General features: G+C 71.4%; 105 protein-coding genes, 2 pseudogenes and 1 riboswitch (1 of these 108 cut by a window edge). Of the genes and pseudogenes, 64 read left to right on the top strand and 43 right to left on the bottom strand.

Annotation, left to right across the window (positions count from 1 at the left end):
• The 9 genes from ACFWM2_RS11515 to ACFWM2_RS11475 form a co-directional block, all read left to right on the top strand.
• On the top strand, positions 1-2,037 hold the 3' portion of the coding sequence (locus ACFWM2_RS11515) for a sugar phosphate nucleotidyltransferase (protein WP_383276424.1). The gene continues 459 nt to the left of window position 1, outside the view; only the last 2,037 of its 2,496 coding nucleotides appear in the window; its start codon lies off the left edge, out of view; its stop codon occupies positions 2,035-2,037.
• A 99-nt stretch (positions 2,038-2,136) separates the two neighbouring features.
• Positions 2,137-3,036: a DUF881 domain-containing protein gene (locus ACFWM2_RS11510; RefSeq protein WP_383276421.1), complete on the top strand. Its 900-nt coding sequence runs from the start codon at positions 2,137-2,139 to the stop codon at positions 3,034-3,036.
• Positions 3,033-3,365 carry a small basic family protein gene (locus ACFWM2_RS11505; RefSeq protein ID WP_003988855.1) on the top strand — a complete coding sequence of 111 codons (333 nt, stop codon included), beginning with the start codon at positions 3,033-3,035 and terminating at the stop codon, positions 3,363-3,365. The genes ACFWM2_RS11510 and ACFWM2_RS11505 overlap by 4 nt, the downstream gene beginning before the upstream one ends.
• A gap of 5 nt (positions 3,366-3,370) precedes the next feature.
• On the top strand, positions 3,371-4,249 hold the full coding sequence (locus ACFWM2_RS11500; RefSeq protein WP_383276418.1) for a DUF881 domain-containing protein: 879 nt from the start codon (positions 3,371-3,373) through the stop codon (positions 4,247-4,249).
• Between the two features lie 61 nt (positions 4,250-4,310).
• Positions 4,311-5,285 (top strand): FHA domain-containing protein, encoded by a 975-nt coding sequence (locus ACFWM2_RS11495; RefSeq protein WP_383276536.1) that lies wholly within the window; start codon positions 4,311-4,313, stop codon positions 5,283-5,285.
• A gap of 42 nt (positions 5,286-5,327) precedes the next feature.
• Positions 5,328-6,083: a MerR family transcriptional regulator gene (locus ACFWM2_RS11490; protein WP_383276415.1), complete on the top strand. Its 756-nt coding sequence runs from the start codon at positions 5,328-5,330 to the stop codon at positions 6,081-6,083.
• Between the two features lie 83 nt (positions 6,084-6,166).
• The gene (locus ACFWM2_RS11485; RefSeq protein ID WP_006123076.1) at positions 6,167-6,640 is read left to right on the top strand and encodes a bifunctional nuclease family protein; all 474 of its coding nucleotides are present in this window, start codon (positions 6,167-6,169) and stop codon (positions 6,638-6,640) included.
• Between the two features lie 236 nt (positions 6,641-6,876).
• Positions 6,877-7,509 carry a MerR family transcriptional regulator gene (locus tag ACFWM2_RS11480; RefSeq protein ID WP_383276412.1) on the top strand — a complete coding sequence of 211 codons (633 nt, stop codon included), beginning with the start codon at positions 6,877-6,879 and terminating at the stop codon, positions 7,507-7,509.
• Positions 7,510-7,642: 133 nt separating this feature from the next.
• On the top strand, positions 7,643-9,154 hold the full coding sequence (locus ACFWM2_RS11475) for a DNA polymerase IV (protein WP_383276409.1): 1,512 nt from the start codon (positions 7,643-7,645) through the stop codon (positions 9,152-9,154).
• Here ACFWM2_RS11475 and ACFWM2_RS11470 read toward each other — a convergent pair.
• Positions 9,076-9,447, bottom strand: a complete 372-nt coding sequence (locus ACFWM2_RS11470) for a PRC-barrel domain-containing protein (RefSeq protein WP_383276406.1) — start codon at positions 9,445-9,447, stop codon at positions 9,076-9,078. The two genes, ACFWM2_RS11475 and ACFWM2_RS11470, sit on opposite strands and share 79 nt — an antisense overlap.
• A gap of 114 nt (positions 9,448-9,561) precedes the next feature.
• Positions 9,562-9,658: riboswitch (glycine riboswitch) on the top strand.
• A gap of 184 nt (positions 9,659-9,842) precedes the next feature.
• Here ACFWM2_RS11470 and gcvP point away from each other — a divergent pair.
• On the top strand, positions 9,843-12,728 hold the full coding sequence (gene gcvP / locus ACFWM2_RS11465; RefSeq protein ID WP_383276403.1) for an aminomethyl-transferring glycine dehydrogenase: 2,886 nt from the start codon (positions 9,843-9,845) through the stop codon (positions 12,726-12,728).
• Between the two features lie 95 nt (positions 12,729-12,823).
• On the opposite strand, the gene ACFWM2_RS11460 is transcribed toward gcvP, so the two are convergent.
• Complete coding sequence (locus ACFWM2_RS11460) at positions 12,824-13,030, bottom strand: DUF5999 family protein (RefSeq protein ID WP_383276400.1); 207 nt, start codon at positions 13,028-13,030, stop codon at positions 12,824-12,826.
• Between the two features lie 387 nt (positions 13,031-13,417).
• Entirely contained in the window at positions 13,418-14,002 is a 585-nt protein-coding gene (locus ACFWM2_RS11455; RefSeq protein ID WP_383276397.1) for a hypothetical protein, read from the bottom strand.
• Positions 14,003-14,494: 492 nt separating this feature from the next.
• On the opposite strand from ACFWM2_RS11455, the gene ACFWM2_RS11450 reads away from it, so the two are divergent.
• Positions 14,495-16,012, top strand: coding sequence for a glutamate--cysteine ligase (locus tag ACFWM2_RS11450; RefSeq protein ID WP_383276394.1), 1,518 nt, complete (start codon positions 14,495-14,497; stop codon positions 16,010-16,012).
• 41 nt (positions 16,013-16,053) lie between these two features.
• Here ACFWM2_RS11450 and ACFWM2_RS11445 read toward each other — a convergent pair whose 3' ends face one another.
• The gene (locus ACFWM2_RS11445; RefSeq protein WP_383276391.1) at positions 16,054-17,817 is read right to left on the bottom strand and encodes a substrate-binding and VWA domain-containing protein; all 1,764 of its coding nucleotides are present in this window, start codon (positions 17,815-17,817) and stop codon (positions 16,054-16,056) included.
• 186 nt (positions 17,818-18,003) lie between these two features.
• Between ACFWM2_RS11445 and ACFWM2_RS11440 the strand changes: the two genes are divergently transcribed.
• On the top strand, positions 18,004-18,804 hold the full coding sequence (locus ACFWM2_RS11440; protein ID WP_383276388.1) for a CPBP family intramembrane glutamic endopeptidase: 801 nt from the start codon (positions 18,004-18,006) through the stop codon (positions 18,802-18,804).
• Positions 18,805-19,041: 237 nt separating this feature from the next.
• Here the strand turns inward: ACFWM2_RS11440 and ACFWM2_RS11435 are convergent, their stop codons facing one another.
• From ACFWM2_RS11435 to ACFWM2_RS11420, 4 genes are all read right to left on the bottom strand, one after another.
• Positions 19,042-19,851, bottom strand: a complete 810-nt coding sequence (locus tag ACFWM2_RS11435; protein ID WP_383276385.1) for a PhzF family phenazine biosynthesis protein — start codon at positions 19,849-19,851, stop codon at positions 19,042-19,044.
• A 116-nt stretch (positions 19,852-19,967) separates the two neighbouring features.
• Positions 19,968-22,013, bottom strand: a complete 2,046-nt coding sequence (locus tag ACFWM2_RS11430) for a hypothetical protein (protein ID WP_383276382.1) — start codon at positions 22,011-22,013, stop codon at positions 19,968-19,970.
• A gap of 205 nt (positions 22,014-22,218) precedes the next feature.
• A complete protein-coding gene (locus ACFWM2_RS11425; RefSeq protein WP_383276379.1) occupies positions 22,219-22,662 on the bottom strand; it encodes a GNAT family N-acetyltransferase in 444 nt (147 codons plus the stop codon).
• Positions 22,663-22,726: 64 nt separating this feature from the next.
• Positions 22,727-23,578 carry a class I SAM-dependent methyltransferase gene (locus ACFWM2_RS11420; RefSeq protein WP_383276376.1) on the bottom strand — a complete coding sequence of 284 codons (852 nt, stop codon included), beginning with the start codon at positions 23,576-23,578 and terminating at the stop codon, positions 22,727-22,729.
• A 265-nt stretch (positions 23,579-23,843) separates the two neighbouring features.
• Here ACFWM2_RS11420 and ACFWM2_RS11415 point away from each other — a divergent pair, with 265 nt between their 5' ends.
• Entirely contained in the window at positions 23,844-24,482 is a 639-nt protein-coding gene (locus ACFWM2_RS11415) for a PadR family transcriptional regulator (protein WP_383276373.1), read from the top strand.
• An 86-nt stretch (positions 24,483-24,568) separates the two neighbouring features.
• On the opposite strand, the gene ACFWM2_RS11410 is transcribed toward ACFWM2_RS11415, so the two are convergent.
• Positions 24,569-24,997, bottom strand: a complete 429-nt coding sequence (locus ACFWM2_RS11410) for an SRPBCC family protein (RefSeq protein ID WP_383276370.1) — start codon at positions 24,995-24,997, stop codon at positions 24,569-24,571.
• A 151-nt stretch (positions 24,998-25,148) separates the two neighbouring features.
• Entirely contained in the window at positions 25,149-25,337 is a 189-nt protein-coding gene (locus ACFWM2_RS11405; RefSeq protein WP_383276367.1) for a hypothetical protein, read from the bottom strand.
• 195 nt (positions 25,338-25,532) lie between these two features.
• Between ACFWM2_RS11405 and ACFWM2_RS11400 the strand changes: the two genes are divergently transcribed.
• From ACFWM2_RS11400 to ACFWM2_RS11390, 3 genes are all read left to right on the top strand, one after another.
• Positions 25,533-26,084, top strand: a complete 552-nt coding sequence (locus ACFWM2_RS11400) for a Clp protease N-terminal domain-containing protein (RefSeq protein ID WP_383276364.1) — start codon at positions 25,533-25,535, stop codon at positions 26,082-26,084.
• Between the two features lie 336 nt (positions 26,085-26,420).
• A complete protein-coding gene (locus ACFWM2_RS11395) occupies positions 26,421-27,431 on the top strand; it encodes a DMT family transporter (RefSeq protein WP_383276361.1) in 1,011 nt (336 codons plus the stop codon).
• A gap of 308 nt (positions 27,432-27,739) precedes the next feature.
• Positions 27,740-28,708 carry a DMT family transporter gene (locus ACFWM2_RS11390; protein WP_383276358.1) on the top strand — a complete coding sequence of 323 codons (969 nt, stop codon included), beginning with the start codon at positions 27,740-27,742 and terminating at the stop codon, positions 28,706-28,708.
• Positions 28,709-28,960: 252 nt separating this feature from the next.
• Here the strand turns inward: ACFWM2_RS11390 and ACFWM2_RS11385 are convergent, their stop codons facing one another.
• Positions 28,961-29,650: a pyridoxamine 5'-phosphate oxidase family protein gene (locus ACFWM2_RS11385; RefSeq protein ID WP_383276355.1), complete on the bottom strand. Its 690-nt coding sequence runs from the start codon at positions 29,648-29,650 to the stop codon at positions 28,961-28,963.
• Between the two features lie 35 nt (positions 29,651-29,685).
• Between ACFWM2_RS11385 and ACFWM2_RS11380 the strand changes: the two genes are divergently transcribed.
• Positions 29,686-31,017, top strand: a complete 1,332-nt coding sequence (locus tag ACFWM2_RS11380) for an aminotransferase class I/II-fold pyridoxal phosphate-dependent enzyme (RefSeq protein WP_383276352.1) — start codon at positions 29,686-29,688, stop codon at positions 31,015-31,017.
• Between the two features lie 123 nt (positions 31,018-31,140).
• On the opposite strand, the gene ACFWM2_RS11375 is transcribed toward ACFWM2_RS11380, so the two are convergent.
• Complete coding sequence (locus tag ACFWM2_RS11375) at positions 31,141-32,076, bottom strand: DMT family transporter (RefSeq protein ID WP_383276349.1); 936 nt, start codon at positions 32,074-32,076, stop codon at positions 31,141-31,143.
• Positions 32,077-32,150: 74 nt separating this feature from the next.
• On the opposite strand from ACFWM2_RS11375, the gene ACFWM2_RS11370 reads away from it, so the two are divergent.
• On the top strand, positions 32,151-33,053 hold the full coding sequence (locus tag ACFWM2_RS11370) for a LysR family transcriptional regulator (protein ID WP_383276346.1): 903 nt from the start codon (positions 32,151-32,153) through the stop codon (positions 33,051-33,053).
• An 84-nt stretch (positions 33,054-33,137) separates the two neighbouring features.
• Here ACFWM2_RS11370 and ACFWM2_RS11365 read toward each other — a convergent pair whose 3' ends face one another.
• A complete protein-coding gene (locus ACFWM2_RS11365; RefSeq protein ID WP_383276343.1) occupies positions 33,138-33,611 on the bottom strand; it encodes a pyridoxamine 5'-phosphate oxidase family protein in 474 nt (157 codons plus the stop codon).
• Between the two features lie 156 nt (positions 33,612-33,767).
• On the opposite strand from ACFWM2_RS11365, the gene ACFWM2_RS11360 reads away from it, so the two are divergent.
• Positions 33,768-34,418, top strand: a complete 651-nt coding sequence (locus ACFWM2_RS11360) for a cysteine hydrolase (protein ID WP_383276340.1) — start codon at positions 33,768-33,770, stop codon at positions 34,416-34,418.
• 10 nt (positions 34,419-34,428) lie between these two features.
• On the opposite strand, the gene ACFWM2_RS11355 is transcribed toward ACFWM2_RS11360, so the two are convergent.
• Entirely contained in the window at positions 34,429-34,896 is a 468-nt protein-coding gene (locus tag ACFWM2_RS11355) for a Rieske (2Fe-2S) protein (RefSeq protein WP_383276337.1), read from the bottom strand.
• A gap of 169 nt (positions 34,897-35,065) precedes the next feature.
• Here ACFWM2_RS11355 and ACFWM2_RS11350 point away from each other — a divergent pair, with 169 nt between their 5' ends.
• The 7 genes and pseudogenes from ACFWM2_RS11350 to ACFWM2_RS11320 form a co-directional block, all read left to right on the top strand.
• Positions 35,066-35,821 carry a HipA family kinase gene (locus ACFWM2_RS11350; protein ID WP_383276334.1) on the top strand — a complete coding sequence of 252 codons (756 nt, stop codon included), beginning with the start codon at positions 35,066-35,068 and terminating at the stop codon, positions 35,819-35,821.
• Positions 35,818-36,201 (top strand): DUF3037 domain-containing protein, encoded by a 384-nt coding sequence (locus ACFWM2_RS11345; protein ID WP_383276331.1) that lies wholly within the window; start codon positions 35,818-35,820, stop codon positions 36,199-36,201. Before ACFWM2_RS11350 ends, ACFWM2_RS11345 begins: the two co-directional genes overlap by 4 nt.
• 203 nt (positions 36,202-36,404) lie before the next feature.
• The gene (gene fabG / locus ACFWM2_RS11340; RefSeq protein WP_383276328.1) at positions 36,405-37,166 is read left to right on the top strand and encodes a 3-oxoacyl-ACP reductase FabG; all 762 of its coding nucleotides are present in this window, start codon (positions 36,405-36,407) and stop codon (positions 37,164-37,166) included.
• A 17-nt stretch (positions 37,167-37,183) separates the two neighbouring features.
• Positions 37,184-37,945, top strand: a complete 762-nt coding sequence (locus ACFWM2_RS11335) for an SDR family oxidoreductase (protein WP_383276325.1) — start codon at positions 37,184-37,186, stop codon at positions 37,943-37,945.
• A 270-nt stretch (positions 37,946-38,215) separates the two neighbouring features.
• Positions 38,216-39,796, top strand: a complete 1,581-nt coding sequence (locus tag ACFWM2_RS11330; RefSeq protein WP_383276321.1) for an ABC transporter substrate-binding protein — start codon at positions 38,216-38,218, stop codon at positions 39,794-39,796.
• A gap of 154 nt (positions 39,797-39,950) precedes the next feature.
• Positions 39,951-40,634: a uracil-DNA glycosylase gene (gene ung / locus ACFWM2_RS11325; RefSeq protein ID WP_383276318.1), complete on the top strand. Its 684-nt coding sequence runs from the start codon at positions 39,951-39,953 to the stop codon at positions 40,632-40,634.
• 309 nt (positions 40,635-40,943) lie between these two features.
• Positions 40,944-41,444 (top strand): annotated as a pseudogene (locus ACFWM2_RS11320) (hypothetical protein); the annotation flags it as partial.
• Positions 41,445-41,736: 292 nt separating this feature from the next.
• On the opposite strand, the gene ACFWM2_RS11315 reads toward ACFWM2_RS11320, so the two are convergent.
• Both ACFWM2_RS11315 and ACFWM2_RS11310 read right to left on the bottom strand, forming a co-directional pair.
• Positions 41,737-42,195 (bottom strand): hypothetical protein, encoded by a 459-nt coding sequence (locus ACFWM2_RS11315; protein ID WP_383276315.1) that lies wholly within the window; start codon positions 42,193-42,195, stop codon positions 41,737-41,739.
• 104 nt (positions 42,196-42,299) lie between these two features.
• Positions 42,300-42,812 (bottom strand): DinB family protein, encoded by a 513-nt coding sequence (locus tag ACFWM2_RS11310; RefSeq protein WP_383276312.1) that lies wholly within the window; start codon positions 42,810-42,812, stop codon positions 42,300-42,302.
• Between the two features lie 263 nt (positions 42,813-43,075).
• Here ACFWM2_RS11310 and ACFWM2_RS11305 point away from each other — a divergent pair, with 263 nt between their 5' ends.
• Complete coding sequence (locus ACFWM2_RS11305; protein WP_383276309.1) at positions 43,076-43,981, top strand: Gfo/Idh/MocA family protein; 906 nt, start codon at positions 43,076-43,078, stop codon at positions 43,979-43,981.
• Here the strand turns inward: ACFWM2_RS11305 and lnt are convergent.
• Together lnt and ACFWM2_RS11295 are read right to left on the bottom strand one after the other, a co-directional pair.
• Positions 43,905-45,479, bottom strand: a complete 1,575-nt coding sequence (lnt, locus tag ACFWM2_RS11300; protein WP_383276306.1) for an apolipoprotein N-acyltransferase — start codon at positions 45,477-45,479, stop codon at positions 43,905-43,907. The two genes, ACFWM2_RS11305 and lnt, sit on opposite strands and share 77 nt — an antisense overlap.
• 77 nt (positions 45,480-45,556) lie before the next feature.
• Positions 45,557-46,033, bottom strand: a complete 477-nt coding sequence (locus ACFWM2_RS11295) for a nuclear transport factor 2 family protein (protein ID WP_383276303.1) — start codon at positions 46,031-46,033, stop codon at positions 45,557-45,559.
• 111 nt (positions 46,034-46,144) lie between these two features.
• Here ACFWM2_RS11295 and ACFWM2_RS11290 point away from each other — a divergent pair, with 111 nt between their 5' ends.
• Positions 46,145-47,260: an AI-2E family transporter gene (locus tag ACFWM2_RS11290; RefSeq protein WP_383276300.1), complete on the top strand. Its 1,116-nt coding sequence runs from the start codon at positions 46,145-46,147 to the stop codon at positions 47,258-47,260.
• A gap of 108 nt (positions 47,261-47,368) precedes the next feature.
• Here the strand turns inward: ACFWM2_RS11290 and ACFWM2_RS11285 are convergent, their stop codons facing one another.
• Positions 47,369-49,111: a restriction endonuclease gene (locus ACFWM2_RS11285; protein ID WP_383276297.1), complete on the bottom strand. Its 1,743-nt coding sequence runs from the start codon at positions 49,109-49,111 to the stop codon at positions 47,369-47,371.
• Between ACFWM2_RS11285 and ACFWM2_RS11280 the strand changes: the two genes are divergently transcribed.
• Complete coding sequence (locus ACFWM2_RS11280; protein WP_383276294.1) at positions 49,094-49,501, top strand: hypothetical protein; 408 nt, start codon at positions 49,094-49,096, stop codon at positions 49,499-49,501. The genes ACFWM2_RS11285 and ACFWM2_RS11280 overlap by 18 nt on opposite strands.
• Before the next feature lie 127 nt (positions 49,502-49,628).
• Positions 49,629-50,369, top strand: a complete 741-nt coding sequence (locus ACFWM2_RS11275) for an SDR family NAD(P)-dependent oxidoreductase (RefSeq protein ID WP_383276291.1) — start codon at positions 49,629-49,631, stop codon at positions 50,367-50,369.
• Positions 50,370-50,559: 190 nt separating this feature from the next.
• Here the strand turns inward: ACFWM2_RS11275 and ACFWM2_RS11270 are convergent, their stop codons facing one another.
• Both ACFWM2_RS11270 and ACFWM2_RS11265 read right to left on the bottom strand, forming a co-directional pair.
• Complete coding sequence (locus ACFWM2_RS11270) at positions 50,560-50,739, bottom strand: hypothetical protein (RefSeq protein ID WP_383276288.1); 180 nt, start codon at positions 50,737-50,739, stop codon at positions 50,560-50,562.
• 251 nt (positions 50,740-50,990) lie between these two features.
• The gene (locus ACFWM2_RS11265) at positions 50,991-51,866 is read right to left on the bottom strand and encodes an undecaprenyl-diphosphate phosphatase (RefSeq protein WP_383276285.1); all 876 of its coding nucleotides are present in this window, start codon (positions 51,864-51,866) and stop codon (positions 50,991-50,993) included.
• Between the two features lie 593 nt (positions 51,867-52,459).
• Between ACFWM2_RS11265 and ACFWM2_RS11260 the strand changes: the two genes are divergently transcribed.
• From ACFWM2_RS11260 to ACFWM2_RS11250, 3 genes are read left to right on the top strand one after another with little or no spacing between them, the layout of a single operon-like run.
• Positions 52,460-53,716: a Gfo/Idh/MocA family protein gene (locus ACFWM2_RS11260; RefSeq protein WP_383276282.1), complete on the top strand. Its 1,257-nt coding sequence runs from the start codon at positions 52,460-52,462 to the stop codon at positions 53,714-53,716.
• Positions 53,713-54,654, top strand: a complete 942-nt coding sequence (locus ACFWM2_RS11255) for a PmoA family protein (protein ID WP_383276279.1) — start codon at positions 53,713-53,715, stop codon at positions 54,652-54,654. Before ACFWM2_RS11260 ends, ACFWM2_RS11255 begins: the two co-directional genes overlap by 4 nt.
• The gene (locus ACFWM2_RS11250) at positions 54,648-55,394 is read left to right on the top strand and encodes a cupin domain-containing protein (protein ID WP_383276276.1); all 747 of its coding nucleotides are present in this window, start codon (positions 54,648-54,650) and stop codon (positions 55,392-55,394) included. The genes ACFWM2_RS11255 and ACFWM2_RS11250 overlap by 7 nt, the downstream gene beginning before the upstream one ends.
• Positions 55,395-55,407: 13 nt before the next feature.
• On the opposite strand, the gene ACFWM2_RS11245 is transcribed toward ACFWM2_RS11250, so the two are convergent.
• Positions 55,408-55,869 carry a winged helix-turn-helix transcriptional regulator gene (locus ACFWM2_RS11245; RefSeq protein ID WP_383276273.1) on the bottom strand — a complete coding sequence of 154 codons (462 nt, stop codon included), beginning with the start codon at positions 55,867-55,869 and terminating at the stop codon, positions 55,408-55,410.
• 179 nt (positions 55,870-56,048) lie between these two features.
• On the opposite strand from ACFWM2_RS11245, the gene ACFWM2_RS11240 reads away from it, so the two are divergent.
• Positions 56,049-57,218 carry a thiolase family protein gene (locus ACFWM2_RS11240; protein WP_383276270.1) on the top strand — a complete coding sequence of 390 codons (1,170 nt, stop codon included), beginning with the start codon at positions 56,049-56,051 and terminating at the stop codon, positions 57,216-57,218.
• A gap of 201 nt (positions 57,219-57,419) precedes the next feature.
• Here the strand turns inward: ACFWM2_RS11240 and ACFWM2_RS11235 are convergent, their stop codons facing one another.
• Positions 57,420-58,298, bottom strand: coding sequence for a TVP38/TMEM64 family protein (locus ACFWM2_RS11235; protein WP_383276267.1), 879 nt, complete (start codon positions 58,296-58,298; stop codon positions 57,420-57,422).
• Between the two features lie 49 nt (positions 58,299-58,347).
• On the opposite strand from ACFWM2_RS11235, the gene ACFWM2_RS11230 reads away from it, so the two are divergent.
• The 3 genes from ACFWM2_RS11230 (at position 58,348) to ACFWM2_RS11220 (ending at position 61,773) form a co-directional block, all read left to right on the top strand.
• Complete coding sequence (locus tag ACFWM2_RS11230) at positions 58,348-59,082, top strand: DNA alkylation repair protein (protein ID WP_383276264.1); 735 nt, start codon at positions 58,348-58,350, stop codon at positions 59,080-59,082.
• Between the two features lie 339 nt (positions 59,083-59,421).
• Positions 59,422-60,594, top strand: a complete 1,173-nt coding sequence (tuf, locus tag ACFWM2_RS11225; RefSeq protein ID WP_383276261.1) for an elongation factor Tu — start codon at positions 59,422-59,424, stop codon at positions 60,592-60,594.
• Between the two features lie 333 nt (positions 60,595-60,927).
• A complete protein-coding gene (locus ACFWM2_RS11220; protein ID WP_383276258.1) occupies positions 60,928-61,773 on the top strand; it encodes a spermidine synthase in 846 nt (281 codons plus the stop codon).
• Between the two features lie 1,020 nt (positions 61,774-62,793).
• Here the strand turns inward: ACFWM2_RS11220 and ACFWM2_RS11215 are convergent.
• Both ACFWM2_RS11215 and ACFWM2_RS11210 read right to left on the bottom strand, forming a co-directional pair.
• Positions 62,794-63,816, bottom strand: coding sequence for a hypothetical protein (locus tag ACFWM2_RS11215; RefSeq protein ID WP_383276255.1), 1,023 nt, complete (start codon positions 63,814-63,816; stop codon positions 62,794-62,796).
• Between the two features lie 66 nt (positions 63,817-63,882).
• Positions 63,883-64,854, bottom strand: a complete 972-nt coding sequence (locus tag ACFWM2_RS11210) for a hypothetical protein (RefSeq protein ID WP_383276252.1) — start codon at positions 64,852-64,854, stop codon at positions 63,883-63,885.
• Between the two features lie 70 nt (positions 64,855-64,924).
• On the opposite strand from ACFWM2_RS11210, the gene ACFWM2_RS11205 reads away from it, so the two are divergent.
• On the top strand, positions 64,925-65,377 hold the full coding sequence (locus ACFWM2_RS11205; protein ID WP_383276249.1) for a DUF4442 domain-containing protein: 453 nt from the start codon (positions 64,925-64,927) through the stop codon (positions 65,375-65,377).
• A gap of 219 nt (positions 65,378-65,596) precedes the next feature.
• Here ACFWM2_RS11205 and ACFWM2_RS11200 read toward each other — a convergent pair whose 3' ends face one another.
• Entirely contained in the window at positions 65,597-66,016 is a 420-nt protein-coding gene (locus tag ACFWM2_RS11200) for a CBS domain-containing protein (RefSeq protein WP_383276246.1), read from the bottom strand.
• A 355-nt stretch (positions 66,017-66,371) separates the two neighbouring features.
• Between ACFWM2_RS11200 and ACFWM2_RS11195 the strand changes: the two genes are divergently transcribed.
• The 3 genes from ACFWM2_RS11195 (at position 66,372) to ACFWM2_RS11185 (ending at position 71,188) form a co-directional block, all read left to right on the top strand.
• The gene (locus tag ACFWM2_RS11195; RefSeq protein ID WP_383276243.1) at positions 66,372-68,852 is read left to right on the top strand and encodes a beta-glucosidase; all 2,481 of its coding nucleotides are present in this window, start codon (positions 66,372-66,374) and stop codon (positions 68,850-68,852) included.
• Complete coding sequence (locus ACFWM2_RS11190; protein WP_383276240.1) at positions 68,849-70,423, top strand: carboxylesterase/lipase family protein; 1,575 nt, start codon at positions 68,849-68,851, stop codon at positions 70,421-70,423. The genes ACFWM2_RS11195 and ACFWM2_RS11190 overlap by 4 nt, the downstream gene beginning before the upstream one ends.
• Positions 70,424-70,525: 102 nt before the next feature.
• Positions 70,526-71,188, top strand: coding sequence for a DedA family protein (locus ACFWM2_RS11185; RefSeq protein ID WP_383276533.1), 663 nt, complete (start codon positions 70,526-70,528; stop codon positions 71,186-71,188).
• A gap of 97 nt (positions 71,189-71,285) precedes the next feature.
• Here ACFWM2_RS11185 and ACFWM2_RS11180 read toward each other — a convergent pair whose 3' ends face one another.
• Entirely contained in the window at positions 71,286-71,819 is a 534-nt protein-coding gene (locus ACFWM2_RS11180) for a gamma carbonic anhydrase family protein (RefSeq protein WP_383276237.1), read from the bottom strand.
• Between the two features lie 104 nt (positions 71,820-71,923).
• Between ACFWM2_RS11180 and ACFWM2_RS11175 the strand changes: the two genes are divergently transcribed.
• Positions 71,924-72,754, top strand: a complete 831-nt coding sequence (locus ACFWM2_RS11175; RefSeq protein WP_383276234.1) for an acyltransferase — start codon at positions 71,924-71,926, stop codon at positions 72,752-72,754.
• A 47-nt stretch (positions 72,755-72,801) separates the two neighbouring features.
• Here ACFWM2_RS11175 and ACFWM2_RS11170 read toward each other — a convergent pair whose 3' ends face one another.
• Complete coding sequence (locus ACFWM2_RS11170; protein ID WP_383276530.1) at positions 72,802-73,668, bottom strand: EamA family transporter; 867 nt, start codon at positions 73,666-73,668, stop codon at positions 72,802-72,804.
• Between the two features lie 92 nt (positions 73,669-73,760).
• Here ACFWM2_RS11170 and ACFWM2_RS11165 point away from each other — a divergent pair, with 92 nt between their 5' ends.
• Positions 73,761-74,333: a helix-turn-helix domain-containing protein gene (locus tag ACFWM2_RS11165; RefSeq protein WP_383276231.1), complete on the top strand. Its 573-nt coding sequence runs from the start codon at positions 73,761-73,763 to the stop codon at positions 74,331-74,333.
• 77 nt (positions 74,334-74,410) lie between these two features.
• Positions 74,411-74,968: a YbaK/EbsC family protein gene (locus tag ACFWM2_RS11160; RefSeq protein ID WP_383276228.1), complete on the top strand. Its 558-nt coding sequence runs from the start codon at positions 74,411-74,413 to the stop codon at positions 74,966-74,968.
• Between the two features lie 82 nt (positions 74,969-75,050).
• On the opposite strand, the gene ACFWM2_RS11155 is transcribed toward ACFWM2_RS11160, so the two are convergent.
• Positions 75,051-76,232, bottom strand: coding sequence for a cation diffusion facilitator family transporter (locus ACFWM2_RS11155; RefSeq protein WP_383276527.1), 1,182 nt, complete (start codon positions 76,230-76,232; stop codon positions 75,051-75,053).
• A gap of 223 nt (positions 76,233-76,455) precedes the next feature.
• Between ACFWM2_RS11155 and ACFWM2_RS11150 the strand changes: the two genes are divergently transcribed.
• Complete coding sequence (locus ACFWM2_RS11150; protein WP_383276524.1) at positions 76,456-76,827, top strand: ArsR/SmtB family transcription factor; 372 nt, start codon at positions 76,456-76,458, stop codon at positions 76,825-76,827.
• A 173-nt stretch (positions 76,828-77,000) separates the two neighbouring features.
• Here ACFWM2_RS11150 and ACFWM2_RS11145 read toward each other — a convergent pair whose 3' ends face one another.
• Positions 77,001-77,561, bottom strand: a complete 561-nt coding sequence (locus tag ACFWM2_RS11145; protein ID WP_383276225.1) for an NADPH-dependent FMN reductase — start codon at positions 77,559-77,561, stop codon at positions 77,001-77,003.
• Between the two features lie 154 nt (positions 77,562-77,715).
• Between ACFWM2_RS11145 and ACFWM2_RS11140 the strand changes: the two genes are divergently transcribed.
• Positions 77,716-78,363 (top strand): TetR/AcrR family transcriptional regulator, encoded by a 648-nt coding sequence (locus tag ACFWM2_RS11140; protein WP_383276222.1) that lies wholly within the window; start codon positions 77,716-77,718, stop codon positions 78,361-78,363.
• 62 nt (positions 78,364-78,425) lie between these two features.
• Here ACFWM2_RS11140 and ACFWM2_RS11135 read toward each other — a convergent pair whose 3' ends face one another.
• Positions 78,426-78,587, bottom strand: coding sequence for a hypothetical protein (locus ACFWM2_RS11135; RefSeq protein ID WP_383276219.1), 162 nt, complete (start codon positions 78,585-78,587; stop codon positions 78,426-78,428).
• Positions 78,588-78,616: 29 nt separating this feature from the next.
• On the opposite strand from ACFWM2_RS11135, the gene ACFWM2_RS11130 reads away from it, so the two are divergent.
• Genes ACFWM2_RS11130 through ACFWM2_RS11120 form a run of 3 tightly spaced genes read left to right on the top strand, consistent with a single transcriptional unit; the run spans position 78,617 to position 80,758 of the window.
• Positions 78,617-79,072, top strand: coding sequence for a MarR family winged helix-turn-helix transcriptional regulator (locus ACFWM2_RS11130; protein ID WP_383276216.1), 456 nt, complete (start codon positions 78,617-78,619; stop codon positions 79,070-79,072).
• A complete protein-coding gene (locus ACFWM2_RS11125; RefSeq protein WP_383276213.1) occupies positions 79,069-79,941 on the top strand; it encodes an ATP-binding cassette domain-containing protein in 873 nt (290 codons plus the stop codon). The genes ACFWM2_RS11130 and ACFWM2_RS11125 overlap by 4 nt, the downstream gene beginning before the upstream one ends.
• Positions 79,901-80,758, top strand: a complete 858-nt coding sequence (locus ACFWM2_RS11120; RefSeq protein ID WP_383276210.1) for an ABC transporter permease — start codon at positions 79,901-79,903, stop codon at positions 80,756-80,758. The genes ACFWM2_RS11125 and ACFWM2_RS11120 overlap by 41 nt, the downstream gene beginning before the upstream one ends.
• Before the next feature lie 30 nt (positions 80,759-80,788).
• Here the strand turns inward: ACFWM2_RS11120 and ACFWM2_RS11115 are convergent, their stop codons facing one another.
• Both ACFWM2_RS11115 and ACFWM2_RS11110 read right to left on the bottom strand, forming a co-directional pair.
• Positions 80,789-82,738 carry an amino acid transporter gene (locus ACFWM2_RS11115; RefSeq protein WP_383276207.1) on the bottom strand — a complete coding sequence of 650 codons (1,950 nt, stop codon included), beginning with the start codon at positions 82,736-82,738 and terminating at the stop codon, positions 80,789-80,791.
• A 669-nt stretch (positions 82,739-83,407) separates the two neighbouring features.
• Complete coding sequence (locus ACFWM2_RS11110) at positions 83,408-83,815, bottom strand: CoA-binding protein (RefSeq protein WP_383276205.1); 408 nt, start codon at positions 83,813-83,815, stop codon at positions 83,408-83,410.
• 206 nt (positions 83,816-84,021) lie between these two features.
• On the opposite strand from ACFWM2_RS11110, the gene ACFWM2_RS11105 reads away from it, so the two are divergent.
• From ACFWM2_RS11105 to ACFWM2_RS11085, 5 genes are all read left to right on the top strand, one after another.
• Complete coding sequence (locus ACFWM2_RS11105; protein WP_383276202.1) at positions 84,022-84,699, top strand: hypothetical protein; 678 nt, start codon at positions 84,022-84,024, stop codon at positions 84,697-84,699.
• Positions 84,699-85,244 carry a SixA phosphatase family protein gene (locus ACFWM2_RS11100; RefSeq protein WP_383276199.1) on the top strand — a complete coding sequence of 182 codons (546 nt, stop codon included), beginning with the start codon at positions 84,699-84,701 and terminating at the stop codon, positions 85,242-85,244. The genes ACFWM2_RS11105 and ACFWM2_RS11100 overlap by 1 nt, the downstream gene beginning before the upstream one ends.
• 119 nt (positions 85,245-85,363) lie before the next feature.
• The gene (locus ACFWM2_RS11095) at positions 85,364-85,990 is read left to right on the top strand and encodes a YigZ family protein (RefSeq protein WP_383276196.1); all 627 of its coding nucleotides are present in this window, start codon (positions 85,364-85,366) and stop codon (positions 85,988-85,990) included.
• Between the two features lie 59 nt (positions 85,991-86,049).
• Complete coding sequence (locus tag ACFWM2_RS11090) at positions 86,050-87,213, top strand: exonuclease SbcCD subunit D (protein WP_383276193.1); 1,164 nt, start codon at positions 86,050-86,052, stop codon at positions 87,211-87,213.
• A 58-nt stretch (positions 87,214-87,271) separates the two neighbouring features.
• A complete protein-coding gene (locus tag ACFWM2_RS11085) occupies positions 87,272-90,268 on the top strand; it encodes an AAA family ATPase (RefSeq protein ID WP_383276190.1) in 2,997 nt (998 codons plus the stop codon).
• Between the two features lie 55 nt (positions 90,269-90,323).
• Here ACFWM2_RS11085 and ACFWM2_RS11080 read toward each other — a convergent pair whose 3' ends face one another.
• Positions 90,324-90,770, bottom strand: a complete 447-nt coding sequence (locus ACFWM2_RS11080; protein WP_383276187.1) for an Lrp/AsnC family transcriptional regulator — start codon at positions 90,768-90,770, stop codon at positions 90,324-90,326.
• A 160-nt stretch (positions 90,771-90,930) separates the two neighbouring features.
• Here ACFWM2_RS11080 and ACFWM2_RS11075 point away from each other — a divergent pair, with 160 nt between their 5' ends.
• From ACFWM2_RS11075 to ACFWM2_RS11065, 3 genes are all read left to right on the top strand, one after another.
• Positions 90,931-91,428 carry a rhodanese-like domain-containing protein gene (locus tag ACFWM2_RS11075; protein ID WP_383276184.1) on the top strand — a complete coding sequence of 166 codons (498 nt, stop codon included), beginning with the start codon at positions 90,931-90,933 and terminating at the stop codon, positions 91,426-91,428.
• A 187-nt stretch (positions 91,429-91,615) separates the two neighbouring features.
• Positions 91,616-92,131 carry an immunity 21 family protein gene (locus ACFWM2_RS11070; protein ID WP_383276181.1) on the top strand — a complete coding sequence of 172 codons (516 nt, stop codon included), beginning with the start codon at positions 91,616-91,618 and terminating at the stop codon, positions 92,129-92,131.
• A 428-nt stretch (positions 92,132-92,559) separates the two neighbouring features.
• A complete protein-coding gene (locus ACFWM2_RS11065; RefSeq protein ID WP_383276178.1) occupies positions 92,560-93,405 on the top strand; it encodes an SDR family oxidoreductase in 846 nt (281 codons plus the stop codon).
• Positions 93,406-93,477: 72 nt separating this feature from the next.
• Here the strand turns inward: ACFWM2_RS11065 and ACFWM2_RS11060 are convergent, their stop codons facing one another.
• Positions 93,478-95,169, bottom strand: coding sequence for a DUF885 domain-containing protein (locus ACFWM2_RS11060; protein WP_383276175.1), 1,692 nt, complete (start codon positions 95,167-95,169; stop codon positions 93,478-93,480).
• Between the two features lie 33 nt (positions 95,170-95,202).
• Positions 95,203-95,742, bottom strand: a complete 540-nt coding sequence (locus tag ACFWM2_RS11055; protein ID WP_383276172.1) for an Lrp/AsnC family transcriptional regulator — start codon at positions 95,740-95,742, stop codon at positions 95,203-95,205.
• Positions 95,743-95,801: 59 nt separating this feature from the next.
• Between ACFWM2_RS11055 and ACFWM2_RS11050 the strand changes: the two genes are divergently transcribed.
• A complete protein-coding gene (locus ACFWM2_RS11050; RefSeq protein WP_383276169.1) occupies positions 95,802-97,016 on the top strand; it encodes a trans-sulfuration enzyme family protein in 1,215 nt (404 codons plus the stop codon).
• Positions 97,017-97,205: 189 nt separating this feature from the next.
• Here the strand turns inward: ACFWM2_RS11050 and ACFWM2_RS11045 are convergent, their stop codons facing one another.
• The 3 genes from ACFWM2_RS11045 to ACFWM2_RS11035 form a co-directional block, all read right to left on the bottom strand.
• Complete coding sequence (locus ACFWM2_RS11045) at positions 97,206-98,687, bottom strand: GNAT family N-acetyltransferase (RefSeq protein ID WP_383276166.1); 1,482 nt, start codon at positions 98,685-98,687, stop codon at positions 97,206-97,208.
• A gap of 285 nt (positions 98,688-98,972) precedes the next feature.
• Positions 98,973-100,559 carry an alkaline phosphatase D family protein gene (locus ACFWM2_RS11040; protein WP_383276163.1) on the bottom strand — a complete coding sequence of 529 codons (1,587 nt, stop codon included), beginning with the start codon at positions 100,557-100,559 and terminating at the stop codon, positions 98,973-98,975.
• Positions 100,560-100,893: 334 nt separating this feature from the next.
• Positions 100,894-102,306, bottom strand: coding sequence for a PLP-dependent aminotransferase family protein (locus ACFWM2_RS11035; protein ID WP_383276160.1), 1,413 nt, complete (start codon positions 102,304-102,306; stop codon positions 100,894-100,896).
• Positions 102,307-102,512: 206 nt separating this feature from the next.
• Between ACFWM2_RS11035 and ACFWM2_RS11030 the strand changes: the two are divergent.
• Positions 102,513-103,355, top strand: a pseudogene (locus tag ACFWM2_RS11030) (EamA family transporter); the annotation flags it as partial.
• Positions 103,356-103,448: 93 nt separating this feature from the next.
• On the opposite strand, the gene ACFWM2_RS11025 reads toward ACFWM2_RS11030, so the two are convergent.
• Positions 103,449-104,279, bottom strand: coding sequence for an alpha/beta fold hydrolase (locus tag ACFWM2_RS11025; protein WP_383276157.1), 831 nt, complete (start codon positions 104,277-104,279; stop codon positions 103,449-103,451).
• A 241-nt stretch (positions 104,280-104,520) separates the two neighbouring features.
• Between ACFWM2_RS11025 and ACFWM2_RS11020 the strand changes: the two genes are divergently transcribed.
• Both ACFWM2_RS11020 and ACFWM2_RS11015 read left to right on the top strand, forming a co-directional pair.
• Positions 104,521-105,405: an RNA polymerase sigma-70 factor gene (locus tag ACFWM2_RS11020; protein WP_383276153.1), complete on the top strand. Its 885-nt coding sequence runs from the start codon at positions 104,521-104,523 to the stop codon at positions 105,403-105,405.
• 354 nt (positions 105,406-105,759) lie between these two features.
• Positions 105,760-106,521 carry a GntR family transcriptional regulator gene (locus ACFWM2_RS11015; RefSeq protein ID WP_383276150.1) on the top strand — a complete coding sequence of 254 codons (762 nt, stop codon included), beginning with the start codon at positions 105,760-105,762 and terminating at the stop codon, positions 106,519-106,521.
• 403 nt (positions 106,522-106,924) lie between these two features.
• Here the strand turns inward: ACFWM2_RS11015 and ACFWM2_RS11010 are convergent, their stop codons facing one another.
• The 3 genes from ACFWM2_RS11010 to ACFWM2_RS11000 form a co-directional block, all read right to left on the bottom strand.
• Positions 106,925-108,082: an ROK family transcriptional regulator gene (locus ACFWM2_RS11010; protein ID WP_383276148.1), complete on the bottom strand. Its 1,158-nt coding sequence runs from the start codon at positions 108,080-108,082 to the stop codon at positions 106,925-106,927.
• 120 nt (positions 108,083-108,202) lie between these two features.
• Positions 108,203-108,865: a response regulator gene (locus tag ACFWM2_RS11005; RefSeq protein ID WP_383276145.1), complete on the bottom strand. Its 663-nt coding sequence runs from the start codon at positions 108,863-108,865 to the stop codon at positions 108,203-108,205.
• A gap of 14 nt (positions 108,866-108,879) precedes the next feature.
• On the bottom strand, positions 108,880-110,034 hold the full coding sequence (locus ACFWM2_RS11000) for a sensor histidine kinase (RefSeq protein WP_383276142.1): 1,155 nt from the start codon (positions 110,032-110,034) through the stop codon (positions 108,880-108,882).
• 108 nt (positions 110,035-110,142) lie between these two features.
• On the opposite strand from ACFWM2_RS11000, the gene ACFWM2_RS10995 reads away from it, so the two are divergent.
• Genes ACFWM2_RS10995 through ACFWM2_RS10985 form a run of 3 tightly spaced genes read left to right on the top strand, consistent with a single transcriptional unit; the run spans position 110,143 to position 112,299 of the window.
• Positions 110,143-111,084 carry an ATP-binding cassette domain-containing protein gene (locus tag ACFWM2_RS10995; protein WP_383276139.1) on the top strand — a complete coding sequence of 314 codons (942 nt, stop codon included), beginning with the start codon at positions 110,143-110,145 and terminating at the stop codon, positions 111,082-111,084.
• Positions 111,081-111,806: an ABC transporter permease gene (locus ACFWM2_RS10990; RefSeq protein ID WP_383276136.1), complete on the top strand. Its 726-nt coding sequence runs from the start codon at positions 111,081-111,083 to the stop codon at positions 111,804-111,806. Before ACFWM2_RS10995 ends, ACFWM2_RS10990 begins: the two co-directional genes overlap by 4 nt.
• Positions 111,807-111,855: 49 nt before the next feature.
• Positions 111,856-112,299, top strand: a complete 444-nt coding sequence (locus tag ACFWM2_RS10985; protein WP_383276133.1) for a hypothetical protein — start codon at positions 111,856-111,858, stop codon at positions 112,297-112,299.
• The last annotated feature ends 31 nt before the right edge of the window (positions 112,300-112,330 follow it).

The raw sequence follows: 112,330 nt of genomic DNA, 5'->3' as shown, positions 1-112,330 counted from the left end.
CGCTTCCTCGAGAAGCCGACCTGGGGCCAGGTCTTCTCGGACACGGTGAACACGGGCATCTACGTGATGGAGCCGGAGGTCTTCGACTATGTCGAGGCCGATGTCTCCGTCGACTGGTCCGGTGACGTCTTTCCTCAGTTGATGAAGGAAGGCAGGCCCATCTACGGCTATATCGCCGAGGGCTACTGGGAGGATGTCGGTACCCACGAGAGCTATGTGAAGGCGCAGGCCGACGTCCTTGAGGGCAAGGTCGACGTCGAGCTCGACGGCTTCGAGATCTCGCCGGGCGTATGGGTCGCCGAGGGTGCCGAGGTGCACCCCGACGCAGTACTCCGTGGACCGCTCTATATCGGTGACTACGCCAAGGTCGAGGCGAACGCGGAAATTCGCGAGCACACCGTCGTCGGCTCGAACGTCGTGGTCAAGAGCGGGGCTTTCCTGCACAGGGCCGTGGTGCACGACAACGTGTACATCGGGCAGCACAGCAATCTGCGCGGCTGCGTGATCGGTAAGAACACCGACATCATGCGGGCCGCGCGAATCGAGGACGGCGCCGTCATCGGTGACGAGTGCCTCGTCGGCGAAGAATCGATCATCCAGGGGAACGTCCGCGTCTACCCCTTCAAGACGATCGAGGCCGGCGCCTTCGTCAACACGTCGGTGATCTGGGAGTCGAGAGGCCAGGCGCATCTCTTCGGCGCCCGCGGAGTCTCCGGAATCCTGAACGTCGAGATCACGCCGGAGCTCGTCGTGCGTCTTGCCGGCGCATATGCGACGACCCTCAAGAAGGGCTCGACCGTCACGACGGCTCGTGACCACTCCCGAGGTGCTCGCGCGCTGAAGAGGGCGGTCATCTCGGCGCTGCAGACCAGCGCCATCGACGTACGCGACCTGGAAAACGTACCGCTGCCGGTGGCCCGGCAGCAGACCGCCCGAGGCAGTGCCGGCGGAATCATGATCCGGACGACGCCCGGTGTGCCCGACTCCGTCGACATCATGTTCTTCGACGAGCAGGGTGCCGATCTCTCGCAGGCGAGTCAGCGGAAGCTGGACCGCGTCTTCGCGCGGCAGGAGTACCGGCGCGCGTTCCCGGGTGAGATCGGGGATCTGCACTTCCCGGCGAGCGTCTTCGACTCGTACACGGGATCGCTGCTGCGGAATGTCGACACCACTGGGATCGCCGACTCCGGCCTGAAGGTGGTCGTGGACGCGTCGAACGGCAGCGCCGGTCTTGTGCTGCCCAGCCTGTTGGGCAAGTTGGGTGTCGATGCGCTGACCATCAACCCAGGGCTCGACGAGTCACGGCCGACGGAGACGGGTGACACGCGCCGGTCCGGGCTGGTGCGGCTGGGCGAGATCGTGGCGTCCGCTCGGGCTGCCTTCGGGGTGCGTTTCGACCCGGTGGGTGAGCGGCTCTCGCTCGTGGACGAGAAGGGGCGGATCGTCGAGGACGACCGGGCCCTGCTCGTGATGCTCGACCTGGTGGCCGCGGAGCGGCGCAGTGGGCGGGTGGCGCTACCCGTGACCACTACACGGATCGCGGAGCAGGTGGCGGCGTACCACGGGACGCAGGTCGAGTGGACGACGACCTCGCCCGACGACCTGACGCGGGTCGGGCGCGACGACGCGACGATCTTCGGTGGCGACGGCCGTGGTGGGTTCATCATTCCGGAGTTCAGCAGCGTCTTCGACGGTGCGGCTGCCTTCGTGCGGCTCATCGGGCTGGTGGCGCGGACGCAGCTCACCCTCAGCCAGATCGACGCGCGGATTCCGCGGGCGCACGTCCTCAAGCGTGATCTCGCTACTCCCTGGGCCGTCAAGGGACTTGTGATGCGCCGGGTCGTGGAGGCGGCCGGGGATCGCTTTGTCGACACGACCGACGGTGTGCGGGTCGTGGAGACCGACGGGCGCTGGGTCATGGTGCTCCCTGACCCGGCCGAGGCGGTCACACATCTGTGGGCCGAGGGGCCGGACGACGCGTCCGCCCAGGCTCTGCTCGACGAGTGGTCGGCGATCGTGGACAGCGCCGGGCGATAGCCACACGCGCGTGCCGGACAAGTGCCCCCAAGGGGGCCTGTCCGGCACGCCGGTGGGGCCGTTCGGAGGTAGTACCCGCGACATGCGACGATGTGCGGCATGCCGCAGCAGCCCCCCGTTCGGAGCACCCCCACGCGCCCCCCGCGCCCGGACGCCTCCATGTCGCTGCTCACCAACGTCATGGATCACAGCCTTGATGACGGATATGCCGAGGCGGCCGCCCGCAAGGAGGCGGAGGGCACCAGTGGTATGCCGAAGACGGTGCGGGCGAAGCTCGGTCTCGCGGCCGGTCTGGTGCTCGCGGCGCTGGTGGTGACCGTGGGGGCGGCGCAGGCGCGGGTCGCGGCTCCCGTTGTCGCCAAGGAGCGCCAGGAGCTGATCGACCGGATCGAGCGCCAGACGGCGTCCGCGGACAAGCTGGAAGACCGCGTCGACACCCTGCGCGACGATGTGAGCGCGCGGCAGCGTGCGGCGCTGAAGGAGGACGGCGGCAGCGACCAGGCCGACCTGGTGAGCATCCTTTCCGGTGCCACCGCGGTGCACGGCCCCGGTGTGAAGCTCGTGGTGAACGACGCCAAGGAGGCCAGCTCCGGTGGCGGCAACGGGGATCCGCGGGAGACATCAGACTTCTCGGACACGGGCCGGGTGCGCGACCGTGACATGCAGCGGGTCGTCAACGGGCTGTGGCAGTCGGGCGCCGAGGCCATCTCGATCAATGGACAGCGACTGACGGCGCTGTCGGCGATCAGGGCCGCCGGTGACGCGATACTGGTCGACAACAAACCGCTGGTGCCGCCCTACACGGTGCTCGCGGTGGGGGACGGGAAAAGGCTGAGCACCAAGTTCCAGAACAGCGCCGACGGTCAGTATCTGCACGCGCTGCACGAGAACTTCGACATCCGGACCAGCATCTCCGTGGAGGACGATGTCCGGCTGCCCGCCGCACCGAGTGTGATCGTACGTACAGCAGAGCCAAGCGCAGAGAAGGGCACATCGTGATCGCCGTACTGGGCCTCGTCGTGGGAGTCGTGGCTGGATTGTTGGTCCGGCCCGAGGTTCCGGCGGTTGTCGAGCCCTACCTTCCGATCGCCGTCGTGGCGGCGCTTGACGCCGTGTTCGGGGGGCTGCGCGCGATGCTCGACGGCATCTTCGACGACAAGGTCTTCGTGGTGTCGTTCCTGTCCAACGTCGTCGTGGCGGCGCTGATCGTCTTCCTGGGCGACAAGTTGGGCGTCGGTGCCCAGCTGTCCACGGGTGTCGTGGTCGTCCTCGGTATCCGTATCTTCTCCAATGCCGCGGCGATCCGCCGGCACGTGTTCCGGGCGTGAGGCCGATGAGCGACGACGAGACGCCGAAGGGCTCCGAGGTCCCCGGGACTCCGGAGAACCGGCTGCGCAAGGAACTTCCCGAAGAGGTCCCCGCGGGGGCTGCCGCCGCCCCGGAGCCGGAACCGGAACCGGAGAAGGAAGAAAAGGCCCCAGAGCCCTCGCTCGGCGGCCGTCAGCGGCTGGTCGAGGGGCTGTGGCCGCCGCGGGTGACGCGCGCCCAACTCATCGTCGCCGTGCTGCTGTTCGGCCTCGGCTTCGGTCTGGCCGTACAGGTGGCCTCCAACAGCGACAGCGGCAGCGCCCTGCGCGGCGCCCGCCAGGAGGATCTCGTACGCATCCTCGATGAACTCGATGACCGTACGCAGCGTCTTGAGGACGAGAAGCAGCGTCTCGAGGATCAGCGCACCGAGCTGCGGAACAGTTCGAACCAGGCCGAGGAGGCCCGCAAGCAGACGGTCGAGAAGGAGAAGCAACTCGGCATTCTGGCGGGCACGGTGGCGGCGCAGGGACCCGGCATCACGCTGACGATCGACGACGCGAAGGGGACGGTCCAGGCGGACATGCTGCTCGACGCGATCCAGGAGCTGCGCGCGGCCGGGGCCGAAGCGATCCAGGTCAACGGTGTGCGGGTGGTCGCCAGCACCTATCTGACGGATTCCGGGAGCGGAGTGAGCGTCGACGGGAACAAGATCACCCAGCCCTACGTTTTCAAGGTGATCGGCAAGCCGCAGGACCTGGAGCCCGCGCTCAACATCCCCGGAGGCGTGGTGCAGACGCTGGAGAAGGAGCAGGCCACCGTGACGGTGGATCGCTCGACGAAGATCGTCGTCGATGCCTTGCGAGCTGCGAAGCGGCCTGACTACGCTCGGTCGTCGTCCCAGTGAACGGCGGGCGCATGCGGGCTGCCGGGGGAGGGCAGGAGGTTGCGGGGGGTCGACGCACCGATTGGGTGGTGCGTGGTGGAAACTGTCAGGTGGATACGGACGTTGTGAGGATGTCCGGGTCGACCGGTGTGTTCAATCAGGGTTCGTCCTGCCCCACGGGCGGGTCTGTTTCGGTCAAGGGGAATCGCCCGTGAAGTTGTTTGCGAAGTTGTTCGGCAAGAGCGCACGAGAGGGCAATGACAACGCGACTGCCCGTCATCGTGCACCGCGCCCCGGAGACGCGGAGGGGCAGAGCGGTGACCGCCCCCTGTTCCGGGACCAGGTCGCTGGTCCGGGTGGTGACATTCCCGGTGGTCAGGGCGCGCCGTCTGTTGACCCTGCCGCATCCGGCCGCATAGGTTTCGGGGATCCGTCAACCTCAAGTACGGGTGGAGAGTTTGCCTCCGATCCGTACGCGTCCCATGCCCCTGGCGGGCAGCCGCGGCAGGAGGATCCGTCCATGTCGGCCCTGGTGTGTACGAGGTGCGGTAACCGCAACGCGGAGAACAGCCGGTTCTGCTCCAACTGCGGTGCGCCGCTGCGGGGCGCTTCGGTCCCCGAGCGTCCGTCCGAGACGACGTCCACGATCTCCATCTCCGGCCTCGAGGCCTACGACGCCGAGGTGACGGGCCAGACGGCGACGCCGGCGCTCTCCCCGGAGGCACAGGCGGCCGTCGACGCGCTGCCGCTCGGTTCGGCGCTGCTGGTGGTGCGCCGTGGGCCGAATTCGGGCAGCCGCTTCCTGCTGGACGGTGAGCTGACCACGGCCGGGCGCCATCCGCAGAGCGACATCTTCCTCGACGACGTGACGGTGTCGCGTCGCCATGTGGAGTTCCGCCGCGCCGCGGACGGCTCGTTCACGGTCGCCGACGTCGGCAGCCTGAACGGCACGTACGTCAACCGGGAGCGGATCGACCAGGTCGCTCTGTCGAACGGTGACGAGGTGCAGATCGGCAAGTACCGGCTGGTGTTCTACGCGAGCCAGCGGGGCATCTGACCCTCCCCCGGACACGGTCCGGGGGGACCCCCAGGAAGGTCCATGCTTCAAACACCGAGCGGCGGTGCCGGCAGTGGTACCGCCGCAGCGGACAGTGGGCTGATGAGCATCGGCACGGTGCTGAACGTGCTGCGCGACGAGTTCCCCGAAGTGACCATCTCCAAGATCAGGTTCCTGGAGTCGGAGGGGCTGATCGAGCCGCAGCGCACCGCGTCGGGGTATCGCAAGTTCAGCCCGGAGGACGTCGAGCGCCTCGGTCACGTACTGAGGATGCAGCGGGATCACTATCTGCCGCTGAAGGTGATCCGCGAGCACCTGGACGCCCTGGGGCGCGGGGAAGAGGTGCGGCTGCCCACCCTGGGCCGGCAGCGCGGTCCCGGGGACGACGAACGCCTGGGTGACCTCTTCGGGGAGCCCGAGGCTCCCACGGCGGCCCGTATCGGCCGTGACGAGCTGCTCGCCGCCGCCGAGATCGGCGAGCGGGAGCTCGACGAATGGGAGTCGTACGGTCTTGTCGCACCGCTGCCGGACGGCGGGTACGACGCGGAGGTGGTCGCCGTGGCCGCGCTCGTCGTCGAGCTGGGGCGGTCCGGGATCGAGCCACGGCACCTGCGGGCGATGAAGGCCGCCGCCGACCGTGAAGCAGGTCTCGTGGACCAAGTGGTCGCCCCGCTGAAGCGCCACCGCAACCCGCAGACCAGGGCTCACGCCGAAGCCCGTACGAAGGAACTGGCGGGGCTCACGATGAAGCTGCACGCCGCGCTGGTGCGGACCGCGCTCGGTGTGCGACTGCCCTGAGCCGGGTGTTCGCCGGTGGCGGATCGTCCACCCGTTCCGTGCCCGACTACCCAAACGTCCCGGGCACGGCCTAGGGTTGCTGTGTGAACGAGCTCGATGTCGTAGGTGTCCGGGTCGAAATGCCCTCCAACCAACCGATCGTGCTCCTGCGTGAAGTGGGAGGCGACCGCTACCTCCCCATCTGGATCGGGCCCGGGGAGGCGACGGCGATCGCCTTCGCCCAGCAGGGCATGGCCCCCGCGCGACCGCTGACCCACGACCTGTTCAAGGACGTGCTGGAGGCAGTCGGTCAGGAGCTCACCGAAGTACGCATCACGGACCTGCGTGAGGGCGTCTTCTACGCGGAGCTCGTGTTCGCCAGTGGTGTCGAGGTGAGCGCCCGGCCGTCCGACGCCATAGCGCTGGCCCTGCGGACCGGTACGCCGATCTACGGCAGCGACGGTGTGCTCGACGACGCCGGCATCGCGATCCCGGACGAGCAGGAGGACGAGGTGGAGAAGTTCCGCGAGTTCCTCGACCAGATCTCTCCCGAGGACTTCGGGACCAACAGCCAGTGACCCCCGGTCGGCCTATGACGTGCCGGCGTGTCGGGACGCTGCAGCCGGCAATTGCCCGGGGCCAGTGAGGCGTCTTGCGGGCCGCGCCGAGAGCATTCGGCTAGCCTTTCCCCGCGGTGGGGCACGGGAAACCACTCCTAGGGTGATTATCACTCGGCGTGCCGAGTGTGGCGATCGTTGACGCACCCCTGGTGACTGCCTACCGTCGAGAAGGCAGGTCAAGGACGGAGGTCGGCGTGAGAAGCAGCGGCGACGGTACGGTCGGGGGTGCCCCCGGACGGAGTCTGGGGGATGGCGGCCCGTACCCGCTTCACGGCAGCACGGTCGGCCAAGCCGCACAGCGGCCGGCGGCTGTACCGGACGGAGGGGCGGCTTCCGAGGAGATCGGTTACCGCGGTCCCACGGCGTGCGCGGCCGCGGGCATCACCTATCGGCAGCTGGACTACTGGGCCCGTACGGGCCTGGTCGAGCCCAGCGTGCGGCCCGCTCACGGGTCGGGGACGCAGCGCCTCTACAGCTTCCGGGACGTCGTCGTCCTGAAGATCGTCAAGCGGTTCCTCGACACCGGGGTGTCGCTGCAGAACATCCGCACCACGGTCCAGCACCTGAAAGAGCGCGGATTCCTGGACCTCGAGCGGATGACGCTGATGAGTGACGGTGCGACGGTCTACGAGTGTTCGTCACCCGACGAGGTGCACGCACTGCTCCAGGGTGGCCAGGGCATCTTCGGAATCGCCGTGGGTGTCGTCTGGCGGGACGTGGAGAGCGCGCTGTCACAGCTGCACGGAGAGCGGGTCGACACGGGCGAGACGCTCGTCGGCCACAATCCCACGGACGAACTGGCGCGGCGGCGCAACCGCGCGGTCTGACGGCGGTCACCCCTCGTCGCGGCGCCATCGCCGGTCCGGCCGCTCATGGCCGGGCCGTGAGCGCCGCACAGCGCGGTACACAATGCCCCGGCTTGCCGGGGCATTGTCAGTGGCGTAGGGCAGCATCGGACATGTGAGAACCGCGCCCACGATCCTGCATCTCGACATGGACGCCTTCTTCGCCTCGGCGGAGCAGGCATCCAAGCCGAGCCTGCGCGGGAAAGCGGTGGTCGTGGGCGGGCTCGGACCACGTGGAGTCGTCTCCACCTGCTCGTACGAGGCACGGGTCTTCGGGGTGCACTCGGCGATGCCCATGGCCCAGGCACGCCGGCTCGCGCCGAACGCCGCGTATCTCGTGCCGCGCTTCGAGATCTACCGGGAGGCCAGCGAGCAGGTGATGGGGCTGCTGCGGGAGCTGTCGCCGCTGGTGGAGCCGCTGAGCCTGGACGAGGCGTTCGTCGATCTGGAGGCCGGTGGGGTGGCCTGGGACGAGGGATCGGCGCGGCTCGTGGGCGTGCAGCTGCGCGCGGACATCCGTGCTGTGACCGGACTGACGGGCTCGGTGGGGCTGGCCGCTTCCAAGATGCTCGCCAAGATCGCCTCCGAGCAGGCCAAGCCGGACGGGCTGGTGCTGATAGAGCCCGGGACCGAGCGGGCGCTGCTGGGGCCCATGTCGGTGCGGACGCTGCCGGGCGTGGGACCCGCGACCGGGGACCACCTGCGGCGGGGCGGGATCACCACGGTGGAGGAGATCGCCGAGGCGGGCGAGGACGAACTGGTACGGCTGCTGGGGAAGGCCCACGGGCATGCGCTGTACGCCATGGCGCTGGCCCACGACGACCGGCCGGTGGTGGCCGAGCGCGAGACCAAATCGGTGTCGGTCGAGGACACGTACGACGTGGACATCCATGACCGGGTGCGGGTCGGCCTGGAGGTTCAGCGGCTCGCCGACCGGTGCGTGCAGCGGCTGCGTGGCGCCGGGCGTTCGGGGCGGACGGTGGTGCTCAAGGTCCGGCGGTACGACTTCTCCACGCTGACCAGGTCGGAGACGCTGCGAGGGCCCACGGACGATCCCGGGGTGGTGCGGGAGGCCGCCGCGCGCTTGCTGGACTCCGTGGACACGACCGGCGGGGTGCGGCTGCTCGGTGTCGGCGTCACCGGTCTCGCCGACTTCACACAGGAGGATCTCTTCGCGCAGGCGCAGGCCGCCGCGGAAGAGCTGCCGGCGTTGGAGCTGCCGGACGGGGAGGCAGCGCAGGACCCCGCGCCGGAGCCCGGGCCGGAGCCGCCCGCCGAGCGGCGGTGGCCCGCGGGGCACGACGTACGGCATGCGGAGTTCGGGCACGGATGGGTGCAGGGCAGCGGGCTGGGGAGGGTGACCGTGCGGTTCGAGACGCCGTACTCGGAGCCCGGGCGCGTACGGACGTTCCGGACCGACGATCCGCAGCTGGAGCCGGCGGATCCGCTGCCCCTGGTGGCACAGGTCCGGGCGGCGCCGGAGGGCGGCTCGGGACGGGCGGTCGGGCCGGTGACGGATGCGGCGGAGGCCGTTGAGGAGCGGTCCGGTCAGCCCTCGTCGGAGCCCGCGAGTCTTCCGAAGTCGCGGTCCGGCGGGGGAGGCGGGGACGCCACGTCGAGACCGTAGTGGTGGTAGAGCTGGATTTCCTGTTCGGGGGAGAGGTGGCGGCCGACCCCGAAGTCGGGGGCGTCCTTGATCAGGGCACGGTCGAAGGGGACCTGGAGGGAGCCCTCCACCAGCTCGCTCGGCTCCAGGGGGACAAAGGCGTCGCGGCTGAAGAGGCCGGTGCGTATGGCCGCCCACTCGGGCACTCCGGTGGCGTCGTCGAGATAGACCTCGTCGACGGTGCCGATCTTGGTCCCTTTGCGGTCGAACGCCTTGCGGCCGATCAGGTTGCGTGGATCGATGTCGGTCTGCACGGGACCTCCTCATGGTCGCAACTCATCCGTAAGCACTACAAAAGAGCACATTCAGGAAGGTGGCCACTCGAAAGCCCGTGCGTTGCCCTCGCTGGTAGGCTGGCAAGCGGCTGCTGACCCCGTGCGGGAGAGTCCTCCGGACAACACCCGGAGGCGCCGAAGGAGCAAATCCTCCCCGGAATCTCTCAGGCTCACGTACCGCACGGACGAGGTCACTCTGGAAAGCAGGGCGGGGGTTCCACAACTCCCGCTCTCACCGACGGTGAAAGCCGGGTCGTCAGCGCGTTGGGACGGGCCGGTGAAGCTCTCAGGTCGAGATGACAGAGGGGGAGGCCGTCGGGGTACCCGTGCCGGGGTGCCCCTCGAAGGTCGCGTCAGACCAGGAGGCCTCCGCAATGACCGCCCACCGCATTCCGCTCTCCGAGCTCGAACAGGGCATCCCCTTCGAGCAGCGTCACATCGGGCCCGACCACGAAGCCCAGGCGAAGATGCTCGCGCAGGTCGGATACGGCTCGCTCGACGAGCTGACGGCCGCCGCGGTCCCGGATGTCATCAAGAACGCCGACGCCCTGGAGCTGCCGGGCGCGCGCACCGAGGCCGAGGTCCTGGCCGAGCTGCGCTCCCTCGCGGACCGCAATCAGGTCCTCGACTCGATGATCGGCCTCGGTTACTACGGCACCTTCACGCCGCCGGTGATCCTGCGCAACGTCATGGAAAACCCGGCCTGGTACACCGCGTACACGCCGTACCAGCCGGAGATCTCGCAGGGCCGCCTGGAGGCGCTCCTCAACTTCCAGACCGTGGTCGCCGAGCTGACCGGTCTGCCGACCTCCGGCGCCTCGCTGCTCGACGAGGGCACCGCCGCCGCCGAGGCGATGTCGCTGTCCCGGCGCATGGGCAAGAACAAGAAGGGCCTGTTCCTGGTCGACGCGGACGCGCTGCCGCAGACCGTCGCGGTCATCCAGACCCGTGCCGAGCCGACGGGCGTCGAGGTCGTCGTCGCCGACCTGAGCGAGGGCATCCCGGCCGGGATCGCCGAGCGTGAGATCAACGGTGTGCTCATCCAGTACCCGGGTGCCTCCGGCGCCGTACGCGACATCAAGCCCGTCATCGAGCAGGCGCACGAACTCGGCGCCGTGGTCACCGTTGCCGCCGATCTGCTCGCCCTGACCCTGCTCACCGCCCCGGGTGACCTCGGTGCCGACATCGCGGTCGGTACGACCCAGCGGTTCGGTGTGCCGATGGGCTTCGGCGGTCCGCACGCCGGATACATGGCGGTGCGCGAGAAGTTCGCGCGCAGCCTGCCGGGCCGGCTCGTGGGCGTGTCCGTCGACGCGGACGGACACAAGGCGTACCGCCTCGCCCTGCAGACCCGTGAGCAGCACATCCGCCGTGAGAAGGCGACCAGCAACATCTGTACGGCGCAGGTGCTGCTCGCCGTGATGGCCGGCATGTACGCCGTCTACCACGGACCCGAGGGCCTGAAGACGATCGCCCGGCGCACGCACCGCTACGCCACGATCCTCGCCGAGGGCCTGAAGGCCGGCGGCGTCGAGGTCGTCCACGGCGCGTACTTCGACACGCTGACCGTGCGGGTCCCGGGCCGGGCCGCCACGGTCGTGGCGGACGCGCGCAACCAGGGCGTCAACTTCCATCTCGTGGACGCCGACCATGTGTCGATGGCGTGCGACGAGACCACCACGCGTGCACAACTGGGCGCCGTCTGGACCGCGTTCGGCGTCGAGGGCGACATCGCGGCGCTGGACGCGTCGGCCACCGACACGCTGCCCGAGGGGCTGCTGCGCACCGACGACTACCTCGCCCACCCGGTCTTCCACCAGTACCGCTCCGAGACCGCGATGCTGCGCTACCTGCGCAGGCTCTCTGACCGCGACTACGCGCTCGACCGCGGCATGATCCCGCTGGGCTCCTGCACGATGAAGCTGAACGCGACCACGGAGATGGAGCCGGTCACCTGGCCCGAGTTCGGCCAGCTGCACCCCTTCGCCCCTGCCGACCAGGCGCAGGGCTACCTCACGCTCATCCGTGAGCTGGAGGAGCGGCTCGCCGAGGTCACCGGGTACGACAAGGTGTCGCTGCAGCCCAACGCCGGTTCGCAGGGCGAGCTGGCGGGCCTCCTCGCGGTCCGCGGCTACCACCGCGCCAACGGCGACGAGCAGCGCACCATCTGCCTCATCCCCTCCTCCGCGCACGGCACGAACGCCGCGAGCGCGGTGATGGCCGGCATGAAGGTCGTCGTCGTGAAGACCGCAGGGGACGGCGAGATCGACGTCGAGGACCTGCGGGCCAAGATCGAGCAGTACCGTGACGAACTCGCCGTACTGATGATCACGTACCCCTCCACGCACGGCGTTTTCGAGGAGCACGTCGCCGACATCTGCGCCCAGGTGCACGAGGCGGGCGGTCAGGTGTACGTCGACGGCGCCAACCTCAACGCGCTCGTCGGGCTCGCCAAGCCGGGGCACTTCGGCGGCGACGTCTCGCACCTGAACCTGCACAAGACGTTCTGCATCCCGCACGGCGGCGGCGGTCCGGGCGTCGGCCCGGTCGGTGTGCGGGCCCACCTCGCGCCGTATCTGCCGAACCACCCGCTGCAGCCCGCGGCCGGCCCGAAGACCGGTGTCGGCCCGATCTCCGCGGCGCCCTGGGGCTCCGCGGGCATCCTGCCGATCTCGTGGGCGTACGTCCGGCTGATGGGCGGCGAGGGCCTGAAGCGTGCCACGCAGGTGGCGGTGCTCTCGGCCAACTACATCGCCAAGCGCCTGGAGCCGCACTACCCGGTGCTCTACACCGGCCCGGGCGGGCTCGTCGCGCACGAGTGCATCATCGACCTGCGCCCGCTGACCAAGGCCACCGGCGTGAGCGTCGACGACATCGCCAAGCGGCTGATCGACTACGGCTTCCACGCGCCGACGATGTCCTTCCCGGTGGCCGGCACGCTGATGATCGAGCCGACCGAGTCCGAGGACCTGGTGGAGCTCGACCGGTTCTGCGAGGCGATGATCGCCATCCGTGCGGAGGTCGAGAAGGTCGGCGCGGGCGACTGGCCCGCCGACGACAACCCGCTGCGCGGCGCTCCGCACACCGCGGCGGCCCTCGGCGGCGACTGGGAGCACGCGTACAGCCGTGAGGACGCGGTCTTCCCGGCGGGTGTCTCGGCCGCCGACAAGTACTGGCCGCCGGTGCGCCGCATCGACCAGGCGTACGGCGACCGGAACCTCGTCTGCTCCTGCCCGCCGCTGGACGCCTACGAAGAGTAGTCACCCTCGGACATACGCCGGGGCCGGTTCGGAGTGTTTCTCCGGGCCGGCCCCTCATCTGTCCGGGCGGCTGTCGGGCCACCCTGTTGTGCGGCTCAGGCGGCCGTCATCACCTGCTCCGTGCCCAGCGGGCGGTGCGGGTCGATGATCTTGCCGTCGGGCAGGAGCTCACCGGTGTCCTCGAAGAGCACAACGCCGTTGCACAGCAGGCTCCATCCCTGCTCCGGGTGGTGCGCCACGTGGAGGGCGGCTTCCCGGTCTGCTGAGTCGGCTGTCGGGCACGGTGGCTGGTGCTGGCACATGGATGGGATCTTTCGCTCTGTCGTGACGTGTGAGATGGCTGTCTTGTCTGTCCTGCGGCTCGAAACGTTGTTCATGGCCGCCCCCCGTTTGAATAAGTCGGTCCGGAACCAGTGTTGCCCTACGGGCGTCAATCCGCAGGTATTTCGCAGCAGCACTTCTCACAGGTTGATGACGCATCACCCGTGCGGACGGTTCATCCCAACTGCACTGTCAGTTCGGGTGGTTCCGGGGGGCCGAATAGGACTAGTCCACACGGTACGAAGGTGCCTTCCGCCCTCTTACGAGCGCGGGGGAGCCCGTAAGAGCGCGTGCCCCGCAGCCGTCGACCGGCTGCAGGGCACGGAGTGGTGCGCTTGAGGTGACCTTTCTGCTGTCAGCGGGCCCGATTACGCGGGCGAGCCGAGCAGCGGGGCCGGGGCGACCCGGTGGGTGAGCACGGGCAGCAGCTCCGCCACTCGGTGCGGGCGGTGGGCCGCGATACCGGGCGGCGCGGGCGCCAGCGGCACCAGCAGATCGGTGGCGGCGGGGTGGCCGGTGGCGCCGTCCGCGGTGCAGTCGCCGTGCAGCCAGAGCGTGAGCATGTACAGCTCGGGCACCGACAGGAGCCGTGCCTGATACGGCTGTTTCATGTTCTCCGCCTGGCGCAGTGCGCGCTCCGTGGAGGCGATGTACGGGCCCTCGAAGAAGTGCGAGAAGGCCCAGCCGTCGGGGGTCAGCATGGTCTCCGCCGCGGCGACCGCGCGCTCGCCACAGCGGATCAGAAAACGCCACCCGGCAAGCCGGGTGGCGGAGGCGCCCTCGGGAGTGATCCGGTCCCATACGTGTACGGGCAACGGGAATTCGGGTGTGGCTGGTCCCTGCGCGTTGCGCAAGGAGGGCGTGCGGGCCTCACGGACAGCGGTGGGAGAACCGAGTGCCGTGAGAACGGAGCGCAGGGCGGGCGCGGGAGCCGGAGGGACGTGCAGCGGCATGGTGGGTCGCCTCTCATTCGACAGGCAGGGTGGCGCGAGGGCGGGGGCGGACGGCGCTGTCAGCTCTCGGGGTCAGAGGAGGCGAATGCAGGACGGATCGCCAACTCTCTGCCCCGATTGCGGAGTTTATACGACACGTGTTCAGACGATGTTTCGTCTACCTGTTCCGCAGATGAAGAACAAGGACCTATTCGGTCGCGGATAGGTCGGGATTCATCCCCGTTTCGCGGCGGTGCCGCGGGGCTGACCTCGAAATGTCGTGCCGCAGCGGTCGGCCGATTCTCGTCGGCGTTTTTCACGAGCGCACGGCGGGCCGAAACTGCGCCCTGCCCCATGCCTGGTGAATGTGCCTGGGGGTACTCGTGTCCAGAGTAGCGGCCACGGGGTCCACCGGGGACGTTATGGATCGCGTTGCCGGGGCATCATCCCCCGTGACCGTGGACGACATCGCGGGCGGAGCGTCGGCCTGCCCATCCGAGGAGGGATACCCCGATGGGAGAGAAGGTCGCGGCGGGCTCGTTCGACCTGTCCGACCGCCAGCGCTACCGGGGCAAGCTCCGGCAGTGTCTGACGGGACTGGAGCGGCTGCTGGACGAGAAGCGGTTCGAGCGCCCGAAGAATCTGATGGGCCTGGAGATCGAGCTGAATCTCGCCGGGCCCGACGGCATGCCGAGAATGATGAATGCGCAAGTACTGGAGCGGATAGCGAGCAAAGATTTCCAAACAGAACTCGCCATGTTCAATCTGGAAGTGAACATCGCTCCACACCGTTTGGCGGGCCGGGTATTCGACCAGCTCTCCGAGGAGTTGCGCACCTCCCTCGCGTATGCCCATCGAAAAGCGAACGAAGTCGACGCCGGAATCGTGATGATCGGGATTCTGCCGACACTCGGCCGTGACGACCTGGTCTCCTCGAATCTCTCGGACGGCGATCGCTACACGTTGTTGAACGACCAGATCGTGGCAGCTCGCGGCGAGGATTTCGCGCTCGACATCGACGGTGTGGAGCGTCTGGTCTGTACGTCGAGGTCCATCGCGCCCGAAGCCGCCTGCACCTCCGTGCAGTTGCATCTCCAGGTCACGCCGGGGCGGTTCGCGGACGTGTGGAACGCCGCGCAGGCGGTCGCCGCGGCGCAGGTCGCGATCGGTGCCAACTCTCCGTTTCTGTTCGGTCACGAGCTGTGGCGGGAGTCGCGGCCCCCGCTGTTCCTCCAGTCCACCGACACCCGGCCGCCCGAGCTGCAGGCCCAGGGCGTCCGGCCGCGCACCTGGTTCGGGGAGCGGTGGATCTCGTCCGCCTACGACCTCTTCGAGGAGAACCTGCGCTACTTCCCGGCGCTCCTGCCGATCTGCGACGGCGAGAACCCGCTGGAGGTGCTCGACGCCGGCGGCATCCCGAAGCTCTCCGAACTGGTGCTGCACAACGGCACCGTCTACCGCTGGAACCGGCCGGTGTACGACATCGCAGACGGCGTCCCTCATCTGCGTGTCGAGAACCGCGTGCTGCCCGCCGGACCCACCGTCACCGACGTCATCGCCAACACCGCCTTCTACTACGGCGTCGTCCGCGCGCTCGCCGACGAGTCGCGGCCCGTGTGGACACGGCTGCCCTTCGAGGCGGCCGCGGCCAACTTCGAGGCTGCCTGCCGCGACGGCATCGACGCGCGCCTGGAGTGGCCGCGCCGGGGCCGGTACGGCGGGACCGCCCAGGTGGACGCCGTGCATCTGGTGCGCGACGAACTGCTGCCGCTGGCCGCCGCGGGGCTCGACGCATGGGGCGTGGAGCCCGTCGACCGGGACTTCTACCTGGGTGTGATCGAGGAGCGGTGCCGACGGCGGGTCAACGGCGCCAGTTGGCAGGCGGCCACCTTCCACCGCGCCCTGGAGAAGGGGCTCGGGCGCGAGGCGGCGCTGGCCGCGACGACGAAGAGGTACAGCGAGCTGATGCACGCGGGGGAGCCGGTGCACACGTGGCCCGTGGGGCTGCCGGAGCCGGTGCCGCTCGGCTGATGCCGGGGCTTCGCGGCGGCGGGTGGTTGTGCGCCGGGGGATCAGCTCCGGCTGCCCGCCTCCACGATGGCTTTCAGGATCACCGAGTGGATCCCCGAGGGCTCACTGACCTCGTGGCCCGAGCCGCCGGCCGCCTTGGCGATCTGCTCGACCTCCACCTTGTCGGCGTCCGGGCCCACGGCGATGGCGATCAGGGACACCGGACGGTTCGGATCGACCAACTGCTCCAGCTCGTCCACGAGGGTGGAGCGCGAGACGCTGCCCGGGTCCTGGTTCACCCCGTCGGTCAGGATGACGAGCGCGTTGAACTTGCCCTTCACATACGACTCGGTGGCGGCCTTGTACGCGGCCAGCGTGGTGTCGTACAGACCGGTCGCGCCGCCAGGCACCGGCTTGAGGCCGCTGAACGCGGCGGACAGCTTGTCCCGCTGGGTGCCGCTGCCCTTGCGGTCGCCGAGGCGGTCGGTCGGTACGAGCACGCGGTAGTCGCGGTTCCCGTCGAGCTTCGTGGAGAACTTCCACAGCCCGATCTCGTCCTCCGGCGTGAAGGTGGCGAGGGCCTGCAGGAGCGATGCCCTGGTGACGTCCATCCGGGACTGGCCGGTGCCCGGCACCTCTTCCGTCATGGAGGCGGAGGCGTCGACGACCGTGGTGACGCGGGCGCTCTGCACGGTGATCGTCCACATGCCGAGCGCCTCCTGGAGCGCCTTCGCCGAGGCCGGTTCGGGCGCGGACTCCGCGTACGGCTGCGGGGCGCGGCCGCCGGCCCGGGTGATCAGCGCGTCGGGGGCGGAGTCCGCCTGCGTCCGGAAGCCGTGCTTCGCCAGGATCGCGCGCCCGTCCGGCTGGTCCAGCAGGGTCATGAACCGCAGGGCGGCACGGCTCTCATCCGTGGTCAGCCGTGACTCGTCGACCAGCGTGAGCGGGTAGTCGAGGCGCGGTGAGCCGTCCTTCGGGTAGAAGAGGTCGAGCTTGTCCGCGCTGTCCGCCGCGGCGTTGTGGGCGAACGCCGCCTGTTCGGAGAGGACCAGCGCCTGGTTGCGCTTCGGGTTCCCCTGTTCGGCACCGGAGGAGTCACGCGGGAGGGTCTCCAGAACCTGGCTGTCACTGTCGGCCGTCCGCTGCGACAACGCCTTCGCCATGGCCGCCACCTGGGTGTCCTCGCCCTTGGCCGCGCCGGTGGTGGAGCTCAGCCGGGTGAGCGCGAGCAGGCCGGCCGCACTGCGCGAGGGGTCGGCCGCACCGAGCTTCAGCCGGTCGTCCTGCATGGCGGCGCCCGCCAACTCGGTCCAGGTGTACGTCTTGGCGGGCCACCCGAGCGACTTGGCGGCCGTCGGCACCACGGCCACGCCGACCGGCGAGGAGGCGACGTTGCCGGCCTCGGTGACCTGGGTCGCCTTGCTGTCACCGGTTACACGCTGCACCCACAGGTCCGAGTCCGGCACCCACACCTGGACGTCGGACCGCTTGCCCGAGCGGAGCGCGTCCGTGACCTTGTACGCCTCGCGTGCGGTCACGCTGATGTCCAGGCAGCGGCCGTCGGAGGTGATGTCGTTGTCACGGGCGTGAGCGGCCGCGGCCTTGAGGGCGGGGGCCACGTCGGGGGAAGCGGCGACTTTCAGCCGCACCGCCTGGTCCTGACAGGAGGAGCCGAAGGAGAGCAGCCCGCCCCGGACGGCGGCGGCGGTCCCCGCCGCGACGGCGAGAACGAGGGCGGTCGCGAGGGCCACGTTGCGGCGGCGGACGCGTGGCCGGGGGTCGGCGGTGCCCGCGCCGTACCCGTCGGGCAAGCTGTGTCGTCCCATGCCGATGAAGCCCCTCCCTGGTGAACGGTGAACCGTGAAGCAGCCGAATGGCAGGCACAGGGGAGATACGCCCCGTATGGTGCCCGTCCCCCCAACGGCCTGTCGCGCACGATCTTCGCAACTTCTTTCGAGACCCTAGCGGGGCAAAGATGGGCATGAGACGGGATTACTCAACTAGCGGCGGGAGTGCAGGTGGAGGCGGGGTCGGTGGCCGGATCTTTTCCTGAAGAGGGGCCCTCACGACGGATTTTCCGGGACGAGACCCTGCTCGTTCTCGGACTCTCGCTCGGTGCGAGCGGGGTCTCGGCACTGATCAGCTTTGTGGGATCGGTGACCAAACCGGGTGGTCTCAGGGACCAGGCGGCCACCCTCAACGCCTCGGCCGCGCCGGGCCGGCCCTGGCTGGATCTGGCCTGGCAGCTGTTCGGTATCGCCTCCGCGCTGGTGCCGGTCGCGCTCGTGGCGCACTTCCTGATGCGGGAAGGGACGGGGCTGCGCACGCTCGGCTTCGACCGTACGCGGCCCTGGCCCGACCTCGGCCGCGGCGCCGCCATCGCCGCGGTGATCGGCAGCACGGGCATCGCCTTCTATCTGGCCGCCCGGGGCCTCGGCTTCAACCTCACGGTGGTGCCGGAGGCGCTGCCCGGCGTCTGGTGGAAGTACCCGGTCCTGATCCTCTCGGCGATCCAGAACGCGGTCCTCGAAGAAGTGATCGTCGTCGGGTATCTGCTGCGCCGCCTGGGGCAGTTGGGGTGGACGCCGGGCACGGCGCTGGTGGCGAGTGCGGTGCTGCGCGGCTCGTACCACCTCTACCAGGGAATCGGCGGGTTCCTCGGCAACATGGCGATGGGCCTGGTCTTCGTCTACCTGTACCGGCGTTGGGGGCGGGTCGGCCCTCTCGTGGTCGCCCATTCGCTGCTCGACATCGGAGCGTTCGTGGGCTACGCGCTGCTGGCCGGAAAGGTGGGGTGGCTGCCCACGGCGTGAGCCCGCGCGGACCGGGCTCGTCCGCAGGGGCGTACGAGGTGGCGAAAGCGGCTTGTCCGCGGGGGGCGTACGAGGTGTTCGTACGCCCCCCGCGGGCGTTGTCGGGCTGTTGCGGGCGCCCGGCCGTCCCGAGCGCACCCTGGCGCCCGGCCGTCCCGAGCGCACCCTGCGGCGCGGGCCGTTCCTGGCGGTCGAACCCGGGCGGCCTCCGCAGTCGTACGCCTGTTGTCCGCGCCGTCAGGCGAGCAGGTCGCCCTCGATGACGGTGACCGCGCGGCCGGTGAGCAGGGTGCGGTCGCCGCGCAGTTCCGTGCGGACGAGGCCGGAGCGGGGGGAGGCCTGCAGGCCCGTGAGGGCCGGCCGGCCGAGGCGCTCGGACCAGAAGGGGGCGAGCGCGGTGTGGGCGCTGCCGGTGACCGGGTCCTCGTCGATGCCCACGTTCGGGAAGAAGCAGCGCGAGACGAAGTCGTATCCCCGGGTCGGGTCTTCGGCCCGGGCGGTGGCGATCACTCCGCGCTGGGAGTGCCGGGCGAGACCTTTGTGGTCCGGGGCGAGGCCGCGGACGGTCTTCTCGTCGGTGAGCTCGACGAGCAGGTCGCCCACGTTCGGGCCGGTGTCGAAAGCCGCGAGCGGCGCGGCGCCCAGGGCCTGGGCGGCGCCCTCCGGGACCTCGACGGGAGTGAGCGGCGCGGTCGGGAAGTCGAGGGTGAGGGAGCCGTCCTCGTGGGGTGTCGCGATGAGGACGCCGCTGCGGGTGGCGAACCGCACCGGCCCTTCGTGGCTGCCGGTGGTGTGCAGCACGTGCGCGGTAGCCAGCGTGGCGTGGCCGCACATCGCGACTTCGGTGGCGGGCGTGAACCAGCGCAGCGCCCAGTCGGCCGCACCGCCCTCGGGGAGGCGGTGCGCGTACGCCGTCTCGGCGTGGTTGACCTCGCGCGCCACGTTCTGGAGCCACTCGTCGTCAGGGAAGGCGTCCAGGAGCAGGACCCCGGCCGGGTTGCCGGCGAAGGGACGGTCGGTGAAGGCGTCGACGATTCGAATCCGCATGAGCCGAAGTTAGCGCCGGTGCGAAGCGGGCGGCCAAGGCCAATTCGGGGCTTCTGGACCGGATGCGGGGTCCGCGGGTCCGCGCTGTCGCCACCGCGGCGCTCCGCCGTCCGGCATCAGGGAAGGGCGAGTACGTCGTCGATCGCGGCACGAAGCAGCTCGTCGCCGAGGAAGGCCCGGTAGTCGGAGTCGGGCGACAGACGCCGGTCGAATCCCTGGACCGTGCGGAGGGCGGCACGCGTCGCCGGGCGGACCTTGCCGATCCGGACGAGGGTGTGCAGTGCCGTACCGAAGATCCCGTAGCTGTCGTCGCCGTCCGCCATCGGCGTGACGAACTCTTCCAGGACCGATGCGCTGGGCTCCGCCGCACCCGTGATCGACCACAGGGTGATCGCGGCCTGCACCCGGTGCAGGCCCTCGGTGCGGTCCAGGACGTAGCGGACCCGGTCGGCGTACGGCGCGGCCGAGGTGCCGAAGTCGGCCAGAAGGTGGAGCGGCCCGTAGTACGGGCCTTCCTCGCTGAGGACGGCGTCGCCGACCAGCCGCAGTGCCGTCTCCTCGTCGCCCCCGATCCGCCAGGCGGCCCAGGCGGCCTGCCGTCGGTGCCAGGGGCTGTCGGTCACGCAGCGGTGCAGGGCGGGTTCGGCGGCCGCCGCGCCGGGCCCCATCGCCACCAGCACGTCGGCGGCCACCAGCGACTCGTCGATCAACGCCACGACTTCGGGCAGCGCGGGCAGGGCTTCCGGGCCCCATGCCTGCAGGACGCGCAGGAAGGAGCTCGTGAGGGGGCCGCGGCCGCCGCAGCGCGTGGCGTGGTGCCGCATGACCTCCCGCAGTGCCGGCAGCAGGACGTCCGCGTGGGCCCGGAGCGGGATCAGCACGTCCTCGATCTCCGGGAGCCGCGGATCGCCGTTGCAGTAGCCGCGCGAGTAGTGCTCCCGATACGGCTCGTACAGCCGCTCCACCAGCCTCGGGAGGGCGCGGGTGTCGCCGATGCGTGCCAGTGCCCAGCGCGCGTAGTCACCGACGGTGCCCTCGACGAACGAGTGCCCGTCCTCACCCGGGTCGTCGACGAGGGTGGCGAGCCGGTCGGCGTACGCGGCCGCCCGTGGGCCGAGCATCGCCAGCAGGTTGGCCGCCTTGAGCCGGACACCGCTGTCCGGGCAGGCCAGCAGCTCGCCGGCCACCGGAAGCAGCGCGGACGCGGCGGAGGGCCGGCGCACCAGCAGCCGCCACGCTTCGTCCAGCGCGGCCCGGCTCAGCCCGGTGTCCGCCGTCCGGATTCCCGCGGCGGCCAGCCGGACCACGAACGAGGCGGCCGTCGTGGGGTCGTGGTCGAACAGACCGGCCGCCCATGACACGACGGCCTCGTGGGAGAAGGCGTCCTCGACGCCCGGCATCCACCAGACCGCCTCGATCTGCGGCCGTACGTCGGTATCGGTCAGTAGCTCCGCCAGGAGGTCGAGCTGCCGGACCGGCACATCCGCGTCGAGGTACGACCAGGCGATCACGGCGGCGACCCGCATGACGGGGTCGCCGTCGCGCAGCACGTCGGCCAGGACCGTCTGTGTCTCCTCGACCGCCCGGTCCGTCCGGGGGCCGTGTTCAACCGGTCCCGTCGCGTTCTTCTCCCGGTCGCGGTGCGCAGCCGCGACCGAGCCCAACTGGAGCAGCAGTGGCAGTCGTACGGTCGGATCCGTCTCGCTGCGCCAACGGTCCAGCAGCGGTCCGACGCCGTCCGCCGTAGGGAGGGCCGCTCGCCGCACCTCGGGGTCCGGATCCGCCAGCAGGGCCAGGAGCGCGCCCCGGTGGCGCTGCCACGCCGTCGGCCACCCCTCGTCCACCAGATGGGGCTCCGCGTTCGCCGCCGCCGCGGACAGGCTGTCCAGCAACTCGACGAGTGTGACCCGCGCCCCCATGACCGGATCGGTGGCGAGCGCGACGACGAAGGGGAGCGCGGCGGTCGCCGCGGAAGGCACCCGGCCGTTTCCCGCGGCGAGGCAGGAGAAGAGCGGGTAGCAGTCCTCCTCCGTCGCGGCCTCGGCGGCCAGCGCAAGGTGCCGCAGCGCGCGGGGCACCTCCTGGACGGGGTGTTGTGGCAACGCCGATTCGAGCCGGTCCCACGGCACCGCGTCCAGTGCCGCCGGCGATATGCCCGTCACTCCCACCCCATGGCTTCTTCGGTCCCGTCCCGCCGTGGTGCCCGTGGCCGAGCGGCGTGCCTCTGATCTCACCGGATCACCGTCTGCGACTCAACCGGGTTTGGGGTCTTGGGGCGTGGCATGGCGTACGCCGGTGACTCGGCGCAGGGACGTCCGACCGCTCGGGTGGGGCGGTGACCGAGCACGCTGGTGGGCGGTTCGGCGCTCATTGGGGCAGCGGGCGCACCATGAACACGTCTACCGGATCCTCGGTCTCGACGGTGAACCCGTGGCGCTCGTAGAGCCGTCGTGCCGGACTGCCCTGCAGCACGTTCAACCGGACGAGGGCACCGCTGCGATCGCACCGCTCCAGCAGCTCGCGCAGCACGCCCGCGCCGATACCGCTGCCCTGAAGATGCGGGGCCAGGTAGAAGTGCTCCAGCCAGTGCGAGTCCTTGGCCGGTCGCAGCGCCACGCAGCCGGCGAACGCACCGCCCACCTCGATCACCCAGGTGTGCGCCGGGTCGAATCCCTCTCGCAGCCGCTGCCGCACCCGCTGTACGTCGTACCGCCCGAGCCGGTCCAGATCCTCCCGCAGCACGATCGCACGCAACTCGGCCACTGCCTCGACGTCCGCCACCGATGCCGGCCGAATACCCCAGTCCGCCATGATCGCCACGCTATCGCGCTGCCCGGTGTCCTGTGACAGGGAATATTGACCGCCTGGAGGCGCGCTACCGGCGGACCGCCGAGATCAGTCCGCCGGGCCGCTCCTCGCGCTGCGGAGGGGTGCTGATCGGGCGGTCGTAGGCGACAGCGCGCTCGCGCAGGGTGTGGCTGTCGGCCTCCCAGCCGTGCCCGGCCAGCCAGCCCTTCGGGTCGTCGGGCATCTCCGAGACCCACATGGACGCCGCCGATCCCGGCTCGGCGTCCGCGCCGAAGCGCTCGATCACACCGCGCGAGCCCAATGTCAGCCCCATCCAACTGCCTGCCGCCGACTGCGCGCTGATCCGGGCCAGCAGTAGCTCCACCGCGTCCTCGGGCAGATAGATCAGTAGTCCTTCGGCGATCCACGCGGTGGACACCGCCGGGTCGTGCCCTGCGGCGGCCAGCGCGCCCGGCCAGTCCTCACGCAGATCCACCGCGACGGTGATCCGCTCGCAGCGTGCGACGGCCCGCTCCTGGCGCAGCACCGAAGCCTTGAAGTCCAGTGGCGCGGCGGTGTCGACCTCGAACAGCCGGGTGCCTTCGGGCCAGTCCATCCGGAAGGCCCGGCTGTCCATGCCGGCGCCGAGCAGCACGACCTGCCGGACCCCGGACGCGGAGGCCTGCTGCAACAGGTCGTCGAGGAACTTCGTCCTGATGACGATGGAGAACGACACGGCCAGCCGGCGGCGGCGCGCGGCCTCGTCGTCGGGCAGCGGCGGTGAGGAGGGCCACAGGCCGCCGGCGGTGGCGAAGGCCTGTGCCAGTGGGTCGCGGAACAGCGCGTTCTCCCGCTCGGTCTCCAGTGCCCGCACCCTGGCCACCCCCACCGCCGTGGCCCACACTCCCGACGGCTGCACCCGCTCCCGCTCATCAGTCACCGAGCGAGCCTAGATGATCGATTCCACGGGCTGATGGGTGGAGCCAGGTTCATGCGCGGCCAGCCGGTCATGCGCGCACTGACCGCCTACGACCACTGAACCCCTTGGAACCGATCACCTATGCGGAGGCCGGCTGCGCCTTCCGCTTTCGGTGTGCCTTCCGGCGGCAGCGCTGTGAGTACGTCCGGTGGAGGTTGCCAGCCGAGCTGTTCCGATATATCGTTGACGCATCGCGACTGATCAACGATGGAATGGAGTGATTGCGATGCGTTCCCATGGACAGGAATTCGGATACGAACACGGACAGGGACGTCGTGGCGGCCCCGGCCATCCGGGTCGGGGCGGCTTCGAGGGGCGGCGGGGGGCTTTCGGGCCCTTCGGGCCCGGTGGTCCCGGCTTCGGCGGACCCGGCTTCGGCCCGGGGCCCTGGGGTGGACGGGGCGGCCGGGGTGGTCCGCGGGGAAGGGCGCGACGCGGCGATGTACGCGCGTCGATCCTGGCCCTGCTCAAGGACCGGCCCATGCACGGCTACGAGATGATCCAGGAGATCGCCGAGCGCAGCGGCGGGGCGTGGAAGCCCAGTCCGGGTTCGGTCTATCCCACCCTTCAGCTGCTGGAGGACGAGGGCCTGATCGCCAGTGAGAGCGAGGGCGGCAAGAAGCTGTTCGCGCTCACCGAGGCCGGCCGTTCCGCGGCCGACGAAGGTCCCGACGCGCCCTGGGAAGAGGCCGGGCGCGGGGTCGACTGGGAGGCGCTGAGCGAGATCCGGCAGGCCGGCTTCGGTCTGATGGAGGCGTTCGGCCAGGTCTGGAAGACCGGCAGCAAGGACCAGCGCGACAAGGCGCTGACGGTCATCAACGAAGCCCGCAAGAAGCTGTATCTGATCCTCGCCGACGAGGACTGACGGCCCACCGTGGTCCATGAACGGACGGCGCCCCGTGGAATCTCTCCACGGGGCGCCTCTTTCGTACTCGGTCGGGGCTCAGCGGCTCAGGACACCAGACCGGACAGCTTGCGCAGGGACTCGTTGAGCGCGGCCGTCGCCGAATCCTTGAGCTTGCCCGCCATCAGAGAGACGGCGGCGCCCGTGAACTCGCCGTCTATGCGGAGCGTGGTTGCCTCGCCGTCCGGGATCAGTGTGTAGCGCGTGGCGACGGTCACGGACATCGGGCCCTTGCCGCGGATCGCCAGAGTGCGGGCGGGCTCCAGCTCCTCGATCGTCCAGTTGACCTCGGCCGGGAAGCCCATGAGCTTCATGTTCTCCTCGAACGTGCCGCCCGTCGCGAGGACTTCGGGGCCGCCCTTCGGGAAGTTCGTGTGCGTGGAGTTCCACTCGCCGTACGAGGAGAAGTCCGTGAGCTGCGCCCAGACCTTCTCGGCGGGCGCCTCGATCCGTGCTTCCGCGCTGACTTCGGCCATGCGACACCCCTTCTGTCGGGCGCTGCGCCGAGCGCAGCTACGGTGTCGCGGAACGTAGCCGCAGGGCCTGGAACATTCAATACTGATGAACCGTCAGGAATTGTGGAGAGAGCCCGGCGCGGCCCTCCGGCTGCGGTACGCCGAGTGGCGGTCAGCCCAGTCGCCGTATCTCCGCCGCGTCGAACAGGTCCCACGCGCGCGGGTAGGGCCCTTCGTCGTGGCAGTGCCACGCCTCCCAGAACAGGTCGGCGAGCAGCGCGTCCTCGGGGGCGTACACCCGGTACACGTACTGCCTGCCGTCGACCGCCGGCAGGGCCACCAGCCAGCCCCCGCTCTCCATGTCAGTTCCGACGTGCGCCGGAGTGGCGCGGTTGCGCACGGGGCGTGTGGCAAGGCGGCGCGCGCCCATGAGGGAAGACGGCGCGATGTCATCCGTAGGGAGGAGACCCCACCCGCGGATGCCCAACCTGTGTCGGACGGCAAGATGCTTCCCGCCGGGGATGCTCCCCTTCCGGGAGGCTGATGGGGTAGGGGTGTGCACTACGGTCTTCCCCAGCAACCGGCCGCCGAACAGGGGCCCCACCGCCCGGATGTCGACGCCAGGCTCACTGCCGAGCTGGCCTCGGTGGTGGCCGGTGCGCGCAGGCGGGCACTGCGGGACGGGGACCGGCAGGTCGACACGGCTCATCTGCTGCACTCGCTCCTGGAGTCCGATCCCGAGGTGCGCGCGGTCTTCGACAGCGGTCCGCAGGTCGCCCGGCTGCTCGGCTATCTCGTCCAGCGGAGCATCGGCTACGGGCTGCGCTGGCAGAGCACCGTCGAGGACTCGGGCGCCGTACCGGCCATGACGTCCGACACGGGCTGGTCGCCGGTGGCGGCCGGAGCCATGGACGGCGCCTGCGCCCGCGCGGAACGACGCGGCGACGCGCGGCCTCGCGGGGTCGACATGCTCGCGGCCGTCATCGCGGACCCCGACTCGCGGGCCGTCGAGGTGCTGGGGCGTGCCGGCGTGGACCCCCGTGAGCTGCTGCGGCGCATCGACGCGGGATGCGAGGAGTACGCCGGGGGCGGTGACGGGGTGCGGTGAGACCGCACGCACGGGGCCGGTGAGCGAGGCGGCGCGTGAGAGCCGGCGCTCGGGGCGGTGACGGGGTGCGGTGTGGGTGCGCGCTCGGAGATGACTCGGCGCGCTTAGTGACGCTGAGCGGTGAGAGTGTGCGCCCGTCGGTGACGCTGAGCGGTGAGAGTGTGTGCCCGTCGGTGACGCGGCGTGGTGAGGGCGTGCGCCCGGCGGCGGTGACGCGGCCGATGAAGGCGTGCGCCTGGAGGCGTGTGAGGGGCGACCGTCGGCGGCTCCGCCGCACGTCCACCGTATGAGACAGGTGTCATCCGGGGTGACGCTCATGACCGCGCCTGTCATCATGTGCCGGTGCATACGTCTCCGAGCAGTCAGGTCCACCAGGGCAAGGGCGTCGGCCTGGGCATCGCCCTCGTCTCGGCGCTCGCCTTCGGCGGATCGGGAGTCGCGGCGAAGCCGCTCATCGAGGCGGGGCTCGATCCGCTCCACGTGGTGTGGCTGCGGGTCGCCGGCGCCGCGCTGGTGATGCTGCCCCTGGCCGTCCGCCACCGCTCGCTGGTACGGCGACGTCCCGCGCTGCTCGCCGGGTACGGACTACTGGCCGTGGCCGGTGTCCAGGCCTGTTACTTCGCCTCGATCTCCCGGATCCCGGTGGGGGTGGCGCTGCTCGTCGAGTACCTCGCGCCCGCGCTGGTGCTGGGCTGGGTGCGGTTCGTGCAGCGACGGCCCGTGACGCGCGCCGCCGCGCTGGGTGTCGTCCTCGCGGTCGGCGGCCTCGCCTGTGTCGTCGAGGTGTGGTCGGGGCTGAGCTTCGACGTCCTGGGGCTGCTCCTCGCGCTGGGCGCCGCCTGTTGCCAGGTCGGTTACTTCGTCCTGTCCGACCAGGGCAGCGACGCGGGCGCCCAGGCGCCGGATCCGCTCGGCGTCATCGCGTACGGGCTGCTCGTGGGCACCCTCGTGCTGACCGTCGTCGCACGGCCCTGGACCATGGACTGGTCCGTGCTCGGGGGAAGCGCGGACATGAACGGCACCTCCGTCTCGGCCGCACTGCTGCTCGGCTGGATCGTGCTGATCGCCACCGTCGTCGCGTATGTGACCGGCGTGGTGTCGGTGCGCATGCTCTCGCCGCAGGTGGCCGGTGTCGTGGCCTGTCTGGAGGCGGTCATCGCGACGGTCCTCGCCTGGATCCTGCTGGGTGAGCACCTGTCGGCGCCGCAGATCATCGGTGGTGGCGTCGTACTCGTGGGCGCGTTCATCGCGCAGTCCGCGACGCCCGTGAAGGCCGCGGGGGAGCCGGTCGCGGCCGGTGCGGACGACGCCGAAAGGGAGTTGTCCGCGCGGGGCACCGCCGCCTAGTGTGCTGATCATGCATTCGCGCGCACTCGTTCTTCCGCCTCCGGCCGCCTGAGGCGGGCTCCCCGGATCAACACCCGGCCACTGCCGCCGGGCGGACGGTGCTGCCCGCAGAAGAAGTCCCAGGACCCTGCGTACGCCCGCGCTCCGCGCGCCGGCCGTCGTGCCCCGCGCACGCTCGGCCGTGACCCGCGCGTCGGCTCCCGTACGCCATGCACCGGCTTCCGTATGCCGTGCACCGGTGGCGCGGTCGGTGTGCCCGTGGCGACGTGGTCCTTTCCCGAGCTTCTGCGTCTTTGCGGAGAGAACACATGTCGAATGCCGTCTCCGGCCTGCCTGTCGGGCGAGGCCTCCTCTATCTGATCGTCGCCGGTGTCGCCTGGGGCACCGCGGGTGCGGCCGCGTCACTGGTCTACCGGTCCAGTGACATGGGGCCGGTCGCGCTGTCCTTCTGGCGCTGCGCGGGCGGACTCGTCCTGCTGCTCGCCGTGCGACTGCTGCGCCCGCGGGTCAGGCCCGCGGTACGTGAACCGCTCGGCCGCAAGGCGCTGCGGTTCGGTGTCACGGGCGCCGGGCTCGCCGTCTTCCAGACCGCCTACTTCGCCGCGGTCGAGGCGACGGGCCTGGCCGTGGCCACCGTCGTCACCCTCGGTGCCGGTCCCGTGCTCATCGCCCTCGGCGCCCGGCTGACCATGGGCGAGCGGCTCGGGCGGGGTGGTGTCACCGCCGTCGCGGGAGCGCTCGCCGGGCTCGCGGTGCTGGTGCTCGGCAGCGGGGGAGCGACCGTACGGCCGTGGGGTGTCGCCCTCGCCGTCGCGTCGGCCGCGGGGTACTCCCTGATGACGCTGCTCACGCGGTGGTGGGGCCGGGACGGCGGGATCGACTCCGCCGGTACGTCGGTGTGGGCGTTCGCCGTGACCACGGTGTTCCTGCTGCCGTTCGGTCTGGCCGAGGGCCTCGTCCCGCACACCGCCCAACCCGCCCACATCCTGGCCCTGTTGGCGTACATCGCCGCCGTCCCCACGGCCGTCGCCTACGCCCTGTACTTCGCGGGTGCGGCCGTGGTCCGGTCGGCCACCGTGTCGGTGATCATGCTCCTGGAGCCGGTGAGCGCCGCGGTCCTCGCGGTCGGCCTGCTGGGTGAGCGCCTGACGGCTGCGACCGTCGTCGGCACGCTGCTGATGCTGGGTTCGGTCGCGGGGCTCGCGGTGGCGGAGGCGTGCGACGCGGGCTCGGCGGCCACGCGCACGGCACCTCGGGAGGAGACGGCGCTCGTCTGACGGGGGAGCGGACTCGAGGGTCCCCCAGTCCGGGGTCCGGGTGCCGGTGCGAGTGGTGCGGGTGTCGGTCCGGGGTCCGGGCGCACGCCAGTCCGGCGGCGGATCCGGGCGCGGGTCCCATCGCGGGGCCGCGCGCCGGTGCCGGTGCGGGTGCGATTGCGGTACGGGCGTGGGCCCGAGCCGGGTCGGGTCGTGGCGGGCCCGCACCCACCCATTTCCGCCGAGGGCGGTCCCCTCAGGCCCGCCCTCGCCTCACAGAGTCGTCAGGTAGTCCGGCAGCTCGATGCCGGAAGCCAGGTCGTCGGCGGGGATCGGCGTGCCGTATCCCTTGGTCAGGGGCACGACGCCGGTCCAGTGGGGGAGCGTCAGGTCCTCGCGGTCGTCGTTCGGACCGCCGGTGCGCACCTTGGCGGAGACCTCGTTCAGGTCGAGGCTGATCACGGCGGTCGCGGCCAGCTCCTTGGCGTTGGCGGGCCGGGAGTCGTAGGAGCGGCCGGGCACGACGTGGTCGACGAGGGCGTCCAGGGCCGTGCGCCGCTCCTCCGGGTCCGTGACCTCGTGGGCGATGCCGTGCACCACCACGGAGCGGTAGTTGATCGAGTGGTGGAAGGCGGACCGGGCGAGGACCAGGCCGTCGACATGGGTGACCGTCAGGCAGACGGGCAGCCCGGGGTCGGCCTGGCCCGTCATCCGCAGCGGTCGCGAACCCGTCGAGCCGTGCACGTAGAGCCGCCGGCCGACGCGTCCGTACAGGGTGGGGAGCACGACCGGCGCGCCGTCGCGGACGAAGCCGAGATGGCAGACGTAACCCTCGTCGAGTATCGAGTGCACCAGCTCGTGGTCGTAGGCGGCGCGCTCCTTGGCACGGGTGGGGACGGTGCGGTCGGTCGGGGTGTAGGCAGCGGGCTGCGTCGTCCCTGGCTGGGTGCTCGTCTCCGGCATTGCGTTCTCCATTGTACTAGTGCATAATCCTGTTTGTGCTAGGAGAGTATCGGATCGAAGGGCGCCGCGCAGCCGAGATTGCCGCGAGCGTCGAGCGCGCGGTGGGTGCCGGAGATCTCCAGCCGGGCCATGTGCTCCCGCCGATGCGGGAGTTGGCGGCCGATCTGGGCGTGAATCCCAATACGGTCGCGGCTGCTTATCGCACGCTGCGGGAGCGCGGGGTCATCGAGACCGCCGGACGCCGGGGCAGCCGTGTCCGTCCCAAGCCCGCCACCACGGCTCGGGACCACATCCGCGTCGACGTCCCGCCGGGCGTGCGGAACGTGGCCGACGGCAACCCCGATCCCGCCCTGCTGCCAAGCCTCGCCGCGGCGTTCGCGGTGGCCGCGGGGCGGGCGGACCGGGAACCCGTGATGTACGGGGAGGCGGCCGTCGACGCCGACCTCGCGCGGCTGGCCCGCGCGGACCTGGACGCGGACGGGGTGCCGGACGGGCCGGTCGTCGTGACCTCCGGTTCGCTCGACGCCCTGGAGCGCGTACTGGCCGCCCATCTCAAGCCCGGGGACGCCGTCGCCGTGGAGGATCCCGGCTGGGGCAGCCTTCTCGACCTCGTGCCCGCGCTCGGTCTGCGCGCGGTTCCGGTCGGTGTCGACGAGGAGGGGCCCGACCCCGACGACGTGGAACGCGCCCTGACGGCGGGTGCGCGCGCTCTGATCGTCACGAGCCGGGCGCAGAACCCGACCGGCGCCGCCGTGACCGCCCGGCGCGCGCGTGCCCTGCGGTCCGTGCTCCGGACGCACCCGGAGACCCTGCTGATCGAGGACGACCACGGCCATCGGATCGTCGACCTGCCGCTGCATCCGCTCGTCGGCGTGACGCACAGCTGGGCCGTCGTCCGCTCCGCGGCCAAGGCGTACGGCCCCGACCTGCGGCTGGCCGTCCTGACCGGTGACCCCGTCACCGTGGACCGTGTGCGCGGGCGGCAGCGGCTGGGGCCCGGCTGGGTGAGTCTGCTGCTGCAGCGGGCCGTGGTGCATCTGTGGACCAGCGACGCGGTGGACCCGCGGGCCGTGGCGGCCGCGTACGGCCTGCGCCGTGAGGCGCTGATCGCCGCTCTCGCCGAGCGCGGGATCGCGGCCCACGGGCGCAGCGGGATGAACGTGTGGGTGCCCGTCCCGGACGAGACGGGCGCGGTTGCCCGGCTGTTGCACGCGGGCTGGGCCGTCGCGCCCGGGGCCCGCTTCCGGATCGGCGCGCCGCCCGGCATCAGGATCACCATCTCGACGTTCGCTCCGCACGACGTCGTGCCGATGGCGGACGCGGTCGCCTCCGCGATCGGCTCGATGCCGGAACGGCGGTACGTGTAGGGCCGGTTGGTGCCCGGGCGTCACGGGTAGGGCGGGTACGCGCGGATCCGGTGAGCGCGCCCGCACCAACGGGATCTGCGCCCGCCCGCGTCTACGGGACCTACACGCGCCCGCGCATAGCTGTCACCGACGCCCCCTGGCCTGGGTCAGTGCCGCGCCAGCGAGGACGATCACCGCGCCGACGGGCGTCGACCAGGCCAGCGGCTCGCTCAGGAGCGCGACGCCCGCCGCGGTGGCGATGACCGGGATGAAGTACGTGACCATCTGGGCCGTGGTCGGACCGACCTCGTCGACCAGGCCGTACTGGATCAGTACGGCGAGCCCCGTGCCGAGGGCACCCAGTGCCGTGACCGCGAGCAGCGGGACGAGCGGGAAGTGCGTCGGCAGGCTGGTGAACAGCGGTGTGACGACGGCGAGTTGAACCGTGGCCAGCAGCAACTGGGCGCCGGTCAGGGAGAGGTGCGAGTGGCCGGTGCCGGCCAGGGTGCGGCGGACGTAGATCCAGCCGATGGGGTAGCACAGCGAGGCCAGCAGGGCCATCGCGGTGCCCGTGGCGTCCAGGCCGTTGAAGCCCTGCCAGGCGCCGAGGACGGTCAGCACGCCGAGGAAGCCGAGGCCGAGGCCCGCGACCCTGAGCCGGGTCGGTCGGTCCTCGGACAGGGCGACCATCGACAGGGCCATGCCCCACAGAGGTGAGGTCGCGTTGCAGATGCCGGCCAGCGTGGACGGGATCGTCAGCTCGGCGTAGGCGAACAGTGAGAACGGCAGCGCGTTCAACAGGAGCGCGGCGACCGCGAGATGGCCCCATGTGCGCGCCCCGCGTGGCAGACGCTCCCGCTTGACCGTCATCGCCACCGCGAGCACTGCCGTACCGAACACCAGCCTCCCGAGGGTGACTTGGAACGGCGCGTATCCGTCCGTGCCGACCTTGATGAGGAGGAAGCTGAAACCCCAGATCAGGGAGAGGACGCCGAAGCGGATCCGCCAGTCGAGGGGGGTGCGGCGACGTCCGGGCGGGGCGGTGGAGGCAAGGCCGCTCGGGGTGGTGACGGTGCTCATGGACGTAACGATGAAGCAGTCGACCTCGTAGCACAAGCGAGATTTCTCAAGCAATATCTCGTAGCATCGCTTACATGTTGAATCTGGAGCGCCTGCGCACCCTGGACGCCCTGGCCCGCCACGGCTCGGTCAGCGGGGCCGCCGACGGGCTGCACGTCACCACCTCGGCCGTCTCCCAGCAGATGTCCAAGCTGGAGCGGGAGGTGGGGCAGCAGCTCCTCGCCAAGAACGGCCGGGGGGTCCGGCTCACCGACGCCGGGCGGCTGCTCGCGGATCACGCCGCGCGCATCCTGTCCCAGGTCGAGCTGGCCCAGTCCGATCTGGAGGCGCAGCGCGGTCAGGTGGTGGGCGAGCTGCGGCTGTCGGCGTTCCCGACCGCCGCGCGCGGACTGTTCCCGTCCGCCCTGGCCGCGCTCCGCCGCACGCATCCCGGGCTGCGGGTGCGCTCGTGCGAGCTGGAGCCGGAGGCCGGGGTGGCCGGTGTGGTGCGGGGCGACCTCGACCTCGCGGTGGTGCTCGACTGGTACAACAAGCCGATGCCCCTGCCCGACGGGCTGGTCAAGGCGGCTGTCCTGGACGACCCCGCCGATGTCGCGATGCCGGCCGGGCACCGGCTCGCGGACCGTACGGAAGTGGACCTCGACGAGTTCGCCGACGACGAGTGGATCACGTGGGCCGAGGGCGAGTTCTGCCACGAGTGGCTGATGTTCACGCTGCGCTCCAAGGGCGTCGAGCCGCACATCGGTCATCGCGCCGCGGAGACGCACACCCAGCTCGGCCTCGTCGCCGCGGGCCTCGGCGTGTGCATCGCGCCCCTGCTCGGCCGCCACCCGATGCCCCCGGGAGTCGTCACGGTCCCGGTGAAGCAGCGGGTGCGGCGGCATGTCTACGTCGTGTGGCGGGCGGACGCCGACCGCCGCCCGTCGATCCGGGCGGCGGTGGAGGCGTTGCGGGTGGCGGGACGGGCTGTCGCCTGAGCGGGGCCCTGTCGCACGTCCGCGGCCGTTCCGGAGCCCGACCACGGGCACGGGGGTCACGGCCACGGTCGGACACGGCCGAGTTCAGAGCTGCGGCGCAGCCATCTTGCGGAAGTCCCAGGACGCGACCGCGTCGGGCGTCAGCCGCATCCAGGCGTGCCGGCCGTCGTGCGGCAGGTCGTCCATGCCGAAGTTCTTGCGGGCGAACAGCCGCTCCACAGAGGTGAGTTCGGGGCAGGGCTCGCCCGTGCGAGGGGCCTCGCCGACGAACTCGACGGTGCCCGACAGCTCGGCGCCGCGCAGCTCGCCGTACTCCTCGCCGCTGTCCACGACGACCGCGACGCGCGGATCGCGGCGCAGGTCGGCCCAGCGTTTGCTGCGGGTGATGGAGTACAGCCAGAGCGAGGTGCCGTCCCAGGCGAACCAGAGGGTGCTCGCGTGCGGCGCGCCGTCGGCCGAGACCGTCGCGACGCGGCAAGTGCGCTGGCTGGTCAGGAACTCGTCCAGTTCGCCCGGGGTCATCATGATCCTGCGGCCCCGGCGCTGAGTGACGGCCATGCGGTCCCCTCTTCTCCGGCGTGCACGCCGGACTTCGGATTATGACGTGCTGTCAGAAAAGTTCTGACATGCCGTCAGAAAAGCATGGGCTGTCTTCCGTCCGTACGCAATGGTCGTTAGTCTCGCCCGCTCGACCGTCCGCGACCAGGGGGAGCCATGCCGTCGTACGAACAGCTCAGTGAACTCCTCGACCCCGCGACCACGGTGCTGCTCACCGTCGAGTGCCAGCAGGGCGTCGTGGGTCTCGACAGCGCGCTGCCCGAACTTGCCAAGGAGGCCCGCTCGTCGGGGGCGCTCGCGCAGGTGGCCCGGCTCGTCGCCGCCGCGCACGAGAGCGGGGTGCAGGTGATCCACGCGATCGCCGAGCGCCGGCCGGACGGGCGCGGCGCCAACCGCAACGCCCGGCTGTTCCGCGCGGCCGCCCGACTGCCCGTGCAACAGCTGACGGGCACCACCGCCGTGCGTGTCGTACCGCCCATCGAGGTGACCGACGAGGACTTCGTCGTACGACGGCTGCACGGGCTGTCGCCGATCTCGGGCACCGACGTCGATCCGCTGCTGCGCAATCTGGGCTGCCGCACGCTGGTGGTCAGCGGCGTCTCCGCCAACGTGGCCATTCCCAACGCCGTGTTCGACGCCGTGAACCGCGGCTACACGGTGGTCGTGCCCTCGGACGCCATCGCGGGGGTGCCCTCCGACTACACCCCCGCGATGATCCGCAACACGCTCGCCCTGGTCGCCACCGTCGCGACCACGGATGAGGTGCTGGCCTGCCTCAAGGGGCCGCGGCGCGAACCCCGAAGGTGAGCCGGGTGGTTCACAGGAGGGTGATCGAGTCTCCGTCCACGGAGATCTTGGCGGCGGGCAGCGGCTTGGTCGCCGGCCCCTTCTTCACGCTGCCGTCCGCAACGGAGAACTGGCTTCCGTGACAAGGGCAATTGATGACGCCGCCGGAGATGTCCTTCACCGCGCAGCCGAGGTGGGTGCACTTCGACGAGAACGCCTGGAACGTGCCCGCCGTCGGCTGGGTCACCACCACGCCCTGGTCGGCGAAGAGCTTTCCACCGCCCTCCGGGATGTCGACGGTCTTGGCGATGACGGTTCCCCCGCCCGCGCCCGCTCCGCCGCCCGAGGCGCCTCCGCTCACCTCGGTGGAACCGGACGACTTCTTCTCGTCCCCGCACGCGGTCAGCGCGACGGCGATCCCGGCCGCCCCGACCGCCGCCACCACGGCGCGGCGGCCCGGTCCCGATACCGGCCCGGGCTCAAACGATTCGCTGGTCATGCTGGCGTCTCCCCTTCAACGGACGTGACATCGGTCCACTCAGGTGTACGAGTCGCCCGCGCAGGCCGTTCACCCGGGGGCGGCATGTTGACCCAATCGAGATCCTGCCGCGACCGAGCCGCCCACCGGGCGCGCCCGGCGCCCCCGAACACCCCAGTAGCCTGGGGCGATGCTCAAGGAAGTCATCGCGACCCGCTACATCACGCCCCTGCGTGAGGGCGGCTCGCTGCCGGGACTCGTCGAGGCCGACGATCTCGGGACGTACGTCATGAAGTTCACCGGCGCCGGCCAGGGGCGCAAGACGCTCGTCGCGGAGGTCGTCTGCGGTGAACTCGCCCGCAGGCTCGGTCTGCGGGTGCCCGGCCTCGTGACCATCGGGCTCGACCCGGTGCTGGGGCTCGGCGAGCCGGACCAGGAGGTGCAGGAGCTCCTCAAGTCCAGCGGCGGCCCGAACCTCGGCATGGACTTCCTGTCCCGGGCCCTCGGCTTCGACTCCCTCGCCTTCGAGGTGAGCCCCGAGGAGGCCGGCCGTGTCGTGTGGTTCGACGCGCTGGTCAACAACGTCGACCGCTCCTGGCGGAACCCGAACCTGCTGATGCGGCAGGGCGAGCTCTGGCTCATCGATCACGGCGCCACCATGATCTGGCACCACAACTGGCCGGGATGGCAGACCTCCGCGGCCAAGCCGTACGACGCCTCCGACCACGCGCTCGCCCCGTTCCGGCCCGATGTGGCCTCCGCCGCCGCGGAGCTGGCCCCCCTGGTCACCGAGGAGCTGCTGGCCGAGGTGACCGCGGAGATCCCCGAGGCGTGGCTGGCCGGGGAGCCGGGCTTCGACTCGGCCGACGCGCTGCGCCGCGCCTACGCGGAGCCGCTGCTGGCCCGGGCCGCCGACATCCACGAGCGCATCAAGGGGGAGAAGTGAGCGAGCGGGACGTCTTCGAGTACGCGTTGCTGCGCGTGGTGCCACGGGTCGAACGCGGCGAGTGCTTCAACGCGGGGGTGCTGGTCTACTGCCGCGCCCGGTCGTTCGTGGCCGCCCGCACCCATCTGGACGAGGGCAAGCTGCGGGCGCTGGACCCGGACGCGGACGTGGCGGGCGTACGGGCCGCGCTGCGTGCCGTCGAGGGAGTCTGCACCGGTGGTGAAGCGGCAGGCCAGGCGGCGGGCGACGACGCCGGGCGGCGCTTTCGGTGGCTGATCGCGCCCCGCTCCACCGTCGTGCAGCCGGGACCCGTGCACACCGGGCTCACGGGGGATCCGCGGGTCGAGGCGGAGCGGTTGCTGGACCTGCTGGTGAGGTAATGGATCACAGGCACCCCGTGTGCCGTTGACACCGAGTGCCAGGGCTTCTAGCGTCACGTCTGCTGAGGGTACTAAGCGGTCGCTCACTGGACGGGCGTACCGTGTGAGCCGCAGGCTTTTCAGGATCCCGAGGCTTCCGCGAGGGGCCGAGGGCGCCGAGACAGGCTTCCGACAGGCTTTTCCAAGGGCGAGGAGAACCAGCAATGTCCACCACTGAGCAGCGCGTAGCCGTGGTCACCGGTGCCGCGCGCGGCATCGGCGCCGCGACCGCCGTACGACTGGCCGCAGAGGGCCGCGCCGTCGCCGTGATCGATCTTGACGAGGCCGCCTGCAAGGACACCGTGGAGAAGATCACCGCCGCCGGTGGCAAGGCCATCGCGGTGGGCTGCGACGTCTCCGACGAGGCCCAGGTCGAGGCCGCGATCGCGCGCATCGCCGAGGAGCTCGGTGGGCCGACGATCCTGGTGAACAACGCGGGCGTGCTCCGCGACAACCTGCTGTTCAAGATGAGCGCGACCGACTGGGACACGGTCATGAACGTACATCTGCGCGGCGCGTTCCTGATGTCCAAGGCCTGTCAGAAGCACATGGTCGACGCGAAGTTCGGCCGGATCGTCAACCTGTCCTCGTCCTCCGCCCTCGGCAACCGCGGCCAGGCCAACTACTCCGCGGCCAAGGCGGGTCTGCAGGGCTTCACCAAGACCCTCGCCATCGAGCTCGGCAAGTTCGGCGTCACCGCCAACGCCGTGGCGCCCGGCTTCATCGTCACCGACATGACCGCGGCCACCGCCGCCCGGGTCGGCATGGGCTTCGAGGAGTTCCAGGCCGCGGCCGCCACCCAGATCCCCGTGCAGCGCGTCGGAAAGCCGGACGACATCGCCAACGCGATCGCCTTCTTCACGGGCGAGGAGGCCGGATTCGTCTCCGGCCAGGTGATGTACGTCGCCGGCGGACCGCTCAACTGAACCCGGGGGACACCGACATGACCGCACTTCCCGAACTCTCCGGCAAGGTCGCCCTCATCACGGGCGGCAGCCGCGGCATCGGATACGGCGTCGCCGAGGCACTGATCGCCCGTGGTGACCGCGTGTGCATCACCGGCCGCAACGAGGACGCCCTCAAGGAGGCCGTCGAGGCGCTCGGCGCCGACCGCGCCCTCGGCGTGGCCGGCAAGGCGCACGACGAGGCGCACCAGGCCGTCGCCGTCGAGCGCACGATGGAGGCCTTCGGCCGCGTCGACTACCTGGTCAACAACGCCGGTACGAACCCGGTGTTCGGCCCGATCGCCGAGCTCGACCTCAATGTGGCCCGCAAGGTCTTCGAGACCAACGTCGTCTCGGCCCTCGGCTTCGCCCAGCAGACCTGGAAGGCCTGGCAGAGCGAGAACGGCGGTGCGATCGTCAACATCGCGTCCGTCGCGGGCCTCGCGCCCTCGCCGTTCATCGGCGCGTACGGCATCAGCAAGGCCGCGATGATCAACCTGACCGTGCAGCTGGCGCACGAGTTCGCGCCGAAGGTCCGGGTCAACGCGATCGCGCCCGCCGTCATCAAGACCAAGTTCGCGCAGGCCCTGTACGAGGGCCGGGAGGCGGAGGCGGCTGCGGCCTACCCGCTCGGCCGGCTCGGCGTGCCCTCCGACATCGGGGGTGCCGCAGCCTTCCTCACCTCCGAGCAGTCGGACTGGGTCACCGGGCAGACGCTCGTGGTGGACGGCGGCATCTTCCTGAACGCCGGAGTCAGCTGACGCAGGCGTCGGCGCGGGTGCCCGTACGGCGAAGAACGGTGCCCGCGCCGGCGTACCGCCGTGGCGTCGTGGAGGCCGACAAAATCGGCGCCCGCGTCGGCCTTCGGTGGACAGAAATGCCCCCTGTGTCCACCCGCGACGGGAGCACAGAGAAATGACAACGTAGTCACATACGCGCTGATCAAGTGCCCTGCCGGAACACCGTTCCAGCGGCGGGACACTGCGGTATCGTCTGCCGACCTTTGGTACGGCAGATCGAGGAGCGTGCGCGTGTTCAACCGGAACCGATGTCTGCGCCGGCTGGCGGCGCTCACGTCCATATCCCTGGTGGCCGGGTGCGGTGTTCTCTCCACGGGCTCGTCCGACGACAAAGGGCCGATCGTCGTGGGCACCACCAGTGCACCCAGCACGCTGGATCCTGCCGCGTCCTGGGACGGCTCCTGGGAGCTGTTCCGCAACATTTACCAGACCCTGCTGAGCTATCCCTCCGGGGCGACCGCGCCGCAGCCCGACGCCGCTGAGAACTGCCGGTTCACCGACTCCACGAACCGCACGTACCGCTGTGTGCTGCGGCCGGACATGAAGTTCTCCGACGGCGACACCCTCGACGCCCGCGCGGTCAAATACTCGATCGACCGGATCAAGCAGATCAACGTGTCCGGCGGTCCCGCGGGACTGCTGGGCAGTCTGGACCGCGTCCAGGCCTTGGGCGACCGCGAGATCGTCTTCCATCTCAACAAGCCGGACGCGACCTTCCCGTTCGTCCTGGCCACGCCCGCCATGTCGATCGTCGACCCGGACGACTACCCGGCCCGTTCGCTGCGCAAGGACGGCAAGGTCTTCGGGTCCGGGCCCTACAGCCTGCACTCCTACGAGGAAGGCAAGAAGGCCGAACTCGTCAGGAACGACCACTACGACGGCTTCGCCGAGCGCAAGAACGACGCGGTCACCATCCGCTACTTCCAGGACTCGTCCCAGATGGTCGACGCGCTCAGGGACAAGAAGATCGACGTCACGTTCCGCGGTCTCGCCTCCCCGGACATCGTCTCTCTGCAGGGGCACCAGGACGAGGAGGGCCTCCAGCTCGTCGAGGGCGCCGGCACCGAGATCAGCTACCTGGTGTTCAACCCGAAGGATCCGTGGGCCAAGAAGCCGGCGGTGCGCAAGGCGATCGCGCAGATCGTCGACCGACCGGCCATCGCGCACAAGGTCTACAAGGACACCGTCGACCCGCTGTACTCCATGGTCCCCAAGGGACTGGTCGGGCACACCACGGGCTTCTTCGACGACTACGGGGACCCCAGCGCGTCCAAGGCCCGCAAGATCCTCGAGGGCGACGGCATCACGGGGCGCGTCCCGCTCACGCTCTGGTACACGACCGACCGCTACGGCTCCGAGACCGCCCCGGAGTTCCGGGAGCTCAAGGACCAGCTCAACGCGTCCGGCCTCTTCGACGTCACCGTCAAGGGCCGCCCCTGGAAGACGTACGAGGCGGGCTACCGCAAGGGCGAGTACCCGGTGTTCGGGCGGGGCTGGTTCCCCGACTTCCCGGACGCGGAGAACTTCATCGCGCCGTTCGTGGGTGAGCAGAACGCGCTCGGTACGCCGTATCCGGCACCCGAGATCACCGGAGTGCTGCTGCCCGAGTCCCGTCGGGAGAGCGATCGCGGGGCCGTGGTCAAGGAGTTCGAGGAGGCGCAGCAGATCCTCGTGGACGACGCGCGCCTGCTGCCGCTCTGGCAGGGCAAGCAGTACGTGGCCGCGAGCGAGGAGATCGCGGGCGGCGAACTGGCGCTGGACCCCTCGACGATCATGATGATGTGGGAGCTGCACCGGAAGACGAGCTGGTAGCGCCGGGCACCTGCGGCCTGCGGCGTGAGGTGTGCTGAGCTGCGGTGAGTCCGGTGGTGGCCGCCGGGTGCCGGGTCGGCGTGCGGGTCCGGTTGTCAGTGGTCGCCTGTAGGTTCTGAGGCCTGGAAGTGACCGCACATCGGAGGAAGTTGACGTGACCGACATTGCCATGCTGCCCGAGTCCTGGCGCGACGTCCTGGGCGAGCAGCTGCAGCAGCCCTACTTCAAGGAACTCACCGAGTTCGTCGAGGAGGAGCGCGCCAAGGGTCCCGTCCACCCTCCTCGCGAGGAGGTCTTCGCCGCGCTCGCCGCGACGCCGTACGAGCGGGTGAAGGTGCTCGTCCTCGGCCAGGACCCGTATCACGGCGAGGGCCAGGGCCACGGACTGTGCTTCTCCGTCCGCCCCGGAGTGAAGATCCCGCCCTCCCTGCGCAACATCTACAAGGAGATGAAGGAGGAGCTGGGCACCCCGATCCCGGACAACGGCTTTCTGCTGCCGTGGGCCGAGCAGGGCGTGCTGCTGCTCAACGCGGTGCTGACCGTGCGCGGCGGAGAGGCCAACTCGCACAAGGGCAGGGGCTGGGAGAAGTTCACGGACGCGGTGATCCGCGCGGTGGCCGACCGGCCCGACCCGGCGGTCTTCGTGCTCTGGGGCAACTACGCGCAGAAGAAGCTCCCGCTGATCGACGAGGAGCGGCACATCGTGGTGAAGGGCGCCCACCCGTCGCCGCTGTCCGCGAAGAAGTTCTTCGGCTCGCGCCCCTTCACGCAGATCAACGAGGCGATCGCCCAGCAGGGCCACGAGCCCGTCGACTGGCGGATCCCGGACCTGGGCTGACGGGAGGGGCGGGTGCCGTCCCGCCCGGCTCTCGTCACCGGCCTGGCCCAGTGGTGCACGGAGGCGCCTGACCGCGATTGTCGGCGCCTGCGGCCAGGGCCGGTCCGGCGGATCTTGCGGTTCCGTCCCGGCGGTGGCGGGAAACGGGGCTTAGCGGGGTGCGGTGCGTGCAGCCGCCAGACGGCGGAGGGAGTCATGGCGACCGACGACAGCGCCGCAGATGGGCGTGCCACACCCCGCGGCCTACCGCACGATCCGCCGGTCAGGCCCTAGCGTCGTGGGCGACAGGCGACGAGCGTGGAGGACGCGGTGGCGGAGCAGCAGGAGCAGGCGGCGCCGGACGCCATGATGACCCGGATCGGGCAGATCGTCATGCTGCAGCACGCCGGTGACCGTGAGGAGGCCCGGGGCCGTTTCCTGGGTCTGTGGGCGGAGATCGGCGAGGACGGCGACCCGTTGCACCGCTGCACACTGGCGCACTACATGGCGGACGCGCAGGACGACCCCGCGGACGAACTGGTCTGGGATCTGCGGGCGTTGTCGGCGGCCGAGGCGCTCACGGACGGGCGCATCGCCGAGCACGACCAGTCGCTCGCGGTGCGGGCGCTCTACCCCTCGCTGCATCTGAATCTGGCCGCGGACTATGTGAAGCTCGGCCGCGCCGAGGCCGCCCGCGGCCATCTGCGCCGGGCCCGTGGCGCGGCCGGCGCCCTCGGCGACGACCGCTACGGGGACGGGGTGAGGGCGGCGATCGGCCGCCTGGAACTGCGGTTGCGGGAGGACGGGGGCCCGGGGAGCGGGCCGGGTGGCACCGGTGGGGGTGGGGCCAGTGGGGCTGGGCCCGCTCGGGGTTCCGGCTCTACCGGGGGTTCCGGCTCTACCGGGGGTTCCGGCTCCACCGGGAGTTCCGGCTTCACCGGGGGGTCTGGAGGTCCGGGTGGTTCCGCGGGGCAGAGTGGATCCGGTGCTCCCGGTGCTCCCGGCGGCCCTATTGGGCCCGGTGGTCCAGGAGGAGCCAGAGGGACCGGAGGGGAGACGCTGGGGCCGCCGCGACAGCGGCCCTAGCGGCGGAAGGGCCGAGGAAATCCCGGCGGGCCGGGCATCAACGCCCGTACGCACCCTTGCAGATGACCGCCTCCGGGCTGTCCGGTTTCCAGCCGCCGTACTTCCTGCCGAGCGCGCACACGTCCGCGTTCTTCCCGAGGTCTCGCGGCACGGACGGGACGGCGACGCGTGGCTCGGGCCGGTGCGGCTTCGGAGGCGGGTTCTCGTGGCGCGGGCGCGGACGCGCGGGCGCCGGCACGGGAGCCGCAGGGGCGGTCCGATGCGCAGTGGGCGCGCTCGGCGTCGCATGACGGGGCGGGCCGATGAGCTCCAGCGCCTCGCGCGCCGGGGCCTGTACGACGTGCGGCTCGGCCTTGCCGTCCGGGCGCGGTGCCGACGGCTGGGACGGCGTGGGCGTCGGCCCGGTGAGAGGCGGATGCTGGACGCTCACACAGCCGGACAGGGCCGAAAAGGCCACGGTGACCAGGAGCGTTGCGGTGGTCGTCGATCGATGCACCCGGGCAACTCTGCTGGTTCCGGCCCGCTTTGGGGAGCGGACAGGCGGAGGATGCCCCACATGGGTGATCCGGCTCCACCTCATGCGGGCCCTCGCTCGGCGCCCTACTCGCCGGTCGCGCCGTCGATGCGCTCGCGGAGCAGGTCGGCGTGACCGTTGTGGCGGGCGTACTCCTCGATCATGTGGAGGTAGATCCAGCGCAGGCTGATGGGGTCGTCGGTGAACCTGCTCTTGCCCAGGGAGATGTCGTCCACGGCGAACCGAGCAGCGTTGCGCCGGGCGACCTCGATCTCGGCCTGCCACACGGCGTTGGCCCCGTCCCACGTGTCCGCCTCGGTGAGGTGGAACTCGCCGTCCGGGTCCGCCTCGCTGTAGTAGATCGGCCCCGGGTCGTCGCCCGTCAGAACCTTGCCGAACCAGCTGCGCTCCACCTCTGCCATATGCCGGACGAGACCGAGCAGGGAGAGCCCGGACGGTTCGACGGACGCGGTCCTGAGCTGGGCGTCGGTCAGCCCCTCGCACTTCATCGCGAGGGTCTGCCGGTGATAGGAGAGCCAGCCCTCCAACATGGTCCGCTCGTCGGCATTGGTGGCGGGCGAGTCGCGCTTGATCGTCATGCCCTGCATCTTCGCGGGTCATGTGGCCGGAGCGCCGAATTCCCCGGCCGGGCGCGGCCGCGTCGCACTCATGAGCAGCTGACCGGCACAGCCGTGCGGAACGGCGGAACGGCCGCGCCGTCCCGGACCGCATCCGCGCTTCTCCTGGGTGGCGTCGACGGGATCGCCGGCCGGCGGCTGCCGTGGCAGTCGTATGCTGCTGACCAGGGTGGCAGCACAGAACATGCTTCCTGAACGGGCACGTACTCCCTGAGGAGATCCTTGTGAAGGTCGGCTGTATCGGACTCGGCGACATCGCGCGCAAGGCGTATCTGCCGGTGCTGTCCACCCAGCCGGACATCGAACTGCATCTGCAGACGAGGACGCCCGCGGCGCTCGCCGAGGTCGGGGACAGCCTGCATCTTCCGGCGGCACAGCGGCACACCGACCTCGCGGAGCTGCTGGCCCAGGACCTCGACGCGGCGTTCGTGCACGCGGCCACCGTCGCCCACCCCGAGATCGTGACGCGGCTGCTGGAGGCGGGCGTACCGACGTACGTCGACAAGCCGCTCGCGTACGAACTGGCCGACTCCGAACGGCTGGTGCGGCTGGCCGAGGAGCGGAACGTGAGCCTCGCGGTGGGCTTCAACCGGCGCTACGCACCCGGATACGCGCAGTGTCTCGACCACCCGCGCGAGCTGGTCCTGATGCAGAAGAACCGGGTCGGACTGCCCGAGGCGCCGCGCACCATGGTTCTCGACGACTTCATCCATGTCGTCGACACCCTGCGGTTCCTGGTGCCGGGACCGGTCGACGACGTCACCGTGCGGGCCCGCGTGGAGGACGGTCTGCTGCACCATGTCGTGCTTCAGCTCGGCGGTGACGGTTTCACGGCACTCGGTGTGATGAACCGGCTCAGCGGTTCCACGGAGGAGATCCTCGAGGTGTCCGGCCAGGACACCAAGCGGCAGGTGCTCAATCTCGCCGACGTGATCGATCACAAGGGACAGCCGACCGTGCGCCGGCGCGGGGACTGGGTGCCGGTGGCCCGGCAGCGCGGTATCGAACAGGTGGTGTTCGCCTTCCTCGACGCCGTACGCGCAGGGAAGGTGCTCAGCGCCCGGGACGCGCTGGCGACTCATGAGCTGTGCGAGCGGGTGGTACGCGCGGTGGAGGAACGGGCCGCCTGAGCCGCAGCGACCGCAGGCACTCGGTGGCGCCGAGCGCGGCAAGTACCAGCAGGGCCGCGTGCACCGGCCAGTCGCCGAGGCGGACGTACGGAGTGGTGCCGCGGGCCAGGGGCACCTCGTAGACCTGCGAACTGCTCGCGTCGGTGCCGAGCCATGAACCGATCCGTTGCCCGCTGGGACCGTAGACCGCGGAGACGCCGGTCAGAGTGGCGTGCACCATGGGGCGGCCGGTCTCGGCGGCACGCAACGCGGCCAGCGAGGCATGCTGTTCGGGTGCCCAGCTGGACTGGAACGACGATGTCGACGACTGGGCGAGGAGCACCTCGGCGCCGTCCTCGGCGAGATGGCGGCCCATGTCGGGAAACGCCGACTCGAAGCAGACCATCGGTCCGACGCGCAGCCCGTGGCCGACGTTCATCACCACCTGCTCGCTGCCGCGCCGGCGGTCCTCGCCGGCCGCCTTGCCGACGGAGGTGGCCCAGCCGAGCAGGGAACGCGCCGGTATGTACTCGCCGAACGGCACGAGGCGCATCTTGTCGTAGCGGTCACCCGTGGGGCCCTGGGGGCCGACGAGCACGGAACTCTTGTAGATGCCGGGGCGGTCGGAGCGACGGGCGTCCACGTTCACCATGATGTCGGCGTCGGTGAGACGCGACAGCGCGGCTATCCGGTCCGCCAGGTCGGGGCGGTCGGCCAGGTCGAAGCCGACACTGCTCTCGCCCCAGACGATCAAGTCCAGGTGCTGGCCGGCCAGTTGACGGGTCAGCGCCTCCTCGCGGGCGAAGCGCTTCTCGCCGCTGTCGACGCCGTCGACGACACCCGGCTGGACGATGGCGATCCGGGCCCCGCCGTCCGTGTCCGGGCGCGGCGACCACACCCAGGCCGCCGAGGTCGCGGCGGCCGTGGCGACCAGTCCGGCCACCGCCGGGACGCGCGACTCACGTACCGAGACCAGCACGGCCACCACGACGTTGACCGTCACGACCAGGAAGCTGAGCAGCCACACCCCGCCCACCGAGGCGAGCCGCAGCGCGGGCTCCACCTGCCACTGGCTCGACCCGAGCAGCCCCCAGGGACCGCCGAGCCCCTCCCAGGAGCGGACGAGTTCGACAGCCAGCCAGCCCGACGGCAGCACGACAAGCGCGGCCGCGACCCGGCCGGGCGAGGGCACACCCGACAGGAACCGGCGGACGAGCAGGCCCCAGGGAGCCCACAGGGCACCGAGCAGGGCCGCGATGACGACGGTGAACACATGCAGACTCGGCAGCAGCCAGTGGTGCACGGCCAGCATGTAGCCGAGCCCGCCCAGCCAGCCGTCGTACGCCGCTCGCCGGCCGGTCGGCGCCGAGCGGATCAGTACGATCCACGGCACCAGGGCGACGTACGCGAACCACCACAGGGACGGTGCCGGGAACGCGAACATGGGGAGCGCCCCGGCCAGGAACGCCGCGGCACCCCGCCACCAGCGCGATTCGAGCCAGTCGCCGGTCAGCCTCATACGGCGTCCCCCTCCCCTGGTGGCATGCCCTTCACCAGTGTGCCCGCCCGAATCGATCTCAGACAGAGCACCTCCGCTCAGGTGGCGACGGGCTGCTCCACGGTGTTGCGCCACTTCTCCTGGACGACCACCTCGCGCAACCGCCAGCCGTCGGCCGTACGGAACAGATCGAAGGCGTACCGGCCGCCGCACACGAAGTCCGGTGCGGTCGATTCGCCGTCCAGGCCCGCGAACCGCATCGGATTGATGTAATCCGCCCGGACCCGGGCCGTGTCGCCCGTGTCCTGCTCCAGGAGGCCGAACCGGACCTGCCGGTTGACGATCAGATGCTGGCGCATCGCGAAGAGCCGCAGGCTCTGGGTGAGCCATCCGGTGATCTCCGCCGCGTCCCCCTCGATTCCGCCGGCCGACCGGTAGTCGGCGCGCCCGTCCGGTGTGAACAGCTTTCGGTACGCCTCCCAGTCGCCGTCGTCCACCGCCACGGCGTACTCGGTGATCAGTTCGTCCACGGCAAGCCGGTCCATCACGGCCGCGAGCTCCACACGCTGCGTCATCGGCTCAGTGTTGGCCACGGGAGGTGCGCAGCCAAGGGGGCGTGCAGTGGATATTCGCCGGGCGGTGCACTGCCCGCGAAGTGTGACTTGCGTACCAATAGGGTGACCCCCATGCCTGCCACCTTGAGCTCCACGAAAACCCGCGCCGCGCTCCACAGATCGGCGCGCGTTTCCGTCGATCTGCTGCTGGTGTTCGTGCTGCTCGCGGTGGCCCTCTGGATCCTGGGCCGGATGTGGTCCGTGGTCTGGCCGCTCGTGGTCGGCCTGTTCCTGACCACGCTGACCTGGCCCCTGGCTCGCCTTCTGCGGCGGCGCGGTTGGCGGCCCGCCCTGGCCGCGTCCGTGGTGACCGTGCTGTTCCTCCTGGTCGTCATGGGCATCGTGGCGCTGATCGCGGTGCCCGTGGCCTCCCAGTCCGGCGATCTGACCGACGGTGTGGTCGACGGCATCCAGAAGGTGCGCGAGTGGGCCGCGGGGCCGCCGCTGAACATCGGCGACGACCAGATCACCAGTGCCGTCGACGCCGCGGTCGCGCGCATCCAGGACAGCGTCGGGAGCATGGTCACCGCGGTTGCCACCGGGGTGAGCACCGTGGTCAACGGTCTGGTCACCGCCATCCTCGCGGTCTTCCTGATGTTCTTCTTCCTCAAGGACGGACCGCGTTTCCTGCCGTGGCTCACCCGCCAGTTGCCCGGCCGGCTCGCCACCGACATCCCGACCGTGGCCGAGCGCGGCTGGGACACCCTGGGCTCGTTCGTACGGTCCCAAGCCCTCGTCGGCCTGCTCGACGCCGTGTTCATCGGCATCGGCCTGTGGGTCCTGGGCATCCCTCTGGTGCTGCCGCTGGCGGTGCTGACCTTCGTGTCCGCGTTCGTGCCGATCGTGGGTGCGCTGTTCGCCGGTTTCGTCGCGGTGCTCATCGCGTTGGTGTCGAACGGCCTGACCGACGCGCTGATCGTGCTGGCGATCATCGTCGTGGTGCAGCAGCTCGAGGGCAACGTGTTCCAGCCCATCATCCAGAGCCGCGGCCTCGGCCTCCACGCGGCCGTGATCCTGCTCGCGGTGACACTGGGCGGCAACCTGGCCGGCATCGTCGGCAGCCTGCTCGCCGTACCGGTCGCCGCGCTCATCGCGGTGGTCTGGAACTACGTGCGCGAGCAACTCAGCGATCCGTCGGAGGAGTCGGAGAACGAGGGGCCGAACGCGGGGGCGGCCGTTCCGTCCTAGGCGGTTCGCTCCGGCGGTCTGCGATGGGCGGATCGCCGGTTCGCCCGAACGCCGGTTCGCGGGATCGCCGGTTCGCGGAATCCGGTTCTCCGGTTCGGCACCGGCGAGCTACTCCACGTCGATGCCGTACTCCTGTACGAGTTCTTCCAGGCCACCCGGGTATCCCTTGCCGCCGAGGACGAAGTCCCAGTCCCCGTTGGGCCTTCGGCGGAAGGAACCGAGTACCAGAGCGGTCTCGCCCCGCCGGCCGTCGGACACCTCGAGCCGCCCCACCTCGGTCATCCCGGGATCCAGCAGCCGGATGCAGGCATCCGTGAAACCGGAGAGATCGGCGTCCGGGTTGACCTCCGGGTCGACGGCGGCCACGAGGACGAAGCGGTCGGCCTCCTCCGGCAGTCCGTCGAAGGAGACGCAGATCGCGGCCTTGTCGGGCGGTGATGCGGGCAGGGCACGCACGGAACCATCCGGCGTCTGCGGGTTGTTGAAGAAGACGAAGTGGTCGTCGGTGAGGACGCGGTTGCCGCGGCAGACGAGCGCGCAGACGTCCAGGGCGACGCCTCCGGTCCACGACATGCCCAGGACGTTGTAGTCGTCGGGCAGTCGGGTGGCGTCCGGGCCCGGCGGTGTCGGCCGTCCGGTGGTCCCACGGCCACCCTCGCCCAGTCGCCCGCGCAGCCCGTGACGGTGCAGCAGATCGACGAGCTCGGCGCCGGAGATGAGCTCCAGCGGCTTGCCGTTGGCGAAGGTGTGCGAGCCGGGGCCGAAGCCGGAAGTCGTCACGAGGACACCCTTGTTGGCGCCTGCGTCCTGCACCGTTCCGTACAGGTCGCGCACGGCGGTGGGGGAGACCGTGTTGCGGTAGCGCTTGACCTGTACGACGATCTTGCCGCCTCGGATCGGCGTCGGGTCGAGCGCATCGACGTCCACCCCGCCGTCGTTCGAGCGCTGGGTCGTCACCGCCTGCATTCCCATGGCCCGGAAGAGCTCCGCGACGAGGCTCTCGAAGGCGAGCGGATCCATGGTGTACAGGTCCGGTTCCTCGTCGCTGCCGTGGGCGACCACGCGGTTTCCTATGTCCTGCGGCCGCCGGCCGGGCCGTACCGGCGTGAGCTGGTCGGGCCGCGCCGAGAGCTGCCCTCGCAGTGCGTCGGCCAGGCAGCTCTCCGCGTCCACCTGGGCGAGGTGCAGCTCACGGAACGAGGAGCTCGGGGCCATCACGGTGGCGAGAAAGATCTGGCCGGGCCGACCGGTCGTGGGGTCATGTCCGTCGACGAACCCGTTCAGGGCCACGGACTCGAGCGCGCCCAACTCGTCCGCGGCGAAGAGCTCGTGCAGCACCAGCAGTACGCACTGCGCGAGAGCCTCCCGGTACAGGGCACGGCGCCGGCCCACCGGACGAGGGGTCTCCTTGTCCTGATCCACCCCGGACACGTACCGGACGGACTTGACCTCCGGAACGATGCCGTAGGCGGGCAACTCCCAGTCGAGGACCAGCTGCCGGGCCGCCGGGTCGTAGGCCGCCGCCACCTGACGCGGGAAAGCCTCGGGCCACATGGCCGAGGCGTAGAGCGCGGCGGAGAAGTACTCGACCACGGAATCGGGATCCCGGCGCCGCACGCCGTCGAGCACCGCGGAGACGCCGGCGTTGTGCGCGCGTACCTCGGCCAGCTGGGTATCGGCCCACTGCTGGTACTCCCGCTGGTACGACGCCAACTGTCGCTGTCTGTGGGCCTCGGCGGCCTGGGCAGCCTGCCAGTCCCGGTCGTAGCGTGACCGTGCCTCGGCCTGTGCCTGGGCGCGGCGACTCGCGGTCCAGCCGCTCTGCGCCTGGTAGTGCTGGAGATCCGGCATGGGCACGGGCTGCGCCAACGTCCCGGGAGCGAAGGGCTGGACCTCCTCGCGTCGCAGGAGGGAGGACGCCCTGAACCCGGGCGTTCGGCAACCCGCGGCAAGCAGGCCCTGCAACGACGCGACCTGCGCGTCCAGTTCCTCGGTACGACGCAGCGCTTCTGCCTGCCGGTACTCGCGATGACTCTGGGCAGCTCGCCGCTGGTAGGCCCGCGCCTGCTGCGCTTCCTGTCTCCGCTGTCCGGCTTCGGCTTCCCGCTGGCGCTGCTGCTGCCGTTGCACCTCGGCCCACACGCCGACGGAACCAGTAGAGCGACGACTCATGTGCTGCAAGCCCTCCCCAGGACGTTCACAGCCGAAAGGCACGTTGGTTGTCCCCACAACCAGTTGTGACCAGCTGACTCTATCCAGCAATTGGCGTCGCGCATATCCACGTGATCGACTGATCCGTCGGTACGGATCCATCGGCTTGGACCGGCTTGAGTCGGCTTCGGGTGCAGGGCATTACGGGGAGGCGCACATGGCACGTCAAGTCACGGTGGTCACGGGTGGCAGCCGAGGGATCGGGGCCGCTACCTGTGCGCGGCTCGCCGCGGACGGACACGACGTGGCCATCGGGTACGTGAGTGACGGCGCGGCCGCCGAGTGGACCGCGACCGCAGTGCGGTCGGCGGGGGCGCGCTGCGTCACCGTGCGGGTGGACACCTCCGAGGAGGCGGACGTGGACCGGCTGTTCGACGTGGCGGTGGACAGACTCGGGCCCGTGACAGGGCTCGTGAACAACGCCGGTGTGACCGGGCCGCTGGGCCGGCTCGCGGACGCGGAACCGGCCGACCTGCGGCGGGTGGTCGAGGTCAACCTCCTGGGGACCCTGCTGTGTTCGCGGCGCGCGGCCAAGGTCATGGCGGCGTGGGGGAGCGGCGTCATCGTCAACGTGTCCTCCGCGTCGGCCACGCTGGGCAGCCCCGGCGAGTTCGTCCACTACGCGGCGACGAAGGCAGCCGTCGACGCGCTGACTCTGGGGCTCGCCAAGGAACTCGGCCCGGACGGCATCCGCGTCAACGCGGTCGCCCCGGGCATGATCGACACGGACATGCATGCGGCGATGGGCGACCCGGGCCGTGCCGAGCGGGCCGCCTCCGCGATTCCGTTGCGCCGCCCCGGGCGGGCGGACGAAATCGCCGCCGCCATCGCTTGGTTGATGTCGCCGGAATCCTCGTACACGACGGGGGCCGTCCTTCGGGTGGCGGGGGGCCGCTGAGGACGGCGCGATGTCCGCGCGCTCGTCATGGGAGCCGTGTGGGGCCCGGCTTGTGCGGACGTCGGGATGTCCGCGGGCTTGTCAAAGGATCGGCGTGGGGCCCGGCTTGTGCGGACGGCCCGATGTCCGCGGGCTCGTCAAAGGAGCCGCGCGAGGTCCTGCGGGTGAGGGCAGCGTGATGGCCACGCGCTCATGCCGCCTCGATGACCTCGCATCGGATCGCCGCGGCCCACTCCACGACCAACAGCTCGTACTCGGCCCGCTCCTGGGCCGACAGGGAACCGCCGGCACGTATCCACAGAGCGCGAATCTGCTCGTTCAGCGCAGCCGCAGATCGCACGGAACCAGGGAACATGGAATCGGGGGCCATGCGCACAAGCCTAGGGGCAAGGACTGACACTGCGCTACCGGACGGCTACGCACGTCGTATGTGGTTGGTCACGGTGACTCTTGGGGGAACGTGTCGATTGTTCAACAGGCGCCCGGACCAAGGGCGTTCGGCCGAGGGGTGGGATCAGGCCGACGGTGACTTCAACCGCGGACCAGGTCGCCGTCGAGCGGCTGAGACGCCACGACGTTCCCGTGGTGGCGAATGCGCTGGGTACTAGTGCTGATGGGCCGTCAGCCCGAGGACTCCGCCGCGTGCGGGCTCAGCCCGCCTGTCGCCACCAGCGCGAGGATGACGATGCCCAACGCGATCCGGTACCAGACGAAGGGCATGAACGACTTCGAGCTGATGAACTTCATGAACCAGGCGATCACGACATAGCCCACCAGAAAAGCGATGACCGTCGCGAAGATCGTCGGGCCCCAGGAGACATGACCCCCCTCGCTCGCGTCCTTGAGCTCGAACGCGCCGGAGGCGAGCACGGCGGGTACCGCGAGGAGGAACGAGTAACGGGCCGCGGCCTCACGGGTGTACCCCATGATCAGGCCGCCGCTGATGGTGGCGCCGGACCGGGAGACGCCGGGGACGAGTGCCATCGCCTGGCAGACGCCGTAGATCAGCCCGTCCTTGATGCTCAGTTCCTGGAGGGTCTTGCGCTGCTTGGTCGCCCGGTGCCGGCCGCCCGTCTCGTCGCGCGCCGCCAGCCGGTCGGCGATGCCGAGCACGACACCCATCACGATCAGCATCGTCGCGGTCAGCCGCAGATCACGGAACGGCCCTTCGATCTGGTCCTTGAGCGTCACCCCGAGCACACCGATCGGGATCGAGCCGACGATCACCAGCCAGCCCATCTGCGCGTCGTGGTCGCGTCGCATCGCCTTGTTCGTGAGCGAGCGGAACCACGCCGCGATGATCCGCGCGATGTCCTTGCGGAAGTAGATCAGCACCGCCGCCTCGGTGCCGATCTGGGTGATCGCCGTGAAGGCCGCTCCCGGGTCGTGCCAGCCCGCGAACGCGGCCGTGAGCCGCAGGTGCGCGCTGGACGAGACGGGGAGGAACTCGGTCAGCCCCTGGACGAGTCCGAGGATGAGGGATTCAAACCAAGACATGGCTTTACGTGGTCCAAGTGCTGATGGCGGAAGGGGTGATGGGGGCGCCGGGCCGTCCCGGCGCGGTGATCACGGGCGTTGAGGGGCAGCGTAGCGTCCCGCGCGGGAGCGCCGATCACAGGGGTTTCGCAGCGTAAACGGGGCGTGGGCGTCCGCTTCGGGAACGATTCCCGCGAACGTCCGCGTCGTGTCGGGTCGTGTCGTGTGGGTCGGGAACGATTCCCGCGCGCGTCCGCGTCGTATCGGGTAGGGAGCGATTCCCGCGAGCGTCCGTGGTGGACGCGGTTCCGAGGCCGTGAAGACGGGCGGCGCGTCGGAGGGCGTCCGTGGCAGTCCATTCGTTCCGCGCGGCCGCCCATCGGTGTCGGCGGTGTTGACCCGCCGCCGGACCGCGGCCTACGTTTTCGCGCAGGGAAAGCGCTTGCTCCACCTCTCGCCCCGCCGCCCGCGTCTCGCCCCGCCGCCCGCGTCCCGCCCCTCCGTCGCGTCCCGCCTCGGTGTATCGCCCGGACACCTGGGCGTTCCGCGGCCCGCGACCTCACAGCACCGTGCCCGCGTACGACATCACGTCCGATGGAGCGCTGATCACGCACATGTCCACGCCCCGCAACGCCCCGACCTGCGAGACCTCTTCGACTGCCGGCGCGGCCGCGTTCCGGGGCCGCCGCATCAAGGCGGCCGTCATCGGTACCGGTGCCATCGCCCGGGGCAGCCATCTGCCCGCCCTCGCCGAACTCGCCGAGGAGGGCGAGACCGAGATCGTCGCCGCGGTCGATGTCGATGCCGCCGCGGTGCGGGCGTTCTGTGCGGACGGTGGTGTCCCGTACGCGTACACCGACTTGGACCGGATGCTCCGGGAACAGCGTCCGGATCTGGTCGCCATCTGCACGCCGCCGGCCCTCCACCGCGAGCAGTCGGTCACGGCGCTGCGGGCCGGCGCCTGGGTCTGGTGCGAGAAGCCGCCGGTCCCGACGCTCGCCGACTACGACGCTGTGCGGGCGGCGGAGGGCGCGGACGCGGGGCCGTACGCGTCCATCGTCTTCCAGCATCGCTTCGGCTCGGGCGCACGGCACGTCCGCGGGCTCATCGCACAGGGGGCGTTGGGCCGTCCGCTCGTGGCGCACTGCCAGACGACCTGGTACCGCGATGCCGCCTACTACGCCGTGCCCTGGCGGGGACGTTGGGGGACCGAGGGCGGTGGGCCCGCCATGGGGCACGGCATTCACCAGACGGACCTGCTGCTCGATCTGCTGGGCCCCTGGAGCGAGGTGCGTGCCATGGCCGGGCGGCTGGTCCACGACGTGGAGACCGAGGACGTCTCGACGGCTCTCGTCCGCTTCGGGAACGGCGCGCTCGCGACCGTCGTGAACAGCGTCCTGAGTCCCGACGAGGTGAGCCGCATCCGCATCGACTGCGAGCGGGCCACCGTCGAACTCACCCATCTCTACGGGCACGGCAACGGAGACTGGCACATCACCCCCGCGCCCGGAGTGCCCGCCGCCGAGCTGACCGCCTGGCGGAACTTCGGTCCCGACGTGCCGAGTTCGCACCTGGCGCAGTTGCGGGAGCTGGTCGCGAGCATGCGTGCGGGCGAACGGCCGCGCAGCAGCGGCGCCGACGGGCGCACCAGCCTGGAGCTGGTCACCGCCCTGTACAAGTCGGCGTTCACGGACACGACCGTGCGGTCCGGGGAGATCGGTCCGGGGGACCCGTACTACACGGCTCTGCACGGAGGCGCGCCCGGCTGGGCACCTCCCGACGACTCCCGGGCGCCCGCCGCGGGTGGCGCGCCAGTGGCCGACGCGCGCGAGGCCGGGGTGTCCGAGCGAAGCGGGCAGGTCCCGGCGTGACCGCGTCCGCCGGGGACGGTCTGCGGATCGCCCACACACCCGGCGAGCGCATCACCGTCACCGAATCCCGCACGGGCGTCGAGCTGTTGAGCTACGTCTACCGGCCGGAGTCGGCCTGGGAGGCGCCGAAGCCGTATCTGCATCCCCTCAGGACCTTGGCGGGCGACGACGTCACCGGCTACCGGCCCCACGACCACCGCTGGCACAAGGGCCTTCAGATGACGGCCTCGCATCTGTCGGGCCAGAACCTGTGGGGCGGCAACACATACGTTCACGGAAAGGGGTATCTCGAACTCCCTGAGCGGGTCGGGAAGATGGCGCACCTGGCGTTCGACGAGGTGGACTCGGACGGCGTGCGCGCCGTGATCGGGGAGCGGCTCACCTGGCATCCGCACACGGGCGAGACATGGGCCGAGGAGGAGCGCCGCATCGAGGTGCACGATGTGGACCCCGAGTGGGGTTCGTGGGCGCTGACCTGGACCACCTCCGTCACCAACCGGCGTGACGCGCCCCTGCGTTTCGGCAGTCCGACGACCGCCGGGCGGGACCTGGCCGGCTACACGGGCCTGTTCTGGCGCGGCCCGCGTGCCTTCCGGGACGGCCGGATCATCGGGCCCGACGCCGAAGGTCCCGCACTGATGGGGCGGCAGGCGCCCTGGCTCGCCTACACCGGGGAGCACGACGGCACCGACGGACACGCGACGCTGGTCTTCGCGCACGCGCCCGAGAACGACCACGCCGGACGGGCGGGCGCCCACCCGGCTCACTGGTTCGTGCGCAACGAGCCGTTCGCCGCGGTCGCCCCCTCCTGGGCCTTCTTCGACGAGCTGGAGCTGGCGCCGGGCGACGCGCTGACCCGCCGCTACCGGATCGTCGTCGTCGACGGCGCCTGGGAGCGCGCGGAGATCGCCAAGTACCTGGAGGAGCACCCGTGGTGATCTCGGCGGACTTCACCGGCCTGCCGGGCGCGGTCGCCGTCTCGCACCTCTCCGTCTACGACTGGCCCGCCGCGGACGGGGTGTGCGGCGGAACTCCCCATATGCACCTGACCTGTTCGGAGGCGTACGTGGTGACCGGCGGGTGTGGCGCGGTGCAGACGCTGACGACGTCCGGGTACGAGGTCACGCCGCTGGCACTCGGCACCGTCGCCTGGTTCACGCCGGGGACGATCCACCGGCTCGTCAACGAGGGCGGTCTGCGCATCACCGTCCTCATGCAGAACAACGGGCTCCCGGAGGCCGGCGACGCGGTCCTCACGCTGCCTCCGCGGTACCTCACGGACCCGGAGACCTATGCCGCCGCGACCGCCGTCCCGGCCCACGCGTCCGAGGCGGAGCAGGAGCGGGCGGCCCGGGCCCGGCGCGACCTGGCGGTCACCGGCTACCGGGCGCTGCGGGACGCGGACGGGCCCGAGCCGCTCGCCGCGTTCCACCGGGCCGCCGCCGCGCTGGTACGACCCCGGCTCGCCGAGTGGCGTGAACGCTGGCGGCGCGGTGCCGAGGCCGCCGCCGCGGACACCGGAAGACGGCTCGGCCTCTTGGACGGCGGCGACACGGCCCACCTCGCGGACGCCGTCGTACGGGCCGAACAGCCTTCCGCGCACGGCCGGTTCGGGATGTGCGGGCGGCTGGACGTCTATCAGGGGACGCTTGGGCACGCCACGGGGGCTCGCCTCTGACCGAGCGCCGGTCCTACGCGGCCGCGGGTCCCGTCACCGTCCAGCCGGGCGCCTGCGGGTGCGACGTCAGATCGTCGTGCCGGACCTCTTCACCGCACTCCCGGCACACGACCTGGGGAACGAGTTCGTTGCCGCAGGTGTGCTCCAGCACCATGGGGCGGAAGCCGCCCTCCTGGAGATGACGGTCGCCCCACGCCATGAGCGTGAGCAGCACCGACTCCAGTTCCAGACCGGCCGGGGTGGGCCGGTACTCGTAGCGCTTGGGGCGCTCGCTGTACTCGACCTTCTCCAGTACGCCGACGTCGACCAGCCGCTTCAGGCGAGCGGTCAGTACGTCACGCGGGGCGCCGATGTTCCGGGCCAGCTGGTCGAAGCGTGTGGCGCCCAGGGACACCTCACGCAGCACGAGCAGTGAGTACTTCTCGCCGACGAGAGCGAGCGTGTCGGCGATCGAGCAGGGGCGTGCGTCCTTCATGGAACCAGTCTAGGGGGTGGGTTGGTTGTTCCAACCCACTGAGCTACTGTTGAGTCACTTAGCGAGTTGGGAATCCAAACCCACTCATCCATCGGCGTGGACTCCCGGAATTCCGGCGCTGCACCGAGTTTGAAGATCCAACCCGCTGGTTCGCCGGTTCCTGACCCGAGAGGCACACCATGCGTGACGCCGTGATCGTCGAAGCCGTACGCACCCCCGTCGGCAAGGGCAAGCCGAACGGCTCCCTCGCCCATGTCCATCCCGTGGAGCTCCTCGCGCACACCCTGCGCACCCTCGTCGAGCGCTCGGGTGTCGACCCGGCGCTGATCGACGACGTCATCGGCGGCACCGTCGACCAGGTCGGCGAGCAGGCCATGAACACCACCCGGTACGCCGTCCTGTCGGCCGGCTTTCCCGAGACGGTGCCCGCGACCACCGTGGACCGCCAGTGCGGCTCCTCCCAGCAGGCCGTGCACTTCGCGGCGCAGGGCGTGATGTCCGGCGCCTACGACATCGTCGTCGCCTGTGGGGTGGAGTCGATGAGCCGCGTACCGATGTGGTCGAACGTGCCGGCGGGCAAGGACCCCTTCGGACCTGGGGTCGCCGAGCGCTATCGGGAGGGCCTGGTGCCGCAGGGCATCAGCGCGGAGCTCATCGCCGCGAAGTGGTCGGTCTCGCGCGAGCAGATGGACGCCTTCGCGGTCACCTCCCACCAGAAGGCGGCTGCGGCCTGGGACGGCGGCCTGTTCGACGCCGAAGTGGCTCCCCTGGAGGGCGTGACACGGGACGAGTGCGTGCGGCCGTCCAGCACCATCGAGATACTCGGCGGCCTCAAGCCCGCCTACTACGATCCGGCGTTCGCCGAGCGCTTCCCGGGGATCGAGTGGAACGTCACCGCAGGCAACGCGAGTCCGATCAACGACGGCGCTTCGGCCGTGCTGATCACGTCCAGTGAGACCGCGGCCCGCCTGGGCCTGCGTCCGATCGCCCGGCTGCACAGCTTCGCCGTCACCGGATCCGACCCGCTGCTGATGCTGACGGGCGTCATCCCTGCCACGGAGAAGGTGCTGCGCAAAGCGGGGCTGAGCCTTGCCGACATCGACCTCTTCGAGGTCAACGAGGCCTTCGCGGCGGTCGTCCTCGCCTGGCAGCAGGAGACGGGCGCCGACCTCGACCGGGTGAACGTGCACGGTGGCGCCATCGCCGTCGGCCACCCGCTGGGCGCGAGCGGCACCCGGCTGACCACCACCCTCGTCCACGCGATGCGGGCCCGTGGGTCCCGCTACGCGCTGCAGACGATGTGCGAGGCGGGCGGACTCGCCAACGCGATGGTGCTGGAGGCTGTGTAACTCGTCAGGTCCCGAGGGCTGTTCGCAGCAGGAAGCGGCGCCGGGCAGTCCGCGTCCGGCGGGGCCTCGGATGGGCGCCGCCGGACGAGGGGTCCCGATGGCCGGCCGGGTCGAGAAACGGTGCCGGCCGTTCCGCGTCCAGCGGGCCTCGAAGGGGCCGAAGCAGCTGCACGGCTCCCTGAGCGGCGTACGGCCCGTCGCTCAGTGACCGCGCAGATGATGGCGCTTGCGCCAGGCCACGACGGTCCCGACCAGCGCCGGCACCGCGATGAAACCCATCGCGATCAGGAACGCGGGCGAGGTCGGGGACGAGGCACGGGCGCCGGCGACGACGTACGCGGCGGTGTTCGGGATCGAGCCGAGGGCCGTCGCGAGGAGGAACGGCAGCCAGCCCATACGGGAGACCGCGGCACAGTAGTTCGCGGCCCAGAACGGCACTCCCGGGAACAACCGGGCCACCATCATCGAGCGGAAGCCGTGCCGGCTGAGCTGTCCGTCCGCCGCCCTGAGCCAGCGGGCGCGCAGCAGCGGACGCAAGGCGTCCTGCCCGAGGATCCGGCCGAGACCGAAGGCCACACCCGCACCGAGCACCGTGCCCGCGAGCGCCGCACCCACGCCCAGCTGCGAGCCGAACAGGGCTCCCGCGGCGAGATTGAGCAGCGGACGCGGCACGAACGCGACCGTGCAGAGCCCGTAGGCCACCGCGAACAGCCCGGCCGCCGCGGCACCCCCGAGCTGTGGCGGCCAGCCGTCGGCCAGCAGCCGCTGCGGCTCGAACAGCAGCACGGTGGCCGCTCCGGCCGCGAGCAGCGCCACCAGCAGGGACAGCCGCGACCACGGGGAGAGCAGCACTCTGGTGCAGTGACCGGCGAAACCTCTGGGCGAGGCGGAGCGGGCGAGGACGAGAGCCGGTGCGCCGACACGTGATGTCGCACCGACAGGTGCCGTCATACGCACGAGTTCTCTCGCATCCACGAGATTCGTCGTGCCGACGAGATCCGCGGTGGAGGCGAGCTCCATGGCGGTGGCCGGGGGAGTGGCCGTGGCGGTGCCCCCAGAGCGGGTGGTGGCATCGAGCATCCGGTGACACTAACCGACCGACGTGTGTGATCGCCGTATGGTTCGTCTCATGGGCGTCACAGCTTCCGGAACGGCGGGTGCTCCGGTCGACCTGCCGGACAGCGCGCTTGCGGACACGTTGCTGGAACGGCTCACCGCCACGTACGCCGCGGCGGCCGACCCGGGAAGGGCCGCGTCGATGCGCGCGTACATGAAGGACATCGCGCCCTTTCTCGGTCTGACCACTCCCGACCGCCGCACCCTGTCGCGGACCGTCCTGCTCGGTACCGGCCGCCCCGACGAGGCCGACTGCACCGCAGTCGCACTGCGCTGCTGGCGGCTGCCGGAACGCGAGTACCACTACTTCGCCGTCGACTACCTGCGCCGGCACGTAGGGCGGCTGTCGTCCGGCTTCCTGCCGGTCGCCCGCCACCTCGTCACCACGATCCCCTGGTGGGACACCGTGGACGTGTTCGCCGCCCACGTGGTGGGCGGCCTGGTCGCCGCCGATCCGGAGCTGAAGGCCGCCATGGACACATGGATCGGGGACGACGACCTGTGGGTGGCCCGTACGGCCCTGCTCCACCAGCTCCGGTACAAGGACGCCACCGACGCGGAACGGCTCTTCGCCTACTGCGTGCGCCAGTCCGGCCACGGCGACTTCTTCGTCCGCAAAGCCATCGGCTGGTGTCTGCGCGAGTACGCCAAGACGGATCCGGACGCCGTACGGGACTTCGTCACCCGGGAGCGGGACCGCCTCGCGCCGCTGTCGGTGCGCGAGGCGCTCAAGAACATCGGCCCCTGAGGCACCCTCAGGCGCCGTCGGCAACACCCGGAACAGCGGTCCTGACGGCCGGCCGTCGGACGCGGAAAACCATTCGACGTGGGCATACCCGTGGGCGATGATCGCCTCATGTTCCGGTACGCCTTCCTCCTCGCAGCATCCGCAGTCGCGGATGCGCCGAAGGCTGCCGTCCAGATCATCGTGGCAGCCGTCGACGGCGCCCGAAGCTGACCCTTCCCGGATCGTCCGGCGGACCCCGCAGGGGGAGGGTCGGAAAGTCCTCGGGGTCCCCGTCCCGGCCGGTACGCGCCGGGACCTTCACTCAGTTCATCCGATCTGAAGACGCTTCGAGGTACAGCCATGCCCAAGACGGCTTACGTGCGGACCAAGCCGCACCTGAACATCGGCACGATGGGTCACGTCGACCACGGCAAGACCACCCTGACCGCCGCCATCACCAAGGTCCTCGCCGAGCGCGGCTCCGGCACGTTCGTTCCGTTCGACCGGATCGACCGGGCCCCGGAGGAGGCCGCGCGCGGTATCACCATCAACATCGCGCACGTCGAGTACGAGACCGACACCCGGCACTACGCGCACGTGGACATGCCGGGCCACGCCGACTACGTCAAGAACATGGTCACCGGCGCGGCCCAGCTCGACGGGGCGATCCTCGTCGTGTCCGCGCTCGACGGGATCATGCCGCAGACCGCCGAGCACGTGCTGCTCGCCCGGCAGGTGGGCGTCGACCACATCGTCGTCGCGCTGAACAAGGCCGACGCCGTCGACGACGGCGAGCTCACCGACCTCGTCGAGCTGGAGGTCCGCGAGCTGCTCTCCGCGCACGGCTACGGCGGCGACGCCGTACCGGTCGTCAGGGTGTCGGGTCTCAAAGCCCTTGAGGGGGACCCGCGTTGGACGGCGGCGATCGACGCGCTGCTCGACGCGGTGGACACGTATGTGCCGATGCCCGAGCGCTATCTCGACGCGCCGTTCCTGCTGCCCGTCGAGAACGTGCTCACCATCACCGGCCGCGGCACGGTCGTGACCGGTGCCGTGGAGCGCGGCACGATCCGGGTCGGCGACCGCGTCGAGGTGCTCGGCGCCGCCGTGGAGTCGGTCGTCACCGGTCTGGAGACCTTCGGCAAGCCGATGGCGGAGGCGCAGGCCGGGGACAGCGTCGCGCTGCTGTTGCGCGGGGTGCCGCGCGACGCCGTACGGCGCGGGCACATCGTCGCCGCGCCCGGCAGCGTCGTACCCGCTCGCCGGTTCTCGGCGCAGGTGTACGTCCTGTCGACGCGCGAGGGCGGCCGTACGACGCCCGTCTCCACCGGCTACCGGCCGCAGTTCTACATCCGCACCGCGGACGTGGTCGGTGACGTCGACCTCGGGGAGACGGCGGTGGCGCGGCCGGGAGACACCGTCACGATGGCGGTGGAGCTCGGCCGCGAGGTCCCGCTCGAGCCCGGTCTCGGCTTCGCGATCCGCGAGGGCGGCCGGACAGTCGGCGCGGGGACGGTGACCTCGGTCGGCTGACCGCGGTCTGTGCGGGTGCCCGTACCGGAGACGGACGGGCACCCGCACGTACGCATGCCGGCGTACGCGAGAACCAACACGCACGCCGGCATGCGGGGACGGGACGACCGTGGCAGGCACGGCACGGCACGGCACGGTAGGGTCTTTCGGCCTTCGGCCCGGCGCGCCGGTTCGAGGCCGGTACGTGGCCTGACCCGGGCCTGCCGGGGGCCGCCGAGTCCTGTACGTGGCCCGACCTGGGCCGACCTGGCCCGACCTGGGCCGACCTGGGCCGATCGGGGCCGAGCCCCGTGCGTGACCCGACCCGGCGTCCTCGGGCGGCACAATGGAGCCGTGGACGAGTCGATACCCGTGACGCGGGACGTGGATCACGGGACCGCCAAGCTGATGCCGGACGTCGACCGGCGCCGGGCCTGGCTGCTGACCGTCGACGGAGCGCCGCAGTCGTACGTCGATCTGGACGCGCCGACGCACCTGGAGTTCGAGTACGCCCAGCGGCTCGGCCACGTGCTGGACACGGTCGCGGAACCGGGGCGGGCGCTGGACGTACTGCATCTCGGTGGGGGCGCGCTCACCCTGCCCCGCTATGTCGCCGCGACCCGGCCCGGCTCACGGCAGGACGTGGTGGAGGCGGACCGCGGCCTGCTGTCCCTCGTCGTCGAGCACCTGCCGCTGCCCGACGACGCCGGCATCACACTGCACGGCGCGGACGCCCGCGGCTGGCTCGAGGCCGCCGCACCCGACTCCGCCGACATCGTCATCGCGGATGTCTTCGGCGGCTCACGCGTCCCGGCGCACCTGACCTCCACGGCGTACGCGCGTGCCGCTGAGCGGGTGCTCCGCTCCGACGGCGTCTACCTGGCCAACCTCGCCGACGCGGCGCCGTTCGCCTTCCTCCGCTCCCAACTGGCCACCTTCGCCACGGAGTTCGAGGAGTTGGCGCTCATCGCAGAGCCCGGCGTCCTGCGCGGCCGCCGCTTCGGCAACGCGGTGCTCGTCGCCTCCCACCGCCCCCTCGACACCGCGGCCCTCGCCCGCCGCACCGCCTCCGACGCCTTCCCCGCCCGCGTGGAACACGGCCCCGCACTCCAGCGGTTCATCGGCACCGCCGCCACCGTCCACGACGAGAACGCGGTCCCTTCCCCGGAGCCACCGGCGGGGGCTTTCGGGATCGGCTGATCCACTCTTGATTGTGCGCGCTGTTGTGCGACGTCGCCCTGATGGGCTGACAGCTGCTCGGCCTGACGCAGTGACTTCCCGCGGTTGGATTTGACTGGGTAACACCGTCGCAAGTTTCCGCCTGCGCTGAGACAGTCTTCGTTGTTCCTAAATCCTCACGTTAATCACTTTTCGGCGCGGCGGATATCGGTTTGACGAGTCAGGCGGAATTTAGATAGGTTGAGTGTGTCATTGTCGTGACACATCATCTATTCCCCGGGATCAAGTGGATCCCAAGGAGGGGCTGTAATGCGGAAACACCACCTTGCGTCATTGCTGGCTACCGCTGCACTCGTTGGCGCCGCGCTTCCGATCGCAACTGCGGGGACTGCTTCGGCGGGAACAATCAAGTGTTCCGCGACTTCCAAGAATTACACAGTCGCAGAGGAGAAGGTCGCGGTTCATTCCGGAATTACGGCGAGCACGCGAGTAATCGACTACATTTACAAGAATAACCAGGTGCACGCTTACTGGGACTGCACCAATTCTTCGGGTAGCCCCTGGGTGTGCATTGCGGACTGTCACGTCGACGAAGATGCCATCACGGGGCACTGGGTCTACCGCGGATACCTGCGGGGCTAGCGGAAGCCTCCGGGCTCGACGAAGTGCGCGTTCCTTGTGCAGAAAACAGGTCTGCTGAACGCGCGAAGAGTCGCTCCAGCGGTGATGTTCCGCTTCGCTCGGTCTGACGGTCTGCCCCGGTAAACCGGTGTCATTGCTTGGCGGTGTCCGGCCCGCTCTCTACAGACGGGCCGGACACCGCACGCGAGAATTACGTTCTCCCGGGAGCGCCGTATTGTCGCGCCGAAGTCCACTCACTGTGGCGAAACTGATTCCGCTGTTGGAATTGCGAGCGGCACCGCGGGCGATGGATAGCAACCCTCGCAACGAAGTGAGCCTCGGCGCTCAACCGTCCGTTGCTCTCGGTTCCTCCGAGCTGACAGCCTTACGTCGCATTTGGCCCTGACACGCGAAGTGGCCTCAGCTTTCCGTCGGGTCCCCGTGGACGCGCACGGTACTGAGGATCTGCAGGATGGTGGATTTGGGGACTTCGTCCTTCACGCCCTTGGCGCCGAAGAAGCTCCATGATACGAAATCCCCGGCTGAATTCTTGAAGCCGAAGGTGATCGCCTTGCCGTCGCTCGCGCACTTCCCCTTCTGCGGGGAATTGTTCGACTCGGCCCATGCGATGCTGCCCTCAACGCCCGACTTGGTCGTATACGGTTGAGCCTTCTTGTCGAAGGTGATGCTCTTCTTGTCCGGCTGCGTGTAGCCGCCGAAGATCCACCAGGGCACCGTGTTGACAGCGATCTCGTCGGTATTCTTGGCGCCGCTCGCGCCCTTGGTTCCCACGCCGGCCAGCGACGTGTCATCCTTCCTGCCGTCTTTGTCGTCGTCGGACGTGCACCATTTCGAACGGTAGAGAGCCGGTGCCGACACACTGATGAGCGGCTTGAGGTCCGACTTGCTCTCGTCCTCGAAGACGACACCCGAGTCGGGGGACTGGACTTCCCAGTCCGCCGGAACGTCGAACGCCGTACCCCACTTGGGGTTGATGACGACCTTCCAGCCGGCGATCGTCGGCTTCTCGTCGTCCGAGCCCCGCGGATTGCCGGTGGAGGCCGACGCACTCGGGTCCTTCGACGCACTGGCGGACGCCTTCGCGTCCTTGCCGTTGTCCGCCTTGTCGTCCTTGTTGCCGCCCAGGACCAGGAATCCGGTGACACCAGCGGCGACGACCACGGCAGTTGCCGCCACGATCGCGACGACCTTCGTGGTCTTGCCGTCACCGCGCGGCGGTTCGGGCGCGCCGGCGGGGCCGGGAACACCCCACTGCCCCGATCCCGGCTGCGGCGGGTACGGAGTGGGTTGCTGGTGTCCCGACTGCTGAAATCCGGGCTGCTGATACGGATTCGGCTGCTGGTACCCCGACTGCTGGTACGGGTTCGGGTTCTGGTCCTGCGGGTTCTGCTCGCCCCCGGGCGGCTGCTGTCCTGGCCACATGGGCAGTAACCCTAGTGCCGCCTGTGACACGTTTGGGTCACTGCCCCTCGTCAGACCTGTACCGGATCAGGAGTCGGACGGCTCCTCGCGGACGCGTACGGTGCTGAGGATCTTCCGCACGGTCGCGTCCGGTACCTCGTCGGACACGCCTTTGGGGCCGTAGAACGACCAGGAGACCAGGTCCCCCTCCGAGTCCTTGAAGGCGAACGTCGTCGCCTTCCCGTCCGTGGTGCACTTTTTCGTTTTCTCCACACCCGTGGACCAGGCGGTGCCCAGGCTGCCCTTGATGCCCGACTTCGTGGTGTACGGCGTCACCTGGCCCGACTTGACCTTCGACTCCTCGGGCTGGGTGTACATCCCGTAGACCCACGTCCGCGGGTTCGACCGGGCGATCTCCGCTGGGTTCTTCGCGCCGTTGTTGCCCTTGCTGCCCGCGGCGCCGAGGGGCGAGTAATCTTTCGTGCCGTCCAGGTCGTCATCGAATCCGCACCACTTCTCCTGGAGAAACGCAGGCGCCTTCATGGCGATGAGCGGCTCGCCGTCGGGGTCGTCGTGCGCGACGACATACGAGACCCAGTCCTTGGAAGAAGGCGCCCACTCCGCGGGTACGTCGAACGCGATGCGGGTGTCGGGATTGACCACGACCTTCCAGCCCGCGATGGTCGGCTTGTCGGCGTCGGTGCCGCGCGGGTCACTCGAACTCGGTTGCTGCGAGGCGGACTTGGTGGGATCCGGCCCCGCCTTGTCGTCCTCACCGCCACCGAGCAGTACGAAGCCCGCCGTGACTCCGGCGGCCACCACCACGGCCGCCGCCGCGACGATCGCCACGAGCCGCGTCCTGCGGTCGGTCCGGTTGCCGCCGCCCGTCGGTGGCGGCGCCGCAGCGCCGGCCGGGACCGTCGGGACGTTCCACGGCGCCTGTTGCCCGTAGGGATTCGGCTGTTGATAGCCGGGCTGCTGATACGGGTTCGACTGCCCGCCCCCGGCGTCCTGCTGCGAGTTTTGCGCGCCCCCTGGCGGCTGCTCTCCTGGCCACATGGGGCGCAACGATACGGGTGGCTCACGCGGGCCCTGGTCAAAGGTAGCTACCCGTGGGTAACATTCCGGCATGAGCGCAGACCAGATGTCGATCGGCGAGATGCTCGCCGCCACGGTTCCGATGGCCAGGACCCTGAAGCTGGAGTTCCTGGAGACCGGTCCGGAGAAGGCCGTGGTCTCCCTGCCGGACCAGGGCGAGTACCACAACCACGTCGGTGGACCGCACGCCGGCGCGATGTTCACGCTGGGCGAGTCGGCGAGCGGGGCGATCGTGCTGGCCGCGTTCGGGGACCAGCTCTCGCGTGCCGTACCGCTCGCCGTCCGCGCCGATATCGCGTACAAGAAGCTCGCGATGGGGCCGGTGACCGCCACCGCGACCCTCGGCCGCCCCGCTGCCGACGTCGTGGCCGAGCTCGACGCGGGTCAGCGCCCGGAGTTCCCCGTCGCGGTCGCCATTCAGCGGGCGGACGGGGCCGTCACCGGCGAGATGACGGTCGTCTGGACGCTCCGCCCGAACAGCTGAGCAACCTCCGCCGGGCGGCACGGCGCCTTTGCCTCCGGGTGATGGCGCATTCGCCCAGGTGACAGTGCTTTCGCCCAGGTGACAGTGCTTTCGCCCAGGTGACGGCGCCTCCGCCCCCGGTGAAAGCACAGGGTCGCGGCCCTGCGCCCCAGGTGAAAGCCCCCGCGGCACGGCTCCCGTGCCCCGGATGAAGGCCCCGCGGCGCGACTCCCGCTGCGGTCACGTATTGGGCGCCGCGGCGCTGATGTCCCCCAGTGCCGATGACGGATCGCGCTCCATTGCCAGGTCGGCGAGAGCGACGATGCCGACGGCCTTGCCGTCCTCGACGACGGGCAGCCGGCGCAGCGAGTGCTCGCGCATCAGCTCGATGGCCCGGTCGACCTCGTCCTCGGGTGTGACGGTGACGAGGCCCGGGCTGCACGCCTCCTGGACGGTCGTGTCGCCGGGAGCCCTGCCCTCGGCGAGCACACGCACGACCAGATCACGGTCCGTCACCAGCCCGCGCGGCTCGTCACCCTCCGTGATGAGTACGGCGCCGATGTTCTCGTCACGCATGCGCCGCGCCACCTCGGTGACCGCGGTGAGCGGTCCCACCGAGACGGGTGCGCTGGTCATGATCTCGTGGACTTTCTGGGTCATCGCGGCTCTCCGTCGGTCGCACGTCCGGCGGCCGCGGCGGCCGCCGCTGGACCCTTCCAGTACCCCTGAGGGCAGGGGGCACGCGTCGTGCGAGCGGTATCCCCGCATGCCCCCGGCGAGGCGTGCTCTTCAGAGCCGAGTCCCCTTCGGTTCTTGTCGGCCGGCCCGCCGTTTCTGTTCACTTCATTGACACGAGTCACCACCGGTCATAGTTTTCGCGCCGTACCCGTGGTGCCTGACGGCGTGTCAAGTCGGCCCTGACGCATAGTGCGTTCAAGGGCCGAACACGGCTGCCGTTGGCACGTGTACACGCGGTCCACAACGACGTGTCCGCGCACAGAAGGAGTGACGGCCCATGTCCCACACCTTTTCCCGCCGATCGGCCATGCGGCTGCTGGGCGGTGCCGTCGCCGTGGCCGCGGCGGCCACCGGTACCGGCGCCGTGGCCCCCGCACACGCGGCCGGCGAGGGCAGACCGGAAGCCGGAGCCGGCCGCCGCGTGGAGAGCCTGATCGCCGAGCTCACGCTCGACGAGAAGATCTCCCTGCTTCACGGCGCCACCGACCCGGACTCGCTCGGCCAGGCCGGATACGTGCCCGGAGTCCCCCGCCTGTCCATCCCCCCGCTGCGCCTCGCCGACGGCCCCGCCGGCGTCCGCGTCACCGAGCACGCCACCGCTCTTCCCGCGCCCGTGCTGCTCGCCTCCGCCTTCGACCCGGACCTCGCCCGCCGCTTCGGCCAGGTCATCGGCCGCGAGGGCCGCGCCCTCGGCCAGGACGTCCTGCTCTCCCCGATGGTCAACCTCATCCGCACTCCTTACGGCGGCCGCAACTTCGAGACGTTCGGCGAGGACCCGCTGCTCGCGGGCGATCTGGTCGCGGCGGAGATCCGCGGGATCCAGGGCGAGGGCCTGATCGCCACGGTCAAGCACTTCGCGATGAACAACCAGGAGAAGGACCGGATGTCCGTCGACGTGCGGGTCGACGAGCAGACCATGCACGAGGTCGAACTGCGTGGCTTCGAGGCGGCCGTCGACGCCGGCACCGGCGCGGTCATGGGCGCGTACAACAAGGTCAACGGCACCTTCGCCTGCGAGAACAGGGACCTGCTCACCGACATCCTGCGCACCCGATGGGGCTTCGGGGGCTGGGTGATGACCGACTGGTTCGCCGCGCACAGCACCGCCGCCGCGCTCGCCGCGGGGCTCGACATGGAGATGCCGGACGGCACCTGGTTCGGTACGGCGCTGAAGAACGCGGTGCGCGACGGCAGCGTGCCCGAGAGACACGTCGACCGCGCCGTACGCCGCGTCCTCGCGATGATGGACCGCTTCGGCCTGCTCGACGGGACCGCACCGCCCCGCCCGGCCCGCGATGCCGGCGCGGGGGCCGCCGTCGCCCTGGAGGTGGCCAAGGCCGGCGCCACACTCCTGCGCAACGAACACGACGCCCTGCCCCTCACCGGGGCCGCCGCCCGCAGCATCGCCGTCGTCGGGCCCACCGGCACCCTCCCGTTCGTCAGCGGCGGCGGCAGCGCGCACGTCGTCCCCGACCGCGTCGAGAGCCCCCTCGACGCCATCAGGTCCCGCGCGGGACGCGGCGCCCGGGTGACGTACGCGCTGGGTGAGGACCTCTACGGCAAGCCGATCCCCCAGGGCGCGCTCGGCCGGGGCATCAACACCGAGGCCCAGGGCGTCGCCGCCGGGAAGACATGGACGTACGAGGGTTCGCTCACCGTCGCGGACGCCGACGAGTGGACCTTCGTCATCCACTACTCCGGCGAGCGCCCCCGGGTGCTCCTCGACGGTCAGGACCTCTTCCCGGTGCTGCCCGGAGTCGGGGAGTACTTCCAGGGCGGGCTGATCTCGGCCGCTCCGGACGGCCTGTCGGTGCGCCGCAAGGCACTGACCCTCGCGAAGGGCGCCCATCGGGTCGAGATCACCGCGAAGGGCGGGGACCACGGCCAGTTGTTCCGGCTGCGGCGCAGCACCGGCGTGACCCGCGCACAGGACGTCGCCGAGGCCGTCCGGGCCGCGCGCGCCGCCCACAGCGTCGTCCTCTTCGCCTACGAGGACGCCACCGAGGGCCAGGACCGGACCACGATCGCTCTGCCGGGTCACCAGGTGCGGCTGATCGAGGCGGTGGCCGCGGCGAACCCCCGTACGACCGTCGTCCTCAACACCTCGTCGTCGACCTCGATGCCCTGGCTGGCGCGGACCGCGGCCGTGCTCCAGATGTACTACCCCGGCCAGGAGGGCGCGGCCGCCACCGCCGCCGTCCTGTTCGGCGACTGCGATCCGGGCGGCCGGCTCACCCAGTCCTTCCCGGTCGACGACGCCCATCACCCGGTCGCGGGAGATCCGCTCCGCTACCCGGGCGGCGATGGCGTCGAGGAGTACTCGGAGCGCATCCAAGTCGGCCATCGCTGGTACGACGCCGAGGACGTGCGGCCGCTGTTCCCCTTCGGGCACGGGCTCTCGTACACCTCGTTCGCCTATGAAGGCCTGCGCGTACGGGAGGACCGGCGCGGTCTCGCCGTGAGCTTCACCGTCCACAACTCCGGGCGGCGGGACGGCATCGAGGTGGCCCAGGTGTACGTGGGCCGTTCGCCCGACCTCCGGCTCGACCAGGCCGTCCGGGTGCTCGGCGGGTACCGGCGCCTCGCACTGCGGGCGGGGGAGCGGCGCCGGGTCACCGTGACCGTCACCGGCCGCACGCTGTCCTCGTGGGACGCGGAACGGCACGCGTGGGTGCTCGGCACGGGGCGCCGTACCGTCTGGGTGGGTTCGTCCTCCCGCGACCTGCGGCTGCGTACGACCGCGGAGGTGACCTCGTGATACGTCGCCTCGCGGGCGTGCTCGTCGCTCTCGCCGCCGTCCTCGTCGCGCCCCTGCCGACGCCCGCGCAGGCGGCGGCGGACCCCGCACTGGTGCGCACCCGGGCGGGCTGGGTGCGCGGCGAGACCACCGCCGAGGGACGGCAGTTCCTCGGCATCCCCTACGCCGAGTCCCCGGTCGGCGCCCTGCGCTGGAGGGAGCCGCGGCCCGTCGAACCGTGGCACGGGGTGCGCACCGCACGGGGCTTCGGCAACCGCTGTGTGCAGACGGCGAGTTGGGATCCGGGATACGAGCGGCCCAGCCACACGGAGGACTGCCTCGATCTCAATGTGTACGTCCCCCAGGGTGCCGTGCGGCGGCCGGTGATGGTCTGGCTGCACGGCGGGGGCCTCACCGCGGGAGCCGGCGAGGACGTCGTGCCCGACACCTTCGCACGGCGGACCGGCGCGGTCGTGGTCACCGTCAACTACCGCCTCGGGGCGATGGGTTTCCTCGCCACGGCCGCGCTCGACCGGGAGACGCGCGACGGTGTCTCGGGCAACTTCGGGATGCTCGATCAGCAGACCGCGCTGCGCTGGGTGGCCGCCAACATCGGACGCTTCGGGGGAGATCCGGGACGCGTCACCATCGCGGGCGAGTCGGCGGGCGGACGCTCGGTCTGCACCCAGCTGGCCTCGCCGACCTCAACAGGGCTGTACCGTGCGGGGATTGTCGAGAGCGGCGCATACGGCGACTGCGCGGGCCGGATGCACCGGGGGGCCGTCGCGGACGGCGCGGCCTTCGCGGAGAAGGCCGGCTGCCCCGGCCTCTCCCTGGCCTGTCTGCGGGGCAGGCCGGCCGCGCAGATCCTCGCCGCGCAGGCCGCTTTCGACTGGGGGCCCGTGGTGGGCGGTGACTTCCTGCCCGTCCAGCCCTTCGAGGCGTATGCGCGGGGCGCGGCGGCCCGGGTGCCGATCCTGAACGGCGCGAACCAGGACGAGGGCCGGCTCTTCGCCTTCGGCCGGTTCGACGCGAACGGCACCCCGCTCACGGCCGAGCGGTACCCCGCGGCCGTCAGGGCCGTCTTCGGAGCGGACCTCGGCGAGCGGGTCCTGCGGCGCTACCCCCTCTCCGCGTACCCCTCGCCGTCCCTCGCCTACGGCACGGCCTTCGGCGACTACCTGATGGCCTGCCCGGCGTTGCGACTGGACGGCGTGCTGGCGGCGCGCGGCCCGGTCTACTCCTACGAGTTCGCCGACCGCTCCGCACCGCCCTTCGCCTCGCTGCGCAACCTGCACACGGACTTCGACTTCGGCGCGACCCATGTGAACGAGGTGCAGTACCTCTTCAAGCACTTCGGTCTCGATTCGCCGCTGAACACGGAGCAGCGCGGGCTGTCGCGCGAGATGGTGCAGTACTGGGGAAGCTTCGTCCGGGACGGGGTCCCGCGGGCCGCGGGGCAGCCCGCTATGCCCGCCGGACCCAGGCGTGTCCTGTCGCTGAAGACGGCCGCCGCGGGCGGGAACACCGTGAGCATCGGCGTCCACGGAGCCCATCGCTGCGACCTCTGGGACTCCGTTCCCGCGGTGTGAACGGGTAGGCTGCCCGGCGTGTGCCCAGGGGGAGCGCACGCCGGGCGATCACGCGGTGCGCGTCACGCCCGCCTCATGCACAGCGATACGGAGGAACCGGCGTTGCACGTCCAGGAGTGGCTCGAGACGGTGCCCGCGGTCAGCATCTACGCGCTGGTGGCGCTGGTCATCGGCCTGGAGAGCCTGGGCATTCCGCTGCCCGGCGAGATCGTCCTGGTCTCGGCCGCGCTGCTCTCCTCGCAGCACGCCGGCATCAACCCGGTCATCCTGGGAGCGTGTGCGAGCCTGGGCGCGATCGTCGGCGACTCGATCGGATACGCCATCGGCCGCAAGGGCGGACGCCCGCTGCTCGCCTGGCTCGGCGGCAAGTTCCCCAAGCACTTCAGCGAAGGGCACATCGCCACCGCCGAGCGGTCCTTCGAGAAATGGGGCATGTGGGCGGTCTTCTTCGGCCGCTTCGTCGCCCTGCTGCGCATCTTCGCCGGCCCGCTCGCGGGTGTGCTGCGGATGCCGTACTGGAAGTTCCTGATCGCCAACGTCCTGGGCGGGATCATCTGGGCCGGCGGCACCACGGCGGTCATCTACTACGTCGGTGTGGTCGCGGAGTCCTGGCTCAAGCGCTTCTCCTGGCTCGGCCTGGTGGCGGCACTGCTCATCGGGGCCACCTCGCTGCTGATCGTCCGGCGCAAGACGAAGCAGGCGACGGCCCACGCCGCGGCGGCCGAGCCGGAGTCCGTACCGGCCCCGGCCCCCGCCGCCGACTGAGTCCCCCCGGCAGCGTGCGACCCGTCCCCCGGCGGGGTCAGGTCCCGGCACGCCGCGCCTGCGGGTGCAGCCCTCCGACGGCGCCTCCCCGAAGCGCTCAGCTCTCCTCGTGCGCCGCGCGGTGTGCCTTCGCCAGCTCCACGTACAGGGTGCCGTTCAGCGAGATGCCCTCGCGCTCCTCGTCGGTCAGCTCCCGCCTGATCTTCGCGGGTACGCCCGCGACGAGCGAGCCCGGCGGTACCCGCATGCCCTGCGGCACCAGCGCCTGCGCCGCCACCAGCGAACCCGCGCCGATCACCGCCCCGTTGAGCACGGTCGCGCCCATCCCGATCAGACAGTCGTCCTCGACGGTGGCACCGTGCACCACGGCGTTGTGCCCGATCGAGACCCGCTCGCCGACCGTGATGGGGAAGCCGGGGTCGACATGGAGCGTGCAGTTGTCCTGGATGTTGCTGTCGGCACCGATGACGATCGGACCGCAGTCGGCGCGCAGCACGGCGCCGTACCAGACACTCGCGCCCGGGTGCAGCGTCACCTCGCCGAGCACGACGGAGGTCGGCGCCGCGAACGCCTCCGGATCCACCTTCGGATCCTTGCCGCCCACCCCTGCGATCAGCGCCTGGTGCGTCATCGCACCCTCCTCGTTCGTCGATGGCCCGTCGGTACCGGCACCGTAAGCGATGGGCGGCGGCCCGGCACGGCCGGGTGGGGTGAAGATCACAGGGGCTCCGCCTCATGACCGCGCGGCACGGTGAGTACCGTGAGCGGGTGCCCAGGAGCAAGAACACGTTCTCATCATGGCGTCGCCGCCTCGCCCAGCGCGTCGTCCATGCGGGCTGGGCCTGGGCGCAGCGCACGGGCGCGGTCACGGCCGAGCATCCGGGACGGCTCCGCTTCGGCGCGATGGGAACAGGTACCAGACTGGCCTTCCCCCTCGGCACCGTATTCGGTGAACCCTGGATCCATCTCGGCGCGCACTGCATCATCGCCGAACAGGTCACTCTGACCGCGGGGTTGATGCCCGACCTCGACCTCGGACCGGACCCCATCCTCAGCATCGGTGACGGGGTGGTCCTCGGCCGCGGCAGCCATGTCATCGCCGACACGACGGTCACGATCGGCAGCGACTGCTACTTCGGCCCGTATGTCTACGTGACGTCCACGAACCACTCGTACGACGATCCGCACCAGCCCATCGGCAAGCAGTGGCCGCGGATGGACCCCGTCTCCATCGGGCCGGGCTGCTGGATCGGGACGGGCGCGGTCATCCTGCCGGGGGCACGGATCGGGCGGAACGTCGTGGTGGCCGCGGGAGCGGTGGTACGCGGCACGGTCCCCGACCACGCGGTCGTCGCCGGCGCCCCGGCGAAGGTCGTACGGCGATGGGATCCGGTGCAGGGCTGGCAGCCGCCGCTGCGCACCCCGGCGCCCGTGCCGATTCCCGACGGCGTCACCCCGGAACAGCTGCTGGCGCTGTCGGACCTCGACGCGGAGGCGGTCGCCGGCCTCGCCGAGCTGGACGAACTCGACACCGAGGCCGCGGGGGACGTACGCGCCGAGTCCTGACGCCGTACCTGCGGCCGGTCGGCAGCCCGTCGGCAGCCGGTCCCCGCTCAGCCCGTCGCCAGCAGCACCGTGCCGACCAGCGCCAGGCCCGCGCCCGCGGCCTGGATTCCGCGCAGGCGTTCACTGAGGACGCCGCGGGCGGCCAGGGCCGTGACGACGGGGTAGAGCGAGGCGAGTACGGCGGCCACGGTGACGGGGCCGTAGCGGGCTGCCGTCGCGTACATGCCGTTGGCCGCGACGTCGGCGAGGCCGACGAAGGCGAGGGCGGGCAGGGAGTGCCGGATCAGGGTCATGCCGCTGCCTTCGGGGAGCGCCTCGGCACCGCGGCGCACCGAGAGGAAGAGTGCGGTGCCGCCCGCCACCACGTTGGTGACACGCTGCACGAACAGGGCGAGGAAGAGACCGGTGACGGTGGTCGAGGCCTCCGAGATCAGCGACATGACCGCGCCGAAACCGAACGCCGCGAGCAGGGTGAGCAGGACCGCCTGACGCTGGACGGGGGCGCCCTTGAGCTGCGGGCCGCCCGCGAGCACGACACCGACGACGGCGACCGCGATGCCCGCGAACTGCAAAATTCCCGGGCGCTCGCCCAGGACCAGGCCGACGCCGACCGGGACGGCCACGCCCAGGGAGCCGAGCGGGGAGACGACGCCCATCGGACCGAGCGCCAGCGCCTTGTAGAACGCCAGCATCGCGACCGGCCCGGCCAGCCCTGCCGCCACGGCGAACCACAGCTGGGGGCCGGCCTCCCGCCAGCCGCCGGTCGCGAAGACGACAATGCCGAGCACGGTCGCCGCGATCGTCTGCGAGGCGACCACCACCGTGAGCGCCGGCATCCGCCGGGTCAGCAGCCCGCCGCCGAAGTCGGCCAGCCCCCACAGGAGGCTGGTGGCCAGGGCGAAGAGTGCTGTCATGGTGGCCTCGCAGTACAGTGCAGTGAACAATCCGGTGCACCCCACCGTAGTTCAGTAGACTGAACTCTGTCATCCAGAATATTGGACGGAATGTGTCGGACCTCGACTTCCTGACCCAGTCCCTCGCGCGCAACGTCAAGCGGTGGCGCACCGAGCGGGGCTTCACCCTGGAAACGCTCGCCGCACGCGCCGGAGTCAGCCGCGGCATGCTCATCCAGATCGAGCAGGCGAGGACCAACCCCAGCATCGGCACGGTCGTCAAGATCGGTGACGCCCTCGGGGTCAGCATCACCACCCTGCTCGACTACGAGCAGGGGCCCAAGGTCCGGATCGTCCCGGCCGACCAGGCCGTACGGCTGTGGCACACCGACGCGGGCAGCTACAACCGGCTGCTCGCCGGTACCGAGGCGCCCGGCCCGCTGGAGATGTGGGACTGGCGGCTGATGCCCGGCGAGGACAGCCCCTCCGACCCGCATCCCGCCGGCACGGTCGAGCTCGTCCATGTCACGGCGGGCGAGCTGACCCTCGTCGTCGACGGCGCCGAACACCGCGTCCCCGCGGGAGCGAGCGTCTCCTTCGAGGCCAACGCCCCGCACACGTACGGCAATTACGGCGACGTGCCGATGGAGATGATCATGACGGTGTCGGTCCCGCCCGTGCACTGAGGCACCCGCTGGGCCTCCGCGTACCACCGCTCGGAACGTCCGGCGGGAGCCTCTCGTACGACTGTTAGCGTGCCGTCATGCGCGCACCACTCGGAGACTTCGACCACGCCACGCCCGCCCCCGACTGCCTCGACGAACTCACCGCCCCGGTCGCCGAGGCCGTCCGCCGCTGGAGCGGCAGCGTTCCCGCCGAGCAGATCGTGTACGTCGACACGCGTCCGGAGTGGGCGGACACCCCCGTCTTCCTGGAGCACTACGGCAAGGACCTGCTCGACCGGTCCGCCAACTGCGTGGTCGTCGCGGGCAAGCGGGGCGGCGAGACCACGCCGGCGGCCTGCGTCGTGCTCTCCGCCGCCCGCGTCGACGTGAACGGCGCGGTGCGCCGCCAACTCGGTGCCCGCAAGGCGTCGTTCGCCCCGATGGACACCGCGACCGGGGAGACCGGGATGGAGTACGGCGGCATCACGCCCCTCGGGCTGCCGGGGGAGTGGCCCGTGCTGGTGGACTCGGCGGTCGTCGATCTGCCGTATGTGCTGGTCGGCAGCGGACGGCGGCGCGGGAAGCTGCTGGTGCCCGGCAAGGCCCTCGCCCAGCTGCCGAACGCCGTGGTGCTGGAGGGGCTGGGAGTCGTCTGATCCCGCGCACGACGGGCGGCCCGGTCGCGTCGGCTCACGGGCGCACGGCCGGTGGCCCGGGCGCAGGGCCGTTCGCGTCGGGTCACACGGTCGCGTGATGAGCGAGGGGGAGGTGGGGGTCCGTCTCCCCCGGCGCGGGCGCCGGATCGGCGTGGACCAGGGCCGCGGTGAGCTTGGGTACGGCGTGCAGCAGGGCGTGTTCGGCCTCGACGGCGATGCGGTGCGCCTCCCGTACGTTCGCCTCGCCGTCGACCTCCACGGCCACCTCGGCGCGCAGCCGGTGCCCGATCCAGCGCAGCCGCAGCTCGCCGATCCCCTGCACGCCCGGTACCCCGCGCAGCGCCTGCTCCGCCCGGTCCACCAACTCCGGCTCGACGGCGTCCATCACGCGCCGGAAGACCTCGCGGGCGGCATCGCGCAGTACCAGGGCGATGGCGGCGGTGATCGCCAACCCCACCAGGGGGTCGGCGAGTTGCCACCCGCAGGCCGCGCCGCCGGCACCCACGAGGACGGCGAGCGAGGTGAAACCGTCGGTGCGGGCGTGCAGTCCGTCCGCGACGAGCGCAGCCGAGCCGATCGCGCGGCCCACCCGGATCCGGTAACGGGCCACCCACTCGTTGCCGACGAAGCCGATGACCGCGGCCACGGCGACCAACGCGACGTGGTGCAGGGGGCGCGGGTGCAGCAGCCGGTCGACCGCCGACCAGGCCGCGAAGGCGGCCGACGCGGCGATCGTCAGCACGATCGCGAGGCCCGCGAGATCCTCCGCCCGGCCGTAGCCGTAGGTGAAGCGGCGGTTCGCCGCGCGCCGGCCCACGACGAAGGCGATCCCCAGCGGTACGGCCGTGAGCGCGTCCGCGGCGTTGTGCACCGTGTCTCCCAGCAGCGCGACCGACCCGGACACCGCGACAACGGCCGCCTGTGCCAGGGCTGTTGAGCCGAGCACGAGCAGCGAGACCCACAGCGCCCGCATCCCGCGCGCCGATGATTCCAGGGCCGCGTCGAGCTTGTCGGCGGTCTCGTGGGAGTGCGGGGCGAGGAGGTGGCGCAGCCGGGCGAGGGGGCGTGCGGATCCGTGGTCGTGCCGGTGGTCGCTCCGCGGAGGATGGTCGTGCGCGTGGGGGTGCGCGTGATCGTGGGGGTGCGCGTGATCGTGCCCGTGTCCCGGGCCGTGCTCGTGGTGGGCGGGCCCGTGTTCTTGGAGGTCGTGCCGGTGAGGGTCGTGCCCGTGACCCTCGTGTTCCTGGCCGTGTCCCTCGTGGATGTGCCCGCTCTGGGAGGGGTTGCGGTCGTGCCCGTCGTGCTCGTCGCTCACGTGGGTCCCCTTCGGTGCGCGTGGAGTGGACGCGCCGACGTCCGGAACCCATTATGTGCGTATGAGCGCACGCATGCACCTATCACCTGCGCACGATGCGCAGCCGCGCACGCGGAGCGAGGCGGACGCGCCACAGGGCGACGAGCCCGCGCCCGCGCCGGCGGCGGTCGACATCCCGCCCGACAATGCCTCGGCCGCTGTCGGCGCCTCTGGTGAGGACTCGCATCCAGGGACTCCCGGCGAGGAGCAGTTCGCGCTGGCCGCCGAACTCCTCGCTCTGCTCGGCGACCGCACCCGGCTCACGCTGCTGCACGCCCTGGCCGGTCAGGAGGCCGATGTCACGACGCTCACCGAGGTGTGCGGCGCCGCCCGGCCCGCGGTGAGTCAGCATCTGGCCCGACTCCGCCTCGCGGGCCTCGTGAGCACCCGCAAGGAAGGGCGCCGGGTGGTCTACTCGCTGCGCGACGGGCATCTGCGCCGGGTCGTGGACGAGGCACTCAACCTGGCGGACCACCGGCTCAGCGACCGGCCGGCGCACGACTGAAGGCGGGGGCCGCAGGGCCGCCGTCCAGTACCGGGCGGTGAAGCCTTCGCCGGCCTCCCACGGGCTGGGCCGCTGCGCCCACATCGCCCGGGGTCGGCCGAAGGGTGTCGTGTGCCCGGCCGGAACCGTGGTGTGACGGCGCAACTGCCGTCCCACTCAAGGGTGTTCGGGGCTCAGACGGTGGCGGCCGCGACCTGGGTCGTGAGCTGCTGGATGACCTCGGTGAGACCGGTGACGACCTCGTCGTCGTCGGCGGGGTGCGTCTCGGCGAAGCGGATCCTGGAGCCGGGGATGGAGAGCTTCACGTCCTCCAGGACCGCGCCGCCCGCGATGCCCACGGCCTTGCGGGCCTCGTCCTGGGCCCAGACGCCGCCGAACCGGCCGAGCGCGGTGCCGACCACGGCGACCGGCTTGCCGCCGAACGCGCTTGCGCCGTACGGACGGGACAGCCAGTCGATCGCGTTCTTCAGGACGGCCGTCACGGTGCCGTTGTGCTCGGGCGAGAAGAGCAGGAAGCCGTCGGCCTCTCCGGCCGCGGCGCGCAGCCGGACGGCCGTGGCCGGCGCGCAGCCTTCGGCGTCGAGGTCCTCGTTGTAGAAGGGCACCTCCGCCAGCCCCTCGAAGAGCTCGATCTCAACGCCCTCGGGGGCGTGCTTGACGGCGGCCTCGGCGAGCTGACGGTTGTGCGAACCGGCACGAAGGCTGCCGACGAGCGCGAGGATACGTACAGACATGGCGGGGACTCCAAGGGGGGATGCGGTCGGGAGCGGGGGTGACGCAATGCTGTTCGTCAAGCGGTCCCCGGATAACCGGACCAGGGTCCGTTCTCTTTCCTACCACCCATCCGGACCATGGTCCACTTTCCTCTTCGAGCGTTACGCTGCGTTCATGAACTCGCCCCTGTCGTCCTCGCCCCCAGCGCACGACACCCCGGACGGGCGGCGGGACCTCGCGCTGACGCCGGTCGGCGAGCCGCCCCACCTGCGTGCCGACGCCGCCCGCAACCGCTCGCGTCTGCTGGAGGTGGCCGCCCGACTGGCGGCCGAGCGGGGAGCCGCCAACCTGACCATGGAGGCCGTCGCCCTGGCCGCCCAGGTCGGCAAGGGCACGGTCTTCCGGCGGTTCGGTGACCGCACCGGACTGCTGATGGCCCTGTTGGACCACCACGAGCGGCAACTCCAGACGCGATTCCTGACCGGCCCCGCGCCGCTCGGACCCGACGCCCCCGCCCTGGAGCGGCTCCGGGCCTTCGGGGCGGCCGTCATCCGCCACGAACACACCCACCGCGACCTCTACTTGGCCGCCCACGCGGAGTCGGGGCGCCGCCACACCTCACCCGCGTACGTTCTGCGGCTCACGCATGTCACCCTCCTGCTGCGCCAGGCACGGACGGCCGGCGACACCGAACTCGTCGCGCACACCCTGCTGGGTTATCTCGATCCCACCCTGGTGCACCATCTGCTCACCCGGCGCGGGCTCTCCCTCGATCGCCTCGAATCCGGCTGGTACGACCTCGTGGCCCGCTACACGTCGTGACCTGACGACGCCCGGGGGCCGGAGAACCGAGGCCGGACAACGGAGTTGAGCGCGGCACGGTGTCACTGCGCGGGGTGTTCCTCCACATGGTCGAGGAGTACGACGGCGACGCCCGCGATGCCCACGACGCCCGCCACGCCGACCTGCTCCGCGATCGGATCGACTGCGGCAGCGGGCGCCGAACGAGCCGCCCGTCCCCACTCTTGACCCTCCCTTTCCCTCATTAGCTCTGATACAGAGATAGTCTCGGAACATGGAGTCGGAGAGCTTCGCCGATGATCTGGCCCACACCCTGGCCGGTGTGCAGCGGCTGATCCGGCGTCGGCTTCGGAGCGGTGTGACCGGCCCGAGACTGCGTGGCGCCGAGGTGGATCTGCTGCGTCTCGTCGCGTCCCAGCCCGGCATCGGGGTGTCGGAGGCGGCCAAGGAGCTGTATCTGGCGGGCAATTCGGTGTCGACACTGGTCAACCAGCTGGCGCGGGACGGCTTTCTGGTGCGCGAGACCGACCCGGCCGACCGGCGTGCCGCACGCCTGCTGCCCACGCCGGCCGCCCGAGCGCGGCTGCGCGACTGGCAGGAGCGGCGGGCGGCGCTCGTCCGCCGCCAGGTCGACCGCCTGGACGAGACCGACCGCGCGGCACTGGAAGCGGCACTTCCGGCCCTGCGGAACCTGGCCGCGCACCTTCACGAGGAGGCCGACGAGACATGAAGTGGAACCCAACTGCCGAGGCCCCCGAGGCCGTCGCCTGCTCCGGACTCACCTACGCCTTCGGCGCGACGAAGGCGATCGACGGACTGGACCTCACGGTCCACGACGGCGAGGTCTTCGGGCTGCTCGGTCCCAACGGCGCCGGCAAGACCACGGCGATCCGCTGCATCACCACCCTGCTGCCGGTCCCGGCCGGCCGGATCCGCGTCTTCGGCCACGACGCCGCGAAGGAGCGCATGGCGGTACGCCGGCTGCTGGGCTATGTACCGCAGCAGTTGTCCGCTGACTCGGGACTCACGGGACGGGAGAACGTGGAGCTCTTCGCCCGCGTCTTCGACGTCTCGCGGCGTGAGCGCGCCGAGCGGGTCGCCCAGGCGCTGGCCGCCGTCGACCTCACCGACGCGGCCGACCGGCTCGCCAAGACGTACTCCGGCGGGATGGTCCGCCGCCTGGAACTGGCCCAGGCGCTCGTCAGCGCACCCCGGCTGCTGATCCTCGACGAGCCGACCATCGGCCTCGACCCGATCGCCAGGACGAGTGTGTGGGACCACATCAACGCCGTGCGTGCGGCGACCGGCATGACCGTGCTCGTCACCACGCACTACATGGACGAGGCCGACCAGTACTGCGACCGGGTCGCGCTGATGCACCACGGCCGTATCCGCGCCCTCGGCACGCCCGGTGAACTGCGCTCCGGGCTCGGCGAGCGGCTGCGGGCCGCGGCGGGTGCCACAGCGCTGGAGGCGGGCGCCGCACTGCCCTCGCTGGAGGACGTCTTCCGCGACCTTGCCGGCAGCGGCCTCGACGACCAGGCAGGAGACTTCCGCGATGTCCGAAGCACCCGCAACACTGCAACCCGTGTCGGCTGACCACGCCCGCCCGGGCTTCGACCTGCTCCTGACGCCGCCCCGGGCCCGTACGGGCTGGCTGCTGCTGCCCGCCCGGGTCGCCGCGATGTGCGCGGTCGAACTCCAGAAGCTGCGCCACGACCGCACCGAGCTCTACACCCGGGCGGTGCAGCCGGCGCTGTGGCTGCTGATCTTCGGTGAGACGTTCACCAGGATCAAGGCGATACCCACCGGCGGCATCCCCTACATCGACTATCTCGCGCCCGGCATCATCGCCCAGTCCGCGATGTTCATCGCCATCTTCTACGGCATCATGATCATCTGGGAACGGGACGCCGGCATTCTCACCAAACTCCTGGTCACACCGACCCCGAGGTCGGCGCTGATCACCGGCAAGGCGTTCGCGGCGGGGGTCAAGGCGCTGATCCAGGCCGTCGTCGTCATCGTCATCGCGGCCCTGCTCGGTGTGGGCATGACGTGGAACCCGCTGCGGCTGCTCGGCGTGGCGGTGGCCGTCGTCCTCGGGTCCGCCTTCTTCGCCTGTCTGTCGATGACCATCGCGGGCATCGTGCTCACCCGCGACCGTCTGATGGGCATCGGCCAGGCCATCACGATGCCGCTCTTCTTCGGATCCAACGCCCTCTACCCCGTGGCCGTGATGCCGGGCTGGCTCCAGGTCATCAGCAAGGCCAACCCGCTGAGCTACCAGGTGGACGCCCTGCGCGGACTCCTGCTCGGCACGCCCTCGCACCTCGCCCTCGACTACGCCGTCCTGGTCGTCGCGGCGGCACTGGGCATCGCCGCGGCCTCCTCCCTGCTGGGCCGACTGGCTCGCTGAGCCGGACCCGGGGCCGGCACCCCGCGGGACTCAGCCGACGTGGACGCGGGGCCGGCGTGAGCGGTCGGGCTCGGCCTCGCGCAGCACCTCCCTGGTCACGGGGGCGACCTCGCCCTGGCCGAACAGGAAGAAGCGCAGGAAGTTGGTGAACGGGTTGCCCTCGGTCCACTCGAAGTAGATGTGCGGCGTGTGGCCCGTGGTGTCGCGGACGTGCAGCAGCAGGGCGGCGATCGCGTTGGGGACGGAGGAGGACTCCACGGTCAGCACGCGATAGCGGCCGTGCAGGACTTCGCCGCGTACGGTCAGCGTCGCCTCGAACTCCGACGGGTCGAGGACGGTGACCTCGACAAAGACGAAGTCCTCCTGGAGCGGGACGTCGTTGTCGGCCCGGATCTGCTCGATCTTCTCGCGGTATTCGGCGAGGTCGCGGTTGTCCGGCTCGTTGGCGACGAATCGCATCCGGCGGCTGGCGATGTCCCGTACGAACCGCTGGGCCACGGTGTCCAGATGCACGCTGGTGACCCGCAGCTCGAAGGCGCGGGCGAGCCGGGACATGAGAGAGACCAGGATGATGCCGGCAATGAAACAGGCGCCGATCTTGACGCCGTCGGGGCGCTCGACGACGTTCGTGACGGTCGTATAGAGGAAGACCGCCGAAATGACGGCGAAGGCAACGGTCCAGTGGCGCTGTCCCGCCTTGCGCGCGGCGATGGTGACGGCGATGGCGGCGGAGCTGATCAGCACCAGCACACCGGTGGCGTACGCGCCGCCCTGGGCGTCCACGCTCGCGTCGAAGATCCAGGTGACCAGGAACGCCACCAGGATGAAGACGATCACCATGGGGCGCACGGCACGCGCCCAGTGCGGCGCCATGCCGTAACGCGGCAGGTAACGGGGCATCAGGTTGAGCAGCCCGGCCATGGCGGAGGCGCCCGCGAACCACAGGATGGCGATCGTCGCCACGTCGTACACCGTGCCGAAGGCACTGCCCAGGTACTCGTGCGCCAGATACGCCAGCGCCCGGCCGTTGGCCTGGCCGCCCGGATCGAACTCCTTCTCCGGGATCAGCAGCGTGGTGATGAAGCTGGTCGTGATCAGAAAGACGCTCATGATCACGGCAGCGGTGGTGAGGAGCTTCTTGGTGCCCCGGATGCGGCCGGTGGGTTTCTCCTCGGCGTCGCCCGCATCGCCCTGTACGTGTGGCATGACGGCGACGCCGGTCTCGAAGCCGGAGAGGCCGAGGGCCAGTTTCGGGAAGACCAGCAGTGCGACGCCGACCATGGCGAGGACGTTCCCGTGCTCGGTGGTCAGGGCGCTGCCCCAGTCGGTGACCACGTGCGCGGCGGTGGCCACGTGCCACAGGCCCACCACCACGACGACCACGTTCAGGGACAGATAGATGCCCACCAGGACGACGGCGATGCCGATCGCCTCCAGGAAGCCCTTGAGGAACACGGCGCCGAGCAGGGCCACCAGTACCAGCGTGATCAGCATCTGCTTGTCGTGCAGGGCGCCGGTCAGATGGGGGTTCTCCACCAGGTGGGTGGAGGCGTCGGCCGCCGACAGGGTGATGGTGATGAGGAAGTCGGTGGCGGCGAAGCCGAGCAGGGTGAGGACGAAGAGCTTGCCCTGCCAGAAGGTCAGCAGCCGCTCCAGCATGGCGATCGAGCCCTCGCCGTGCGGGCTCTCCTCGGCCACCCGCCGGTACACCGGCAGCGCGCCGGCCAGAGTGACGATCACCAGCACGATGGTCGCCACCGGCGACAGCAGCCCGGCCGCCAGTGCGGCGATGCCGGGCTGATAGCCGAGGGTGGAGAAGTAGTCGACGCCGGTCAGGCACATCACCCGCCACCACCGCTGTCCCTGGTGCACGGGTTCCGGCGGGGCGTGCGGCCCCTGTGGGGTCCTGCCCATGTCGGACAGGCCCTCCAGCATCCACGCGCGCAGGCGACGCGTGCGGGCGTGGTCGGTGCGGGCCATCCGTGTGCTCCTGACGTGCTGCCGAACAGGGGAGCGCGGTCCGCACACGGACGTTGGGGCCGGCGGGTGCGGTCGGTGATCCCGGGCTCAGGTGGTTCCGCACGGGGGAGAAACGCCGCCGCCCGTCCGTCCGCCCATTGTCATCACCGGGCACGCGATCGGCAGGCCGGGAAACGGCGCCGGTGGGGTGTGATCGGCGGCTCGGGATGGGCTCCGACGGGTGGGAGCGCGAGGTGCCGGGACGCTCTGGAGGTGGGTGAACGGCAGATAGGGACGGGCTCTGGAGGGGCGGGAGCGGGAGGCCGGGACGCTCTGGAGGTGGGTGAACGGCAGGTAGGGACGGGCTCCGGAGGAGTGTGAAGGGCAGGTCGGGGCCCGCGTCTGCGGGGTCCGTTCGGGAGGCCGGGTCCGGGTCCGGGCCCTTACGGGTGCGGTCGGCCGGGAGCAGTCGTGAAGGCCGTGCTCGGGGTCGCCCCGATGCGCCGTCCGAGGGATGCGCGGTCGGCCGCCGGTACCCGCGGGTGGGGCGTCAAGGGCGGGTCAGCGGCGAGACGTGGCCTTCGACGTCGTCCCCTCCGCGGTCCTCCGCGGTCCTCCCGTTGGTCAACGGCCACCGGCGACGGCGCGGTCGGCGTGACGACGTTGCGGTGGTCGGGGCGACGACACCCCCTAGCGCAAGGACCCGATCTCGATGGCCGGGCAGCGGTCCATGACCATCTCCAGGCCGGCGGCACGCGTGCGCTCGTACGCCTTCTCGTCGATGACCCCGAGCTGGAACCAGACGGCCTCCGCGCCGATGGCCGCGGCGTCGTCGGCGACGGGCCCGGCGAGATCGCTGTTGACGAACACGTCCACGACGTCGACCTTGAACGGGATGGCGGACAGCGAGGGGTAGCCCTGCTCGCCGTGGACCGTCTCGGCGTTCGGGTGGACCGGGACGACTCGCTTGCCGAACCGCTGGAGCACGGCCGCGACGCCGTACGCGGCACGCTGCTGATTGGACGACAGACCGACGATCGCCCAGGTGTCGCCGAGTTCCGTGAGGATCTTGCGGATCGTTGCCGGGTCGCCGTACACGGTCGGCCTCCTTGGGTCCCTGTGCTCTGCGGTCATGAACCTTCAGCCGGGCAACAGCGCGGGGAGCGCGAAGATTCCCCTGGCGGACGGAGGGTGCGGCGGTTTTCGGGAGGGACCGGGGCGTTGCGGTGCCCGGCGTACGAAAGCCTGACCGGAATGCGGCCCACCGCCCTGCGCCCGCGCCTCAGCCCGCCTACGCTCACCCCGTGCTGCGTATCACCGATACCCGAACCGGCGAGCCCACGGACGCCGTCGCCGCCCGCAGGGGCCTGACCCGCGTCGAGGCGCATGTCTCGGGGGCCGACACCACGGCCCTGCGCGTCCTGCTGGTCGCCGACGTGCTGGCCCGGGCCCTGGAGATCGGAGGGACCCCCGTGGTCACCCTCGCCGATCCACCCGTTGAGCTCCGGGCCCGCGCGCTCGAACTCGGCATCCGGCCGGCCGAGGCGCACACCGCGCTGGGCGGTCAGGTCGTCCATGTGCTCGGGCCGGACGACACCGCAGGGGACGGAATCCACGTGGAGGTCGCCCCGGCGTACGGCACCGCCGAGCCCGCGGTCCTGCGTCTCGCCCTGCTCGCCCGTCCGCGCCGCGAGCCGATCGACCTGGACGACGCCGACCTCGCCGCGGCCCGCGACCTGCTCACCCGCTGGCGCAAGGCGGTCGCGAACTGGGCGACCCGTCCGTCCCGGCCCGTCCCCGAAGGGGTACGGCAACAGCTGCGGGCCGCCTGGGAAAACGACCTCGACGTGCCGGCCGTTCTCGACGTGCTGCACCGGGTGGAGGCCGACGAGGAACTGCCGGAGGGCGCCCGTTTCGAGACGTACGCCTATGCGGACCGGCTCCTCGGGATCGAACTCACCCGTGACATCGGGACGTTGTGATGATCGCGCGCACGGGTGCGGGGCCGTTGCGCAGACTCGTCGTCCTGCGGCACGCCAAATCCGCCTGGCCCGTGGGCGTGGACGATCACGAGCGGCCGCTCGCGCCCCGCGGGCGGCGTGACGCCCCGGCCGCCGGGCGGGCGCTCGCCGAGACCGACCTCCTGCCCGACCTCGCGCTGTGCTCCACCGCCCTGCGCGCCCGCCAGACCTGGGAACTGGCCGCGGGGCAGTGGGGCACCCCGCCGCCCGTACGCTTCGAACCGCGGCTGTACGCGGCCGGCCTACCGGATCTGCTCGACGCCGTGCATGCGGTCCCCGACCCGGTGCGGACGTTGCTGCTGATCGGCCACAACCCCGGGCTCGAGGAGCTGGTGCTCGAACTCGCCGGGGACTGTCTCGACGACACGCTGGCGGTCGCCCGAGCCAAGTTCCCGACCTCGGCCGTCGCGGTTCTCGCCTGGCACGGCAGCGGCTGGCGCGATCTGACCTTCGGCACGGCACTGCTGACGGACCTGATCGTGCCGAGTGGGAAGAAGCAGCGGTGACGCTCGACTGACGGGGGCGCGGAGGCGCGTGCACGCCGGGCGCACGCGCTGGATGCGCACGCCGGCGTTCACCACCCGGCGCGTACGCCCCGCGTGCACGCAGCGCATACGCTGGCGGAATGCAGGACGCGTACCGCACAGTGGGCCGCCCGGGCGTGCACGAGACCGAGATCAACCGCTCCCGCTTCCTGTGCGCGCTCGCCCCGGCCGCCACCGAGCGGGAGGCCCAGGAGTTCGTCGCCGGCGTCCGCAAGGAGCACGCGGACGCGAGCCACAACTGTTTCGCGTACGTCATCGGCGCCGACGCCGCCGTACAGAAGGCGAGTGACGACGGCGAACCGGGCGGGACCGCGGGCGTGCCCATGCTCCAGATGCTGCTGCGCCGCGACATGCGGTACGTCGTCGCTGTCGTCACCCGCTACTACGGCGGGGTCAAGCTGGGCGCGGGCGGCCTCATCAGGGCGTACGGCGGAGCCGTGGGCGAGGCGCTGGACGCGGTCGGCACGCTCACGCGCAGGCGCTTCCGGCTCGCGACCGTGACCGTCGACCACCAGCGCGCCGGCAAGGTGCAGAACGATCTGCGGTCGACCGGACGCGAGGTGCGCGAGGTGACCTACGGGGAGGCCGTCACGATCGAGATCGGGCTGCCGGACGCCGAGGTGACGGCATTCCGTGCGTGGCTGGCCGACGCCACGGCCGGGACAGCCGGGTTCGAACTGGGCGGAGAGGCATACGGGGACGCATAACGGTGCGATACGGGAGTAGCCGCCCGTGATGTCCGACCCGCCCGTTAGTCTCGAGGATCATGAGGCTCCTGCACACTTCCGACTGGCATCTCGGCCGGGCGTTCCACCGGGTGAACATGCTCGGCGCCCAGGCCGAGTTCATCGGCCATCTCGTCACGACCGTGCGTGAGCGCGGTGTGGACGCGGTGGTCGTGTCGGGGGACGTGTACGACCGGGCGGTGCCGCCGCTGGCCGCCGTCGAGCTCTTCGACGACGCCCTGCACCGGCTCGCCGACCTGGGTGTGCCGACGGTGATGATCTCCGGGAACCACGACTCCGCGCGCCGGCTCGGTGTGGGCGCCGGCCTCATCGGGCGGGCGGGCATCCATCTGCGGACCGACGCGGCGGCGTGCGGCACACCCGTGGTCCTCGCCGACGCACACGGGGACGTGGCCTTCTACGGCCTGCCCTATCTCGAACCCGCCCTGGTGAAGGACGAGTTCGGGGTGGACAAAGCGGGTCACGAGACCGTGCTCGCCGCCGCCATGGACCGGGTCCGCGCCGACCTCGCCACGCGCGCGGAGGGCACCCGTTCCGTCGTCCTCGCCCATGCCTTCGTCACCGGCGGAGAGGCCAGTGACAGTGAGCGGGACATCACCGTGGGCGGAGTCGCCGCCGTACCCTCCGGCGTCTTCGACGGTGTCGACTACGTGGCCCTCGGGCATCTGCACGGCAGCCAGACCATCACCGAGCGCGTGCGGTATTCGGGCTCCCCGCTGCCGTACTCCTTCTCGGAGGCAGACCACCGCAAGAGCATGTGGCTCGTGGAGCTCGGCCCCGGGGGCGAGCCGGCCGCCGAGCGCGTCGCGTGCCCGGTGCCGCGACCGCTCGCCCGGATCCGGGGGCAGTTGGACGACCTGCTGGCCGATCCCGGCCTCGCGGGACACGAGGAGGCGTGGGTCGAGGCGACGCTCACCGATCCGGTGCGCCCCGCCGACCCCATGGCCCGGCTGACCGAGCGCTTCCCGCACACGCTCAGCCTCGTCTTCGACCCGGAGCGGGCCCCCGAGGATCCCGACATCTCGTACGCCCGACGGCTGGCGGGGCGCAGCGACCAGGAGATCGCCGAGGACTTCGTCGCGCATGTGCGCGGTGCCGGTCCCGACCCGCGTGAACAGGGCGTGCTCCAGGACGCCTTCGACGCCGTCCGCGCCGATGACGCCGTCCGGGAGGTCGCCCGGTGACCCGGCTGCGACCGGCCGCTCGGAACGGTCAGGACTTCCTGGACGGCGAGGAGGCCCGATGAGACTGCACCGGCTCGACATCACCGCCTTCGGGCCCTTCGGCGGCGCCCAGCAGGTCGACTTCGACGAGCTGTCCGCAGCGGGACTCTTCCTGCTGCACGGACCGACCGGAGCGGGCAAGACCTCCGTCCTGGACGCCGTCTGCTTCGCGCTCTACGGGGCGGTGCCGGGCGCCCGCCAGAGCGGTCAGGGCCTCACCCTGCGCAGTGATCACGCGGCCCCCGGGACCCGCACGGAGATCCGCCTCGAACTCACCGTCGCCGGACGCCGCTTGGAGATCACCCGGCAGCCGCCCTGGGCGCGCCCCAAGAAGCGCGGTTCCGGCACGACCACCGAGAAGGCGCAGAGCTGGCTGCGCGAGTACGACGCCGTGGCGGGCTCCTGGAAGGACCTCAGCCGCTCGCACCAGGAGATCGGCGAGGAGATCACCCAGCTGCTCGGCATGAACCGTGACCAGTTCTGCCAGGTCGTGCTGTTGCCCCAGGGCGACTTCGCACGCTTCCTGCGGGCCGACGCCGAGGCCCGCGGCAAGCTGCTCGGCCGCCTCTTCGACACCCACCGCTTCGCCGAGGTCGAGAAGCGCCTGGCCGAGCGGCGGCGGCTGGCCGAGGCCCAGGTCCGCGACGGCGACACCGAGTTGCTGGCCGACGCCCACCGGATGCACCAGGCGGCGGGTGACGCCCCGGCGCTGCCCGACCTCGCGCCGGGCGATCCCGGGCTCGCCGAGGCCGTCATGACGTGGGCCGCCATCGCCCGCAGCACGGCCCGCGAGCGGCTCACCATCGCCCACTGCGCCCGCACGGCCGCCGACTCCGCGCGGGCCGCCGCCGAGCGGGACCTCGACGGCGTACGCGAAGTGGCGCGGTTGCAGCGGCGGTTCGCCGAGGCGCGGGAGCGGGCGGCGCGGCTGACGGAGCGGGCCGACGCCCACCAGGAGGCGCGGACGCGGATGGAGCGGGCCCGCAAGGCCGAGGCGGTGGCACCCGCCCTCGACCTGCGCGAGACCGCCGACGCCGAGCACCGGCGCGCGGCCGCCGCGGAGGCACGCGCGCGTGGACTCCTCTCCGAGGGGGCGTACGCCGATGCAGGTGCGGCCGGACTCGCAGTCGCCGCGCGCAAGGCCGCAGAGGAGCTGGGCGGTCTGGAGTCGGCGCGCCGAGCCGAACAGCGACTGGCCGAACTGCAGGCGGAGCGCGCCGGCCTTGACCGCCAGGAGCGCGCCGACGAGGACGTGCTCCAGGATGCCGAGAGCTGGCTCTCCGCCTGGGACGCGACCCGCGCGGACCTGCAGTCGGGCATCGAGACCGCCCAGGAAGCCGCCACCCGGGCCGAGCATCTGGCCGTCCAGCGCGATCCCGCCCGAAAGCGGCTCCAGGCCGCCCGCCTGCGCGACCAGCTCGCCGGTGACACGGACGAAGCGCAGGCGCAGGCACTCGCCTCACGCGAGCGGGCGACGGACGCGCGCGCCCACTGGCTCGACCTCAAGGAACAGCGCCTGCAGGGAATCGCAGCGGAACTCGCCGCGGGCCTCGTCGACGGCGAGCCCTGCGCCGTCTGCGGCGCCACGGAGCACCCCGCGCCCGCGCGGAAGATCGCCGGGCATGTCGACCGGCAGGCCGAGGAGGCCGCGCTCGCCGCCTACCAGCGCGCCGACGAACTGCGCACCGAGGACGAGCGACGTCTGGGTGTCGTACGCGAGGCGCTGGCCGCCGCCACCGCGGAGGCGGGTGACACCCCCACGACACAACTCGTCCAGCAGGTCGAGGAGTTGGAGCGGCTGCACGCCGAGGCGCGCGCCGCCGCGTCCGGGCTGCACGCGTCGCGTGAAGCGCTCGCCCAGGCCGAGCGCGAGCATGCGCGCCGGGTCGCCGCGCAGCAGGCGGCGGAGGTGCGGACCGCGTCCCGGGCCGCCCGCCGGGACACGCTGGATCGCGAAAGGGCCGCACTGGAAGGCGAGTTGGCGCACGCTCGGGCGGACGCCGACAGCGTGTCCGCGCGGTTCGCCCAGCTGGAGCTGCGCGCGGCACGGCTCACCGAGGCGGCGGACGCCGCGCGCGGCGCCGAGGAGGCCGCCCAGCGGCTCAAGGAGGGCGACGCGCGGCTGGCCGATGCCGCCTTCCGCGCCGGGTTCGACACCCCGCGGGCCGCGGCCGCCGCGCTGCTGGACGACGCGGCTCACCGCGATCTCCAACGGCGCCTGGATGCCTGGCAGTCGGAGGAGGCAGCGGTGCGCGCGGTGCTCGCCGAGACCGACACGGCGGCCGCCGCCCAGCAGCCGCCCGCCGATCTCCGGGCCGCCGAACAGGCGGCCGAGTCCGCGGCCGGCCGTCTCCAGGGTGCAGTCTCCGCACGGGACGCGGCCGCGCGCCGCTGTGCCGAGCTCGACCGGTTGTCCGCGCGGGCGGCGGCCGGAGTGCGCCGGCTGGGTCCCCTGCGCGAGGAGTACGACCGGGTCGCGCGGCTGGCCGGTCTCGCGGCGGGCACCTCCGCGGACAACGAGCGCAAGATGCGACTGGAGTCGTACGTCCTCGCCGCCCGCCTGGAACAGGTCGCCGCCGCGGCGACCGTCCGGCTGCGGCGCATGTCGTCCGGGCGCTACACACTCGTGCACTCGGACGACCGCTCCGGGCGCGGTCGCAGTGGCCTCGGCCTGCATGTCGTCGACGCCTGGACCGGCCGCGAGCGGGACACCGCGACACTCTCCGGCGGCGAGACCTTCTTCGCCTCGCTGGCGCTGGCCCTCGGTCTCGCGGACGTCGTCACGGACGAAGCGGGCGGTGTCCGGCTCGACACGCTCTTCATCGACGAGGGTTTCGGCAGCCTGGACGACCAAACCCTTGACGAGGTCCTCGACGTGCTGGACTCCCTGCGTGAGCGCGACCGCAGCGTCGGCATCGTCAGCCACGTCGCCGACCTGCGGCGACGTATCCATGCGCAGCTGGAGATCGTGAAGGGGAGGACGGGGTCCGTCGTACGGCAGCGGGGGGTCGACTGAGGGGGTGCCTGGGCTCTGCCGCGCCTCCCTCAGGCCCGGCAGACCCCGGAGGCTCTCAGTGGCCCAGCGGTCGCCGGGGAAGTGGCGAGGAGTAGACGACGCTCGTCGTCACCGAGCCCAGGGCGCCGATCCTGCCCGACACCTCCTCGAGGTGGTGCATCGAACGTGCGGCCACCTTGATCACGAAGCAGTCGTCGCCCGTGACGTGATGCGCCTCCAGGATCTCGGGCGTGACCGCGACGAGGTCGTGGAAGGGTTTGTAGTTGCCGTTCGGGTACCTGAGCCGCACGAAGGCGAGGATGGACAGCCCCAGTCTCTCCGGGTCCACGACGGCCGCGTACCCCTGGATGACGCCCGCCTCCTCCAGGCGGCGCACGCGTTCGGTGACCGCGCTCGCGGACATCGAAACGGCACGGGCCAGCTCGGCGAAACTGGCCCGGCCCTCGCGCTGGAGGACATCGAGGATGCGCCAGTCGGTGGCGTCCGGGGAATACGCGGTCATGTCCGATAAGTAGCAGGGAAATCACCGGCGGATCAAGAGTCATGCCGTGGATCGCTGCTTCAGGACACGGAGCGCCGGACGTAGATTTCCGGTCATGAAGTCCCGCACGGCCGACGCGGTGAGGCGTCGGTACGGCGGGCTCGGGAGGGAAGGCCAGACCATGACTGTGACCACTGCGACCAGCACCGCGACCGCTCCGAACCCCGTTCTGCGGGTCGCCCCCGCCGCTCCGGCCGCGGCCGCCGCCTACTTCGGCGCGAGCCTCGCCTTCCACGCGGACGTGTCCGACGTGGCCTCCGCCCTCACGGCCGGCGGCGACCCGGGGTTCGTCGTGCTCGACTCGCGTTCCACGGAATCCTGGGACCAGGGACACGTGCCCGGCGCGATCCATCTGCCCACCGCGCTCATCCCGGAGCAGGCGGAGCGGCTCCTCGACAAGTCCGTACCCGTCGTCACGTACTGCTGGGGCCCTGGCTGCAACGGCGCCGCCCGCGCCGCCCTGGCACTCGCCGAACTGGGCTTCCAGGTCAAGGAGATGCTCGGCGGCTTCGAGTACTGGGCGCGCGAGGGCTTCGCGTACGAGACCTGGGAGGGGCGTGAGCAGCGCGTCGCAGACCCGCTGACGTCGCCGGTGGACTCGGAGGACTGCGGCTGCTGAGCGGCCCGCCACTCTCGCTCCGACGCCGACATCGCTGCTGACGTCGTACCCGAGTCCGCTTATTCCAGGGGGAGTTGGGGCAATCCGTCCGACCCGGGTGTCCGTATGCCGGGGGCGGAACAGCGGATTTCGGGCGGAGCGGGGGAGGGTGAAACCGCGGGCCGGAGCCAGGCTGTAACTTCTGCGCATGGCGCGTTATGCGGATCCCGGTGCGGTGGAGTGGGTCGAGTCGGGCGGTGGGCCGCTCATAGCGATCCCCGAGGTGGTGTTGTCGTTCTGGGCGGGGGCCGACGGCGACGACATGTCGACCGACTATGACAGGGCCTGTGACGTCGACGGGTACATCGGCCTCGTGCCCGTGGGGGACACCCGGGCCCTGGTCCTCGGGGACGAACCCGCCTCGACCACTTATCTGCCCGAGCACGACACCTTCGTACGGTGGTGCGCCGCCGACTCCGAGGGCGAACTCCTCGCCCGTGTCCCCGCCGCGCTCGACGCCGCCGTGTGGGAGCCGGAGGTTCCGTGGGACGTCCCGGGGCCCGTGGTGCTCTTCGACGCGGCATGGCCAGGAAAGGCGTCGGAGCGCACGGACCACCTGCGCGTCGCACTGGCACCCGGGCGCTACGCGGTACGGGCGGCTTACGTGGAGCCCGGCCCGGAGACCTGGCTGGGCCTCGTACAACTCCGGCGGCTCACGTCCTGAGGCACCGGCCCGCGCAACCTCACAGGCCCGGCCGCCCGCCCCCTCCCGTACGTCACGCATCCCGCGCCAACTCCCGGCGGTCCCGTAGTTCCGTAGGCCCGCGCCAAGTCCCGGCGGTCCCGTAGTTCCGTAGGCCCGCGCCAAGTCCCGGCGGTCCCGTAGTTCCGTAGGCCTGCGCCAAGTCCCGGCGGTCCCGTAGTTCCGTAAGCCTGCGCCAAGTCCCGGCGGTCCCGTAGTTCCGTAGGCCTGCGCCAAGTCCCGGCGGTCCCGTAGTTCCGTAAGCCCGCGCCCTCAAGTCCCGGCGGTCGCGCCCGCGCGTCAAACTCCGTGAGTCCGGACCCGCGCCAAAGCCCCCCGCCAAGCCCCGCGTCCCCGCCCCACAACAAATTCCATGCGCCCCGCGCCCCCACCCCGCATCATGGTGCGCCATGCCTCAACTCCCGCACCCCGCGCCCGAAGACCTCCGTCGTGACCCGCTGCCTCTCCGGGGCCGGACGGCTCTCGTCACCGGTGCCGGCCGACGCGCCGGCATCGGATATGCCGTGGCCCGTCGCCTCGCCGCGTACGGAGCGAGTCTGTATCTGCACCACCACGTGCCGCACGACGACGCCATGCCGTGGGGTGCCGACCGTCCGGAGGACGTGGCCGCCGGCGTTCGTGAAGTCCGCGGTGTCCCCGAGGCCCTGGTCCTCGCCGGGCCGGGCGACCTCTCCGACCCGGCGGCCCCGGGCGCGCTGATCGCGACCGCCGCGGAGGCACTCGGCGGACGGATCGACATCCTCGTCGCCAACCACGCGCTCAGCGGTTCCGACGGCACTCTCGACACGATCGACGCGGCCATGCTCGACGCCCACTGGGCCGTCGACGCCCGTTCGGTGCTCCTGCTCGTCCAGGCGTACGCCCGTCTCCGGGCGGCGCTGCCGCCGCGTACGCCCGGCGGTCGTGTGGTGCTGATGACGTCGGGACAGGACATCGCGGGAGGCATGCCGGGGGAGATCGCGTACGCCCTGCAGAAGGGTGCCCTCGCCTCCGTCACCCGGTCCCTGTCGACCGCCCTTGCCGCGCAGACGATCACGCTCAACACCGTCAACCCCGGTCCGGTGGACACGGATTACCTGACGGGCGAGGCGTACGCGGCAGTCGCGGCGCGGTTCCCGGGCGGCCGCTGGGGGATGCCCGACGACCCGGCCCGGCTCATCGCCTGGCTCGCGACGGACGAGGCGGCGTGGATCACCGGGCAGGTCATCGACTCCGAGGGAGGATTCCGCCACTGAGGTCCGGCGCGGGGCCGGGGCGACGGCGGAGTCGGAGCACCCCGTCCGCCGAGCCCCGGACCCGTCCGCCGGTCACAGCCGGGACAACTCGTCCACCAGGTCGTCCAGACCCAGCGAGCCCTGGGACAGGGCCGCCATGTGCCAGGCCTTCGCGTCGAAGGCGGCGCCGTGCCGCTGCTTCGCGTTCTCGCGGCCCAGCAGCCATGCCCGCTCGCCGAGCTTGTAACCGATGGCCTGGCCGGGCATGGACAGATAGCGGGTGAGCTCGCTCTCCACGAAGTCGGCCGGCCGGCTGCTGTGGGAGCCGAAGAACTCCTGGGCCAGCTCCGGAGACCAGCGCTCACCCGGGTGGAAGGGCGAGTCGGCCGGGATCTCCAGTTCCAGATGCATGCCGATGTCGACGATCACGCGTGCCGCACGCATCATCTGCGCGTCGAGATAGCCGAGCCGCCGCTCCGCGGTCGTGAGGAAGCCCAGCTCGTCCATCAGCCGTTCCGCGTACAGCGCCCAGCCCTCGCAGTTGGCGCTGACCAGCCCGATGGTGGCCTGGTAGCGCGAGAGGTCCTCCGCGACATGGGCCCACTGCGCAAGCTGGAGGTGGTGGCCGGGAACGCCCTCGTGGTACCACGTCGAGACCAGGTCGTACACGGGGAACCGGGTCTGGCCCATGGTCGGCAGCCACGTACGGCCGGGGCGCGAGAAGTCCTCCGACGGCGACGTGTAGTACGGGGCCGCCGCGCCGCCGGGCGGTGCGATCCGCGACTCCACCCGCCGTACCCGCTCGGCCAGTTCGAAGTGGGTGCCGTCGAGCGCGTCGATCGCCTCGTCCATCAGGCCCTGCAGCCAGTCGCGGACCTCGTCGACGCCCTCGATGTGCGTACCGTGTTCGTCGAGATGGGCGAGCGCCACCCACGGGGTCGCGGCGCCGGGCAGGATCTTCTCGGCCTCCTGCTTCATCTCGCCCAGCAGCCGGTGGTACTCGGACCAGCCGTACGCGTACGCGTCGTCGAGGTCGAGTTCCGTGCCGAGGTAGTAGCGCGACCAGCGGGCGTACCGCTCGCGGCCGACGGTGTCCGGGGCGCCCTCGATCGTGGGCGCGTACACCTCGCGCAACCAGTCCCGCAGCGCCACCAGGGCCCCCGTCGCGGTGCGTGCCGCCGCGTCCAGCTCCGCGCGCAGCGACTCGGGACCCCGTGCGACGAAGTCCTCGAACCAGCCGTGGCCCTGCCCGCCCGGGTCGGACCACTCGGTGAGCTGGCCGATGACCGTCGCGGTGGGGCGGGGCCCCGCGTAGAGCTTGCGCTCCAGGCCGAGCGCAAGGGAGGCGCGGTAGCCCTCCAGCGCGGCCGGCACCGCCCGCAGCCGCTCGGCGATCGCGGCCCAGTCCTCGTCCGTCTCCGTCGGCATGAGGTTGAAGACGCCGCGCACCGAGTGGACGGGCGAGTGCAGATTGCTCACCCGCCGCAGGCCCTCGTCGGCCGCGTACACGGCGAGCTGCGCGGAGAGGCGCTCGCGCAGCAGCCGGGCGCAGCGGCGCTCGATGTCGCTGTCCGCGCCCGGCTGCCGCTCCGCCTCGTCGAGCCGCGCGAGGGTCGTCCGGGCCAGCTCGGCCACAGCCGCCTGACCGGCGGGCGAGGTGTCCGGCAGGCGGGTCGAACTGGCCCTGTCGCCGAGATAGGTGCCGGTGACCGGGTCGAGGGCGATGAGCTCGTCGACGTACGCGTCGGCGATCTCGCGGGGCAGCGGGCTCTTGGTGTCTGACATGCGGACAATCCTCGTACGAGGACGTGATCCGCGTCAGCCCGATTCCGCTGAGGGCGTGGCACCTTGCCCGGCGTGCGGTGGTGTGGTCGCGGAGGCGTCGCGCTGCGGCGGCAGCAGGGGGCCGCAGTCCCACTGCTGGAAGATCAACCGGGTCTCGACGCGCGCCACTTCGCGTCGTGACGTGAACTCGTCGAGCACCAGCCGTTGCAGATCCGCCATGTCCGCGACCGCGACGTGCACGAGGTAGTCGTCGGGGCCGGTGAGATGGAAGACCGTACGGGACTCGGGCAGCGCCCGGATCCGGTCCACGAAGGGCCCGACCAGCTCCCGTCGATGCGGCCTGACCTGCACGGACAGCAGCGCCTCCAGTCCGCGTCCCAGTTTCGCCGGATCGAGTCGCAGCTGATGGCCGAGAATGATGCCCGAGCGGCGCAGCCGGGTCACCCGGTCCAGACAGGTCGATGGCGCGACACCGACCTGTGCGGCAAGATCGCGGTACGTCGACCGTGCGTCGTTCTGCAACAGCCGCAGCAGATGGAGATCCACCGGATCGAGTACGACGGTTTCGGCCATGGCTCGAACGTAACACGGGGTTTTACCCCGGGGACCCGGTCGGTGTTCAGGCTGTGGCCATGGACTCCGGCATCCCGAACCCGTACCGCGTATCCGACCGCCGCCCTGCCCCGCGGGCGCTGGCCACCGAGGCCGTGCACGCCGGCCGCGACGATCTCGCCCGGCAGGGGCTGCACGCCCCGCCGATCGACCTCTCCACCACCTACCCCTCGTACGACAGCCGGGGCGAGGCCGCCCGGATCGACGCGTTCGCCGCGGACGGCGCCGAGCCGGCGGGGCCGCCCGTCTACGGCCGCCTGGGCAATCCGACGGTCGCCCGTTTCGAGACCGCGCTGGCCTGTCTCGAAGGCACCGACAGCGCGGTCGCGTTCGCCAGCGGAATGGCCGCGCTGAGTGCCGTCCTGCTGGTCCGCAACGCCATGGGACTGCGGCACGTCGTCGCTGTACGGCCCCTGTACGGCTGCAGCGACCATCTGCTGACCGCCGGGCTGCTGGGCTCGGAGGTGACCTGGGTCGACCCGGCGGGCATCACGGACGCGCTGCGCCCGGACACGGGGCTGGTCATGGTCGAGTCGCCGGCCAATCCGACGCTCGCCGAACTGGACCTGCGGGCGGTCGCCCACGCCTGCGGCTCGGTCCCGCTGCTCGCGGACAACACGTTCGCCACGCCGGTCCTCCAGCGCCCGGTCGAACAGGGCGCGCGGCTCGTGCTGCACAGCGCGACCAAGTACCTGGGCGGGCACGGGGACGTCATGGCCGGTGTGGTGGCCTGCGACGAGGAGTTCGCGCGGCAGCTGCGCCAGGTGCGGTTCGCGACGGGCGGCGTACTCCATCCGCTCGCCGGCTATCTGCTGCTGCGCGGCCTGTCGACCCTTCCGATACGAGTCCGGGCCGCGTCCGCCAACGCCGCCGACCTCGCGGGCCGCCTCGCCGCCGACCCCCGGATCGCCCGCGTCCACTACCCGCGGATCGGCGGTGCCATGATCGCCTTCGAGGTCCACGGCGACCCGCACGAGGTCATCGCCGCCGTCCGGCTGATCACCCCGGCCGTCAGCCTCGGCAGCGTCGACACCCTCATCCAGCACCCGGCGTCCATCAGCCACCGCATCGTCGCCCCGTCCGACCGCCACGGCTCCGGTGTCAGCGATCAACTGCTGCGGCTGTCCGTGGGGTTGGAGGACGTCGACGACCTGTGGGCGGACCTGGACGGGGCACTGGGGCCTCGGCCGGGAACGACGGGACGGGGGCGGGCGGCGGTCGCGCAGCAGTCCTAGGCGGCCGGCGTCCGGTGGCCTGCGGGACGACGGCCGGCCCATGGCGTACGAGGACGGCCGGCGGCCTGGGGTGGACGCCGGCCGCTCCTGCGGGTGCCGTCGGACCGCTGCTCCGGCCCCGGTCATGCGGTGTGCCGATTCGGGCGACCGGCCAGGTGAGATGCCGAGTCGCTCGAATCGGGTGACCCGTCAGCTGAGACGGCGGGTCGTGCCGAGGTCCGCCTGATCCTGGGCGGTCGGCTCGCCGGGACCCGACTGCGTCTGCTCGTACGACGGCTGCGGGGTGGCCGGGGCCGACTTCAGGCGGGCGGTCATGACGAGGGTGCCCTCCTCGATCTGGTAGTCGAGGGGGAGATCGAGGCCACGCATCGCCGCGACCATGCCGGTGTTGGACGCCTGCGTCACCGCGTAGACGCTGTCGCAGCCGGCCTCGACCGCCATCGACACCAGGCGGCCCAGGAGTTCACCGCCGATGCCGCGGCGCTGCCACTCGTCCTCGACCAGCAGCGCGATCTCCGTCTCGTCGCCGTCCCACAGGAGGTGGCCCAGGCCGACGATGCGTCCGGATGCGGTCTGCACGGCGAGCGTCCGCCCGAAACGCGGACTGAGCAGGTGGTTGAGGTAGCGGTCCGCCTGGCCCACCGGACCGTGGTACCGCATGCTCAGCGTGCGGGCGGAGCAGCGCTCCTGCATGGCCTTCGCGGCCTCCACGTCGGAGGTGTCGGCGCGGCGCACGGTGATCGCGTTGCCCTCGGGCAGCGTCAGCACGTCCTGGCTGCGCGGGATCCGCGGACCGAGCCGGGCGTCCAGCTCCACCAGCGCCCGGGCACGCGCGAACTCCGTTGGGGTGAACGGCAGATACGGCCGCTCCACCGTGATCACTCCGCCCTCGGGGGCCCGTAGCCGCATCACCGTGTCCTCCAGGGCACCCTCGACGGGGGTGGTCTGTCCCGCCCGGCCGGAGCCGGGAGACGTGGCGGGCAGCGAGCGGATGGTGCAGCGGCCGAGCAACTGCCGCAGGGCGAGCGGAAGTTCCGCGGCGTCGAGGGCGGTGCGCGTGGCGAGCCCCAGGACGCGCGTCGGCGCGTCCACCAGGTCGTGGGCGTCGGCCCGCTCGATCCAGGTACCGGTGCCGCCCGCCAGGGAGACCGCGCGGCTGAGGTCGGACGCGGCCAGCTCCTCCGGCGCGCGCAGCAGGAACTCGTCGACGGTGCCCTCCGCCAGCGGATGCGTCTGCAGGCTGAGGATGTCGACCCGGTGGCGCGCCAGCGCCGTGCACAGCGCGGCGAGCGATCCCGGCTCGTCCTTCACCGTGGTCCGCATGCGCCACAGGACGGTGGTCCCCGAGGCGGCTTCGGACGTCGTCGGGGACGGGACGGGCTGCCCGGCGGACTGCTCTGCGGCAAGCGGCCGGGCGCCCGTATCGCCCGGCGGCGGCGCATGACCGTGGCGTCGTGCCCACCATGTGTGGAATCCGGCCGTGGCGACGAGTACGGCGGCCGAGATCACCAGCAGGGCGGGGCCGTCGGGGCCGTGCCCGATCAGGTTGGCGACGCCGTCCGCCACGGCGACGGCCGTGAACAGCGCGGCGAGTTCGACGAGGTCCCGGCGCCAGTGGTGCACCGGGCGACCGTGCCGGGCACGCGTCACATCAGACAAGTCTGGAGTCATGCAGCCACTGTGGACGAACGGTGTTGCGTGATCACGAACGGTTTGTGACTGATCGGTTAAGTGTCCTTCTGTCCCGTTTGTTGCTCTTTCTAATACTGAGGTGGCACCTATTGACCGGATCGCGGACATACGTGGTCACGCGGCGCCTGCGGCGACGGCTCGGTGGCTCAGCGGGGCGGAGTCTCGACGAGGGGTGAGCGACGAGCGGAGCAGCACACCGGGGGATGACTCCGGTGCGCTGCCCGGTGGTTCGAGGGTACGGGAATGATCACCCGGCGCGGTGCGTCACTGCCCCACGCGGCCAGGCTGCAGCGCCTGAGTGAACAGCACCGTGCCGTCCTGCTCCCGCAGCCGCACCGTCAGTTCACCGCTGTCGCCGTCGATGTCGACCTCGCCGAAGAACTGGTAGCCGCCGGCGGGCGACACGTTCGAGGCGGTCGGCGCCTTCACGAACACCCGCTCCGGTCCGAACGTGGCGTCCAGCGCGGTCGCCGGGAACGCGCCGGCGTTGAGCGGGCCTGAGACGAACTCCCAGAACGGCTCGAAGTCGGCGAAGGCGGCCCGCGCCGGCTCGTAGTGCTGGGCCGAGGTGTGGTGCACGTCGGCCGTCAGCCACACCGTTCCGGTGATCCGCCGGTGCTTGATGTGCCGCAGCAGCTCGGCGATCTGCAGCTCGCGCCCGAGCGGTGCTCCCGGGTCGCCCTGGGCCACCGCCTCGATGTTCTTCCTGCCCTCGGTGGTGTCCGGCACGACCAGGCCGAGGGGCATGTCGGCCGCGATCACCTTCCACACGGCACGCGACCGCGCCAGCTCCCGCTTGAGCCAGTCCAGCTGCTCTGCGCCGAGGATGCCCTGGGTGTCGGTGGTCTGGGTGCCGGGGGAGTTGGCGTTGCGGTACGTCCGCATGTCCAGCACGAAGACGTCGAGCAGCGGACCGTGGCGCACGACCCGGTGCACCCGGCCCTCCCGGGCGCCCGGCCGCAGCGTGGTGATCGGGAAGTACTCGCTGAACGCGCGATTCGCACGCGACGCCAGCACGTCGATGCTCTTCTCGGTGTACCGCGTGTCCGAAGCCGCGATCACCTCACCCGGGTACCAGTTGTTGCGCACCTCGTGGTCGTCCCACTGGACGATGGACGGCACCTGGGCGTTGAAGCGCTTGAGGTTCTCGTCCAGCAGGTTGTACCGGAACGCCCCGCGGAACTCAGCCAGGGTCTCGGCGACCTTGGACTTCTCCTCGGTGGTGATGTTCCGCCAGATGCTGCCGTCGGGCAGAGCCGCGGTCGCGGAGATCGGCCCGTCGGCGTAGATGTTGTCGCCGCTGCACAGGAAGAAGTCCGGATCCAGCGCGGCCATGGCGTCGTAGATCCGGTAGCCCCCGCGGTCCGGGTTGATGCCCCAGCCCTGCCCGGCCAGGTCGCCCGACCACAGGAACCGCACGCCGTCGCGCCTCCTGACCGGCGCCGTGCGGAACGTGCCGGTCACCGGCTCGCCGGTGCGCCGCGGGTCGTCGGGGTCGGCGAGCAGCACCCGGTAGTGGATCTGCTCGCCGCCGGGCAGCCCGCGCACCCGCGTCGTCCCGGCGAAGTCCGTGTCCGCGCCGAGCAGCGGGCCGTGCCATCTCCTCGGGTTGCGGAACGACTCGGTGGCCGACGTCTCGACGATCATCCGGGCCGGGCGGTCGGAGCGCACCCACACCAGACCCGAGTCGGCGGTCACGTCTCCTGCCTGCACGCCCCACCCCGCCTTCGGCCGCCCGGACAGGGCGAACGCCGGTGCCGCGCCGACCGCGGCGGGCAGGGCCAGTGCCGCCGACGCGGCGAGCGAACCGCGCAGGACGCCGCGGCGGCCGGGGAGCGGAAGGTGTGACATGAATGCGCCTCCAGGGACGGGTTCCGGCCAGTGTGCAGTGCCACAACTACTGGTGCGCCGCAGCGCACACGGAAACCACAAGTGAACAACTGACCACACGGGCAGGGGAACCGGTGTGCGATCCCCGGCATGCCGCGGCTGCGCGTGAGCGGTCCCGCGCGTGCGGCGGTTCCGTACCGTCCCGCGCGTGCGGCGATGCGGTGCCGTCCTGCGCGTGCGGCCGGCTTGGGCTGTCCCGCGGGTGCGACGGTTCCTGCCGTCTCGCGTGTACGGCGATTCCGTACCGTCCCGCGTGTGTCGCGGGCTTGGGCCGTCCCTCGTGTCGGCCCCCGTGTCACGCACGCACGGAGTCCGCCATCAGCCGTACGCCCTCGCGGATCCGTGACGACGACAGGTGGGCGTACCCCAGCACCAGCCGTAGGCCGTCGTCCACCGACTGTCCGTAGTCCGTCAGGGGCCGGACCACGACCCCGGCGGCTGCCGTGCGCTCCAGGAAGCGGTCCAGCGGCCCGTAACGGTCAGGGAGTTCGGCGATGGCGTGCAGACCCGCCGCGACACCGGACACCCGCGCGCCCGGAAAGTGCTCGTCCAGCGCCGACACGAGCGTGTCGCGGCGTTCCCGGTAGGCGCGCTGACAGCGCCGCAACTGCCGGTCGTAGTCGCCGTGTTCGAGGAACCGCGCCATGACCGCCTGGTCGATCGCGGGATGACCGAGATCCATGGTCCGCTTGCGCTCGACGACGTCCTCGGCGAGCGGCGCCGGCACCAGGAGCCAGCCGAGCCGCAGACCCGGAGCGAGGGACTTGCTGACCGACCCCGTGTACGCGACGCGCTCCGGGTCGAGCCCCTGCAGCGCGCCCACCGGCGCCCGGTCGTAGCGGAAGTCCCCGTCGTAGTCGTCCTCGATCACGAGACCGTCCACCGACCTTGCCCACTCCAGCAGTTCGGCACGGCGCCGCGCGGAGTACGCGATCCCCGACGGGAACTGGTGGGCGGGTGTCGTCACGACGGCACGCACGCCCGAGGCGTGCAGCGGCCCGATCGCCAGGCCGTGCGCGTCCAACGGCAGCGGCACGGTGCCGATCCCGGCCGAGGCGTACAGGGACCCGTGTTCCGGGCTCCCCGGGTCCTCCACACCCACGGCGCGCATCCCGCGCGCGTGGAGCACGAAGCCGAGGAGCGTCATCGCCTGTGCCACGCCGGAGACCACCACCACCCGCTCCGGATCGGCGACCACGCCACGGCGCCGGGCGAGCAACTCCGCGAGGGCGGTACGCAACCGGGGGAGCCCGCGGGGATCCGGGTAGCCCAGCGCGTGGTGCGGCAGTTCGGCGAGCACCCCACGGTGCGCGGCGGCCCAGGCGGCCCGCGGGAACAGCGACAGGTCCGGGGTGCCGGGCAGGAAGTCCGCCCGGGCGCCGGGGGAGCGCGGGGCGAGGTCACGTGCGCCCGGCTGCGCCGCCCGGACGGCACCGCCGACCCAGGTCCCGGCACCTCGGCCGCTGCGCAGATAGCCCTCCGCGGTCAGCTGCTCGTACGCCTCCGTGACGAGCCCCCGCGAGACCCCGAGGTCGGCGGCGAGTTCCCGGCTCGACGGAAGCCGCGTGCCCCGCGCCAGCCGTCCGGAGCGGACCGCTTCGCGCAGCGCGGCCTGGAGCGTACGGCCACGCGCGCGTGCCGGGGCCGAAGCGGCCGGCAGAAGCAACTCCCAGGCGGCGGCCCAGGAAGACGCGGACTCGGACGACACCGGCGCGGATGACTCGGACTCCGACGGACTGGACGCGGTCGGCTCGGACTCGGACGGACTGGACGCGGTGGGCCCGGACCCGGACCGACTGGACGCGGTGGGCTCCGGCGCGGACGGTGCGGACGGCTCGGACCCACCGCCCGGAGGCGAACCGGTAGCCGGAACACCCGCCTTCCCGGCGCCGGGCGTCGCTCGATTGGTCCCCGATGGCGTCATGGAAGTGGACCTTAAACCGTACCGGTGCCCTTCATAGCGTCGGCACCATGAACGTCACCACCCGTGGGGCGCTGCTCGCCGCCCTCGCCTGTGTCCTCGTCGGAGGCTCCTTCACGGCCAACAGCGTGCTGGGCCAGTACCCGTACGCGGGCGGCCAGTTCCTGCGCTACGGCCTGGCCTGTCTGCTGCTGGTGCCGCTGGTCGGCCGGGGTGGCACGGCGCCCCTGCGCACGCTCACGGCACGGCAGTGGACGCGTCTCGCCCTTCTGTCGGCCGTCGGCATGGTCGGCTTCAATCTCGCGGTGATCGCCGCGGAACGCACCGCGGAGCCGGCGGTTCCCGGTGTCCTCGTGGGGTGCGCTCCGGTCGTCGTGGCCGTCGTCGTCCCCCTCCTGGAGGGGCGCCGCCCGCAACGCCTTGTCCTGTACGGGGCGTTGGGCGTCGCGGTCGGCGCCTTCACGGTGCAGGGGTGGGGCCGTACCGACGGCACGGGCATCGCCTTCTCCGGGTGCGCGCTCGCCGGCGAGGTCGGTTTCGCCGTCCTCGCGGTGCCCGTGCTGCGGCCGCTGGGTCCCCGTCTGCTGTCCGCGACGGTGTGCGGGATCGCCGCGGTCGAGTCGGCCGTGACCGGGATCCTCGCGGACGGCGGAGCATGGCTCCGGATCCCGGACGCCACCGAGTCCGCCGCGCTGCTGTGGCAGGCGGTGGTCGTCACGGTCGTCGGCTTCGTCTGCTGGTACATGGGCATGCAGCGCATCGGCGCGGAACGCGCCACGCTCTTCTCCGGCCTCATCCCCGTGGCGGCCGCGTGCACCGCACCGCTCGTCGGCACGGGCTCGTACGGCGCCGCCCAGGCTGTCGGCAGCGCCCTGGTCGGAGCCGGAGTCGCCCTGGGATCGGGGGCGTTGACCCGCCGGACGCGCGGCTCAGCGGCTGCCGTCCAGGATGACCCGCGCGACGAGCGCCGGGTCGTCGTTCATGGGCACGTGCCCGCATCCGGGCAGCCGCACCAGCCGGGCGTGGGGGATCAGCCGCTTGGCGCGGATGCCCTGGCGGCGCACGAGCAGCCGGTCGCGCGTACCCCAGGCCACGGTGACCGGAAGCCCAGGGATGTCGTCCGTGAACCGCACCGAGGTGCCCGCCCTGAGGGTCGGGGTGAAGCCCTCGGCGTGGGCCAGCGCGAGGGTCTCGGCGACGACGGCCTCGGGTGAACGGCGGCTCGGCCGGGCGTAGATGGTGCTGGTCAGCACCGTGCGCCCGGTCGCCGTGGTGGACAGCCGCTCCACCAGCGGCAGGGGCATGCTCCGCGCGGCCTGCCGCATCGCCATCAGCACCCCGAACGCGTATCGCCGCTCGGCCTGGGTCCAGAACCCGGCGGGAGACAGTGCCGTGACGGACCGTACGAGCTTCTCGCGGCCCAGCTCCAGGGCCAGCAGGCCGCCGAGCGAGTTGCCCGCCACGTGCGGGCGACCGAGCTCCAGCTTCTCGAACAGCGCGCCCAGCGTGGAGTTCAACGTCGGGAGGTCGTGTGCGAGCCCGTCGGGCAGCGCCGGGGACTCGCCGAACCCGGGGAGGTCCACGGCTATCACGTCGCGCTCGGTCGCCAGGATGTCGACGACCGGGTCCCAGGCCTGCCGGTGGTGGCCGATGCCGTGCAGCAGAAGCAGCGGTTCGCCGGTGCCCACGCGCCGATAGGAGAGGGTCACGGCACGCGGACCGTGCGCCGAGGGGACGTCGAAGGAGACCGTGGCGGACATGGTGCAGCTCCTCGTGAGGGGACACGGTGACGGAAGCGCTCGTAGACAGCTTGTCAGCAACAGCTACCGACGGGTAGCCCCTGTGCGGCGCGAACCGCGCGTGCCTGGCCGACGCGTTCGACGCGCCGGTCGACCGGTCCGCGGGCGCCTTCACGCGCGCGTGCATGCGCGCGCGCTCATGTGCTCGGGCAGACACCGATTTTGCCTGGACACGACGGGACGAGTCGGATGGGATGCATCAGTGGCCACCGACACCGCGACCGACGTCTTCGAAGAGCACCGCCCCGTCCTGATGGGCGTCGCCTACCGCATGCTCGGGCGGGTGGCCGACGCGGAGGACGTGGTCCAGGAGGCCTGGTTGCGCTGGTCCGGCGCCGACCGGACCGAGGTGCGCGAACCGCGCGGCTACCTGGTGCGCATCACCACCCGGCTCGCCATCGACCGGCTGCGCCACGTGCAGTCGCGCCGTGAGGCGTACATCGGACCCTGGCTGCCCGAGCCGTATGTGACCGACTTCGGCGACACCGTCCCGGACACCGCCGAACGGGCCGTGCTCGCCGACTCCGTCTCCCTCGCCGTGCTCGTCGTCCTGGAGTCCCTCTCGCCACTGGAGCGGGCCGTGTTCGTGCTCCGCGAGGCCTTCGGATACCCGTACGCGGACATCGCGACCACCCTCGACCGCAGCGAGTCCGCCGTGCGCCAGCTCGCCGGCCGGGCACGCAAGCACGTCGACGAGCGCCGGCCGCGCTACGAGGTCGACCCGGCCGAACGCCGCCTGCTCACCGAGCGGTTCCTCGCCGCGGCGGTCGAGGGCGACCTCGCGGGTCTGATGTCCCTGCTGGCCCCGGAGGTGCGCCTGGTGGGCGACAGCGGCGGCCTGGCCAAGGCGCCGCTGCGGGTCATCGAGTCCGCCGACAAGGTCAGCCGCTTCCTCTTCGGCGCGGCCCGGAAGGGGATCGCGGACGTGTCGTTCCGCCTGGTGGAGGTCAACGGCGGCGCGGCGCTCCTGGCGCTGTCGGGCGACAAGGCCGACAGCGTCTTCCAGCTGGACGTCGTGGACGGCCGGATCCAGTGCATCTACATCATCCGCAACCCCGAGAAGCTGCTGTCGCTCTCGCCCGAGTAGCCGCGGCCCAGGCTCCACGGCCCCGAAGCCCCCGTCGTCGCGGCGGGGGCTTCGCTGTCCTGAGCCGGGCCCGGGGAACGCCTGGCCGGTGCGCCGGGAACGCCCGGTCCGTGCACGGGGAACGCCCGGTCCGTGCGCTGGGAACGCCTGGCTTGCGGGCTTGTGTCGCGAACATCTCCCAGCGCGAACGTCGTATGAACGCTCTGCGCACCGCGCCCCTGCAATCGGTAAGGGATCGAGGATTGGTCTTGACCAAGGGTGGGGCCGCGCCTATGGTCGCAGGGATAGTGCAGGAACCTTTAATAAACAAGGGCGCTAAAACGCCGCCGGGCCACGGCGATTGCGGAGGACAGGGTGGGGACCACGCAGCTGGAAACGGTGCCGGAGCCGAAGTACTGGCATCTCAAGACCGTGCTCAGTGAGGCACTCGACTCCGAGTTCACGGTGGGCGAGATCCTGCCCAACGAACGCGATCTCGCGGCCCGCTTCGGGGTCGCCCGTGCCACGCTCCGCCAGGCTCTGGAGCAGCTCGAACTGGAAGGCCGGCTGCAGCGCCGCCGCGGGGTGGGCACCACGGTCGCCCCGCCGCGCATGGGTGTGGCCGTCGGGTCCGAGCAGCACACGTGGCCGGGGGCGGCGGGCGACGCCTGGCAGCCCGCGGACTGCGGCCTTGCGGCGCCGCCCCTCCGGGTGGCGGACCTGCTGGAAACGGGCCGCGACGAAGCGGTGCACACGGTGCGCCGGTCCCGCGTGACGCACGGTCAGCCGGTCGCCGCGGAACTGCTCTACATCCCGGCGTCCTCGGTGCCCGACCTCTCCTCCATCGACGCTCCCTCGGGCCCGGCACGCGCGCGTGCCGTTCTGCGCGAGCTCCAGCGTCTGGAGCTGGAGGGCGAGGACCGTGCCGTGGAGCTCGGTTCGGCGCGCGCGGACGACGCCAAGGAACTCGACCGCCTCCCCGGGGCGCCGGTCCTCGTCGTCACCACCCGCTTCTTCGCCGCGGGGCGCACGGCGGCGGTCTCCGTCGCCACGTACCGCGCCGACACCTGCCGGCTGACCTTCGGTGACTCCGGCGGCGTCGAGATCCACCACTCCCCGGAGCGCCGCGCTTCCTGAACCGCGGGCGGCGGTCGCCGCCACGGCACCGCGGCCGCGAGCCACAACCGTCACGCCCCGCACTCCGGGGCGTGACGTTTTGCGTCGCGCGCCTGGACACTCGCGTGGGCGCGCCACGCCGACCGCCTCGGCGCCTCAGCCACGCGTTGACCGTTCCGGTGCCGCTGTCGTGCTCTGACGGCTCCGGCGCCGCTGTTTTGCTCTGATGGCTCCGGCGCCGCAGCGGCATTGGTGACCGCTCGGCGCCTCGGCCGCGCAGGGGGCCGATCCGGCGCCCTCAGCCATGCAGGGGCCGATCCGGACCCTCGGCCGTACAAGAGGCCGATCCGGCGTCTCGACCGCCCCGGTGCCCCGCGGCCCGCGCCTCGGCCCCGCGTCGGCGCCTCCGCCAAGCGTCCGCACCTCAGCGTCGTGCCGTGACCGTGCTCTCCACCGCGAAGAGCTGCTCCTCCACGTGATCGAGGGCCAGCCGGAGCGCTCCCGTCGCGACGGCCGCCTCGCCGAGCAGGGACAGCGTCACCCTGGGCGGCCGCAGACAGTAGCGTGCCAACTCGCGCCGCAGCGGCTCCAGTACGCCGTCCAGGCCGGCCGCCCAGCCGCCGATCACGACCAGCTCGGGGTCGAGGGCCAGCACGAGCGCGGCCACGTCGTGGACCAGGCGCTGGATGAAGCGGTCGACCGCCGCGCGGGCCCGCTGGTCACCCTCGCGTGCGAGGGCGAAGACATCGGCGACGGCCTGCTCGTCGAGGGGGTGCAGCGGCTCGTCCGTGGTCGACAGCAGCGTCTCCGGGGTCGCCTCCCGGCCCAGCAGATGCAGCGCTCCGATCTCGCCGGCCGCGCCTCCGTAGCCCCGGTGCAGCCGCCCGCCGATCAGCGAACCGGCGCCCGGGCTCAGCCCGGCCAGCACGAACACGACGTCGTCGGACTCCGTCGCCGCGCCCTTCCAGTGCTCGGCGACCGCCGCCGCGTTGGCGTCGTTCTCGACCAGCACCGGGCACTTGAAGGAACGGCTCAGCCGCTCGCCCAGCCGCAGGCCCGTCCACTCCGGAAGGGCCGTGCCGAGGCGTACGGTGCCGTCCGCCTCGACGATGCCGGGGCTGCCCACCCCCACCGCGCGCAGGGAACTGCGGGCCACGCCCGCCCGGCGCAGCAGGTCGGCGACCGCGCTGCGCAGCCGCTCCAGCCGCTCGTCGGCGGACGCCGTCTCGTCGACTTCCTTGGACATGGCGCCCAGCACCCGGCCGTCCAGGTCGGCGAGCAGCGCCGCGACCCGGTGGGGGCCTATCTCCAGGCCCAGCAGGTGCCCCGCCTCGGCCCGGAACCTGAACCGCCTGGCCGGTCGGCCCTGACGCCGTGCGGCGCCTTCCTCGGCCGCCTTCTCGACGACGAGCCCGCCTTCGATCAGCCCTTCGACGACGCCCTCGACCGTGGGCCGGGACAATCCGGTCACCCGGGTGATCTCGGTGAGCGTCGCGCAGTCCGTGGCACGCAGCGCGTGCAGCACCACCGCGGAATTGATCCTTCGCAGCAGAGAGGGATCCCCGCCGGTCAACTGCCCCAACGTCCGTCCTCCCAGCTCGTGCGCGTGTTCGCCGGATCGTACTCGGCGTGGCGGGCCCCGGCGAGTGCCGGGGTGGCCAACGTTACTGGCGGGTCCGCATCTGCTGAGCCACACGGTCCGTCATCCGGGCGAGACGAACCCCGATTCGTACGCCGTGATGACCGCCTGCGTGCGGTCGCGGGCACCCAGTTTCGCGAGGACGGCGCTGACGTGGGACTTGACCGTCTCCGTCCCGACGATCAGCTGACCGGCGATCTCCGCGTTCGACAGGCCCCGGGCCACCAGGCGCAGCACCTCCGCCTCACGCTCGGTCAGCGCGGCCCGCTCCAGCACCCTCCGGGCCGCGGGATTGCCGCCGTCGTCGCCGTACTCGGCGGCCAGTTGCCGGACGGAGGCGGGGAACAGCAGCGACTCGCCCTCGGCGATCAGCCGCACCGCGTGCACGATCTCGGCGGGCCGGGCCCGCTTCAGCAGGAACCCGTCGGCGCCGGCGCGCAGCGCCTCGTAGACGTACTCGTCGTTCTCGAACGTCGTCACCACGAGGATCTTCGGCGGATCGGTCACCGTGCGCAGCACCGCGCGCGTGGCCTCGATGCCGTCCATGAGGGGCATCCGCACGTCCATGGCGACGACATCGGGCCGCAGCTGCCGCACCAGCGGGATCACGGCCGCACCGTCGGCCGCCTCCCCGACGACCTCGATGTCGGGCTGCGCCTCCAGGACGGCACGCAGACCCGCGCGTACGAGGGGTTCGTCGTCGACGAGAAGCACGGTGACCGGCATCCGGTCAGCGTAGATCAGCGCAGTGGCAGCTCCACCCGCACCTGCCAGTCGCCCTGGTCCGGCCCCGTCCGCGCGCTGCCACCGAGCAGCGCGGCCCGCTCGCGTATGCCCCGCAGCCCGCTGCCGCGGCCCGGGCCCGGTATCTCCGCGGTGAGCGGATTGCGGACCTCCAGGACCAGCCAGGCGTCCTGGCACTCGATACGGATCCGGGCAGGGACACTCCCCGCATGCCGCAGGACGTTCGTGAGCGACTCCTGCAGGATGCGGTAGCCCTCGCGGGAGACGGGCCCGGGCACTGTCTCCACCGGACCCGTCACCTCGGCGTCGACCTTCGCCCCGGAGGCGCGCGCGGACTCCAGGAGCCGGTCCGCCTCCGTCAGCGTCGGGCGGCTGCTCACCGGCCGCTCCGCCTCGCGCAGCACGCCGAGGACCCGCTCCAGGTCCTCCAGGGCGGCCCGGCCGGTGTCCTCGATGGCACCCAGGGCCCGGTCGGTGAACGCAGGGTCGCCGGCCGCCCGGGCCGCGCCCGCCTGCACCACCGCGACGGTCAGCGCGTGCCCGATGGAGTCGTGCAGCTCCCGGGCGATGCGCGTGCGCTCCAGAAGCTGCTCCGTGCGCTCCTCCAGGGCGGCGAGGCGCTGGCTGGGGGAGGGGCCGAGAAGACGGCGCGCGATCGCCGTGACCAGCGCGCCGAGAGCGACGACCGCGCCGTACAGCGCGAGCAAGGGCAGCGGGACGAGCAGTGCGTAGGCCCAGTGCGGATCCGAAATCGGTACGAAGGGGTTGTCGGTGACCGTGTGGCCGGTCGCCGCGCCGGCCAGATCGAAGGCAATCACCGGCAGCCAGACCGTGAGCGCAGTGGCCACCAAGCCACCGACCATCCGTACTTCCAGCCAGAGCACGGTCCGCCACCGATCCCGCCAAGTGACCGAAGGTGCGACCGAGAACGCCTCCTCCCCGCCGCCCCGCGCGAGCATGAACTGCGCCTGCACACCCTCACCTCGCCGCACGGCTGGAATCAGCCCCAGCGGAATCAGCATCGCGGCGGGCACCCACGGCTTGGTCGAGTCGATGAACAGCCACACGCTGACGAACAGCATCGGCACCCACAGGTGCAGCCAGCGCGTGTACGTCGTCCCCCGGAACAGCGGGCGCAGAAAGCGGGCCATTGCGTCATCGTGACAGGCGGCACCGACAACGAGCCTCCCCCGAGCGAGGGAGACGGTCTCCGCCGGCGGGGGAGGACGGGACGGGCGGACAGCGGACACGCTGACCCCATGACCAGCATCGACGTCCAAGACCTCACCAAGGAGTACGGCAGCAAGCGCGCCGTGGACCACCTCACCTTCCGTGTGCTCCCCGGCCGCGTCACCGGCTTCCTCGGGCCCAACGGCGCCGGCAAGTCCACCACCATGCGGCTCGTACTGGGCCTGGACCGGCCCACCTCCGGCACCGCCGTCGTCGGTGGCCGGCCCTACGCATCCCTCCATGAACCCCTGCGCCACGTGGGCGCCTTGCTCGACGCGCAGGCCCCGCACGGATCACGTACCGCGCGCGATCACCTGCGGGCGCTCGCGGCGAGCAACCGCATCCCGGAGCGCCGCGTCGACGAGGTGCTGGAGGAGACCGGAATCGCGTCGGTCGCGCGGGACCGGGTGAAGTCGTACTCCCTGGGCATGCGCCAGCGGCTGGGCATCGCGGCCGCGCTGCTGGGCGATCCGCCCGTCGTGCTGCTCGACGAACCGTCCAACGGGCTCGACCCCGAAGGCATCATCTGGATCCGCGAACTGCTGCGCCGGCTGGCCCGCGAGGGACGCACCGTCCTCGTCTCCAGCCATCTCATGAACGAGACCGCGTCCTTCGCCGACCACCTCGTCGTCCTCGGCCGGGGCCGCCTGCTCGCCGACATCCCGATGCGGGAGTTCATCCACGCGCGCGTGCAGCCGCGCGTCCGGGTGCGCACCACGGACGGCGCCGCACTGAGCGGCCTGCTGGCCGACCGCGGGATCGAGGCGGTCGAGGCCGAGGACGGACGCTGGACCGTCCTCGACGCGCGCGTGGAGGACATCGGGCGCCTCACGTCGGCCGCGGGCGTGCCGATCCTCGAACTCGCCGCGGAGGAAGGGACGTTGGAGCAGGCCTATCTCGATCTGACGTCCGCCGAGACCGAGTTCAGCGGAATGCCGACCCCGCTCAGGCCGCAGGAGGCACGCTCATGACGTTCGCACCCGTACTCCGCTCGGAGTGGATCAAGATCCGTACGCTGCGGTCACTCGTCGCCGCGCTGATCGCCGTCCTCCTCCTCACCGCGGCCTTCTCGGCGCTCGCCGGGGTCGACGACTCGGCGGACAGCGACTTCGACCCGTTGTTCACGGCGTTCTTCGGCGTCAGCTTCGGGCAGATCGCCGCCATCGCCTTCGGTGCGCAGGCCGTCTCGGCCGAGTTCCAGGCCGGTGCGCTGCGGGTCACGCTCGCCGCGGTACCGCACCGCGGACGGTGGTTCACGGCCAAGGCGGTCGCCATCGCCGTACCGACGCTGGTCGTCGGTCTGTTCACCGGAGCGGCCGGCCTGGTGATCAGCAAGGCGGTCCTCGGAGCCAGGTGGAGCGGGGTGACCTGGGGCGAGGGGTTGCGCGCCGCCGTGGGATGCGGTGTCTACCTCGCGCTCATGGCGCTGTTCGCGGCCGGGCTGACCGCGCTGCTGCGCAGTGGGGTCGCGACGCTGAGCATCCTGGTCCCCTTCCTGCTCATCGTCTCCTTCGTGGTCGGCGGCGTGTCGGGCAGCGCGGCCGACTTCCTGCCGGACAAGGCGGGCCAGGTGGTGCTGCACGAGACCTGGGACGGCTCACTGGGACCGTGGACGGGCCTGGCCGTGACCGCGGCCTGGGCGGCAGCGGCCCTGTTGGCCGGGGCGTGGAGCGTACGGCGCCGCGACGCCTGACCTGCTGACGGCCCGCCAATTGTCAGTCCCGGCCGGTTTACTGGACGGCATGACCATCGCACGGCAACTGGCCACGATCGACCGGCTGTGCTCCGAGGGCTTCCCGGCGGAGCAGGGCCGGTCGTCCGCCGGGTTCGGAGGCCCCGGCTATCACATAGCGGAGCTGGCGACGAGCGAGGAGTTCTGGGACGACGACGGCACGGCCCGGGAGGAGACGGAGGAGCAGTTCGAGGCCGACCGGGACGGTCTGTCGGAGCGGCTCGCCCACCGCTGGGGAGTCCCGCGGCGGTTCAGCCTGTCGAGCGTCTTCGACCGGACCGCGGCCGGTGAGGGCATACCCGAACCCTGGGCCACCCTGAGCGCCCATGTGCCCGACGTGCATCTCTGGAGGCCGGACGGCCACGCCCGCTGGGTGGCCCTCGGCGTCTCCCAGTGGGACCGGGAGCTGCCCTTCCAACTCCTGGCCGTGGTCACGGAGACCGACCCGCCTTAGCCCTTGTTGTCACATCCCGTCTGCCGTGCGG

The sequence above is a fragment of the Streptomyces sp. NPDC058371 genome (assembly GCF_042723265.1).
GTDB lineage: Bacteria > Actinomycetota > Actinomycetes > Streptomycetales > Streptomycetaceae > Streptomyces.
The sequence above is the reverse complement of the archived record's forward strand: the minus strand, read 5'-3'. Positions and strand labels throughout refer to the sequence as shown.

Bases quoted from the DNA above. Each gene is read 5' to 3' on its own strand.
- ACFWM2_RS11510 (WP_383276421.1), top strand. From the start codon at position 2,137: ATGCCGCAGCAGCCCCCCGTTCGGAGCACCCCCACGCGCCCCCCGCGC.
- ACFWM2_RS11500 (WP_383276418.1), top strand. From the start codon at position 3,371: ATGAGCGACGACGAGACGCCGAAGGGCTCCGAGGTCCCCGGGACTCCG.
- ACFWM2_RS11490 (WP_383276415.1), top strand. From the start codon at position 5,328: ATGCTTCAAACACCGAGCGGCGGTGCCGGCAGTGGTACCGCCGCAGCG.
- gcvP (WP_383276403.1), top strand. From the start codon at position 9,843: ATGACCGCCCACCGCATTCCGCTCTCCGAGCTCGAACAGGGCATCCCC.
- ACFWM2_RS11460 (WP_383276400.1), bottom strand. From the start codon at position 13,030: ATGTGCCAGCACCAGCCACCGTGCCCGACAGCCGACTCAGCAGACCGG.
- ACFWM2_RS11455 (WP_383276397.1), bottom strand. From the start codon at position 14,002: ATGCCGCTGCACGTCCCTCCGGCTCCCGCGCCCGCCCTGCGCTCCGTT.
- ACFWM2_RS11450 (WP_383276394.1), top strand. From the start codon at position 14,495: ATGGGAGAGAAGGTCGCGGCGGGCTCGTTCGACCTGTCCGACCGCCAG.
- ACFWM2_RS11445 (WP_383276391.1), bottom strand. From the start codon at position 17,817: ATGGGACGACACAGCTTGCCCGACGGGTACGGCGCGGGCACCGCCGAC.
- ACFWM2_RS11435 (WP_383276385.1), bottom strand. From the start codon at position 19,851: ATGCGGATTCGAATCGTCGACGCCTTCACCGACCGTCCCTTCGCCGGC.
- ACFWM2_RS11425 (WP_383276379.1), bottom strand. From the start codon at position 22,662: ATGGCGGACTGGGGTATTCGGCCGGCATCGGTGGCGGACGTCGAGGCA.
- ACFWM2_RS11415 (WP_383276373.1), top strand. From the start codon at position 23,844: ATGCGTTCCCATGGACAGGAATTCGGATACGAACACGGACAGGGACGT.
- ACFWM2_RS11410 (WP_383276370.1), bottom strand. From the start codon at position 24,997: ATGGCCGAAGTCAGCGCGGAAGCACGGATCGAGGCGCCCGCCGAGAAG.
- ACFWM2_RS11405 (WP_383276367.1), bottom strand. From the start codon at position 25,337: ATGGAGAGCGGGGGCTGGCTGGTGGCCCTGCCGGCGGTCGACGGCAGG.
- ACFWM2_RS11390 (WP_383276358.1), top strand. From the start codon at position 27,740: ATGTCGAATGCCGTCTCCGGCCTGCCTGTCGGGCGAGGCCTCCTCTAT.
- ACFWM2_RS11385 (WP_383276355.1), bottom strand. From the start codon at position 29,650: ATGCCGGAGACGAGCACCCAGCCAGGGACGACGCAGCCCGCTGCCTAC.
- ACFWM2_RS11375 (WP_383276349.1), bottom strand. From the start codon at position 32,076: ATGAGCACCGTCACCACCCCGAGCGGCCTTGCCTCCACCGCCCCGCCC.
- ACFWM2_RS11370 (WP_383276346.1), top strand. From the start codon at position 32,151: ATGTTGAATCTGGAGCGCCTGCGCACCCTGGACGCCCTGGCCCGCCAC.
- ACFWM2_RS11365 (WP_383276343.1), bottom strand. From the start codon at position 33,611: ATGGCCGTCACTCAGCGCCGGGGCCGCAGGATCATGATGACCCCGGGC.
- ACFWM2_RS11360 (WP_383276340.1), top strand. From the start codon at position 33,768: ATGCCGTCGTACGAACAGCTCAGTGAACTCCTCGACCCCGCGACCACG.
- ACFWM2_RS11355 (WP_383276337.1), bottom strand. From the start codon at position 34,896: ATGACCAGCGAATCGTTTGAGCCCGGGCCGGTATCGGGACCGGGCCGC.
- ACFWM2_RS11350 (WP_383276334.1), top strand. From the start codon at position 35,066: ATGCTCAAGGAAGTCATCGCGACCCGCTACATCACGCCCCTGCGTGAG.
- fabG (WP_383276328.1), top strand. From the start codon at position 36,405: ATGTCCACCACTGAGCAGCGCGTAGCCGTGGTCACCGGTGCCGCGCGC.
- ACFWM2_RS11335 (WP_383276325.1), top strand. From the start codon at position 37,184: ATGACCGCACTTCCCGAACTCTCCGGCAAGGTCGCCCTCATCACGGGC.
- ACFWM2_RS11310 (WP_383276312.1), bottom strand. From the start codon at position 42,812: ATGACGATCAAGCGCGACTCGCCCGCCACCAATGCCGACGAGCGGACC.
- lnt (WP_383276306.1), bottom strand. From the start codon at position 45,479: ATGAGGCTGACCGGCGACTGGCTCGAATCGCGCTGGTGGCGGGGTGCC.
- ACFWM2_RS11295 (WP_383276303.1), bottom strand. From the start codon at position 46,033: ATGACGCAGCGTGTGGAGCTCGCGGCCGTGATGGACCGGCTTGCCGTG.
- ACFWM2_RS11290 (WP_383276300.1), top strand. From the start codon at position 46,145: ATGCCTGCCACCTTGAGCTCCACGAAAACCCGCGCCGCGCTCCACAGA.
- ACFWM2_RS11285 (WP_383276297.1), bottom strand. From the start codon at position 49,111: ATGCCGGATCTCCAGCACTACCAGGCGCAGAGCGGCTGGACCGCGAGT.
- ACFWM2_RS11275 (WP_383276291.1), top strand. From the start codon at position 49,629: ATGGCACGTCAAGTCACGGTGGTCACGGGTGGCAGCCGAGGGATCGGG.
- ACFWM2_RS11270 (WP_383276288.1), bottom strand. From the start codon at position 50,739: ATGGCCCCCGATTCCATGTTCCCTGGTTCCGTGCGATCTGCGGCTGCG.
- ACFWM2_RS11265 (WP_383276285.1), bottom strand. From the start codon at position 51,866: ATGTCTTGGTTTGAATCCCTCATCCTCGGACTCGTCCAGGGGCTGACC.
- ACFWM2_RS11260 (WP_383276282.1), top strand. From the start codon at position 52,460: ATGTCCACGCCCCGCAACGCCCCGACCTGCGAGACCTCTTCGACTGCC.
- ACFWM2_RS11245 (WP_383276273.1), bottom strand. From the start codon at position 55,869: ATGAAGGACGCACGCCCCTGCTCGATCGCCGACACGCTCGCTCTCGTC.
- ACFWM2_RS11240 (WP_383276270.1), top strand. From the start codon at position 56,049: ATGCGTGACGCCGTGATCGTCGAAGCCGTACGCACCCCCGTCGGCAAG.
- ACFWM2_RS11235 (WP_383276267.1), bottom strand. From the start codon at position 58,298: ATGCTCGATGCCACCACCCGCTCTGGGGGCACCGCCACGGCCACTCCC.
- ACFWM2_RS11230 (WP_383276264.1), top strand. From the start codon at position 58,348: ATGGGCGTCACAGCTTCCGGAACGGCGGGTGCTCCGGTCGACCTGCCG.
- tuf (WP_383276261.1), top strand. From the start codon at position 59,422: ATGCCCAAGACGGCTTACGTGCGGACCAAGCCGCACCTGAACATCGGC.
- ACFWM2_RS11215 (WP_383276255.1), bottom strand. From the start codon at position 63,816: ATGTGGCCAGGACAGCAGCCGCCCGGGGGCGAGCAGAACCCGCAGGAC.
- ACFWM2_RS11210 (WP_383276252.1), bottom strand. From the start codon at position 64,854: ATGTGGCCAGGAGAGCAGCCGCCAGGGGGCGCGCAAAACTCGCAGCAG.
- ACFWM2_RS11205 (WP_383276249.1), top strand. From the start codon at position 64,925: ATGAGCGCAGACCAGATGTCGATCGGCGAGATGCTCGCCGCCACGGTT.
- ACFWM2_RS11200 (WP_383276246.1), bottom strand. From the start codon at position 66,016: ATGACCCAGAAAGTCCACGAGATCATGACCAGCGCACCCGTCTCGGTG.
- ACFWM2_RS11195 (WP_383276243.1), top strand. From the start codon at position 66,372: ATGTCCCACACCTTTTCCCGCCGATCGGCCATGCGGCTGCTGGGCGGT.
- ACFWM2_RS11180 (WP_383276237.1), bottom strand. From the start codon at position 71,819: ATGACGCACCAGGCGCTGATCGCAGGGGTGGGCGGCAAGGATCCGAAG.
- ACFWM2_RS11175 (WP_383276234.1), top strand. From the start codon at position 71,924: ATGACCGCGCGGCACGGTGAGTACCGTGAGCGGGTGCCCAGGAGCAAG.
- ACFWM2_RS11170 (WP_383276530.1), bottom strand. From the start codon at position 73,668: ATGACAGCACTCTTCGCCCTGGCCACCAGCCTCCTGTGGGGGCTGGCC.
- ACFWM2_RS11160 (WP_383276228.1), top strand. From the start codon at position 74,411: ATGCGCGCACCACTCGGAGACTTCGACCACGCCACGCCCGCCCCCGAC.
- ACFWM2_RS11145 (WP_383276225.1), bottom strand. From the start codon at position 77,561: ATGTCTGTACGTATCCTCGCGCTCGTCGGCAGCCTTCGTGCCGGTTCG.
- ACFWM2_RS11140 (WP_383276222.1), top strand. From the start codon at position 77,716: ATGAACTCGCCCCTGTCGTCCTCGCCCCCAGCGCACGACACCCCGGAC.
- ACFWM2_RS11135 (WP_383276219.1), bottom strand. From the start codon at position 78,587: ATGAGGGAAAGGGAGGGTCAAGAGTGGGGACGGGCGGCTCGTTCGGCG.
- ACFWM2_RS11130 (WP_383276216.1), top strand. From the start codon at position 78,617: ATGGAGTCGGAGAGCTTCGCCGATGATCTGGCCCACACCCTGGCCGGT.
- ACFWM2_RS11125 (WP_383276213.1), top strand. From the start codon at position 79,069: ATGAAGTGGAACCCAACTGCCGAGGCCCCCGAGGCCGTCGCCTGCTCC.
- ACFWM2_RS11120 (WP_383276210.1), top strand. From the start codon at position 79,901: ATGTCCGAAGCACCCGCAACACTGCAACCCGTGTCGGCTGACCACGCC.
- ACFWM2_RS11115 (WP_383276207.1), bottom strand. From the start codon at position 82,738: ATGGCCCGCACCGACCACGCCCGCACGCGTCGCCTGCGCGCGTGGATG.
- ACFWM2_RS11100 (WP_383276199.1), top strand. From the start codon at position 84,699: ATGATCGCGCGCACGGGTGCGGGGCCGTTGCGCAGACTCGTCGTCCTG.
- ACFWM2_RS11095 (WP_383276196.1), top strand. From the start codon at position 85,364: ATGCAGGACGCGTACCGCACAGTGGGCCGCCCGGGCGTGCACGAGACC.
- ACFWM2_RS11090 (WP_383276193.1), top strand. From the start codon at position 86,050: ATGAGGCTCCTGCACACTTCCGACTGGCATCTCGGCCGGGCGTTCCAC.
- ACFWM2_RS11085 (WP_383276190.1), top strand. From the start codon at position 87,272: ATGAGACTGCACCGGCTCGACATCACCGCCTTCGGGCCCTTCGGCGGC.
- ACFWM2_RS11080 (WP_383276187.1), bottom strand. From the start codon at position 90,770: ATGACCGCGTATTCCCCGGACGCCACCGACTGGCGCATCCTCGATGTC.
- ACFWM2_RS11075 (WP_383276184.1), top strand. From the start codon at position 90,931: ATGACTGTGACCACTGCGACCAGCACCGCGACCGCTCCGAACCCCGTT.
- ACFWM2_RS11070 (WP_383276181.1), top strand. From the start codon at position 91,616: ATGGCGCGTTATGCGGATCCCGGTGCGGTGGAGTGGGTCGAGTCGGGC.
- ACFWM2_RS11065 (WP_383276178.1), top strand. From the start codon at position 92,560: ATGCCTCAACTCCCGCACCCCGCGCCCGAAGACCTCCGTCGTGACCCG.
- ACFWM2_RS11060 (WP_383276175.1), bottom strand. From the start codon at position 95,169: ATGTCAGACACCAAGAGCCCGCTGCCCCGCGAGATCGCCGACGCGTAC.
- ACFWM2_RS11055 (WP_383276172.1), bottom strand. From the start codon at position 95,742: ATGGCCGAAACCGTCGTACTCGATCCGGTGGATCTCCATCTGCTGCGG.
- ACFWM2_RS11050 (WP_383276169.1), top strand. From the start codon at position 95,802: ATGGACTCCGGCATCCCGAACCCGTACCGCGTATCCGACCGCCGCCCT.
- ACFWM2_RS11045 (WP_383276166.1), bottom strand. From the start codon at position 98,687: ATGACTCCAGACTTGTCTGATGTGACGCGTGCCCGGCACGGTCGCCCG.
- ACFWM2_RS11040 (WP_383276163.1), bottom strand. From the start codon at position 100,559: ATGTCACACCTTCCGCTCCCCGGCCGCCGCGGCGTCCTGCGCGGTTCG.
- ACFWM2_RS11025 (WP_383276157.1), bottom strand. From the start codon at position 104,279: ATGTCCGCCACGGTCTCCTTCGACGTCCCCTCGGCGCACGGTCCGCGT.
- ACFWM2_RS11005 (WP_383276145.1), bottom strand. From the start codon at position 108,865: ATGCCGGTCACCGTGCTTCTCGTCGACGACGAACCCCTCGTACGCGCG.
- ACFWM2_RS11000 (WP_383276142.1), bottom strand. From the start codon at position 110,034: ATGGCCCGCTTTCTGCGCCCGCTGTTCCGGGGGACGACGTACACGCGC.
- ACFWM2_RS10995 (WP_383276139.1), top strand. From the start codon at position 110,143: ATGACCAGCATCGACGTCCAAGACCTCACCAAGGAGTACGGCAGCAAG.
- ACFWM2_RS10990 (WP_383276136.1), top strand. From the start codon at position 111,081: ATGACGTTCGCACCCGTACTCCGCTCGGAGTGGATCAAGATCCGTACG.
- ACFWM2_RS10985 (WP_383276133.1), top strand. From the start codon at position 111,856: ATGACCATCGCACGGCAACTGGCCACGATCGACCGGCTGTGCTCCGAG.